The sequence below is a fragment of the Herbaspirillum sp. C7C2 genome, from assembly GCF_022627865.1.
In the GTDB taxonomy this organism is placed as follows: Bacteria; Pseudomonadota; Gammaproteobacteria; order Burkholderiales; family Burkholderiaceae_D; genus Herbaspirillum; species Herbaspirillum frisingense.
Window position 1 is genome coordinate 1 of record NZ_JABXGI010000019.1, and the last position, 96360, is coordinate 96360.

General features: G+C 63.8%; 82 protein-coding genes and 2 tRNA genes. 33 read left to right on the forward strand and 51 right to left on the reverse strand.

Going from position 1 to position 96360, the window contains the following annotated elements; all coding sequences use genetic code 11:
- Positions 1-330: 330 nt before the first annotated feature.
- A complete protein-coding gene (locus tag HWE04_RS24490; protein WP_006463570.1) occupies positions 331-1872 on the reverse strand; it encodes a methyl-accepting chemotaxis protein in 1542 nt (513 codons plus the stop codon).
- A 239-nt stretch (positions 1873-2111) separates the two neighbouring features.
- On the opposite strand from HWE04_RS24490, the gene HWE04_RS19345 reads away from it, so the two are divergent.
- On the forward strand, positions 2112-3596 hold the full coding sequence (locus tag HWE04_RS19345) for a cryptochrome/photolyase family protein (protein ID WP_241813424.1): 1485 nt from the start codon (positions 2112-2114) through the stop codon (positions 3594-3596).
- 80 nt (positions 3597-3676) lie between these two features.
- Here the strand turns inward: HWE04_RS19345 and HWE04_RS19350 are convergent, their stop codons facing one another.
- From HWE04_RS19350 to pmbA, 3 genes are all read right to left on the reverse strand, one after another.
- Positions 3677-5275 carry an MDR family MFS transporter gene (locus HWE04_RS19350; RefSeq protein ID WP_241813425.1) on the reverse strand — a complete coding sequence of 533 codons (1599 nt, stop codon included), beginning with the start codon at positions 5273-5275 and terminating at the stop codon, positions 3677-3679.
- 82 nt (positions 5276-5357) lie between these two features.
- Positions 5358-5849, reverse strand: coding sequence for a GNAT family N-acetyltransferase (locus HWE04_RS19355; protein WP_006463573.1), 492 nt, complete (start codon positions 5847-5849; stop codon positions 5358-5360).
- Between the two features lie 75 nt (positions 5850-5924).
- Positions 5925-7289 (reverse strand): metalloprotease PmbA, encoded by a 1365-nt coding sequence (gene pmbA, locus HWE04_RS19360; RefSeq protein WP_006463574.1) that lies wholly within the window; start codon positions 7287-7289, stop codon positions 5925-5927.
- 75 nt (positions 7290-7364) lie between these two features.
- Here pmbA and yjgA point away from each other — a divergent pair, with 75 nt between their 5' ends.
- The gene (gene yjgA, locus HWE04_RS19365; protein ID WP_241813426.1) at positions 7365-7976 is read left to right on the forward strand and encodes a ribosome biogenesis factor YjgA; all 612 of its coding nucleotides are present in this window, start codon (positions 7365-7367) and stop codon (positions 7974-7976) included.
- Positions 7966-8595 carry a molybdopterin adenylyltransferase gene (mog, locus tag HWE04_RS19370; RefSeq protein WP_241813427.1) on the forward strand — a complete coding sequence of 210 codons (630 nt, stop codon included), beginning with the start codon at positions 7966-7968 and terminating at the stop codon, positions 8593-8595. Before yjgA ends, mog begins: the two co-directional genes overlap by 11 nt.
- Positions 8596-8643: 48 nt before the next feature.
- On the opposite strand, the gene HWE04_RS19375 is transcribed toward mog, so the two are convergent.
- Positions 8644-9306 (reverse strand): hypothetical protein, encoded by a 663-nt coding sequence (locus HWE04_RS19375; protein ID WP_077238509.1) that lies wholly within the window; start codon positions 9304-9306, stop codon positions 8644-8646.
- A gap of 205 nt (positions 9307-9511) precedes the next feature.
- Here HWE04_RS19375 and HWE04_RS19380 point away from each other — a divergent pair, with 205 nt between their 5' ends.
- Entirely contained in the window at positions 9512-10180 is a 669-nt protein-coding gene (locus tag HWE04_RS19380; RefSeq protein ID WP_006463578.1) for an alpha/beta hydrolase, read from the forward strand.
- Between the two features lie 152 nt (positions 10181-10332).
- Here HWE04_RS19380 and HWE04_RS19385 read toward each other — a convergent pair whose 3' ends face one another.
- Together HWE04_RS19385 and HWE04_RS19390 are read right to left on the reverse strand one after the other, a co-directional pair.
- On the reverse strand, positions 10333-11355 hold the full coding sequence (locus HWE04_RS19385; RefSeq protein ID WP_006463579.1) for an alpha/beta hydrolase: 1023 nt from the start codon (positions 11353-11355) through the stop codon (positions 10333-10335).
- 347 nt (positions 11356-11702) lie between these two features.
- On the reverse strand, positions 11703-12164 hold the full coding sequence (locus HWE04_RS19390) for a MarR family winged helix-turn-helix transcriptional regulator (RefSeq protein WP_077238506.1): 462 nt from the start codon (positions 12162-12164) through the stop codon (positions 11703-11705).
- A gap of 448 nt (positions 12165-12612) precedes the next feature.
- Between HWE04_RS19390 and HWE04_RS19395 the strand changes: the two genes are divergently transcribed.
- The 8 genes from HWE04_RS19395 (at position 12613) to HWE04_RS19430 (ending at position 21485) form a co-directional block, all read left to right on the forward strand.
- Positions 12613-14112 carry an ABC transporter substrate-binding protein gene (locus HWE04_RS19395; RefSeq protein WP_241813428.1) on the forward strand — a complete coding sequence of 500 codons (1500 nt, stop codon included), beginning with the start codon at positions 12613-12615 and terminating at the stop codon, positions 14110-14112.
- A 65-nt stretch (positions 14113-14177) separates the two neighbouring features.
- Positions 14178-15116, forward strand: coding sequence for an ABC transporter permease (locus HWE04_RS19400; RefSeq protein WP_006463582.1), 939 nt, complete (start codon positions 14178-14180; stop codon positions 15114-15116).
- Between the two features lie 55 nt (positions 15117-15171).
- Positions 15172-16083 carry an ABC transporter permease gene (locus HWE04_RS19405; RefSeq protein ID WP_241813429.1) on the forward strand — a complete coding sequence of 304 codons (912 nt, stop codon included), beginning with the start codon at positions 15172-15174 and terminating at the stop codon, positions 16081-16083.
- 33 nt (positions 16084-16116) lie between these two features.
- Entirely contained in the window at positions 16117-17076 is a 960-nt protein-coding gene (locus HWE04_RS19410; RefSeq protein WP_241813430.1) for an ABC transporter ATP-binding protein, read from the forward strand.
- A 16-nt stretch (positions 17077-17092) separates the two neighbouring features.
- The gene (locus HWE04_RS19415; protein ID WP_241813431.1) at positions 17093-18040 is read left to right on the forward strand and encodes an ABC transporter ATP-binding protein; all 948 of its coding nucleotides are present in this window, start codon (positions 17093-17095) and stop codon (positions 18038-18040) included.
- Positions 18041-18073: 33 nt separating this feature from the next.
- The gene (locus HWE04_RS19420) at positions 18074-19693 is read left to right on the forward strand and encodes a gamma-glutamyltransferase family protein (protein WP_241813432.1); all 1620 of its coding nucleotides are present in this window, start codon (positions 18074-18076) and stop codon (positions 19691-19693) included.
- Between the two features lie 13 nt (positions 19694-19706).
- On the forward strand, positions 19707-20507 hold the full coding sequence (locus HWE04_RS19425; protein WP_039875445.1) for a GntR family transcriptional regulator: 801 nt from the start codon (positions 19707-19709) through the stop codon (positions 20505-20507).
- A gap of 84 nt (positions 20508-20591) precedes the next feature.
- On the forward strand, positions 20592-21485 hold the full coding sequence (locus HWE04_RS19430) for a ketopantoate reductase family protein (protein ID WP_006463588.1): 894 nt from the start codon (positions 20592-20594) through the stop codon (positions 21483-21485).
- 26 nt (positions 21486-21511) lie between these two features.
- On the opposite strand, the gene HWE04_RS19435 is transcribed toward HWE04_RS19430, so the two are convergent.
- From HWE04_RS19435 to HWE04_RS19480, 10 genes are all read right to left on the reverse strand, one after another.
- Complete coding sequence (locus HWE04_RS19435) at positions 21512-21991, reverse strand: RES family NAD+ phosphorylase (protein WP_039875447.1); 480 nt, start codon at positions 21989-21991, stop codon at positions 21512-21514.
- Complete coding sequence (gene parS / locus HWE04_RS19440; protein WP_241813433.1) at positions 21988-22461, reverse strand: type II RES/Xre toxin-antitoxin system antitoxin; 474 nt, start codon at positions 22459-22461, stop codon at positions 21988-21990. The genes HWE04_RS19435 and parS overlap by 4 nt, the downstream gene beginning before the upstream one ends.
- Positions 22462-22545: 84 nt before the next feature.
- A complete protein-coding gene (locus HWE04_RS19445) occupies positions 22546-23391 on the reverse strand; it encodes a M55 family metallopeptidase (protein WP_241813434.1) in 846 nt (281 codons plus the stop codon).
- 24 nt (positions 23392-23415) lie between these two features.
- Entirely contained in the window at positions 23416-24444 is a 1029-nt protein-coding gene (locus HWE04_RS19450) for a DmpA family aminopeptidase (protein ID WP_241813435.1), read from the reverse strand.
- 35 nt (positions 24445-24479) lie between these two features.
- On the reverse strand, positions 24480-25424 hold the full coding sequence (gene gsiD, locus HWE04_RS19455; RefSeq protein ID WP_006463593.1) for a glutathione ABC transporter permease GsiD: 945 nt from the start codon (positions 25422-25424) through the stop codon (positions 24480-24482).
- 8 nt (positions 25425-25432) lie between these two features.
- On the reverse strand, positions 25433-26353 hold the full coding sequence (gene gsiC, locus HWE04_RS19460) for a glutathione ABC transporter permease GsiC (RefSeq protein WP_006463594.1): 921 nt from the start codon (positions 26351-26353) through the stop codon (positions 25433-25435).
- 129 nt (positions 26354-26482) lie between these two features.
- A complete protein-coding gene (gsiB, locus tag HWE04_RS19465; protein ID WP_039875449.1) occupies positions 26483-28054 on the reverse strand; it encodes a glutathione ABC transporter substrate-binding protein GsiB in 1572 nt (523 codons plus the stop codon).
- 90 nt (positions 28055-28144) lie between these two features.
- A complete protein-coding gene (locus HWE04_RS19470) occupies positions 28145-29998 on the reverse strand; it encodes a dipeptide ABC transporter ATP-binding protein (protein WP_039875450.1) in 1854 nt (617 codons plus the stop codon).
- Positions 29999-30023: 25 nt separating this feature from the next.
- Positions 30024-31010 carry an isoaspartyl peptidase/L-asparaginase family protein gene (locus HWE04_RS19475; RefSeq protein WP_241813436.1) on the reverse strand — a complete coding sequence of 329 codons (987 nt, stop codon included), beginning with the start codon at positions 31008-31010 and terminating at the stop codon, positions 30024-30026.
- Entirely contained in the window at positions 31007-31972 is a 966-nt protein-coding gene (locus tag HWE04_RS19480; RefSeq protein WP_039875452.1) for a MurR/RpiR family transcriptional regulator, read from the reverse strand. Before HWE04_RS19480 ends, HWE04_RS19475 begins: the two co-directional genes overlap by 4 nt.
- 368 nt (positions 31973-32340) lie before the next feature.
- On the opposite strand from HWE04_RS19480, the gene HWE04_RS19485 reads away from it, so the two are divergent.
- From HWE04_RS19485 to parC, 7 genes are all read left to right on the forward strand, one after another.
- Entirely contained in the window at positions 32341-33276 is a 936-nt protein-coding gene (locus HWE04_RS19485; RefSeq protein ID WP_006463599.1) for a LysR family transcriptional regulator, read from the forward strand.
- A 294-nt stretch (positions 33277-33570) separates the two neighbouring features.
- Positions 33571-34884, forward strand: coding sequence for an MFS transporter (locus tag HWE04_RS19490; RefSeq protein ID WP_039876979.1), 1314 nt, complete (start codon positions 33571-33573; stop codon positions 34882-34884).
- Positions 34885-34963: 79 nt separating this feature from the next.
- Positions 34964-35641: a DUF2848 domain-containing protein gene (locus HWE04_RS19495; RefSeq protein ID WP_006465278.1), complete on the forward strand. Its 678-nt coding sequence runs from the start codon at positions 34964-34966 to the stop codon at positions 35639-35641.
- Positions 35642-35748: 107 nt separating this feature from the next.
- Complete coding sequence (locus HWE04_RS19500; protein ID WP_241813437.1) at positions 35749-37101, forward strand: amidase; 1353 nt, start codon at positions 35749-35751, stop codon at positions 37099-37101.
- 270 nt (positions 37102-37371) lie between these two features.
- Positions 37372-39360, forward strand: coding sequence for a DNA topoisomerase IV subunit B (locus HWE04_RS19505; protein WP_077238496.1), 1989 nt, complete (start codon positions 37372-37374; stop codon positions 39358-39360).
- A gap of 1 nt (position 39361) precedes the next feature.
- On the forward strand, positions 39362-40285 hold the full coding sequence (locus HWE04_RS19510) for a lytic transglycosylase domain-containing protein (RefSeq protein ID WP_241813438.1): 924 nt from the start codon (positions 39362-39364) through the stop codon (positions 40283-40285).
- Positions 40286-40319: 34 nt separating this feature from the next.
- Positions 40320-42635, forward strand: a complete 2316-nt coding sequence (gene parC, locus HWE04_RS19515) for a DNA topoisomerase IV subunit A (RefSeq protein WP_241813439.1) — start codon at positions 40320-40322, stop codon at positions 42633-42635.
- Between the two features lie 60 nt (positions 42636-42695).
- On the opposite strand, the gene HWE04_RS19520 is transcribed toward parC, so the two are convergent.
- From HWE04_RS19520 to HWE04_RS19560, 9 genes are all read right to left on the reverse strand, one after another.
- Positions 42696-42860 carry a hypothetical protein gene (locus tag HWE04_RS19520; protein WP_241813440.1) on the reverse strand — a complete coding sequence of 55 codons (165 nt, stop codon included), beginning with the start codon at positions 42858-42860 and terminating at the stop codon, positions 42696-42698.
- 64 nt (positions 42861-42924) lie between these two features.
- On the reverse strand, positions 42925-44052 hold the full coding sequence (locus HWE04_RS19525; RefSeq protein WP_241813441.1) for an ABC transporter permease: 1128 nt from the start codon (positions 44050-44052) through the stop codon (positions 42925-42927).
- 1 nt (position 44053) lies between these two features.
- Positions 44054-46804: a ribosome-associated ATPase/putative transporter RbbA gene (gene rbbA, locus HWE04_RS19530; protein ID WP_241813442.1), complete on the reverse strand. Its 2751-nt coding sequence runs from the start codon at positions 46802-46804 to the stop codon at positions 44054-44056.
- Complete coding sequence (locus HWE04_RS19535) at positions 46801-47880, reverse strand: HlyD family secretion protein (protein WP_241813443.1); 1080 nt, start codon at positions 47878-47880, stop codon at positions 46801-46803. Before HWE04_RS19535 ends, rbbA begins: the two co-directional genes overlap by 4 nt.
- Positions 47881-47882: 2 nt before the next feature.
- A complete protein-coding gene (locus HWE04_RS19540; protein WP_241813444.1) occupies positions 47883-49307 on the reverse strand; it encodes an efflux transporter outer membrane subunit in 1425 nt (474 codons plus the stop codon).
- 199 nt (positions 49308-49506) lie between these two features.
- Entirely contained in the window at positions 49507-49875 is a 369-nt protein-coding gene (locus HWE04_RS19545; RefSeq protein ID WP_077238489.1) for an Hpt domain-containing protein, read from the reverse strand.
- Positions 49876-50159: 284 nt separating this feature from the next.
- Complete coding sequence (locus HWE04_RS19550; RefSeq protein WP_006465288.1) at positions 50160-50618, reverse strand: Hsp20 family protein; 459 nt, start codon at positions 50616-50618, stop codon at positions 50160-50162.
- 158 nt (positions 50619-50776) lie between these two features.
- Complete coding sequence (locus HWE04_RS19555) at positions 50777-51394, reverse strand: FMN-dependent NADH-azoreductase (RefSeq protein ID WP_241813445.1); 618 nt, start codon at positions 51392-51394, stop codon at positions 50777-50779.
- Positions 51391-51876, reverse strand: a complete 486-nt coding sequence (locus HWE04_RS19560) for a GNAT family N-acetyltransferase (RefSeq protein WP_241813446.1) — start codon at positions 51874-51876, stop codon at positions 51391-51393. The genes HWE04_RS19555 and HWE04_RS19560 overlap by 4 nt, the downstream gene beginning before the upstream one ends.
- Positions 51877-51972: 96 nt before the next feature.
- Here HWE04_RS19560 and pdxR point away from each other — a divergent pair, with 96 nt between their 5' ends.
- Both pdxR and HWE04_RS19570 read left to right on the forward strand, forming a co-directional pair.
- Positions 51973-53445, forward strand: a complete 1473-nt coding sequence (pdxR, locus tag HWE04_RS19565; protein ID WP_241813447.1) for a MocR-like pyridoxine biosynthesis transcription factor PdxR — start codon at positions 51973-51975, stop codon at positions 53443-53445.
- 99 nt (positions 53446-53544) lie between these two features.
- A complete protein-coding gene (locus HWE04_RS19570) occupies positions 53545-53997 on the forward strand; it encodes a carboxymuconolactone decarboxylase family protein (RefSeq protein ID WP_077238485.1) in 453 nt (150 codons plus the stop codon).
- Between the two features lie 18 nt (positions 53998-54015).
- Here HWE04_RS19570 and HWE04_RS19575 read toward each other — a convergent pair whose 3' ends face one another.
- Positions 54016-54861, reverse strand: a complete 846-nt coding sequence (locus tag HWE04_RS19575; protein WP_234296186.1) for a LysR family transcriptional regulator — start codon at positions 54859-54861, stop codon at positions 54016-54018.
- 198 nt (positions 54862-55059) lie between these two features.
- On the opposite strand from HWE04_RS19575, the gene HWE04_RS19580 reads away from it, so the two are divergent.
- Positions 55060-55443 (forward strand): tautomerase family protein, encoded by a 384-nt coding sequence (locus HWE04_RS19580; RefSeq protein WP_241813448.1) that lies wholly within the window; start codon positions 55060-55062, stop codon positions 55441-55443.
- 101 nt (positions 55444-55544) lie between these two features.
- The gene (locus HWE04_RS19585; RefSeq protein WP_241813449.1) at positions 55545-56657 is read left to right on the forward strand and encodes an MBL fold metallo-hydrolase; all 1113 of its coding nucleotides are present in this window, start codon (positions 55545-55547) and stop codon (positions 56655-56657) included.
- A gap of 73 nt (positions 56658-56730) precedes the next feature.
- On the opposite strand, the gene HWE04_RS19590 is transcribed toward HWE04_RS19585, so the two are convergent.
- The 6 genes from HWE04_RS19590 to HWE04_RS19615 all read right to left on the reverse strand — a co-directional run bounded on the left by HWE04_RS19590 (position 56731) and on the right by HWE04_RS19615 (position 61731).
- Positions 56731-57060 (reverse strand): DHCW motif cupin fold protein, encoded by a 330-nt coding sequence (locus tag HWE04_RS19590; protein WP_006465296.1) that lies wholly within the window; start codon positions 57058-57060, stop codon positions 56731-56733.
- A 19-nt stretch (positions 57061-57079) separates the two neighbouring features.
- Positions 57080-58276, reverse strand: coding sequence for an aminotransferase-like domain-containing protein (locus HWE04_RS19595; protein WP_006465297.1), 1197 nt, complete (start codon positions 58274-58276; stop codon positions 57080-57082).
- A gap of 112 nt (positions 58277-58388) precedes the next feature.
- On the reverse strand, positions 58389-58847 hold the full coding sequence (locus tag HWE04_RS19600; RefSeq protein WP_077238480.1) for a RidA family protein: 459 nt from the start codon (positions 58845-58847) through the stop codon (positions 58389-58391).
- A 161-nt stretch (positions 58848-59008) separates the two neighbouring features.
- Positions 59009-59929 (reverse strand): DMT family transporter, encoded by a 921-nt coding sequence (locus HWE04_RS19605; protein WP_039876989.1) that lies wholly within the window; start codon positions 59927-59929, stop codon positions 59009-59011.
- A gap of 111 nt (positions 59930-60040) precedes the next feature.
- The gene (locus tag HWE04_RS19610; protein WP_006465300.1) at positions 60041-60640 is read right to left on the reverse strand and encodes a LysE family translocator; all 600 of its coding nucleotides are present in this window, start codon (positions 60638-60640) and stop codon (positions 60041-60043) included.
- Positions 60637-61731: a threonine dehydratase gene (locus tag HWE04_RS19615; protein WP_241813450.1), complete on the reverse strand. Its 1095-nt coding sequence runs from the start codon at positions 61729-61731 to the stop codon at positions 60637-60639. The genes HWE04_RS19610 and HWE04_RS19615 overlap by 4 nt, the downstream gene beginning before the upstream one ends.
- Before the next feature lie 199 nt (positions 61732-61930).
- On the opposite strand from HWE04_RS19615, the gene HWE04_RS19620 reads away from it, so the two are divergent.
- Positions 61931-63427, forward strand: a complete 1497-nt coding sequence (locus tag HWE04_RS19620) for an aminotransferase-like domain-containing protein (protein WP_241813451.1) — start codon at positions 61931-61933, stop codon at positions 63425-63427.
- A gap of 39 nt (positions 63428-63466) precedes the next feature.
- On the opposite strand, the gene HWE04_RS19625 is transcribed toward HWE04_RS19620, so the two are convergent.
- From HWE04_RS19625 to HWE04_RS19650, 6 genes are all read right to left on the reverse strand, one after another.
- Positions 63467-71479 (reverse strand): beta strand repeat-containing protein, encoded by an 8013-nt coding sequence (locus HWE04_RS19625; protein WP_241813452.1) that lies wholly within the window; start codon positions 71477-71479, stop codon positions 63467-63469.
- A 55-nt stretch (positions 71480-71534) separates the two neighbouring features.
- Entirely contained in the window at positions 71535-73238 is a 1704-nt protein-coding gene (locus HWE04_RS19630; RefSeq protein WP_241813453.1) for a peptidase domain-containing ABC transporter, read from the reverse strand.
- Between the two features lie 39 nt (positions 73239-73277).
- Positions 73278-74948 (reverse strand): biopolymer transporter ExbB, encoded by a 1671-nt coding sequence (locus HWE04_RS19635; protein WP_241813454.1) that lies wholly within the window; start codon positions 74946-74948, stop codon positions 73278-73280.
- Between the two features lie 127 nt (positions 74949-75075).
- Positions 75076-76449, reverse strand: coding sequence for an HlyD family type I secretion periplasmic adaptor subunit (locus HWE04_RS19640; RefSeq protein ID WP_241813455.1), 1374 nt, complete (start codon positions 76447-76449; stop codon positions 75076-75078).
- Positions 76446-77285, reverse strand: a complete 840-nt coding sequence (locus HWE04_RS19645; protein ID WP_241813456.1) for an OmpA family protein — start codon at positions 77283-77285, stop codon at positions 76446-76448. Before HWE04_RS19645 ends, HWE04_RS19640 begins: the two co-directional genes overlap by 4 nt.
- 12 nt (positions 77286-77297) lie before the next feature.
- The gene (locus tag HWE04_RS19650) at positions 77298-78812 is read right to left on the reverse strand and encodes a TolC family protein (protein ID WP_413445400.1); all 1515 of its coding nucleotides are present in this window, start codon (positions 78810-78812) and stop codon (positions 77298-77300) included.
- Positions 78813-79393: 581 nt separating this feature from the next.
- Between HWE04_RS19650 and htpG the strand changes: the two genes are divergently transcribed.
- From htpG to HWE04_RS19665, 3 genes are all read left to right on the forward strand, one after another.
- Positions 79394-81304, forward strand: a complete 1911-nt coding sequence (htpG, locus tag HWE04_RS19655; RefSeq protein ID WP_241813457.1) for a molecular chaperone HtpG — start codon at positions 79394-79396, stop codon at positions 81302-81304.
- A gap of 166 nt (positions 81305-81470) precedes the next feature.
- Complete coding sequence (locus HWE04_RS19660; protein WP_241813458.1) at positions 81471-81998, forward strand: FUSC family protein; 528 nt, start codon at positions 81471-81473, stop codon at positions 81996-81998.
- Entirely contained in the window at positions 81982-82560 is a 579-nt protein-coding gene (locus HWE04_RS19665; protein WP_241813459.1) for a GNAT family N-acetyltransferase, read from the forward strand. The genes HWE04_RS19660 and HWE04_RS19665 overlap by 17 nt, the downstream gene beginning before the upstream one ends.
- Before the next feature lie 61 nt (positions 82561-82621).
- On the opposite strand, the gene HWE04_RS19670 is transcribed toward HWE04_RS19665, so the two are convergent.
- The 3 genes from HWE04_RS19670 to HWE04_RS19680 form a co-directional block, all read right to left on the reverse strand.
- Positions 82622-83074: a glycine zipper 2TM domain-containing protein gene (locus HWE04_RS19670; RefSeq protein WP_241813460.1), complete on the reverse strand. Its 453-nt coding sequence runs from the start codon at positions 83072-83074 to the stop codon at positions 82622-82624.
- Positions 83075-83237: 163 nt separating this feature from the next.
- Complete coding sequence (locus HWE04_RS19675) at positions 83238-83684, reverse strand: Mpo1 family 2-hydroxy fatty acid dioxygenase (protein WP_102664266.1); 447 nt, start codon at positions 83682-83684, stop codon at positions 83238-83240.
- 34 nt (positions 83685-83718) lie between these two features.
- Positions 83719-84468 carry an SDR family oxidoreductase gene (locus HWE04_RS19680; RefSeq protein WP_241813461.1) on the reverse strand — a complete coding sequence of 250 codons (750 nt, stop codon included), beginning with the start codon at positions 84466-84468 and terminating at the stop codon, positions 83719-83721.
- 164 nt (positions 84469-84632) lie between these two features.
- Here HWE04_RS19680 and HWE04_RS19685 point away from each other — a divergent pair, with 164 nt between their 5' ends.
- Positions 84633-85232 (forward strand): DNA-deoxyinosine glycosylase, encoded by a 600-nt coding sequence (locus HWE04_RS19685; protein WP_241813462.1) that lies wholly within the window; start codon positions 84633-84635, stop codon positions 85230-85232.
- A 36-nt stretch (positions 85233-85268) separates the two neighbouring features.
- Here HWE04_RS19685 and HWE04_RS19690 read toward each other — a convergent pair whose 3' ends face one another.
- Positions 85269-85409, reverse strand: a complete 141-nt coding sequence (locus HWE04_RS19690; RefSeq protein WP_166757875.1) for a hypothetical protein — start codon at positions 85407-85409, stop codon at positions 85269-85271.
- Between the two features lie 82 nt (positions 85410-85491).
- A complete protein-coding gene (locus HWE04_RS19695) occupies positions 85492-86307 on the reverse strand; it encodes a MetQ/NlpA family ABC transporter substrate-binding protein (RefSeq protein ID WP_241813463.1) in 816 nt (271 codons plus the stop codon).
- A 184-nt stretch (positions 86308-86491) separates the two neighbouring features.
- On the opposite strand from HWE04_RS19695, the gene HWE04_RS19700 reads away from it, so the two are divergent.
- From HWE04_RS19700 to HWE04_RS19710, 3 genes are all read left to right on the forward strand, one after another.
- The gene (locus tag HWE04_RS19700) at positions 86492-87316 is read left to right on the forward strand and encodes a spermidine synthase (RefSeq protein WP_102664269.1); all 825 of its coding nucleotides are present in this window, start codon (positions 86492-86494) and stop codon (positions 87314-87316) included.
- A 215-nt stretch (positions 87317-87531) separates the two neighbouring features.
- A tRNA-Lys gene (locus tag HWE04_RS19705) sits at positions 87532-87607 on the forward strand.
- A 71-nt stretch (positions 87608-87678) separates the two neighbouring features.
- Positions 87679-87754 (forward strand) — tRNA-Lys (locus HWE04_RS19710).
- Positions 87755-88240: 486 nt separating this feature from the next.
- Here HWE04_RS19710 and HWE04_RS19715 read toward each other — a convergent pair.
- A complete protein-coding gene (locus HWE04_RS19715; RefSeq protein ID WP_241813464.1) occupies positions 88241-88732 on the reverse strand; it encodes a helix-turn-helix domain-containing protein in 492 nt (163 codons plus the stop codon).
- Positions 88733-88789: 57 nt separating this feature from the next.
- Here HWE04_RS19715 and HWE04_RS19720 point away from each other — a divergent pair, with 57 nt between their 5' ends.
- Positions 88790-88984, forward strand: a complete 195-nt coding sequence (locus HWE04_RS19720) for a hypothetical protein (RefSeq protein ID WP_077238466.1) — start codon at positions 88790-88792, stop codon at positions 88982-88984.
- Positions 88985-89016: 32 nt separating this feature from the next.
- Here the strand turns inward: HWE04_RS19720 and HWE04_RS19725 are convergent, their stop codons facing one another.
- The 6 genes from HWE04_RS19725 to HWE04_RS19750 all read right to left on the reverse strand — a co-directional run bounded on the left by HWE04_RS19725 (position 89017) and on the right by HWE04_RS19750 (position 95513).
- The gene (locus tag HWE04_RS19725; protein ID WP_241813465.1) at positions 89017-89847 is read right to left on the reverse strand and encodes an alpha/beta fold hydrolase; all 831 of its coding nucleotides are present in this window, start codon (positions 89845-89847) and stop codon (positions 89017-89019) included.
- 164 nt (positions 89848-90011) lie between these two features.
- Positions 90012-90740: an ABC transporter ATP-binding protein gene (locus HWE04_RS19730; protein WP_006465411.1), complete on the reverse strand. Its 729-nt coding sequence runs from the start codon at positions 90738-90740 to the stop codon at positions 90012-90014.
- Between the two features lie 2 nt (positions 90741-90742).
- Complete coding sequence (locus HWE04_RS19735) at positions 90743-92710, reverse strand: branched-chain amino acid ABC transporter ATP-binding protein/permease (protein WP_241813466.1); 1968 nt, start codon at positions 92708-92710, stop codon at positions 90743-90745.
- A gap of 4 nt (positions 92711-92714) precedes the next feature.
- Positions 92715-93605 (reverse strand): branched-chain amino acid ABC transporter permease, encoded by an 891-nt coding sequence (locus HWE04_RS19740; protein WP_006465413.1) that lies wholly within the window; start codon positions 93603-93605, stop codon positions 92715-92717.
- A gap of 171 nt (positions 93606-93776) precedes the next feature.
- The gene (locus tag HWE04_RS19745) at positions 93777-94928 is read right to left on the reverse strand and encodes an ABC transporter substrate-binding protein (protein WP_241813467.1); all 1152 of its coding nucleotides are present in this window, start codon (positions 94926-94928) and stop codon (positions 93777-93779) included.
- A gap of 159 nt (positions 94929-95087) precedes the next feature.
- Positions 95088-95513, reverse strand: coding sequence for an acyl-CoA thioesterase (locus tag HWE04_RS19750; protein ID WP_241813470.1), 426 nt, complete (start codon positions 95511-95513; stop codon positions 95088-95090).
- A gap of 436 nt (positions 95514-95949) precedes the next feature.
- On the opposite strand from HWE04_RS19750, the gene HWE04_RS19755 reads away from it, so the two are divergent.
- A partial coding sequence (locus HWE04_RS19755; RefSeq protein ID WP_241813468.1) for an NAD(P)/FAD-dependent oxidoreductase occupies positions 95950-96360 on the forward strand: 411 nt, incomplete at its 3' end.

A 96360-nucleotide genomic window follows, 5' to 3' on the forward strand; every position in this document is an offset into this window, starting at 1 on the left:
CGGAATTGGTAGACGCGCATGGTTCAGGTCCATGTGCCGCGAGGTGTGGGGGTTCGAGTCCCTCCGTGGGCACCAAACAAAAAAGGTCGATTGATGAAAATCAATCGGCCTTTTGCGTTTTGGGGCACACGAGCAAAGCGCCTGCGCGCTTTGCGGGAGGGACGAGAAAGTCCTGCCTTGCAAGGCAGGACGGGGTCGCGGGACGTGACCGAGTGCCTCCGTGCGCAGCAAACCAAAAAGGTCGATTGATGAAAATCAATCGGCCTTTTGCGTTTTGGGGCGCGTAAGGATAAGAGCAAAGCGCCTGCGTGCCTTGCCCCCCTTCCCTAGCTACCCGCGCAGCCGGAACACGCTCACCGTCTCGCTCAGGGCTGCGGCCTGTTCCTGCATCTGGCGCGCTGCGGCGGCGGCCTGCTCCACCAGCGCTGCATTCTGCTGGGTCGCCTCGTCCATCAGGTTGATGGCCTGGTTGACCTGCTCGATGCCGTCGCTCTGCTCCTGCGAGGCGGACGTGATCTCGCCCACGATGTCGGTCACCCGGCGCACGCTGGCCACCACTTCCTCCATCGTCGTGCCGGCCTGCTCGACCAGCTTGCTGCCGGCCTCGACCTTGCCGACCGAATCGCCGATCAATTCCTTGATTTCCTTGGCCGCACTGGCCGAGCGCTGGGCCAGGGTACGCACTTCCGACGCCACGACGGCAAAGCCGCGGCCCTGCTCGCCGGCGCGGGCCGCTTCGACGGCAGCGTTCAACGCCAGGATGTTGGTCTGGAAGGCGATGCCATCGATCACCGCGATGATGTCCACGATCTTGCGCGAGGAATCGTTGATCGACCCCATCGTCGCCACCACTTCGGACACCACCGAACCACCCTGCACCGCTACCTCCGAGGCGGAGGCCGCCAGCTGGTTGGCCTGGCGCGCATTGTCGGCATTCTGCTTCACGGTGGAAGTCAGTTCTTCCATGGCCGAGGCGGTCTCCTCCAGCGAACTGGCCTGCTGTTCGGTGCGGTTGGACAGGTCCAGGTTGCCATGGGCGATTTCAGTGGAAGCCGTGGCAATGGTGTCGGTCCCCTGGCGCACGCGACTGACGATGCCCACCAGGTTGTCGTTCATTTCCTTCAAGGCGCGCATCAGCTGGCCGGTTTCGTCACCCCGGCTGACCTCGATCTGGTTGTCCAGCTGGCCCTTGGCCACACGGCTGGCCACGTCAACCGCCTTGTTCAACGGTGCCGTGATGGAGCGCGTGATGGCCAGCGCCAGCACCACTCCCAGGAGGATGGCGATCACCCCCAGGGTCATCATCACGATGCGTGCCGTCCGGAACAGGCCGTCGATCTCCACCGTCAGGCCCTGGATGCGCTCGGTCTGCATGTTCGCCAGCTTTTCGATGGCGGCCAGGTAGACCCGCGTACTGGGCAACAGCTGCTCGTCGACCACCTTGCGGGCGGCTTCCTCGTTACCGGCATCCTTTTCCTTGAAGACGGCGGCGTTGGCGGCCAGCACCACCTTGCGGCGCTCGTTGATCTCGTTCAGACCGGCCCGCCCGGCGTCATCGGTGATCAGTTCTTCCATGCGCTTGACCAGCTCATTGTTCTTGCTGATGGTGGCGCCGATTTCCTGCTTGTAGAACTTCTGCTGTTCCGGGTCAGCATTCTTGGCCGCAGCCACGATGCGCCCGACGTTGATCTCGATGGACTTGTAGAAGGTATTGACCAGCCGCTCCTTGACCAGTGCATCGTTGACCATCATGTCGTTGAGCTTGCCCACGGCCTGCAGGCGCCAGATGCCGATGCCGGTGATCATTGCCATCAGCACCAGGACCGCCGCAAACGCCAACCCCAGGCGGACGCCGATTGTCATATTCTTCATTGCTTTTCCATCTCCCATTGTGTGAGACGCAGACATTGCGACCGCGTCACTACCCGCTTCCGCATCCCCATGCGGATGAATCATTATCGGTCAGGTGATGTCGCACTTGAGATGCCTTGCGTCAAATCGGCAGAAATCTTTTATCATCCGGGGCAGACGCTACCGATCAGTAGCGAGCATCGGAAAGCGAGCTTTTCTTCCCGGGCACCACCTTCATCAACCCTCATTCTGCGAACGCAATGTCCCAATTCGAGAATTCCCTGGTCTGGTTCCGCCGCGACCTGCGCCACACCGACCATGCCGCCCTGTATCACGCGCTGTCGCAGAGCGCCAACGTCTGGTGCGCTTTCGTCTTCGATACCGACATCCTGGACGCCCTCAAGGCCGAAGGGGTCACACGCGACCGTCGCATCGACTTCCTGCTGGCCAGCGTGGCCGAGCTGGATGCCGCCTTGCGCAAGGCCGGTGGTGGTCTCATCGTGCTGCATGGTTCAGCCGCCCAGCGCATCACCGAACTGGCGGCCGAACTGGAGGTGCAGGCGGTCTTCACCAATGCCGACTATGAGCCGGCCGCCATCGAGCGCGACCAGTTGGTAGCGCGACAACTGAAGAAACAAGGCGCACAGCTGCTCAGCTACAAGGATCAGGTCATTTTCGAGAAAGATGAAGTATTGACCCAGTCGGCCAAGCCCTTCTCGGTCTTCACGCCCTACAAGAACGCCTGGATGGCCAAGCTGGCGGCCGCCGGTGGCGACTTCTACCTGAAACCCTATCCGGTCGAAAAATACCTCAAGGCGCTGGCCAGACCACCTGCCAGACTGGATCACGCCCGGCCCACCCATGCGCAACTCGGTTTTGAGCCCAGCAATCTGCAGGAACTGAAGATCCCCACCGGCATGTCCGGCGGCCAGGCGTTGCTGGACGATTTCCTGGAGCGCATCGGGGCCTACGGTACGGCGCGTGATTTCCCGGCGGTGAAGGGGCCGTCCTACCTGTCGATCCACCTGCGCTTTGGCACCGTGTCCATTCGCACCTTGGCGCGTGCGGCCATGCAGGCCATGCACGCCGGCCAGGGGGCGGCCGGGGCGGCGGTGTGGCTGTCGGAGCTGACCTGGCGCGATTTCTACTTCATGATCCTTCACCACCATCCGCGTGTGACTGAAAAAGCCTTCAAGCCAGAGTACGACGCCATCCGCTGGGAACAGGGCCCGCATGCCGAAGAACTGTTCGCTGCCTGGTGCGAAGGCCGCACCGGCTACCCGCTGGTGGATGCGGCCATGGCCCAGATCAACCAGACCGGCTACATGCACAACCGCCTGCGCATGGTGGTGGCCAGCTTCCTGACCAAGGACCTGGGCATCGACTGGCGCTGGGGCGAGCGCTATTTCGCCATCCACCTCAACGACTTCGATCTGTCTGCCAACAACGGCGGCTGGCAATGGGCGTCTTCCTCGGGCTGCGATGCCCAGCCCTATTTCCGCATCTTCAATCCGGTCACGCAGTCGGAGAAGTTCGACCCCGACGGCAAGTTCATCCGCCGTTATCTACCGCAGCTGGCCAAGCTCTCCGACAAACGCATCCACGCGCCGTGGACCGCCACGCCGGACGAGCGCATGGATGCGGGCGTGACGCTGGGCCAGAACTATCCGCGTCCCATCGTGGACCACGCCCAGGCGCGTGAGCGTACGCTGGAACGTTATGCGGTGGTGAAGAAGGCCGAATAAGCCCGACGACCGATCTGCATGGGCAAGAAAAAACGGACTGCAACTCACATTGCAGTCCGTTTTTCATTTCACCGCGAAGATCACTCCGACATGACAGGCTCCACCTTCTTGTCCTGATCGAAGCGGATCGGCGGCACCCGCCGCACCATCCACAGGCCCACCAGCGCGGCCACGATGGCAATGGCGATGCCCATGTGGATGGCCCCGACCAGCGCGTCACGGGCCGCATCCAGCAAGGCCGAGCCATTGTGGCCGGCCTGCATCAGCTGGGCCAGCAGCACCGACTGGATGTCATGGTTGACCAGCACTTCCGGGTCGCTGAAATCCTTGAGCCACTGGGCGGCATGATCGCCCTCCAGCGCCTTCTGCACGCCGGCACCATACATCTGGCTGACCAGCGTGCCGGTGATCGCGGTCCCCAGCATCCCACCGATCATGCGCAGGGACTGCAGCAAGGCGGTGGCGATGCCCAGGTGCTCGCGGGCCGCGGCCTGCTGGGCGAACACCGTCAGGTTGGGCAAGACCAGCCCCAATCCGAAACCGCCGGCCAGCATCACCGCCAGCAGGAAGCCGTTGCCGGTATTGCGGTCGCACAGCACCACCCCCAGGCAGGCGGCCGCGATCAGGGCGAAGCCCAGGTTCATCATCAGGTTGGGGTTGGGAATGCGGGTGATGATGCGGCCATTGACGATGCTGGCCACGGTAATACAGGCCACCAGCGGCGTGATCAGCAGGCCGGCCTCGCGCGGGCTCAGGCCGAAGCCGCCCTGGAACAGCAGCGGCGCGTACATCAGCAGCGAGAACATGGCAAAGCCGGCCAGCACCGATAGCAGGAACAGGCTGGCCAGCGCCCGGTCGCGCAGCATCTCGAAGGGCAGGATGGGTTGTGCGGCGCGCTGCTCCCACTTCCACAAGGCATAGAACGCCACCACCGAGAGCAGCAGCAAGGCCAGCATGCCGCCGGTGATGCCGCGCTTGGGCAAGAGCTCCACCAGCAATTGCAGGCTGCCCAGCGACAGCGAGATCAGCAGCGCGCCCGGCCAGTCCAGCCGCATCTTGCCCGCATGCTGCATATGCCGGATGTGCGGCACGAAGCGCCAGACGAAGAACAGCGAGATCACGCCGATGGGCAGGTTGCAGTAGAACACCCAGCGCCAGCCCAGGCCCTGCGTGAGGAAGCCGCCCAGCGACGGCCCCACGGCAGTGGCGATGCCGAACGAGGCCGACAGGATGATCTGCCAGCGCAGCCGCACGCGGGGATCGGGAAACAGGTCGGCAATCGACGCAAAGCAGGTCCCCACCAACATGCCGCCACCGATGCCCTGCAGGCCGCGCGCCAGCACCAGGAACAGCATGCTGTCGGCCATGCCGCACAGGGCCGAGGCACCGACGAAGACCACGATGGATGCGATCACGAAGGGCTTGCGGCCGAAATAGTCACCCAGCCGCCCGAAGATGGGCACCGTGATCACCGAGGTCAGCAGATAGGCCGTCGCCACCCAGGCATAGAGTTCGAAGCCCTTCAGCTCGGCCACGATGGTGGGCAATGCGGTACCGACGATGGTCTGGTCCAGCGCGACCAGCATGATGACGAAGCAGATACCGAGCGTGGCCAGCAGGGATTCACGGAACGGCAGGACTTGGCCGCTGGAGTGGGCGGCGGCGGTGTGTTGGGCCATGTGGCGAGGGATGCAATCCGGAAGTTGCGCAGGTGCGCCAATCCGCCATTCTAGCGCCGCAGCGTGCGCCCTGCAGATCGCCTCACAGCAGCAACTCGTAGCGCCGCTCGTTGAGCTTCACTCCCCAATGCGAGCCGATGCGCTGCTCGGCCAGCACGAAGCCATGTCGTTCGTATAACGCATTTGCTGCGTGCAGTCCCTCGAAGCTCCACAGGTAGATGGAAGGATAATCCCGCTCGGCGCAAGTGCGCACCGCCTCGGCCACCAGGGCATCGCCGACGCCGCGCCCGCGCAGTTTTTCGGAGGCGATGAACCAGCGCAGCCAGGCGCCCTGCTGCTGTGCATGCTGGCCATCGATGGTGAGCGAGCCCTCGACGCGCCCGTGAACGGCGGCGGTCCAGAAACCGTCGCGGCTGTCGTCGTAGCGACTCATGAAGGCGGCCAGCTCGGTGGCGATGCGCGCTTCGAAGTAGACCCCGAAGCTCCAGTTTTCGGTGTAATAGGCGGCGTGCAGCTCGGCTACCCGCCCGATGGCGCCTGGCAGATAGCCGCGCCGGATGTGGATGTCGTCCAAGGCTTGCCTCCCGGTCAGGGCGGCTGCGGCCGTGGCACCGCAACACCCTGACGGGCGCTGCGGCCTGCACCGGGCTCAGTCGCCAGCGATGGTCATGTTTTCCAGCAGGATGGAACCGGTTTCCTTGGTTCCGCGCACCAGCGTGTCGTTACCCACGGCGACGATCTGGCGCAGCATGTCCTTCATGTTGCCGGCGATGGTGATCTCCTCCACCGGGTACTGGATGACACCGTTCTCGACCCAGTAACCGGAGGCGCCACGCGAATAATCGCCGGTGACGTAGTTCACGCCCTGCCCCATCAGCTCGGTCACCAGCAGGCCGGTCCCCATCTTCTTCAACATGCCCTTGAAGGTGTCGGCCTTGGTGGTCAGGTCCGAGCGCAGTGTCAGGTTGTGCGATCCGCCGGAGTTGCCGGTGGTCTGCATGCCCAGCTTGCGTGCCGAATAGGTGGACAGGAAATAGCCCTGCACCACGCCATCCTTGACCACTTCGCGCTTGACGGTGCGCACGCCTTCTTCATCGAAGGGCGCCGAGCCCACTGCACCGATCACGTGCGGATCTTCCAGGATCTGGATGTGCTCGGGGAAGACCTGCTGGCCCAGCGAATCCAGCAGGAAGGTGGACTTGCGATATAGCGCACCACCCGACACCGCCTGCACGAAGGCGCCCAGCAAACCGGCCGCCAGCGGTGCCTCGAACAGCACCGGGCACTTGCGGGTGCTCAGCTTGCGTGCATTCAGGCGCGCCAGCGCGCGTTCGGCGGCGTAGCGGCCGATGGCTTCCGGCTTGGCCAGCAGCTTGGGGTCGCGCTTGGAGGAATACCAGTCGTCGCGCTGCATGCCCGCGCCCTTGCCGGCGATGGGCGCCACCGAGATGGTGTGGCGCGAGAACGGGTAGCCGCCCATGAAGCCACGGCTGTTGGCTGCGATGAAATGCGAGTGTTGCACATAGACCCCGGCCCCTTCGCTGTTGCTGATGCGGGGATCGGTCTCCAGGGCCGCCGCCTCGCAGCGTTGGGCCAGCGCCACAGCTTCTTCGGTGGAAATGTTCCATGGCGAAAACAGTTTCAGGTCGCGCGGCGCCATTTCCAGCATCTCGGCCTCGGGCAGGCCGGCGCAATCATCGATGGAGGTGAAGCGGGCGATGTTGTAGGCCGCTTCCACCGTTTCCTTCAGCGCCTGCTGCGAGAAATCCGAGGTACTGGCATTGCCGCGCCGCACCTGGCGGCCTTCTCCGAGGAACACCGTGACGCCGATGCCCTTGTCCTTGTTCTGCTCGATGGTCTCGATCTTGCCCTTGCGCACCGCTACCGACAGGCCACTGCCTTCGCTGATATCGACGGCGGCGTCCGAGGCGCCCTTGTCACGGGCATAACGCAGGACATCCTGCGCCAACTGCTTCAACTGATCCTGACTGTGCGTAAATGGGGTATCGCTCATGAGCCTGTTTTCTCTGAAATGCGGGTAAAACGGTTATCATAGCAGTCGTTAAGCTTTATTTCTCGAAGTCACGATATGCCCAATGCCAACCGCGGCGCTGTCGGATTCCAGTCCAGCGAATTCGAACAGGAATACGACCGCCCCTCCAAGTCCCAACTCAAGCGCGAGATGGATGCCCTGCAAAAACTGGGCGAATCGCTGGTCGCCGAACCGCGCGACCGCGTCAAGCGCGTCCCCATGCCGGAAGACGTGCGCGATGCCATCCTCGAATGCCAGCAGATCAAGGACCACGAAGGCCGTCGCCGCCAGATGCAGTACGTGGGCAAGAAGATGCGCACACTGGAGCCGGATGAACTGGCCATCATCCAGAAGACCATCGACAGCTGGCACGGCGCCTCCAAGGCCGAAACCGCCGCCATGCACGCCCTGGAGCGCCGCCGCGAAAAGCTGCTGGCCGACGACCAGGCCCTGACCGAACTTTTGAACCGCCATCCCGAGGTCGACGCGCAGCACATGCGCACGCTGATCCGCAATGCCCGCAAGGAACAGGCCGAGCACAAGCCGCCCAAGGCCTACCGCGAAATCTTCCAGATCCTCAAGCAGCTGCAGACCCAGGCCAACCTGGCCAAGGGCGAAGCGGTCGTGGATCAGGACCAGCAGGACGAGCAGGACGACGATGAGCGTTGACGCCCAGGCCGGCCAGCGCGAGGTGCTGCGGGTCGGACTGGTCTCGATCTCGGACCGCGCCTCCGGCGGGGTCTACCAGGACCAGGGCATCCCGGCCCTGCAGGAATGGCTGCGCAGCGCGCTGACCACCCCGTTCCAGATCGAAACCCGCCTGATCCCCGATGAACGCGCCCAGATCGAACAGACCCTGATGGAACTGGTCGATGTCGCTGCCTGCGACCTGGTGCTCACCACCGGCGGCACCGGCCCCTCGCGCCGCGACGTCACGCCCGAAGCCACACTGGCCATCGGCACCAAGGAAATGCCGGGCTTCGGCGAGCAGATGCGCCAGATCAGCCTGCAGTTCGTGCCGACTGCCATCCTGTCGCGCCAGGTGGCGGTGATCCGCGAGACCGAGCGCCACGCTGCACTGGTGCTGAACCTGCCGGGCCAGCCCAAGTCCATCCGCGAAACACTGGAAGGCCTGAAGGAAGCCGATGGCAAGGTCAAGGTGCCGGGCATCTTCGCCGCCATCCCCTACTGCATCGACCTCATCGGTGGCCCCTACATCGAGACCGACGACACCGTCTGCAAGGCCTTCCGCCCCAAGTCGGCGATCCGGCCGGCGGTCAAACCCTAGGGCATGTTCACACTGAATCTGCGAGAGCAGATTCAGTGCGCACAGGCGCTAGTTCGGACACTTCCCCTCATCCGGCCCGCCGCACAGCGTGGCCGCGTTCAGCAGATCCAGGAACTGCTGCAGACCCGCCGGGCTGATCCGGTAAGGGTATTGCTTCAGTGCGTTCTCGGTCGGCGGCCGCCAGCTGAACTGCACCACGAACAGCCGTTCCTTGCCCTGATAGACCGCCAGCACCGTCCCCTCGCCATACGGGGCCGAGGGACCGACGCGGTCGCAGAAGCCACCGCTGACCGACAGCGGGATATTGTTGGTGCTGCCATCCTTCTGCGACATCGGCACGAAGCGCCCCGGGCAGTTGCGCTGGGCACCCTGCATCACCTCGCTCAGGGCCACCTGCGGCACGGTCACATTGCGCGCCCGGATATTGGCCAGCAGGCCGGCGTCGGGAAAACTGCGGCGCTGCACGCCCATATAGCCCTCGCGCCAGGAATCGTGCGCCTCGTTGGCGGGCAGGAAGTCGACCACGTAATCGCCCTCCGGATCACCATTCATGTAGGCCAGCCGCCAACCCGGCGGCGGCGCGATCATCAGGTTTTCGCCCACGGGCTGGAACAGCCGTCCCTCGGCCTCGGTATGCCCCGGCACGGGGGCCAGCATCAGCAATGCGGCGCAGGTGGCCAGCAGGTGGCGGATCAATGGTCGGCAATTCATGGAAGCATCCTCGTTCGGCGCGGCAGCATTTGCGCGGTGTTCATCGTATGATGTGAGCCCATCGCAATATGACTGGCTCGCAGCGACACTGGACGACGGACAACACCGTATTGTGCGCCGCCCCGGCGGCAGACACAAATCCACTGCCTGCTCTGTGCCGTCAAGCGCCAACCGTCAACTCACAAGCAATCAGGAAACCTCGCCCATGGCCGCCCAACTCGAAACGATACAGATCGAAACCGCCCCCAACCCGACTGCTGCCGTCATCTGGCTGCACGGCCTGGGCGCCGACGGTTCGGACTTCGTGCCCATCGTGCGCGAGCTGGACCTCTCCGGCTGCCCGCCGATCCGCTTCATCTTCCCCACCGCGCCCACCATGCCGGTGACCATCAACGGTGGCTACGTGATGCGCGCCTGGTACGACATCTTCGCCCCCGACCTGGTGCGCCGCGAAGACGAACCCGGCCTGCGCGCCTCGCAGGCCGCCGTCGAAGCGCTGATCGCCAACGAAAAGGCGCGTGGCATTCCGGCCGAGCGCATCGTGCTGGCCGGCTTCTCGCAAGGTTGCGCCATGACCCTGCAGACCGGCCTGCGCCATCCGGAGCGACTGGCCGGCCTGATGTGCCTGTCCGGCTACCTGCCGCTGGCGGCCACCATCGAGGCCGAACGCCACGGCGCCAACCATGACACACCGATCTTCATGGCGCACGGCACCATGGACCCGGTGGTGGTGCTGGAACGCGCCGTCAAATCGCGCGAACTGCTCACGCAACTGGGCCACAAGGTCGAATGGCATGACTACCCCATGCAGCACTCGGTGTGTGGCGAAGAAGTGGCCGATATCGGCGCCTGGCTGACCAAGGTCCTGGCCTGAAGTCCTCGGCCCTGAGTTCTGGTCCCCTGATGCCGCGCTGAACGCGACGGCGACGGAAAACACAACGCCCCCGGACGACGCTGTCGTTCGGGGGCGTTGTGCTTGAAGCCGGACGCTGCCTGTGCAGCGGTCCGGCACTTCCGGTCAGGCGGTTACTTCAGGCGGAACTTCAGTTCCTCGCCAGCCTGACGCATTGCTGTCTGGACGGCAGGTACCTTGGCCAGCACGTTCAGCAGGCCGAAGTCGTGGATCATGCCGTTGTAGCGCACGCTGGTCACAGCCACACCGGCGGCTTGCAGCTTGCGACCGTAGGCCTCGCCTTCATCACGCAGCACGTCGTTTTCGGCGGTCTGGATCAGGGTCGGCGGCAGGCCGGTCAACTCAGCCTGGGAAGCATTGAGCGGCGAAGCGTAGATTTCCTTGCGCTTGGCGGCGTCGGTGGTGTAGCTGTCCCAGAACCACTTCATCATGTTCTTGGTGAGGAAGTAGCCATTGGCGAACTGGTTGTAGGAACCGGTCTCGAAGTTGGCATCGGTCACCGGCCACATCAGGACTTCCGAACGCAGTGCGGGGCCACCCTTGTCCTTGGCCATCAGGGCCACGACCGCGGCCATGTTGCCGCCGACGCTGTTGCCAGCCACGGCCAGGCGCTTGCCATCGACGTTGATTTCCTTGCCATGAGCGGCCACCCACTTGGTGGCGGCGTAGGCCTGGTTGATCGCCACACCGTAACCGGCTTCCGGCGACGGGGTGTAGTTCACGAAGACAGCCACGGCACCGGAGTTGGCCACCAGGTCACGCACCAGGCGTTCGTGGGTCGGGAAGTCGCCCAGCACCCAGCCACCACCGTGGAAGAACATGAAGGCCGGCAGCGTCTTCTTGGCCGAACCGGCCGGACGCACGATGGTCAGCTTGATCTCCTGGCCGTCGGCGGTGATGGTCTTTTCCGACACATCCGCCTTGGGCAGTTCCAGCTTCACGCCGGCTTGCGCACCCACCAGCACGGCACGCGCATCCTTCGGGGAGAGCTGTTCCAGGGGCTTGCCACCGCCCGCTTCCAGGGCTTGCAGGAAAGACTGGGTGGTCGGCTCGACACCGGCGTCACCAGCTGCGTAGGCATTGCCGAATACCAGACCGATGGCGGCGACGGCGGCGAGTTGCTTGAACGATTTCATGATCTTCTTCCTTTTCTCTATGGTCGGATTGGTGCATCTGCACCGGGAAATTTCAACGAGGGAACAACAACCAGCTACTTCGAAACACTGACCCCAAGGGTCGAAAACTGCATGGAAAACACATACAACTAAATCACTATTAAATAGCAAACTACTTATTAAAACCATTGGCTCTGCGTATAACAGCGTGGCCTGCAAACCTGGGCGATATTGACCTTGCTCACCATCAATCACCACCGATCACCACCTAGATTGCCGATGCAATCAATTTATCACGCTATTATATAGCGCACTATTTATATCATCTTAAAAAAGGGACGTCGGCATCGCCGTTACATCCCTCTCGCTCACTCGCCCGTGTTCTTGTGCAAGCGGGCGCGCAGCTCCATCAATTCTTCCTTCATCGCCATCAGTTCGGCGGCGGTGGACTCGGTCGCCCTCAACACTTCCCTCGGTAGCTCCACGGCTTGCTCACGCAGTGCGTCGCCTTCGGGCGTCAGGGAAATGACCACCTGGCGCTCATCGCTGGCCGCCCGTTCGCGGGTCAGCAGTCCCTGCGCTTCCATGCGCTTGAGCAAGGGCGTGAGCGTGGCCGAATCCAGCACCAGGCGCTCGCCAATCTCGGAGACCGTCAACTGGTCCTGCTCCCACAACACCATCAGCACCAGGTACTGCGAATAGGTGATGCCCATGTTGCGCAAGAGCTTGCGGTAGAGCTTGCTCATCGACAGCGAAGTCGAGTACAGCGCAAAACACAACTGGGCATCCAGTAGCGGGGCCGCCTTGCGTTTGTCTGTTTTCGAATTCATGGACGCAGTTTAACGAGGCCAAAATTAAATAGCAAGCGATTTAATGAAAAATCTTTTAATGCGCTCTTGCGAGGTCATTCCGCCACATGATCTTGCCCCACAACCTGCCCCCATCCGATAGCGCCACGCGCACCGCCGCAGGGCATTGCCCCATCGGCGAACCTCACTACGCCCTGCCATGAATCACGGCACGAAGCACCGCCCGGAGGCCTCTCCGGCCGATCAGGCAAGTGCTGCAAGGCATCCCGCAAGTGGGCCCGATCCGGGCAGACATGGCACGGTTCATGCATGTCTTCTTTGTTGTATACATTGACGTATCCGTCCTTGCCCTCACCGTTTTCATCGCTTAAGCTGCCGCGATGGCCTGACGACATTCCCCTGCGCCGAGCGGTGTGGGAACGCCAGCCGGCTGCGACCAGTGCGTGATGACCCTTGAAAGGAACACCGAATGAACCAGCGCGTCTCCCGTTTCCTGTTGTCCACGATGTCCTCGGCGGTGTTTGCCGCCTGTTCCCTGCCGGCCTTGGCAGTGACCCTGAACATCTCCCTGGACGCCGATCCCGGCAAGCTCGATCCGACCCAGTCCTCGATGCTCAATGAGCGCATCGTCTACCAGAGCATCTTCGACAAGCTGGTGGACCTGGATGGCGAAGGCAAGATCGTGCCGATGCTGGCGGAGCGCTGGACCGTCTCGGAGGACCAGAAGACCTATACCCTCTTTCTGCGCAAGGGCGTGAAGTTCCAGGACGGTACGCCCTTCGATGCCAAGGCGGTGGAATTCAATTTGCTGCGCGGCCAGGAAAAGACCTCTTTGCGCCGTAACGAGCTGAAGTACGTCAGCAAGATCACGGTGGTGGACGATCACACCATCAAACTGGATCTCTCCACGCCCTTCGCACCCTTCCTCTCCATCCTCACCGACCGTGCCGGCATGATGTCCTCGCCGGCGGCCGTGAAGAAATATGGCGACGACTACGTCAACCATCCGGTCGGCACCGGCCCCTTCAGCTATGAAGGCCGGCTCAAGGGCGCCACCATCACCCTGAAGAAGAATCCCGACTACTGGCGCGCCGGCCTGCCCAAGGTGGACGAGGTGGTCTACAAGATCATGCCGGACGTCAACGTGGCCTTCAACAACCTGCGCAGCGGCCAGGTGGACATCACCAATCGCTTCCCCTACAAGGAAATCACCAACGTCCCCGCCAACGCCAGCTACACCGTGCTCAACAAGCCCTCGCTGGGCTTCCGCGGCTTCTACATGAATACCGGCAAGCCTCCCTTCGACAAGAAGGAAGTGCGCGAAGCCGTGGACATCCTGATCGACCGCAACGCCATCGCCAAGGTGGTCTACAACAACGCCGTCGCCGCCGGTCACTCGCCCTTCTCCAAGGCGCAGTTCGCCAACGGTCCCAGCGACGTCCCGCCCAAGGTCGATGTGGCGCGTGCCAAGGCACTGCTGAAGGCAGCCGGCAAGGAAGGCGGCTTCAGCTTCAAGCTGACCCTGCCCACCACCCCGGATGAATTGCAGGTCGGCCAGATGATCCAGGGCATGTTGCGTCCGGCCGGGATCAGCGTCACGCTGGAAAAGACCGAACTGGCCACCCAGATCGAGGCCGGCAAGGCCGGCAATTTCGAAGGCCTTTTCGTGGGCTGGAGCGGACGTCCCGACCCGGACCAGAACATCTATGACTTCGTCACCACCAATGGCTCGCTGAACTACTCCCACTTCGGCGCCAAGGAAGTGGACGACCTGCTGCAGCAGGCCCGGGTGGAAGGCGACCAGGCCAAGCGCAAAGGCTTCTACGACCAGGCCATGGCCATCCTGGTCAAGGAAGTGCCCTACATCTACACCGTGCACGACAACGTGCTGTTCGGCATCGCCAAGTCGGTCAAGGGCTTCCAGTACGTGCCCGACGGCGTGATCCGCACTGCCACCGTGTCCAAGTAGTCGCGCGCCATCGCACGCCATTGCAGCCTGCCTCAAGTCGTCTCAAGTCGTTTCGAAAACAAGCCATGCCCAAGCTGCTCAAGCGTCTCCTGCTGTCCCTCCCCACCCTGCTGCTGGTGAGCATGGTGGTGTTTTCCCTGCTGGCGGTGCTACCGGGCGATCCGGTAGCCGCCATCCTCGGCATGGAAGCCACGCCGGAAGCGGCGGCCGCCCTGCGCCTGAAACTGGGCCTGGACGATCCGCTGCTGGTGCAGTACGGGCGCTGGCTATGGGCCGTGCTGCACGGCGACCTGGGCCGCTCCTTCATCGACAACACCCCGGTGGCCGACGCCCTGTGGCAACGCCTGCCGGTGACCATCGAACTGGCCATCGGCAGCTTCCTGGTGGCGGTGATCATCGCCGTGCCGGCCGGCATCCTCTCGGCCGCACGACCGCGTGGCTGGGCCAATGCCATCGGCACCCTGATCGCGCTGTTCGGCATGTCGGTGCCACACTTCTGGCTGGGCATGCTGTTCATCATCCTGTTCGCGGTCAAGCTGGGCTGGCTGCCGGCCTCGGGCTTCGTACCACTGAGCGTGGACTGGCACGCCAACCTGATCGCCATGATCATGCCCATGGTGGTGACCGGCCTGCGCGAATCGGCCATCCTCATGCGCATGGTGCGCAGCAGCCTGCTGGAAGTGCTCAACGAGGACTACATCCGCACCGCCTTCTCCAAGGGCCTGCGCGACTGGCAGGTGGTGCTGGGCCACGCCCTGCGCAACGCCATGATCCCGGTGCTCACCGCCAGCGGCCTGATGGTCTCGGGCATGCTCGGTGGACTGGTGATCACCGAAAGCATCTTCGGCATTCCCGGCATGGGCAAGATGATCGTGGACGCCATCTTCCAGCGCGACTACGTGACCGTGCAGGCCGGCGTGCTGGCCGCCACCGTCATGGTGGTGATCGTCAACCTGGGCGTGGACCTGCTCTACAGCGTGATCGATCCGCGTATTTCACGATGATCACGATGAGCTTCATGAGCACCATGCATCCCCGCCCACCCTGCCAGGCCCGACCATGAATTCCTCCACCAACACGACCAACACGACCAACACGACCAACACGACGTCCTCCCAGGCCCTGCCCGAACTGCCGCGCTGGCGCACGCTGCGCCGCTTCGCCGGCAACCGGCTGGCGCTGATCGGCGCCCTCATCATCGGGTTGCTGATCGTACTGGCGCTGGCCGCGCCACTGCTGGCGCACTACGACCCCATCTTCGACCAGGACTACGGCAACCTGCTGGCCGGCCCCAGCGCCGAACACTGGCTGGGCACCGACGATCTCGGCCGCGACATCTACACCCGCATGCTCTTCGGCTCGCGCATCTCGCTGCAGGCGGCGCTGATCTCGGTGGGGCTGGCGTTTTCCCTGGGCGTGCCCATCGGCATCGTCAGCGGCTACTACCGTGGCGCGGTCGATGCCATCGTCATGCGCGTGGTCGATGCACTGCAGGCCTTCCCCTCGCTGATCCTGGCGCTGGCACTGGCGGCCGCACTGGGTGGCGGCTTCTACAATGCCATGGTGGCGGTGGGTATCGGTTTCACGTCTTCCTTCGTGCGCCTGGCGCGCGGCCAGGCCATGACCATCCGCAACCTCGATTACGTGATGGCGGCCCGCTCGATCGGCGCCGGCCACCTGCGCATCATGTGGCGCTACATCCTGCCCAATTCGCTGGCGCCGCTAGTGATCCAGGCTACCTTCGCCATGGGTACCGCGATCATCGCCGAAGCCGGCCTGTCCTACCTGGGCCTGGGCGCCAAGCCGGAAGATCCGAGCTGGGGCTCCATGCTGCACATCGCCCAGGGCTACCTGAACACCACACCGATGCTGGCCATGTGGCCGGGGCTGGCGATCTTCCTGGTGGTGCTGGGCTTCAACCTGCTGGGCGATGGCATCCGCGAAGTCTTTGATCCAAAACTGAGCCGCTGATGGCATCACCAAGTGAGCCGCCAAGGAATACCCATGCTGGAAATCGACAATCTGAAAATAGAATTCCTGAGCCACGGCCGGCGCGTGGCGCCGGTCGATGGTGTCTCCTTCTCGCTGGGGCGCGACGAAACGGTCGGCCTGCTGGGCGAATCCGGCTGCGGCAAGAGCGTGACCGCGCTGTCCATCCTGCGGCTGTTCCCCATGGCCAGCCAGGCCCGCCTGTCAGGCGCGATCCGCTTCGACGGGCGCGACCTGCTGCAGGCCGAGGATGAGGCCCTGCGCGGCATCCGGGGCAAGGAGATCGCCATGATCTTCCAGGAACCGATGACTTCCCTGAACCCCTTGCACCGCATCGGCGAACAACTGGCCGAGATGCTGCGCATCCACACCGGCCTGGCGCGCCCGCAGATCGATGCCCGCGTGCTGGCCATGCTGGAACGCGTGGGCCTGGCACGGGCCGCGCAACTGGTGGACGAATACCCGCACAGCCTCTCCGGCGGCATGCGCCAGCGCGTGATGATCGCCATGGCACTGCTGTGCAAGCCCAAGCTGCTCATCTGCGACGAACCCACTACCGCCCTGGATGTCACCATCCAGGCCCAGATCCTGGACCTGATGCGTGACCTCAAGCGCGAGCAGCAGACCTCCATCCTGTTGATCACCCACGACCTGGGCGTGGTGGCCGAGATGTGCGAACGGGTGGTAGTGATGTATGCCGGCCAGGTGGTGGAACAGAGCAGCGTGGAGGACCTCTTCGACCGCCCCGCCCACCCCTACACCCACGCCCTCATGCGCGCCCGCCCGGCACTGGACGCCACGCCCGGCGCGCCCCTGAATGCCATTCCCGGCAGCGTGCCGCCGCCCGGCACCGTCAAGAGCGGCTGCCGCTTCGCCGCCCGCTGCGCCCGCGCGCAGGACATCTGCCGCCAGGAAATGCCACCACTGGAAGACCTGGGCGACGGCCATCATGTGCGCTGCTGGTATCCGCATTGAAGCAAGGCTAATGACGATGAACCCTCCCCTGCTCGAAGTCCACGGACTGAAAAAACATTTTGCTGCCGGCAGCACCACCGTCAAGGCCGTTGACGACGTCTCCTTCAGCATCGCCGAAGGCCAGACCCTGGGCCTGGTCGGCGAATCCGGCTGCGGCAAGTCCACCACCGGACGCAGCGTACTGCGCCTGATCGAACCCACCGAAGGCAGCGTGCGCTTCATGGGCCAGGAAATCACCCTGCTGCCGGCCGGCCCGCTACGCGCCATGCGCCGCCACATGCAGATGGTGTTCCAGGACCCCTATGCCTCGCTGAACCCGCGCATGAGCATCGGCGAAGTGCTGGAAGAACCGCTCATCGTGCATGGCCTGCACGACCGCGCCACCCGCAAGCGCAAGGTGGCCGAGGCACTGGACATGGTGGGTCTGAACCCGGCCTATGCGGCGCGCCATCCGCACGAATTCTCCGGCGGCCAGCGCCAGCGCGTGGGCATCGCCCGCGCCATCATCACCCGCCCCAGACTGGTGGTGGCCGACGAAGCCGTCTCGGCACTGGATGTCTCGATCCAGGCGCAGATCCTCAACCTGCTGCGCGAACTGCAGCAGGAACTGGGGCTGACCTATCTCTTCGTCTCGCACGACCTGGCCGTGATCCGCCATGTGAGCGACACCATCGGCGTGATGTACCTGGGCCGCATGGTGGAGCTGGGCGCGCGTGAAGACATCTATGCCCGGCCCAGCCACCCCTATACACAAGCCCTGCTCTCGGCCATCCCGCGTGAACACCCACGCGAGCAGCGCCAGCGCATCGTGCTGCAGGGAAGCATCCCCAACCCGGCCGCGCCGCCCGCCGGCTGCCACTTCCATCCACGCTGCCCGTCCTGCATGGAAGTCTGCCAGCGCGAAGTGCCGGCCCCGATCAAGCTCAGCCCCACCCATACCGTGGCCTGCCACCTGTATCGCTAAAATACACACCTGACCCAAGAACGAGAGACCGCCATGCCTGCCTTCCCCGACTTCAGCAGCAACCACTATCCCTACCTCTCGCGCCGCAGTGCGGTCTATGCCCGGCGCGGCATGGTCGCCACCTCGCAGCCGCTGGCCGCGCAAGCCGGGCTGGAAGTCCTGCAGCGCGGCGGTAATGCCATCGACGCCGCCATCGCCGCGGCCGCCGCGCTGACGGTGGTGGAGCCGACCGCCAACGGCATCGGCGGCGATGCCTTCGCCCTGGTCTGGCATGGTGGCAAGCTGCATGGCCTCAACGCCAGTGGCCCGGCACCACAATCGATCTCGGCCGACAAGCTCACCGGCGCCGGCCTGAAGGAAGTCCCCAAGTACGGCGCCCTGCCGGTGACGGTGCCTGGCACGCCCAGCGCCTGGGCTGCCATGGCCAAGCGCTTCGGCAAGCTGGCCCTCACCGATTCGATGGCCGGTGCCATCACCCTGGCGCAGGAAGGTTTCCCGGTCTCGCCGATGGTGGCGCACGCCTGGCAGGTGGCACAACAGAACTTCAAGCGTGAATTCAAGGACGCCCATTTCCAGTCCTGGTTCGACACCTTCTGCATCGACGGCCGAGCACCGCAAGCCGGCCAGCTGTGGCGCTCGGCCGGCCATGCCGCGACCCTGCAATCCATCGCAGAGGACGGCGCCGAAGGTTTCTATCGCGGTGAACTGGCTGGCCGGATCGCCGCCTTCATCCAGCAAGCCGGCGGCTACATGCAAGCCTCCGACCTGGCCGCCTTCCAGCCGGAATGGGTGGACCCCATCGGCGTGAACTATCGCGGCTACGACGTCTGGGAAATCCCGCCCAATGGCCACGGCATGGTGGCGCTGATGGCGCTGAACCTGCTGAAGGCCTACGACTTTTCCGAGCGCGACACCCTGGCCACCTACCACCGCCAGATCGAAGCCATCAAGCTGGCCTACGCCGATGGCCTGGCGCACATCGCCGACCCGGCCCACATGAAGGTGACGGTGGAGCAGTTGCTCTCCGACGCCTATGCCGACGAACGCCGCAAACTCATCGGCGAACGCGCCACCCTGCCGGTGGCCGGCGATCCCTCACGCGGTGGTACGGTCTATCTGTGTACCGCCGATGCCGAGGGCAACATGGTGTCCTTCATCCAGAGCAACTACATGGGCTTTGGCTCCGGCCTGGTCGTGCCGGGAACCGGCATCGCCCTGCACAACCGTGGCAACAACTTCACCCTGGAAGCCGGCCATCCCAACGTGCTGGCGCCGGGCAAGCGCCCGTATCACACCATCATCCCCGGCTTCATGACGCGCAACGGTCAGGCAGTCGGTCCCTTCGGCGTGATGGGCGGCTTCATGCAGCCCCAGGGCCATGTGCAGATGGTGATGAACACGGTCGATTTCGGCCTCAACCCGCAGGCATCGCTGGACGCGCCGCGCTGGGAGTGGGAAAAGGGCAACAAGGTCTCCATCGAGCACAGCACCGCCGAACACCTGTTCCGCGGCCTGGGCGGGCTTGGTCACGAGGTCTCGTGGTCAGGCAACCAGTTGGGCTTCGGCCGTGGCCAGATCATCTGGCGCAATGACGAAGGTGTCCTGTGCGGCGGTACCGAGCCGCGCACCGATGGCTGCGTGGCGGCCTGGTGAGGATGCGACCATCGTGAAGAGCGTGGCTGCCCCCTCCCCCCTGCCGCCGACGGCCGAGGCCATCGACGTGGCCGAGCCCGACGGCGACGATGCGCTGGTGCGCAGCGGCTCCCTGCCCGAGTATGTCTACGCCCAGCTGCGGCAGGACATCTTCGACATGCGGCTGCTGCCCGGCGACCAGATCACCGAGACCGAAATCGCCGCCTACTTCAAGGTCTCGCGCACGCCGGTACGGCAAGCCCTGCAGCGCCTGCAGAACGATGGCCTGATGCAGGGCTACGTGCGCGGTGGCTGGGAGATCGTGCCGATCGATTTCAAGCGCTTTTCCGACCTCTACGAAATGCGCAAGCTCATCGAGACCCATGCCGTGCGCCGCCTGTGCGCCCAGGCCGGCGACCAGAGCGTGCTGGCCGGCCTGCGTGCCTCCTGGTGCGTGCCGGAGCAGGCCCGCGAGCTGGATGGCCCCAAGGCCGCACAGCTCGACGAAGTGTTCCACCAGACCCTGGTGCGCGCGGCCGGCAACCAGGAGATGGCCGATACCTTCGACCGCCTGACCGACCGCATCCGCATCGTGCGCCGCCTGGATTTCCTCTATGGCGATTGCCTGCACTCGACCTACGAGGAACATGCCGCCATCCTGGACTGCATCGCGGCCGGCGATGCCGACGCGGCACAGCAGATCATGGGAGAGCACATCGACGGCAGCCATGCCGAGGTCAACCAGATCACCCTGCACCGCCTGCACAGCGCCCGGGCGACTGCCACCACCAAGCCCCCGGCCTATGTGTCGGTGCGGGTGCGGCGCTCGTTCTGACCGCTGCTGACCCCGCCTGAAAAGACCGCGGTGCTGTGTTAGGCTTTCCGCTTCGTCATCAATCTACCGAGCGGGGAGACACGCATGAAAGTTGCAGTGATGGGCGCGGGTGCAGTGGGCTGTTATTTTGCCGGGATGCTGGCACGCGCCGGACATGAGGTGGTCCTGGTGGGCCGCCCCCAGCACGTGGAGGCCTTCAATACCCGTGGCCTGCGGCTGGAAGCCAAGACCTTCGATGAGACCATCCCCGTCAAGGCCAGCACCGATCCCGCCATTGTCGCCGGCGCCGAGCTGGTGCTGTTCTGCGTCAAGTCTCCTGATACCGAAACTGCCGGCGCGCAACTGCGCCCCTACCTGGGCGCCGATACGCTGGTGCTGACATTGCAGAACGGCACCGACAATGCCGAGCGCCTGCGCACCGTGATCCCGCAACCGGTGTCGGCGGCGGTGGTCTACGTCGCCACCGAAATGGCCGGCCCCGGCCACGTCAAGCACCACGGACGCGGCGAACTGGTGATCGAACCGGCTGCCCGCAGCCGGGCTGCGGCCGATGCCCTGATCGCCGCTGGCGTGCCCACCGAGATTTCCGACAATGTGCGTGGCGCCCTGTGGCTGAAGCTGATCATCAACTGCGCCTACAACGCTCTCTCCGCCATCGCGCAACTGCCCTACGGCAAGCTGGTGGAAGGCGTGGGCGTGCCGGAGGTGATGGCCCACCTGGTGGCCGAATGCAAGGCCGTGGCCGCTGCCGAAGGCGTGACCCTGGCCGGCGACGTCGACACCGCCGTACGCAAGATCATCGAGACCATGCCCTCCCAGTTCTCCTCGACCGCGCAGGACCTGGCACGCGGCAAGCCCAGCGAAATCGACCACCTCAACGGCTTCATCGTCCGGCGCGGCCAGGCCCATGGGCTGTCCACACCGGTCAACCTGACCGTGCATGCGCTGGTCAAGCTGATCGAGAGCAAGGTGAAGTGACTACGAGGCAAACCAGGGCGGACACCTTAGCCGAATAGCCGGGCGTCGAACTGGAAGAGCTGCTTTTCCACGACCCTGACACCGGCCATCTGCGGATGCAGGGGATTGAGCAGAAGGTTGAAATCGGTGGGACTGACCACCGATGGCACCTTCATGACAAGCTGTTTCCCCTGCTCGATCCAGTGCTTCCCGATGGCCGCCGTGCTGGCTGGATCGCGGGTGATGTCGGACCAGTCCGGTGGCAGCTCCGGAACATAGGCCTTGCGCACCTCGGCCTGCGGCAACTCCAGCACGACCAGGTAGAAGTTGGCGCGTGGCATCAGCCCGGCCATGTGGACCAGGGATTCCAGCAGCGCCGTGGAGGCGCTACAGCAGGTATAGAGCACCCTCAGGCCACGTGGATTCCAGCGACCGCCACTCAAGGCAGCGCCATTGCCGGAAAGATCATCGGCCGCATAATGCCCCGGTTTTTCCTTGGCGAGCCGGTAAACGCGGGTGACACTCAAGCCGCCACCCCGAAGGCGATACGGCTCAGGATATCGCGGACCCGGTCATAGCCAGGCTGCGTATCGAGTACCTCCAGCGGCGTCATGCCGCCCAGGGTGGCATTGGGACGACACATCCACTGCGCCGCCAGCGCTTCATCCTCGAAGACATCGGCGGCCTGTTCGCGGATGTAGAGCACGCGTGCGATGCGGTCCGATTCCGGCCCCGAGAGGCGTTCCTTGCGTGAAATCTTGCGCAGAATGGTCGAACTGGGCAGGCCCAGCCCGGCCAGCAGCGTCTGCAGGGGAACCTGCAACAGTTCCTTGGCAACGCGCTCGGCGATGATGGCTTCCATGCCATCGCGAATGGTCCGACCCTGGCTGATCGGGTCCATGCTGGCGAAACGTTCGAAATCATGCGGCCTGGCACCCAGGCCATGCGTCACTTTCGTGGAAGCGGATGCACGGACGGCGGCGGATCGTGTTGCCATGGTCAACCTCTCATTTGGTCAGTTTCACTCTCTCATCTTAGAACCTTCCCAAATGAGAGTCAACAAACCACCAAATGAGAAAGCCTAGCGCAGCATGGCCGACATCGCCGACAAGCTGTTGAGCACGCGCACCGCGTATTCCGCCGTCGGCGCATCGAACTCCACGGTGACATTGTCGCTGCGCTCCAGGATGGGCAACTGGCTGAACAGGTCGGCCAGCGCCACGGTCTGCACCTGCAAGCGACACCGCAGTGGTCCGCGAAGGGGCAGTACCGGCATCGACGCCGGTTTCGCCAGCAGGCTGGTCACTGCCTGCCGGGCGCGCTCTTCCAGCAACACACAAGATTGTTGCGGGGTCAGCGAATCGCCACTGTTGGCGCCATGGGCCTTCTTGGTCTCGGCAAAGACCGCGTGGGGATACAGCGGCTGGTTTTCCTCGATGAAGGCATCGTCCCCGCTGCCGAAGATCACCGGCACGCCATGCTCGGCAGCCAGTGCGCCATAGAGGCCGGCCTCGCCCATCTCCTGCCCGCCCAGCCAGACCCGGGCAAAGGCAAAGCTGTTGGTGGTGTGCGCGAGGATGCCACGCCCCTGGGCGCGCGAGTGGTAACCCACCAGCATCACGGCATCGATCTCCTGGTCCACGCCACCCATCATGCCCAGCACGCGAGGCTTGCCCAGCACCATGCGGGCCTGCGGATGCAGCAGGTCGGGCAGCAGATTGCGGAAGCCGCCATGCGAATCATTGACCTTGATGCCGGTGGCACCAGCCGCCAGGGCACCGCGGATGACGGCGTTGGCTTCTTCGGTCATCCAGCGCCGGGCGCGTTCATATTCGCCGTTGCCGGCACGGGTCTGCTCGACGTGAAAAACCCCGGCCACGCCTTCGATATCGACGGAAACCAGAATGTTGGCGCGTTTGCCAGTCATGAAAATCTCGCTACGGTAAGTCGTTCAGTTCAATGCCGCCAGCCGCTCGCGCAGGCTGACGCGCACATGGCCGTCGCGCCCGTACACGGTCTCGGCGGCAAAGAGCGCATGGACGATGGCCTGCTCCACGCTGTCGGCGGCGGCATGGAACAGCGGATCCAGCAGATGATCGGCCAGCAGCGCCATGTGCACGCACTCGGCCTCGGCCTCGATCTGCTGCGCGGTCGAAAACGCCAGGGCGATATCGCCGCTGCCGTGCCCATAGGCCGATCCGGTACGTGCCAGCCCGGCACCGGCCCGTACGGCCAGGCGCTTCAACTGGCGCGCATCCAGCGGCGCATCGGTGGCCAGGAGGAGGATGATGGAGCCCTTCTCGGGGGCGGCATCCGGCGGCTCTGCAGCGGCCAGGCGCGCGCCCAGCGGATCGCCGGCCAGGATCAGCTCGGGCAGGCGACCGAAGTTGGACAGCACCAGCGCCCCCACGGTGTAGCCCTGCCCGGCGGCGCCGACAACGGCTACCCGGGAAGCCGTCCCGATCCCGCCCTTCAGGCCGAAGCTGGACATGCCGCGCCCGGCGCCCACCGATCCTTGGGCCACCTCAGATGAAACTGCCTGCAGGGCCGCATCGAAATGCGCCGGCTGCACCGCCATCGCCTGCAGATCGTTGAGATAGCCGTCATTGCATTCCAGCACCAGCGGATTGACGGTGGGCAGGCTGCGCCCGCATTGCGGGTTGGCGCGCAGGGTGTGGGCGATCTGGGCGTTGAGCAGCGTGCCGACGGCGAAGGTGTTGGACAGCGCAATCGGCGTCTCCAGCAGGCCCAGCTCTTCCAGTTGCACCAGTCCGGCACTCTTGCCGAAGCCGTTGATGACCGCCGCGGCCGCCGGCAGGCGGTGGGTGAACAGGTTGCCGCCATGCGGCGCAATCACGGTCACCCCGGTCTGCACCGGGCCGTCATCGAGGGTGCAATGGCCGACGGTCACGCCGGCCACGTCGGTGATGCTGTTACGCGGGCCGGCGGCAAGCCGGCCAATGTGCGGTAGCGTCGACATAGGCGACCTCGTCACAAGCGGCAGGCCCATCGCCATCAACGCTGATCGATCTTGGGATCGAGCGCGTCACGCAGGCCATCGCCCAGCAGGTTGAAAGCCAGCACGGTGAGGAAGATGGCGATGCTGGGCACCAGCGCCACGTGCGGCGAGGTCACCATGTCGGCGCGGGCTTCGTTCAACATCAGGCCCCACTCCGGCGTGGGCGATTGCGCACCGAGGCCGAGGAAGGACAGCCCGGCGGCGGTAATGATGGAGGTGCCGATGCGCATGGTGAAATACACCACGATGGCCGAGATGGTGCCGGGGAAGATGTGCTTCCACATGATGGTGGTGTCGGACGCACCGATGCTGCGGGTAGCCTCGATATAGGTCAGGTTCTTCAATTGCAGGGTATTGCCGCGCACCAGGCGGGCAAAGGCCGGGATGCTGAACACCGACACCGAGATGATGACGTTGATCATGCCGCCACCCAGGATGGCGACGATGCCGATGGCCAGCAGGATGCCGGGGAAGGCGAACAGCACGTCGCAGATGCGCATGGTGATGCGGTCCCACCAGCCCTCGTAGTAGCCGGCCAGCAGGCCGAAGACGGTGCCGATCACGGCGCCGATGGCCACCGAGAAGAAGCCCGAGGCCAGCGAAATGCGTGCGCCCATCAGGATGCGGCTGAAGATGTCGCGGCCCAGCGAGTCCACGCCGAACCAGTGGGTCCAGGTCGGCGGCGAGTTCAGGGCGTCGTAGTCGAAGAAGTTCTCGGCATCGAACGGCACGATCCAGGGGGCCAGGATGGCGACCAGGATCAGCAGCAGGATGAACACGCCGGCATAGACGGCCAGCCGCTGCTTCTTGAACTTGCGCCAGAATTCGCGCCACGGGGTGCGGATCTTCTGGCCAGAGGCCGTGACCGCGGCGGGATCGGGCGGCGGCAAGGGCGCGCCGGTTTCGGAGGTGGTTGCCAGAGGCGAATTGGAGAGCGACATGATTCCCCTCACTTGAAACGGATGCTGGGGTTGATCACGGCATACAGCACGTCCACCACCAGGTTGATGAAAATGAATTCCAGCGAGAACAGCAGGATCTCGGCCTGGATGATGGGGTAGTCACGCATTTCGACCGCGTCCACCAGCAGGCGCCCCATGCCCGGCCAGTTGAAGACCACTTCGACCAGGATCGAGCCGCCCAACAGGAAGCCGAACTGCAGGCCCATCATGGTGACCACCGGAATGAGGGCATTGCGCAGGCAGTGCTTGATGACTACCACCGTCTCGGTCAGGCCCTTGGCGCGGGCGGTACGGACGAAGTCTTCCTGCAGGATCTCGATGAAGGAGGAACGGGTGAAGCGCGCCATCACCGCCGCCACCGCAGCGCCCAGCGTGATCGAGGGCAGGATGTAGTGGCGCCAGGTGTCGTCGCCCACCGTGGGCAACCATCCCAGGTTGACCGAAAACACCTGCATCAGCAGGATGCCCAACGAAAAGGCAGGGAAGGAAATGCCGGACACCGCCAGCGTCATGCCCAGGCGATCCGGCCACTTGTTGCGCCATACCGCCGAGGAAATGCCGATGATCAGACCGAAGATCACGGCCCAGATCATGGCCACCACCGTCAGCCACAGCGTGGGCCAGAAGCGCGCGGCGATCTCTTCGGACACCGGGCGCTTGCTGCGGATGGAACGACCGAAGTCACCCTTGGCGGCGTTGACGAAGAAGTTCACGAACTGCTCCGGCAGGGGCTTGTCCAGGCCGAGGTCGGCACGCACCAGCGCGACCGTCTTGTCGTCGGCGTCGGGGCCGGCCGCCAGGCGTGCCGGATCGCCCGGCAACAAGTGCACGAACAGAAATACCAGGACCGCCACCAGCAGCAGCGTGGGAATCAGGCCTAACAGGCGTTTGATGACAAAGGAAAACATGATGCTCTCTGAATAAGGCCGCTCGTCGCCGATGGATCGGACCCTTCTTGTTGCGCGATGGACCAGACGTCCATCGAAGAATGCAAGCGGCGGCGCGCTCCTGCTGCGCCGCCGCTTGGTGCTGCCTGCTTACTTCGTCAGTTCGATGTTCTCGAATTCAATCGCCTGGTCAGGCATCACATAGACGCCCTTGAGGTTCTTGTTACGCGCGTACAGCAGCTTTTCGGTCACCAGGAAGGCCCACGGTGCATCCTTCCAGATTTCCTGCTGGGCATCCTTGTACAGGGCTTCCTTTTCCTTGCGATCGGTCAGGGTCAGGGCCTTGGCGATGTCGGCGTCGACCTTGTCGTTCTTGTAGTAGGCGGTGTTGTACAGGCGCGGCGGCATGGCTTCGGAAGCCAGCAGCGGACGCAGTGCCCAGTCGGCTTCACCAGTGGAGGAGGACCAGCCGATGTAGAGCAGACGTACCGGCGCGGTGGCAGGGTCTTGCCAGCTTTCCACGCGTTCCACGCGCTGACCGGACTCCAGGGCCTGGATCTTGGCCTTGATGCCGACCTGCGCCAGTTGCTGCTGCAGGAACTGGATGATCTTCAGTGCCGTGCTGTGCGTGTAGGCCGACCACAGTTCGGTCTCGAAACCATTCGGATAACCGGCTTCGGCCAGCAGGGCCTTGGCCTTCTTCACGTCATAGGGCCAGGGGCCGGTCTTGAAGGCGTAGTCCACGCCCTGCGGTACCACGCCTTCCATCGGCGTGGCATAGCCGTTGAAGGCCACCTTCACCAGCGCCTGCTTGTTGATGGCGTAGTTGATGGCTTCGCGCACCTTCGGGTTGTCGAAAGGCTTCTGCTTGGTATTCATCGACATGTAACGCTGGATGATGGATGGTGCCGCCACCACATCCAGGTTGGACTTGCTCTTCAACAGATCGGCCTGCTCGTAGGGCAGCGGATAGGTGAATTGCGCCTCGCCGGTCTGCATCATGGCCGAGCGGGCGTTGTTGTCGACCACCGGCTTCCAGATGATCTCGTCGACCTTGGGGTAGCCCGGCTTCCAGTAACCATCGAATTTCTCGACCTTGACGTAGTCGGTCTGTTTCCATTCGACGAACTTGAAGGGGCCGGTGCCGACCGGGTGGAAGGCGATGTCCTTGTTGCCGTACTGCTTCAGCGCAGCCGGCGAAATCATCACTGCCGACGGGTGGGCCAGCACGTTGATGAAGGCCGAGAACGGCTCCTTGAGCACGATCTTGACGGTGTAGTCGTTCAGGATTTCGGTTTTGGCGATGCGGTTGAAGAGGTTGTAGCGCTTCAACTTGTTGTCCGGGTTGGTGACACGGTCGAACACGGCCTTCACGGCATCGGCCTTGAACACGGTACCGTCCTGGAACTTCACGCCCTGCTTCAGGCGGATGGTGTATTCCAGACCGTCCTTGCTCACCAGGTAGCCTTCGGCCAGCACCGGAATGAGCTTCATGTCCTTGTCGAAACCGAACAGGCCCTGGTAGAAGGACTTGGCCATGGACAGCGACAGGGTGTCGTTGGCGTCATAGGGGTCCAGCGTGGTGAAGGTGGAATACACCGCCAGCGTCACGGTCTTGGCCGCGAACGCATGTGCCGCTGCAAATTGCAGCGAGGTGCCCAGGGCGCCGACGGCCAGCCATTTGGCAATGGTCATGCCCTTCCGGGTTGCAGTGGTAGTCATGTAGTCTCTCCTGATCAGTAAAGCGAGGTTGGTACGACGTAGTGGGGATTACTGCACTGAAGCATTTACAACATGGAAACCCGCCCGCGCTCAGAAAGCGCCGGCAATACGGTGCTGGGCCACAAAGTGCCCGGGAGCCACTTCCTTCAGGGGCTCCACTTTGGGCTCATCGCCCACCAGCCGGATCGGGCTGGGAATTTCATCGGTCAGCAGCTTCTTGCCCGGCTGGCGCAAGGTCGGATCGGCCACCGGCACGGCCGCCATCAGCTTGCGCGTATAGGGATGCTGCGGATTCTCGAAGATCGCGCGACGCGGGCCGATCTCCACGATCTGGCCCAGGTACATCACCGCCACCCGGTGGCTGATGCGCTCCACCACGGCCATGTCGTGCGAGATGAAGATGAAGGAAATCCCCAGCTCGGCCTGCAGGTCCAGCATCAGATTGACGATCTGGGCCTGGATCGACACGTCCAGTGCCGACACCGATTCATCGGCGATGACGATCTTGGGGTTCAGGGCCAGAGCGCGGGCGATGCAGATGCGCTGGCGCTGACCGCCGGAAAATTCATGCGGGTAGCGCTGGCCATGTTCAGGGGTGAGGCCCACGCGGGTCAGCAGTGCATCCACGCGTTCCTGGGCGCCCTCCTTCATGCCGTGCACCAGCATCGGCTCCATGATGGAGTAACCGACCGTCATGCGCGGATCGAGGGAAGCGAACGGGTCCTGGAAGATGAACTGGATATCGCGCCGCAACTGGCGCAGCTCGGTGCGCGGCAATTGCGCCAGGTCGCGGCCGCCGAATTCGACACGACCACCGGCGATATCGACCAGGCGCAACAGCGAGCGGCCGGTGGTGGACTTGCCACAGCCGGATTCACCGACGATGGCCAGGGTCTCGCCGGCAAACAGGTCGAAGCTGACCTTTTCCACCGCATGCACACGCTGCTTGACGCGACCGAAGATGCCGCTCTTCACATCGAAGCGGGTGGTCAGGTCGCGCACCTTGAGGATGGGCTGGCGCTGGGCGGCGATCTCCTGCTGGGTCTGCAGCTCGCTGGCGATCAGGTCGGGGCGCACCTCGGCCTGCGGCGCAATACCGAAACGCAGCGGCATATCGGTACCGCGCATGGAACCCAGGCGCGGCACGGCGGCCAGCAGGGAACGGGTATAGGGATGGCTGGGTGCGGCGAAGAGCGGCTCGACGGCGTTTTCTTCCACCTTCTCGCCACGACACATGACCACCACGCGGTCGGCCACTTCGGCCACCACGCCCATGTCGTGGGTGATGAAGATCACGCCCATGTGCATCTCTTCCTGCAGGGAGCGGATCAGTTGCAGGATCTGCGCCTGGATGGTCACGTCCAGGGCCGTGGTCGGTTCATCGGCGATCAACAGCGAAGGCTTGCAGGACAAGGCCATGGCGATCATCACGCGTTGCCGCATGCCACCCGACAACTGGTGCGGATGGCGGCCCAGCACGCGCCTGGCCTCGGGGATACGCACCATCTCCAGCATGCGCAGCGCCTCGGCCTGGGCGGCGGCGCGGCTCATGCCCTGGTGCAGGCGGATCGATTCGGCGATCTGTTCACCGACGGTGAAGACCGGGTTCAGCGAGGTCATCGGTTCCTGGAAGATCATGGCGATCTCGGCGCCCCGGATGCCGCGCATGGTGGCATTGTCGGCCTGGGCCAGATCAAGCGTCTGGCCACTGCGGCGCAGGAACTGCATGCTGCCGCCGACGATCTTGCCGCCGCCGTGTTCGATCAGGCGCATGATCGCCAGCGAGGACACCGACTTGCCCGAACCCGATTCGCCGACGATGGCCAGGGTCTCGCCCTGGTCCACATGGAAGGACAGGTCGCGCACCGCGTCCACCGTCCGCTCGGAGGTGGCGAAGCGGACGTTGAGGTGGCTGACATCGAGCACGCGTTGTGACTGTTGCATCTTGATTCTCTCCTGCTCGGCCGACTCAGGCCGGTGCTGCGTAGATTTCGGTGACCGGCGCCAGCTCGCCGCAGCCATAGGCGCGGTACATGCCCTCGGTATTGAACGGCAGGGCCAGGTTGCCCTGGGCATCGATGGCGATCACGCCACCGCGTCCGCCGACCTTGGGCAGGGTATCGAACACCACGGCGCGGCTGGCTTCTTCCAGCGACTGACCGGCATAGGCCATGCGCGCGCCGATGTCGTAACAGGCCACGGTGCGCATGAAGGCCTCGCCGGTGCCGGTGGCGGAAACCGCAACGGTGGCATTGTTGGCATAGCAGCCGGCACCGATGATGGGTGAATCACCTACCCGGCCCGGCTGCTTGTTGGTGATGCCACCGGTCGAGGTGGCCGCAGCCAGGTTGCCGAACTGGTCCAGCGCCACCGCACCGACGGTGCCGAACTTGTGGTCGGGGTCGATGGGCTCGACGGTGGCGGCGGTCTTTTCGGCAAAGGCAAAGGAGGAGGCGTCATGGTCCAGCATGGCCCGCGACTGACCGCGCACGCGCAGCCATTGCTCGTGGCGGGCATCGGTATGGAAATAGTCGGGCGTGACCGTGGCCACACCGTTGCGAGCGGCAAAGGCTTCGGCAGCGGGACCGACCAGCAGCACGTGCTCGCTCTTTTCCATCACGGCGCGGGCAGCCAGCACCGGGTTGCGCAGATTGGTGACACAGGCCACCGCGCCGGAGGCCAGGTCGGCGCCATTCATCACGCAGGCATCCAGCTCATGCCGGCCTTCACTGGTATAGACGGCGCCATGGCCGGCATTGAACAGCGGACAGTCTTCCAGCAGGCGCACTGCTTCGGTCACCGCTTCCAGCGCCGAGCCACCGGCATTCAATACGGCCTGGCCGGCGGCCACGATGTCAGCCAGCGCCTGGTGATATCGGGCTTCGTCCTCGGCGCTCAGCGAGGCGCGCGTGATGGTGCCTGCGCCACCATGGATGGCAATTACCGGAGTGGTCATGCTTTGGTCTTTCCTTTATTGAGAGCGGCCCGGGCCGGCTTGGCGACAGGCGTCATGGCCGGACGCTGGTGCTGTTGCGGCAAGTAGAGCCAGGGCAGTACGAATTCGGTCATCTGCGAAGCAGCCTGCACCGAGCGCCGGGCGCGATGCGCCACCGCATCGCACAGGGCCTGGATCAAGATCAGCGCGGCCGCATCGGACGTGGGAGACAGCTTGCGATCGGTCTGGGCATAGATCGTGACATCGGCCAGCGGCACCAGCGGCGAGCCGGGAGTATCGGTGATGGCCAGGATACGGGCGCCCTTCTCCACTGCGCGCTGGGTCAGCCAGACGGTATCGGCGGCATAGCGCGGAAACACCATCGGGATCACCAGGTCGCGACTATCGAGCTTGAAGAATTGCCGACCCGCCTGCGAAGGACCACCAGCCAGCGCCACCGAGGACACGGTGCGCACATAGGGCTCCAGCGCATGCGCCATCAGGCCGGCCAGGTAGGCCGAGGCGCCGAAGCCGGTGATGAAGATGCGTTCGGCGGCAAGAATCATGTCCACTGCCTGTTCACAATGCTCGGGCGTGAGCATGCGTCGGGTGGCCTCGATGTTATGGATGTCGCTATCGAAGGCAGCGGCCATGATCTCGGCGCTGGTGGCGGCGCGTTGCACTTCGTCGCGCAGCTTTTCTACCGGCGCCAGCGTGGTGGCAAAGTCCGCCACCAGGGCCGCGCGGAAGGAGGCATACCCGTCAAAGCCCAGCGCGTGGGCAAAGCGGTTGGCGGTGGCTACCGAAATGCCGGCGGCCTCCGACAGTTCGTCGATGGTCATGGTAGCCGCGCGAAAGGGGTTGCCGAGCACATAGTCGGCGGTCTTGCGGTGCGACTTGGACAACTGCGGATACAGCTTGCCCACGGCCTGCGCGACCGCGCCGGCTCCCTGCAAGCTGATGTTCTTCGGTTGTTGTGTCACCGTCCGCTGCCCCGTCTGTGCTGAAGAAATCGCCCCGTGCCTGCAAACGCTCCATATCATTGATTGGATTTATATCGTTTACGAAAACGCGGGCCTCACCCATTTTTATCCTGTCGCGGGACTTGATATGACGACCAGCCCTGGCGCGAAAAATGTAAATATATTTTCATTTCAATCCGGAGTAAAGAAAAAATACTTTCAAATTCCGAATATCGATATAACGCACCAGAAGCACGCAACTTACCCTGTGAAATGCACCAGATGTGCGCCGAACGGGACCGACTTTATTGCGCAGCGCACCAAAAATGACAACGGGAGTTGACACGTCCTGGCGATAAAATACGCCTCTTCTCCACGTCCTGCTCGTCATGAATATCCGCTTCCTCGAAACCTTCGTCTGGCTGGCCCGGCTGCGCAATTTCCGGCTCACTGCCGAGCGCCTGCACACCACCCAGGCTGCCGTCTCCAGCCGCATCGCCTCGCTCGAACAGGACTTCGGCGTGCGCCTGTTCGACCGCAGCGCGCGCGAGGTGGCACTCACCGCCGACGGCAGCAAGGCGCTGGTGTATGCCGAGCGCATGGTCAAGCTCATGCGCGAGATGAAGGACGACATGTCCGACCGCGAGGTCTATGCCGGCGTAATCCGCATCGGCGTGATCGAATCCATCGTCCACAGCTGGTTCCCGGATTTCCTGGGGCGGCTGCACAAGACCTTCCCGCGCCTGCAGATCGAGATCGTCAGCGATACCACCATCCACCTGCACGAGCAGTTCAGCAAGAGCAACCTGGACCTGGTGCTGCAGGCCGAACCGGTGATCGGCCCGCAGGTCAGCAATATCGCGCTATGCGAATTCCCCATGCGCTGGGTCGGTAGTCCCAAGCTCGACATCGGCAGCGAGACCCTGTCGCTGACCGACCTGGCGGCCTTCCCGATCATCAGCTTCGCCCGCAACTCGGGGCCGCATGCGGTGATCGAGCGCCTGTTCTCGGGCAGCGAACGCAGCGAGCGCACGCTGCATATCAATTGCATCGCCTCGGTGGCGACCATGATCCGGCTGGCCACCGACGGCTTCGGCATCACCGCCGTGCCGCCGGCCATCATCCAGCGCGAGCTCAACGAGGAAAGCCTGCACCTGCTGCGGGTCGATACCGAGTTCCCGGCCCTGGCGCTGATCGCCTGCTTCCGCTCGGACCATGAGAATCCCCTGACCGAAACCGTGGCCCGCATTGCCCAGGAAACCGCGTCCGACTTCGCACTCAATTGGGGCCACGAGATCGCCCGCCTGCCTGCGCCGCTCAACTGAGCCGGGCGCAATACCGCGCCGCTGCTGGCTGCGCATCCACAACCGCCGCATGCGGCGCAGCACCATCCTGAAGCAGCCGCCGCCCCGCTTTTGCTCATAAGATTTTTCAATCAAGGCCGTTCAGATTTTCTTGTTGGACAGCGCCCTCTCCGCATCCCCATACTGATTTAAGGCCTTCGGGCTACAACAACAGCATGGCCGGTCCTGCTTGCCCATCCATGCACCCAGTCCATCCCATGCCGAACACAGCACGGCGCCGCCACGCGGACGCCGGCACCACTTGAGGAGGTTTTCATGTCTTATTCCCCATCCGCCGCCGCCACAGCGGCGGCATCGGCAGGCGCGCCATCCAGCATGGATGTCACCTATCGCAAGATCGCCTGGCGCCTGATCCCGTTCCTGGTCTTCCTGTTCGTGCTGGCCTGGATCGACCGCGTCAACGTCGGCTTCGCCAAACTGCAGATGCTGCAGGACCTGCAGTTCTCGGAAGCCGTCTACGGCCTGGGGGCAGGCATCTTCTTCATCGGCTACTTCCTCTTCGAAGTCCCCAGCAACCTGTTGCTGGAAAAGATCGGCGCCCGCAAGACCCTGGCCCGCATCACCATCCTCTGGGGCCTGGCCTCGATGGCGATGGCCTATGTCACCACGCCCACCAGCTTCTACATCCTGCGCTTTTTGCTGGGCATCTTCGAGGCCGGCTTCTTCCCCGGCGTGGTGCTGTACCTGACCTACTGGTTCCCGGCGCAGCGCCGCGCCCGCGTCAATGGCCTGTTCATGACCTCGTTCGCCATCGCCGGTGCGGTCGGCGGTCCGATTGCCGGCCTCATCATGAGCAGTATGGAAGGCGTCGGTCACCTGGCGAACTGGCAGTGGCTGTTCATCATCGAGGGCATCCCTTCCCTGCTGGCCGGCTTCGCCGTACTGGCCTGGCTGCCGGAAAAGCCCGCCAACGCCAAGTGGTTGAGCGAGGCCGAGAAGAATGCCGTCACCCAGGTACTGGCTGCCGAAAACAGCGCACCGGGCAAGCACTTCTCCTTCAAGGACGCCTGTAGCAACTACCGCGTCTGGATCTGCGCTGCCGTGTATTTCTGCGTGGTCAGCGGCAACGCCACCATCGCCTTCTGGGCACCGTCCATCATCAAGGAAATCGGCGTCAAGGGTAATCTGCAGATCGGCCTGATCTCGGCCATCCCCTTCGTGGCCGGCACCCTGGCCATGATCTGGAACGGCTTCCACTCCGACAAGACCGGCGAACGCCGCATGCACAGCGCTATCGCCACCCTGATTGCCTGTATCGGCCTGATCGCCACCGGCATGAGCCTGGGCAATGCCACCCTGGCGCTGTGCTCGCTGACGCTGGCGGCGGTCGGCATCCTGGCGGCCTTCCCGGTGTTCTGGTCGATTCCCGGTGCCTTCCTGGCCGGCACGGCAGCCGCCGGCGGCATCGCCCTGATCAACTCCATTGGCAACCTGGCCGGCTTCGTGGCGCCCTACATGATCGGCGCGCTGAAGACCAGCACCGGGTCGCTGTCCTCGGGCCTGTACTTCGTGGCAGCGCTGGAATTCCTGGCCAGTTTCCTGGTGGTGGTGTTCGTCAGGAAGCACTGACACCCCACTGAAGCAACTCCCCCAAGCGCAGTGCACATCACCCTCGAATCACCCTTGAATCACCTGCAGGATAGACATCATGAAGCTGACCTTTACCCTCCCCGACCAATCTGCCCTCCAGGCCGACATCGACAGCCTGGTCATCGCCGGCTGGGCCGGCCGCGACATGGCGGCCATCGAACATCACATCGAAGAACTGGAAGCCCTGGGCATCTCCCGTCCCAGCGCAGTGCCGCTGTTCTACCGCGTCTCGGCCAACCAGCTGTCGCAGGCCGAACAGGTGCAGGTACTGGGCGAGGCCTCCTCCGGCGAAGTCGAGACCTTCGTCTTCAATGCCGGTGGCGAACTGTATGTCTCCATCGCCTCCGACCATACCGACCGCAAGCTGGAAGCCCATAGCGTGGCCTTTTCCAAGCAGGCCTGCGTCAAGCCGGTGGGCGCCGCTGCCTGGAAACTGGCGGACGTGGCCGACTACTGGGACGAGCTGGTGATCCGCTCCTGGATCGAAGAAGATGGCGCCACCGTGCTGTACCAGGAAGGCCCGCTGGCCTCGCTGCGCACCCCGTCCGACCTGATCGCCCGCTTCACCGATGGCAGCGCGACCCTGCCGGAGGGCTGCGGCATGACCTGCGGCACGGTGGGCGCCATCGGCGGCATCCGTCCGGCCGCCTCCTTCACGATGGAGCTCTACGATCCACGCCGTCAGCGTGCGCTGCGCCATCACTATGTCGCGCAGTCGCTGGCCGAAGTCGCCTGATCCCGTGGCCAGCCCTGCTGGCCATTTTTGTCTGATGCGGCTAGGGCCTGTTACTCTTGTCGCCTTTATCGCTGCACCGCTCCTGTCGACCACCCCATTTTTCCATCATGCCGAGCACACTTTCCCAACTGGCCGCCGACCTCGATGCCGGCCGCATCACCTCCCTGCAACTGACCGAACAGGCCCTGGCCCGCATCGCCGACCCGGCTGGCGAAGGCGCACGCGTCTTCACCAGCGTCTATGCCGACCAGGCGCGTGCCGCCGCCCGTGCCTCCGACACCCTGCGCGCCGCCGGTCTGCGCCGCTCGCCGCTGGAAGGCGTGCCGGTCTCGGTCAAGGACCTGTTCGACGTGGCCGGTGAGACTACCCTGGCCGGGTCCGTGGTGCTGCGCGGCAAGCCGGTCGCCAGCGCCCATGCCGAGGTGGTGCAGAAGCTGATCAAGGCGGGTGCCATCGTCATCGGCAAGACCAACATGACCGAGTTCGCCTATTCCGGGCTGGGCATCAATCCGCACTATGGCACCCCGCAAAACCAGTGGGAACGTGGCGTCGAAGGAGGCCGCATTCCCGGCGGCTCGTCTTCCGGCGCGGCCATCTCGGTGACCGATGGCATGGCGTTCGCCGCGGTGGGCTCGGACACTGGCGGTTCGGTGCGCATTCCCTCGGCACTGAACGGCCTGACCGGTTTCAAGCCGACCGCCGCACGGGTCTCCATGGAGGGCGTGCTGCCGCTGTCGGCCTACCTGGATTCAATCGGCCCGCTGGCGGCCTCGGTGGAGTGCTGCGCCATCATGGACGCCGTGCTGGCCGGTGAAGCCTATCGCCCGCTGCCTGCCCATCCGCTGCGCGGCCTGCGCCTGCTGGCACCCACCAATGTCGTGCTCGACGGCATGGACGAGAGCGTCGCCAAGGCCTACCGTGCCGCCCTGTCCAGGCTCACGCAAGCCGGTGCGGTGGTGGTGGAGGAAGAAGTCCCCGCCTTCAACGGCCTGGCCGCCATCAACAGCAAGGGTGGCTTCACCGCCGCCGAGGCCTATGCCTGGCACCGCGCCCTGATTGCCGAGAACGCTGCCGGGTACGACCAGCGTGTGGTCTCGCGCATCATGCGCGGCAAGGACATGAGCGCGGCCGACCTGCTGGATGTGCTGCACGCCCGCTCGCCCTGGATCGCCCAGGTCGAGGCACAACTGGCCGGCTACGATGCGCTGGTGATGCCCACCGTGCCCATCGTCGCACCACGCATTGCCGAGCTGCTGGCCAGCGACGACGCCTATTACGGCGCCAACGGCAAGATGCTGCGCAACCCCACGCTGATCAACTTCCTCGACGGCTGCGCGGTGTCCCTGCCCTGCCACGCAGAAGGCAGCGCACCGGTGGGCCTGTCGCTGGCGGCTCCTGGTGGCCAGGACCGGCGCCTGCTGTCCATTGCGCTGGCCGTGGAGGGCTTGCTGGCCAGCTGAAATCCGGCGTGCTTGCAACACATCAACCAGGCCTGTGCATGCACAGGCCTTTTTCATTGCCGCATTTAAATGCATATTTGGCAGCATTTAAGCGCATTTAAGGACAAGTCCCACGCGGAAGGGAACATTTCCACGGCCCGGACGCCGAATTCCTGGAATTTTCATTAGAATGCGCTTTTGCAGCGCAAGACGGCCCCTCCCACGGGGCTGCAGCGCTGGGCAAACAGAGATAGAACAACCCTCCGGCATCAGCCACGACCACTCATCTGCATGGCAACCAAAAAAACATCCCCGTCCGATTACAGTGAATCATCGATCCGTGTCCTCAAGGGACTGGAGCCGGTCAAGCAGCGCCCGGGCATGTACACCCGCACCGAGAACCCGCTGCACATCCTCCAGGAAGTGATCGACAACGCCTCCGACGAAGCGCTGGGCGGCTACGGCAAGAGCATCATCGTCACCCTGAACGCCGACGGCAGCGTCAGCGTGGAAGACGACGGCCGCGGCATCCCGGTCGGCCTGCACCCGGAAGAAAAGGTCCCCACCGTCGAGATCGTGTTCACCCGCCTGCACGCGGGCGGCAAGTTCGACAAGGGCTCCGGCGGCGCCTATGCCTTCTCCGGCGGTCTGCACGGCGTGGGCGTGTCGGTCACCAATGCCCTGGCCACGCGTCTGGAAATCACGGTCTGGCGTGAAGGCGGCGTGCATACCCTGGCCTTCTCCGGCGGCGACGTCATCGAAAAGCTCAAGTCGCGCCCCGCCACCCGCGAAGACAAGAAATCCGGCACCCGCGTCACGGTCTGGCCTGACGCCAGGTATTTCGATTCGCCCACCATCCCGCTGGGCGAGCTGCAACGCCTGTTGCGGTCCAAGGCAGTGCTGCTGCCGGGCGTGAAGGTGACCTTCACCAACGCCAGGACCGGTGACAGCCAGAGCTGGCAGTACGACCAGGGCCTGCGCGGCTACCTGATGGAACAACTGGCCCAGAGCGGCAGCGGCGAGACCCTGATCCCGCTGTTCGAGGGCGAGCAGTTCGCCGGCAAGGATGCCGAAGGCTTCGCCGAGGGCGAAGGTGCCTCCTGGGTGGTGGCCTGGACCGAGGAAGGCGCCGTGGTGCGCGAGTCCTACGTCAACCTGATCCCCACCTCCAACGGCGGCACCCATGAATCGGGCCTGCGCGAAGGCCTGTTCTCGGCCGTGAAGAGCTTCGCCGAGATGCATTCGCTGCTGCCCAAGGGCGTCAAGCTGCTGGCCGAGGACGTGTTTGCACGCGTCTCCTTCGTGCTCTCGGCCAAGGTGCTGGACCCGCAATTCCAGGGCCAGATCAAGGAACGTCTCAACTCCCGCGACGCCGTGCGCCTGGTGGCCGGTTATTCGCGCCCGGCGCTGGAGCTGTGGCTGAACCAGCACGTGGAGTATGGCAAGAAGCTGGCCGAACTGGTCATCAAGCAGGCCCAGAGCCGCCTGCGCTCGGCGCAGAAGGTCGAGAAGAAGAAGTCTTCCGGCGTGGCCGTGCTGCCGGGCAAGCTGACCGATTGCGAATCCTCGGATGTGTCGCGCAATGAAATCTTCCTGGTCGAGGGCGACTCCGCCGGCGGCTCGGCCAAGATGGGCCGCGACAAGGAATTCCAGGCCATCCTGCCGCTGCGCGGCAAGGTCCTGAACGCCTGGGAGACCGAGCGCGACCGCCTCTTCGCCAACAATGAAATCCACGACATCGCCGTGGCCATCGGCGTCGATCCGCATGGCATCAACGACAGCCCGGATCTGTCCGGCCTGCGCTACGGCAAGATCTGCATCCTCTCGGATGCGGACGTGGATGGCTCGCACATCCAGGTGCTGCTCTTGACGCTGTTCTTCCGTCACTTCCCCAAGCTGATCGAGAACGGCAACATCTGCGTGGCGCGTCCGCCGCTCTATCGCGTGGATGCCCCCGCCCGTGGCAAGAAGCCGGTGCAGAAGCTCTACGCCCTGGACGATGGCGAACTCGAAGCCATCGAAGATAAGCTGCGCAAGGATGGCCTGAAGGAAGGCGCCTGGAGCATTTCCCGCTTCAAAGGCCTGGGCGAAATGAATGCCGAACAGCTGTGGGAAACCACCATGAATCCGGACACCCGTCGCCTCTTGCCGATCGGCTTCGGCGAACCGGGCGTGCAGACCTCGGAAGAACGTTTCAACATGCTCATGGGCAAGGGCGAAGCCGCCTCCCGCCGCGCCTGGATCGAAGAGCACGGCAACGAAGCCGAAGCCGATATCTGACATGACCCGCCGCCCGCCCCGCCTGCCGCTCATCGCTCGCGCCGCCCTGCTGGGCGCGACAGTGCTGCTGTGCGCGGGCGCAGGGCCGGCACGGGCGCAACAGATGGTGCGCTACACCGATGCCGATGGCGTGCAGCACATGCGGGTGGAGGCGGCCGAGGGCAACAAGAACGGCGGCAAGGACGGCAGCAGCCGCAAACCCCGCACCATCGTCTACCGCTACACCGATGCCGACGGCGCGGTCCACTTCTATGCCCAGACCCTGGACGACCCCGACAAGCTCATGGCCAGCAGCGCCTCGCTGCTGAACCATCCCGGCAGCAAGGAAGCCGTCACCCCGACCGACCCGCCCTTCGTGCGCACCATGCTCGCGCATCGCGATGCACGCAAGTACGACAGCCTGCTCAGCGAAGCGGCCGGGGAGTTCGGCCTGGATGCGGCCCTGCTCAAGGCGGTCATGACGGCCGAATCCGGCTTCAATGCCGGTGCCGTCTCCAGCAAGGGCGCCATCGGCCTGATGCAGATCATGCCCGATACCGCCGAGCGCTATGGCCTGCAGGGCGACCGCCGCAAGAGCCTGCACCAGAAGCTGGTCGATCCAAAGATCAACATCCGCCTGGCCGCACGCTACCTGCGCGACCTGATGGCCATGTTCCCGCAGCATGTGGAACTGGCGATCGCTTCCTACAATGCCGGCGAAGGCACGGTACAGAAATACGGCAACAAGATTCCGCCCTATCCCGAGACCCAGGGCTATGTGCGACTGGTGTCGCGCTTCTATGAGCTGTATCGCCCGCCCGGCGCAATGCGCTTGGCTGCCGGTGAGCGCGGCCCTGCCTCCGCCTCCGCCCCCGGCGCCAGCTCAGGCCAGGCCCGTCTCAAGGTGACGCTGCCGCCGCGCGAGCCCGTCACCGCCAACGATTAACCCTGTCCACCACGACGACAACAAGAACTGTTCCATGACCGATCAACCGACCCTGTTTGACCCAGTCCCGGCCGCCCCTGATGGCGAATCGCTGACGCTGTCCACCTTCGCCGAACGCGCCTATCTCGATTACGCGATCTCGGTGGTCAAGGGCCGCGCCCTGCCCGATGTAGCCGACGGCCAGAAGCCGGTACAGCGCCGCATCCTCTACGCGATGAACGAACTCTCGCTCAACAGCGCCGCCAAGCCGCGCAAATCGGCCGCCGTGGTCGGCGATGTGCTGGGCAAGCTGCACCCGCACGGCGACCAGTCGGTGTACGACGCGCTGGTGCGCATGGCCCAGGATTTCTCGCTGCGCTACCCGCTCATCGATGGCCACGGCAACTTCGGTTCGCGTGATGGCGATGGCGCGGCGGCCATGCGCTACACCGAAGCCCGCCTGACGCCCATCAGCAAGCTGCTGCTCGATGAAATCGACATGGGCACCGTGGAATTCCAGCCCAACTACGACGGTTCCACCGAAGAGCCGCGCCTGCTGCCGGCGCGCCTGCCCTTCCTGCTGTTGAATGGCGCCTCCGGCATTGCCGTGGGCATGGCCACCGAAATCCCGTCGCACAACCTCACCGAAGTGGCCAAGGCGGCGGTGGCGATGATCCGCAACCCCAAGATCAGCCATGCCGAACTGATGGAACTGGTCCCCGGCCCGGACTTCCCCGGTGGCGGCCAGATCATCACCCCGGCCACGACCATCGCCGAGATGTACCAGAGCGGTCGTGGCAGCCTCAAGGTGCGCGCCCGCTGGAAGATCGAAGACCTGGCGCGCGGCCAGTGGCAGGCGGTGATCACCGAGCTGCCGCCGGGCGTATCCTCGCAGCGCGTACTGGAAGAGATCGAAGAACTGACCAACCCCAAGCTCAAGCTGGGCAAGAAATCGCTCACGCCCGAGCAGCAAGCCCAGAAGGCCACCATCCTCGGCCTGCTCGACGCCGTGCGCGACGAGTCGGGCCGCGAGGCCCCGGTACGCCTGGTGTTCGAACCCAAGTCCAAGAACCAGGACCAGACCGAGTTCATGAACACCTTGCTGGCCCAGACCTCGCTGGAAACCAGTGCCTCGCTGAACCTGGTGATGATCGGCGGCGATGGCCGTCCGCGCCAGAAGAACCTGACCGACATCCTCGGCGAGTGGATCAGCTTCCGATTCGAGACCGTGACCCGCCGCACGCAATTCCGCATGCAAAAGGTCAACGACCGCATCCACATCCTGGAAGGCCGGGAAGCGGTGCTCCTGAACATCGACAAGGTCATCAGGATCATCCGCGAGTCCGATGAACCCAAGCCGGCCCTGATCGAGGCCTTCAGGCTGTCGGATCGCCAGGCCGAAGACATCCTGGAAATCCGTCTGCGCCAGCTGGCCCGCCTGGAAGCCATCAAGATCCAGCAGGAACTGGCCGAGCTGCGCGGCGAGAAGACCACCCTGCAAGACCTGTTGGACAACCCGACCTCGATGAAGAAGCTGGTCATCAAGGAAATCGAAGGCGACGCCAAGACCTACGGTGACGCCCGTCGCACCATCATCGAGGAAGCCGAACGCGCCACCTTCGAACAGAAGGTGATCGATGAACCGGTCACCGTCATCATCTCGCAGAAGGGCTGGGTACGCGCCCGCACCGGCCACGGTCACGACGCCACGCAATTCACCTTCAAGGCCGGCGACAGCCTGTATGGCGCCTTCGAATGCCGCACCGTGGACAACCTGCTGGCCTTCGGCTCCAACGGCCGGGTCTACACCATCGCCGTGAGCGCCCTGCCCAATGCACGCGGTGATGGCGTGCCGGTGACCACGCTGATCGAGCTGGCCAGCGGCAGCAGCATCCTGCACTACTTCGCCGGCCCCGCCGACACCACGCTGCTGCTGGCCTCGGATGCGGCGGCCGGCTTTATCGCCAAGGCCTCCGACATGTTCGGCCGGGTCAAGGGCGGCAAGAGCTTCTTCATGCTGGACGAAGGCGCCCTGCCCCTGGCACCGCGCGCAGTCGCCGCCGACGCCAGCGCCGTGGCCTGCGTCTCGGGCAATGGTCGTCTGCTGGTATTTGGCCTGGACGAGATGAAGACCCTGTCTTCCGGCGGCCGTGGCGTGAACCTGATGGAGCTGGAGAAAAACGAAAAGCTGATCGGCGCCCAAGCCATCAGTCAGAAGGGTGTGGTGGTCGAAGGCACCGGCAATGTCGGCAAGGCCAAGGAAATCGCACTCTCGGCCGCGTCGCTCGGCGTGCATATCGGCAAGCGGGCGCGTAAGGGCAAGGCGCTGGAGTCACGGATCAAGGTGACAGGGCTGCGGGCGCAAGTCTGAGGCAAGGCCTGGCGTTGTTGAAATATCGCCCTCTGCGCATGTTGTGCAGGGGGCGATTTGCTAGCTAATCGCCACCGACACCCGATACAACAACACCCCCAGCAAGCCGAACGCCCCGGCCAGCATGCAATAGGGCGCCCAGCGTCGGGCGCGCATGCCATAGCCGAACAGGAGCAGCGCGATGCTGATGGCGGGTATCAAGGCGGAAGGGCTGGTCAGGTCCATGGTGGTTACTCCCCGGTGAGGTCGGTGTTCGCACGGGCGCCGCACAGGCGAACGAAAATATCCATCACGCCATCTGGCTGATGGTCTTCCTGAAGCGGCCCAGCGCGGCCGTGAACAACAGGACGCCGATGGCGAAGATGGCCAGCAGTTGCGGCCATACCACCTCCAGTCCGGCACCCCGATACAGAATGGCCTGCCCGGCCGCCACGAAGTGCGTGGTGGGCGCGGCCAGCATGATGTCCTGCACCAGCAGCGGCATGCTTTCGCGCGGCGTGGAACCGCCCGAGAGCAGTTGCAGCGGCAACAGCACCAGCACGGTCAGCATGCCGAACTGCGGCATCGAACGCGCCAGCGTGGCCATGAAGATGCCCATGGAGGTGGTGGCGAAAAGATGCATGACGGTGGCCAACATGAATAGCGCCACCGAACCTTCGATCGGCACCTGCAGCGCGCCGCGCACGATCAGCAGCAAGGAGGCCAGTGCCGCCAGCGCCACCACCAGCCCCATGGACCAGACCTTGGCCAGCATGATCTCGGCAGGCGTTACCGGCATCACCAGCAGGTGTTCGATGGTGCCGTGCTCGCGCTCGCGGATCAGTGCGGCGCCGGTCAGGATGATGGAAAGCATGGTCACGTTGTTGATGATCTCCATGAGCGATCCGAACCAGGACTGCTCCAGATTGGGATTGAAGCGCATGCGCATGGCCAGGTTCACCGGTGCGGTGGTACCGGCCTCGGTGCGTCGCACGAACTGCGTCGCCTCGGTAGTGATCATCTGCTGGATGTAGCTGTTGCCGGTGAAGGCCTGGCTCATGCGGGTGGCATCGACATTCAGTTGCACCGCAGGCGCCCGACCGGCCAGTACGTCACGCTGGAAGTCGGCGGGAATGTCCAAGACGAAGGTGTAGTCGCCATCATCCAGGCCGGCATCAGCCTCTTGCGCCGTGACCAGCCGCGCCACCTTGAAGTGCGGCGGATAGAAGGTCGCCGCGATGCGTGCCGAGAGCGGCGAGCCGTCGTTATCGACGATGGCGATGGCGGCGTGGTGCAGGCTTTCCGGCATGGCGGTGGCGGCCACGTAGATGGACAGCGTAAAGGTGTAGGCGATGAGCACCAGCATGGCCGGATCGCGCAGCAGGCTCCATAGTTCCTTGATGCCGAGGCGGTAGATGTTGGCCCAGGAGTTGCGCATCTCACCGCTCCTGTTTCTTCAGTAACAGCACCGACAGCCCCAGGATCACGGGTGCGGCGAGTACCAGGGGCCAGAAGGACGAGCCCAGGTCGCCGACGGCGAGCGCCTTGCTGAACACGCCGCGACTGATGGTGAGGAAATGCGTGGCCGGATAGACCTGGCCGATCAGGGCGCCCATGCCCTCCAGCGAGGACACCGGGTTCAACAGGCCGGCAAACTGCACGCAGGGAATGATGGTGCCGATCATGGTCACGAACAGCGCCGCGATCTGACTGTTGGTGAAGGTCGATGCCAGCAGACCGAAACCGGTGGAGCAGATGATGAACACCAGCGCCGCCAGGGTCAGCGTGAACAGGCTGCCCTTGACCGGCACCCCGAATACCGTCACCGCCAGCAGCGTGAGCATGGCGAAGTTGAGCATGCCCAGTAGCAGATAGGGCAACTGCTTGCCCAGCAGGAATTCGGTGCGGGTGACCGGCGTGACATAGAGGTTGAGGATGGAGCCCAGCTCCTTCTCGCGCACCACCGACAGCGCCGTGAGCATGGCCGGAATCATCATCAGCAGCAGCGGGATGATGGCCGGCACCATGGCCGGCAGGCTCTTCACATCCGGGTTGTAGCGATAGCGTGTCTCGATGGTGGCCGGCGTGGCCAGGGTCTGCCCCAACCGGTGCGGGGCCATGTCGGCCAGCCACAGTTGATGCATGCCCTGCACATAACCGCGCACGGTCTCGGCGCGCGTGGGCATGGCGCCATCCACCCAGGCCCCGACCTCGACCGGCTTGCCGCGCCCGATGTCGCGGGCAAACCCGGAGGGAATCTCGATGGCCAGCGAAATCTCGCCGCTGCGCATGCGCCGGTCCAGGTCCTGGTAATCGGTGATGGCAGGCTTCTCGATGAAGTAGCGCGAGCCCGACAGGTTCAGCGCATAGTTCTGACTCAGGCCGGTCTGGTCGCGGTCCAGCACGGCATAGGTGAGGTTTTCCACATCGAGGTTGATGCCATAGCCGATGATGAACATCAGGATGGCCGTCCCCAGCAAGGCCAGCGTGGCGCGCACCGGGTCGCGTCGCAGCTCCAGGCTTTCGCGCTGGCTGTAGCTCAGGGCGCGGCCCAGGCTGGTGCGCCACCGGCCGGGGCGCGATGTTGACGCTTCCATCGCCGCGGGCAGCGCTGGCCGGTCATCGGCAACCGGCGCGCTCCCTTTGCCCGCCGCCTCTTCCAGATAGGCGATGAAGGCCTGTTCCAGCGTGGCCGCACCGCGTTCGCGGATGAGCGCATCCGGCGTGGCGCTCACCAGGACCCGGCCGGCATGCATGAGCGAGATGCGGTCGCAGCGCTGGGCCTCGTTCATGAAATGGGTGGAGATGAAGATGGTGACCCTATCCTTGCGCGCCAGGTCGATCATCAGTTGCCAGAACAGGTCACGGGCGATCGGATCCACGCCGGAAGTCGGCTCGTCCAGGATCAGCAGTTCCGGCTTGTGCACCATCGCCACGGCCAGTGACAGGCGCTGGCGGATGCCCAGCGGCAGGCTCTCGGGCAGGCTGTCCATCACATCCAGCAGACCGAAGCGGGTCGCCATCTCTTCGGTGCGGGCGTCGATCTGCGCTTCCGGCACACGGTACAGGCGGGCATGCAGGACCAGGTTCTGGCGCACGCTCAATTCCCCATACAGTGAAAAGGCCTGCGACATATAGCCCACCCTGGCCCGTGTGGCCATGTCGCGCGGATCGACCTCCTGGCCGAACAGCCAGGCCTGGCCTTCGCTGGCCTGCAGCAGCCCGGTCAACATCTTCATGGTGGTCGACTTGCCGCAGCCGTTGGAGCCGAGAAAGCCGAATATCTCGCCCCGTCGGATGCGGAAATCCACATGATCCACCGCCACGAAATCGCCGAAGCGCATGGTCAGGCCCTTGGCCTCGATGGCGATGCCGGCCTCGACGCTTGCATCCAGCGGGGTGACCTGCACCGTCTGGTGCTGGCGCCGCTTTTGTTCGGGCAGCAGGCTGATGAAGGCCTCTTCCAGCGCTGCCGTGCCGGTACGGGCGTGCAGCTCGGCCGGCGTGCCGGTCGCCAGCAGCTTGCCGTCGTCCATGGCCACCAGCCAGTCGAAGCGGTCCGCCTCTTCCATGTAGGCGGTGGCGACGATGACGCTCATGCCCGGCCGTTGCTGGCGGATATGTGCGATCAGGTCCCAGAACTGCGCCCGTGACAGCGGGTCCACGCCGGTGGTGGGTTCATCCAGGATCAGCAGGTCGGGATCGTGGATCAGCGAACAGCACAGTCCCAGCTTCTGCTTCATGCCGCCGGAGAGCTTGCCGGCCGGGCGCGAGAGAAAGGGGGCCAAGCCCGTACCGCGGGTAAGTTCGTCGATGCGACGACGGCGCTCGGCGCCGTCCTGGCCGAACAGGCGGCCGAAGAATTGCAGGTTTTCTTCCACCGACAGGGTGGGATAGAGATTCTTGCCCAGTCCTTGCGGCATGTAGGCGATGCGCGGGCAGACCTGGGTACGATGCGCGACCTTGCGCATATCGCCGCCCAGCACGCTCACCTCGCCCTGCTGCAAGGCGCGGGCGCCGGCCACCAGCGAGAGCAGGCTGGATTTGCCGACGCCGTCCGGGCCGATCAGGCCGACCATGCAGCCGGCCGGAACCTGCAGCGATATCGCATCCAGTGCCAGCGTCTTGCCGTAGCGTAGCGACACCCGGTCCAGGCGTGCCACCCACGACTGGTCCGGGGTGGCGATCATTGCGGAACCTTGGTCACCAGCTGCGGCGGCCACGCCTGGCTCTGGTCGGTGCGTACCCAGGCCACGCCCGGCAGGCCGGTCTTGACCAGCGTCAGATGCTGCTGCAGCAGCGCCGGATCGATCTGCGCCTTGACGCGGAACATCAGCTTCTGCCGCTCGCTGGCCGTCTCCACCGTCTTGGGGGTGAACTGGGCGGTGCTGGCGACGAAGGAAATCCTGGCCGGAATCACATACTGCGGCGCGGCGTCCAGCACGATGCGGGCCTCGGCCCCCAGGGCCAGCTTGCCGGCGACGGCCTCAGGGACGAAGAAGGTCATGTAGACGTCGCTCAGGTCCACCAGGTTGAGCAGCTTGCCGCCGCCCCCCAGCACCTCGCCCGGCTGGGCGATGCGGTACTGCACCCTCCCGGCACGGGGCGCGACGAGCGTGCTGTCGTCGATATCGACCTTGATGCGCTGTACCGTGGCGGCGGCGGCGGTCACCGTCGATCTGGCACCGCTGACCTGGGTGCGTGCCGCCACCACGGCGGCACGGGCGGCCGTCACCTGCGCCTGGGCAGCGGTCACGGCGGCTTGCATGCCACGCACCCGGGCGCGGTCGTCATCGACTTCCTGCAGCGACGAGGCCCCTTCCTTGACCAGCACTTCGGAGCGCGCCAGGCGGCGCCGCGCCGCGTCCAGTTCACTCTCGCGTTGTGCACTCTGTGCCAGCGCGGCCTGGTAATCGCTCTCGCGCACCGCCACCTGCGCCTCGGCACTGGCCACGGCCGACAGCGATTGCTGCTGGCGCGCCTGGGCCTCCTCGCGCTGCGCCTGCAATGAGAGGATCTGCATCTGCGCCAGCGGCTGGCCGGCGCTGACGAAATCCCCTTCGTTGACCAGGATGGCGTCCACCCTGCCCCCCAGCTTGGTGGCCACATCCACCTCGGTGGCTTCGATGCGGCCATTGCCACTGGCGAAACCCTCCCCCGGGCCGCTGTGATGCAGGCGCTGCCAGGCATAGGTGGCACCGCCAGCAAGGAGGACGACCAGCAGGCCGGCGGTCAGCAGGTTTTTCTTGGCGGGAGAAAGCGTCATGATCAGGGTCCGGGACGAAGAGGGATGGCAGCGCCGGCTTGGCTGGCATCACCGCCCAAGGCCGCATACAGCGCCACGGAGGACGACAGCAAGGCGCGCCGGGTCTGCACCAGCTGCTGGCGCGCGCTGAGCAGGTCGCGCTGGGCATCGAGCACATCCAGGAAAGGCGCGGCGCCGTTGTCATAGCGCAGCGTGGACAGGCGGGCCCGCTCGGCCTGCACGGTCACGGCGGTCTGGGCGATGGCCAGTTGCCGCGTCAACCACTGGCGGGCGGCCAGGGCATCGGCCACCTCGCGGAAGGCGGCCTGGACGGTCTTTTCATAATTGGCCACCGAGATATCGCGACGGATCTCGGACAGCGCCAGATTGTTGCGCAGGCGACCGGCCGTGAAGATCGGCAGCGTGATGCTGGGCGAGAAGCTCCAGGCCTGGCTGCCATCGCGAAACAGGCCACTCAGTTCGGCACTGGCGCTGCCGACCTGACCGGTCAGGGAAATAGACGGGAAAAAAGCCGCCCGCGCGGCACCGATGTTGGCATTGGCTGCCTGCAGGCGGTATTCGGCAGCAAGCACGTCAGGCCGACGCGTCAACAACAGCGAAGGCAGGCCCGGCTGCAACGCGGGGAAGACCGTGTCCAGCACGCTGCGCGCCTGTCCCGGTGCCAGTTCCAGTGGACTGCCCACCAATAGCGTCAAGGCATTCAGGCGCTGGGCGCGCAGTTGTTCCAGTTGTGCGCCCAAGGCCTGGGCCTGGGTCAGCAGGGTTTCGATCTGTGTCAGGTTCAGGTGCGAACTGGCCCCCACCTCCACCCGCCGTGCATAGATGCGATAGCTCTCCTGACGGCTGGCGATGGTATCGCTGGCGATGGCCAGGCGCTCGTCGAGCTCACCCAGTTCCAGATACGCATCGGCCACTTGCGTGACCAGGCTCAGGGTAGCAGCGCGACGCGTGGCTTCGCTGGCCTGGGCAGTATGCAGGGCCGCATCATCCAGACTGCGCAGACGGCCCCACAGGTCGATCTCCCAGCTGCTCAGGCCCAGCCCTGCCTGATAGGCGCTACCGACCAGCGGTCGTCCGGTCAGGTTGAGATCGGCCGGGGTACGCGAACGATCCAGGCCGACCTGCGCGCCGATGGTGGGAAAGAGGTCCGCACGCTGGATGCCATAGAGCGCCATGGCCTCTTCCACCCGCAAGGCGGCCACCCGCAGGTCGCGGTTATTGGCCAGGGCCAGGCTGATGAGGGCTTGCAGTTGCGGATCGCTGAAGGTGGTCTTCCAGTCCAGCGGCGTCGTGGCAGGCAGCGTGCTGTCAGGCTGCTGCGGGTAGTGCGCGGCCACCGGCGCGGCGGGCCGATGGTAGTCCGGCGCCATGGACTGGCAGGCCGCCAGCAAAAATGCCAGCAACAGCGGCATTGCGGCCAGACGCATTCTGGGAGGAGGCTCGCACATCGTGGGCATCGGCGGAAGCGGAAAATGTGGTGACGAAAGTCTTCGTCTTTTGTGTCCACATTATGAAGTTGCTTGCCAAAAACCCGATTGATGTACGTCAGGTTGCTGACTGATGAGTCGGTAACAAGTCAAATAGGGGAATAGGGGAAACGCTCGAGGCCGATGGCGCCTTCCTGCCCTACTGCGCTACGCCAACCTGGTCGACATAATGGCGCACCTCGGCGGCGACGTCGGCGAAGAGCGCCTGCAGCTCTGCCAGACGCGGCTGGGCGCTGACCGGTGGTTCGGCGCGCGACTGGGTCTCGATGCTCTTGAGCATGTCGGTCAGCACGCCTGCGCCCACCAGGGCCGTCATGCTCTTGAGGCTATGCGCCTCGCGCTTGACCTGGGCTGCATCGTCGGCGTGGATGGCCTGTTCCAGCCGGGCGAAGGTGGCCGGTGCGCTCTGCGCAAAAGTGCCGAACATGTGACGGCAGGCGGCAGCATCGCCCCCCATGGCCTCGAGCAGTGGCTCGGGATTGATGTGCTGGTATCGGTTGTCGTTCACGCGTTTCTCCCCTGAGGCCGACGCAATATACGCAATATATTGCTCCATTGCCAATTTCTTTTGAGCAGCAGTTCCGGGCCGATGGGTACGGCGCGGATCGTGAGCGGGTGCGGCAAACTCGCGCAAACTCACGCAAACTCTTTCGCCGCGCCTGTAACGTAACCAAGCCGGCTACGACAGTCAATCAGAAGTGTTAGGTATAGACGCAAAAAAGCCGCCCGCAATTAGCGGGCGGCATGCTCAATCAGGCTTCCGGATGCGCCCGGCATCCAGGGGGAAGCCAATCAGGCAGCGCGTTCCAGACGTTGGACGTTGTCGCTGCCATCAGCGGCGCCGATCTCGATCTTACGCGGCTTCAGGGCTTCAGGGATTTCGCGGACCAGCTCGATGTTGAGCAGGCCGTTTTCCAGATTGGCGCCGACCACCTTGATGTGGTTGGCCAGCTGGAAGCGCTGCTCGAAATCACGGGCGGCGATGCCGCGGTGCAGGAAGTTGACCTGCTTGTCTTCCTTCTGCTTGCGGCCGGTAATCTTCAGGGTTTCGTTTTCGGTCTCGATGTCGATTTCGCTGCGGGCAAAGCCGGCGACGGCCATCGTGATCCGGTACTTGTCTTCTGCCACCAGTTCGATGTTGTACGGCGGGTAGCTGGGCTGATCGGTACGCTGGGCGTTGTCGAACATCTGGGCCAGGCGATCGAAGCCGATGGCGGTACGGTACAGGGGGGAGAGATCAAAAGTACGCATAAAAATATCCTTTCAGTTAAGCGATGTTTTCGTGGCAGACCTCAACGTCGAGCATCTGCTGGTACCGATCTAGGGATGGCATTTTGGGTTTTCAAGGGATTTTTTTCGAAAAAATACGGGCGCCTCTGACGCCCGATTTTCTTCCGGGAAAAGCGGCTTCAGGCCCTTGAAAACTGCCGATCCAGCTCCATCGCGACCCGCTCGCGTTCGCTGCGCACCACCTGGGCGCCAGCTGCCAGTCCCTCCATCACCGTCAGGCGCAGGTCATGCAGGCCGATGGTGGCCAGCGCCACCTTCAGGTAGGGCGTGAGGAAATCCGGCTGGCGTGCGGACGCGCCGGTAAAGCGGCCGCCGGAGACCACGGCCAGGTGTACCGGGCGGTCGTGCAGCAGGCCGACCTTGCCGTCGGGGGTGATGCCGAAGGTGCGGCGCACCCGCACCACATGGTCGATCCAGGCCTTCAATACGGAGGGGACGGTGTAGTTGTGCATGGGGGTGCCGATGACCACCTGATCGGCGGCCTCCAGCTCGGAAATCAGCAGGTCCGACAAGGCCAGCGTCCCCTGCGCGGCGCCGGCATCCTCTACGAAGGCGGGCGAGCCCAGCGCATCGGCATAGGCAGCATCGACGTGACCAATGGCACTGGCATGCAGGTCGCGCAGCACGATCTGCGCCTGCGGGTGTAAAACGCGCAGGCGGCTGACGATCTGTTGCGAGAGCCACCAGGTGTTGGATGCCTCCTGGCGCGGCGAGGCAAGCAGGTGCAGGATCTTCATGCCGCACCTCCGATGGCCTTGCCGAAGCGCAGTGCGCCGGTCAGCATGCCCTGGCGGAAGTAGAAGCGCTGCGCCAGCGCGTTGGCCATACCGGTATCGAGCACCAGCCGCGCACAGCCGGCCTCGGCGGCCACACCTTCGAGCGCGGCGAGCAGGCGCTCGCCCCACCGCTTGCCGCGTTGCGTGCTGGCGGCCACCAGATCATCGACGTAGAGGAAGGGGCCGTAGACCAGATTCTCCTGGAAACGGTAACCGGCCAGGGCAACCACCACGCCCTGCTCCCAGGCTGCCAGGATGCGATAGCCCTGTTCGCGGGCGCGACCGGTGCGCTGCATGAACTCGTCGGCGTCGCGCAGGTGTGGGCGCAGTTCGTGCATCACGGCAAAGCAGGCCAGCCGGTCGGCCTCGGTGTCGGCATGGCGCAAGGCGCTGTCGGCGATATGCCAGTGGCCAGGAGGGGCAATCTTGGAAGCTTGGTTCATGGGAGAAAGCTCAATGCGTTCAAAGTAGAAGGAGCTTCATCCTAGCCAGCCGATGGCATAATCGGGAGATCCAAGAAATGACATTTCGACTGGTCCATGATTACCCCGTCCTCCGCCTCCCTGATCACCCTCGACAGCGCCACCGACGAGCCCTACTACCGCCAGATCTACGGGCGCCTGCGTAGTGCGGTGGCAGCGGGGATGCTGCGCCCGGGCGACCGCATTCCCTCGGCGCGGGCACTGGCAGCAGAACTGGGACTGGCGCGCGGCACCGTGGAGACGGCCTATTCGCTGCTGGCGGCTGAAGGCTACGTGGAAGCACGCGGACAGGCCGGCACCGTGATCGCGGCCGGGCTGCCGGCCAGAGCGCCGAACGCGCCCGGCAAACCCGGCCCCATCATTGCCCAGGCAGTACCTGCCGCGCCGCGCTACCCCATCCTCCCGGAAGACGGCCACGCCGAGGCCCGGGGACCGCGTCCGTTCCATATGGGCATCCCGGCGCTGGACGCCTTTCCGCGCAAGATCTGGGCGCGCCTGGCGGCCCGCGCGGCGCGTGCCACGCAAGCGGTGGACATGCTCTACCCCTCTCCCGCCGGACTGATGGCCTTGCGCGTGGAAGTTGCGCGTTATCTGCAGCTGTCGCGGGGGCTGGACTGCCGGCCGGAACAGGTCTTCATCACTTCCGGGTATCGCGACAGCCTCAACCTGATCACGCGCACCCTGCTCAAACCCGGCGACAAGGTCTGGGTGGAAGACCCCGGCTATGCACCCACCGGCGCCCTGCTGCGCGAAGCCGGTATGCAGCTGGTGGGGGTACCGGTCGATGCCGAGGGCATGCAGGTGGAGCACGGGCTGCAGCATGCCGCACGCGCACGGGCGGCGGTGGTCACGCCGGCCCACCAGAGCCCCACCTGCGTGGCCCTGTCACTGCCGCGCCGCCTGGCGCTGCTGGAATGGGCGGCACGGCAGCAGGCCTGGATCGTGGAAGACGACTACGACGGCGAATACCGCTACGTCAGCCGCCCCCTGCCCGCACTCAAGAGCCTGGACCGGGATGACCGCGTGCTCTATGCCGGCACCTTCAGCAAGGTACTGTTCCCGGCCATCCGGCTGGCCTATCTGGTGGTGCCGCGTTCCCAGGTGCAGCGTTTCGAAGACAGTGCCCGGCTGTTTTCCGGGGGCGCGCCGGCACTGATGCAGCATATCGTGGCCGACTTCATGGCCGAGGGGCATTTCGCCCGCCACATCCAGCGCATGCGACGCCTGTACGCACAGCGCCGTACCCTGACCATCGCCGGCCTGGAGGCGGTATTGAAGGCCCATGTCCGCATCGATTCGCCGCCTGGCGGCATGCATCTGCTGCTGCGCCTGCAGGGCCGCCGTTCGGACCGCGTACTGGCCGAGAAGATGCGCCAGCACGGCATGTTCAGCCGCGCCTTGTCGGAATGCCTGCTGGCGCCGCGCCCCGGGGTGGCGCCGATGATCATGCTCAGCTTCACCAATATCGACAGCCGGCGCCAGGCCGGTGAGCTGGGACGGCGCATCCTGGCGCTGCTGGAGCCGTCCTGACATGGCCTAGTCCGATTCATCATTCTTGGCACTTATCGACTGGGCCATGAGCGGGCATGATGGCGCCTCGTTTCCATCCACAACAGGAGCCTTGTCGCCATGTCCAACCGTATCGATCTCTACCAGAACGCCACCGCCGCCTACGACGGCCTGTTGGCCGTGAACCGTCATCTCAAGCAATGCAGCCTGCCGGCCGACCTGGTGGAACTGGTGTTTCTGCGGGTGTCGCTGATCAACGGCTGTGCCTATTGCATCGACAAACATTCACGCGACCTGCTCAAGAGCGGCATGACCATCGACAAGCTGGTGCTGGTGCCGGTCTGGCACGAGGCCGGCAGCCTCTTCACGCCCCGCGAGCAGGCTGCGCTGGCCTGGGCCGAAGTGGTGACGCGCATCGGTGAAACGGCGGCGCCGGATGCGGACTACCAGGCGGTGATCCAGCATTTCACGCCAGAGGAGTACAGCGAACTGACGGTCGCCATCGCCCTGATGAATGCCATGAACCGGCTGGCCATCCCGGGCCGCATGCGGCCACAGGCGGCGCGCGCCTGATGGAGGGCGACTCCGGGCTCAGGCTGACTTCAGTGCGGCCACCAGCGTGCGCAATGCTGCCTGCGCGCGGGTCTCCCTGAGGCGGGAATGCAGCATCACCTGGGCCAGCGGCAAGGTGGGCAGGCCCAGCCGTTGGCCCACCTCCACCGCCCCCGGCGGCGCGCTGCGATGGAGCAGCGCCGACACCGCCAGGCCCGCGCTGACCGCCGCGCCGACCGCCAGGATGCCGCCACCGACGAAGACCTCGACCCAGGCGATACCGGCTTCGTCGAGTCGGCGCAGCGACAGTTCACGGATGCGGCAGGTCGAAGAAAAAGTCGCCACCCGCAAGGCAGGCCCGACCCGGCATTGCGCGTCGGGATGGGCAAACCAGCCGATGGGTTCCTGCATGATCAATTCACCGCCCTGGTCCTGCGGCTCGCGACGCACGATGACGGCGTCCAGTTCGCCGCGTTCATAGAGCGGCATGAGGTCGTGCGACGAGCCCACCCTCACCTCCACCATCACGCCGGCATCATGGGCATGCAGCTGCGCCAGGGCGCGTGGCAGGCCGGCACCGGCCACGTGATCGCTGATACCCACCGAAAAGCGCACCAGCCCCTGCTCCAGCCGGTCCAGGGCGCGTTCGTGCGCGGCCAGCAATTCGCGGGCGGCCGGCAGGAATTGCTGGCCCTCCGCAGACAGGCGTACCAGGCGCGGGGTGCGTTCCAGCAGGCGACGCCCCAGGCGCTGCTCCAGTTTCTTGAGCTTGAGGCTGATCGCCGATTGCGTGCTGTCCAGCACTTCGGCGGCACGGGTGAAGCTTTGCAGGTCGGCTGCCAGCACGAAGGCTTGTACGGCATCCAGTTCCAGGGGGCGGTCCATGGGGTAGGCTCCTCGCATCTGATATCGGGTCGGATTGCTCAATGATTCGAATTTTAAATCATTGAAATCAGCATTCAGCAGTTTTTCAAATGATAGAGGAACCTTAACATGCACTGCATGGGTCGCACACGGGCAGGCCTGCCCAGGCGACCCACGGATTTTCAAGCACTTTCAACCCCTGATCTCAAGGAGAACACCATGCCCCTGGTCCGCCTTTCCCTGCTGCGCGGCAAGCCCCGCGCCTACCGTGATGCCATCGTCGACAACGTCTACCAGGCCATGCACGAGAGTTTCAACGTCCCCAAGGACGATCTCTTCATGATCGTGAGCCAGCACGAGCCCGAGGATCTGATCTTCGACCGCCACTACATGGGGATGGAGCGTTCGGACGACTTCGTGGTCATCCAGCTGTCGGTCAGCAACACCCGCAACCAGGCGCAGAAGAATGCGCTCTTTGCCCGCATCGTCGAGCGCTTGCAGGTCAATCCCGGCATCCGCCCTGACGACGTGCTGATCCACCTGCTTGAAGGTGACAAGGGCAACTGGTCCTTCGGACGCGAGCTGGCGCAGTACGTGCTCTGAGACAGCGCACTTTGCAATGGGGCCGCAAGACATGCGCGTCCCCTGCGCGCCGCGCCGGCTGCTGCTAGGATGTCGTTCCTCCCAGCCATCGCGCCTCTCACATGCCACCTGCGACATCCTGCCGCCATCCGTTTCTGCGCCGCCTCTTCAGCTGTACTGCCGCCCTGCTGCTGGCGGCGGGGTTGACGGCCTGCTCCTCGTCGAGCAAGTACTACGACCCCGCCAAGTCCAACCGCACCGAGACCGGTTTTCGCAACAACTACCCGCAGCCGGAGCGTGCCTCCGTCTTGAAGTGGCAATGGGAACGCCTGACCCAGGGCCTGCCCAAGCCGCCCGCCAACGACTACCGCTTCCCGGTACTCAAACCAGACCTGGCCTGGCTCAAGGCCAACCACGACATGCCCAGCGTGACCTGGATCGGCCATGCCACGGCGCTGCTGCAGCTGGGTGGCAAGAATGTGCTGACCGACCCCATGTTTTCGGAGCGCGCTTCGCCCTTTACCTTCGTCGGACCGCGTCGCAAGGTGCCACTGCCGGTGCAGATTGCCGATCTGCCGCATATCGACCTGGTGGTGATTTCGCACAACCACTACGACCATCTGGACCGCGCCAGCGTGGAACAGTTGAACCGGCAGGCTGGTGGCCCGCCACTGTTCCTGGTGCCGCTGGGATTGCGCGACTGGTTCATGGCGCTGGGCATCGACAACGTGCGGGAAATGGACTGGTGGGACAAGACGTCCCTGGACAAGCTGGACATCACGTTCGTACCCGCGACCCATTGGTCGGCGCGCAGCCTGTTCGACCGTTCCGAGACGCTATGGGGTGGCTGGGTGCTGCAGGCCGCCGCGCCGTCCCAGACTGACCGCGGAGCACCGTTCACGGTGTATTTCGCCGGTGACACCGGATATTCGAAGGACTTCCAGGACATCGGCGCACGCTTCCCTCATGTCGACCTGGCGCTGATCCCCATCGGCGCCTACGCGCCGCGCTGGTTCATGCAGGGCCAGCACGTGGACCCGGCACAGGCTGTGCAGATCCACCGCGACGTGCACGCCGCACGCTCCATCGGTATCCACTGGGGGACCTTTGAACTGGCCGATGAGCCGCTGGACGAACCACCGCAGGCGCTGGCCAGGGCCATGCAGCAGGCCAATCTGCCGCCGGAGCAGTTCGTCACGCTCAAGCATGGCGAGACGCTGAAGCTTGCGCGCTAAGCCCTTCAGATGAAAAATGCCCGCCCTGTTTCAAGGGCGGGCATCTGGATGCACAACGATACGCTGGGAACGGCTAGTCCACGATGAACAACTTCGCCCCGACCGAGGTGGACGAGCGATGCGGTTCCGCATCATCGGCGACCTGGTAACTCATGCCAGGCTTGAGTACGAAGCTGCGTCCGTCTTCCAGCTCAGTGTGCAGTTCACCCTCCAGACAGAGCAGGATATGCCCCTTCACACACCAGTGATCGGCCAGGTAGCCGGCGGTGTACTCGACCATGCGCACCCGCAGGTCGCCGAAGCGGCAGGTGCGCCACCAGGCCGTGCCGGTGACGCCGGGATGCTCGGTGGCCGCGATCTGGCTCCAGTCGGTGGTGCCGAAGGGCAGGTCGGAGATCTTCATGCGCGCCCGCCCTGCCTGCTTACAGCTTGGAAGCGATCAGCTTGCCCAGGCGCTCCACGCCGGCGCGGATCTGTTCCGGCGGCACGGTCACGAAGGACAGGCGCAGGGTGTTCTTCTGCGGCACGTTGGCATAGAACGGCGCGCCCGGAACGAAGGCGACCTTCTCCTGTTCGACCGCTTCGTTCAACAGCGCGCCGGCGTCGAGGTGCTCGGGCAGCGTGACCCAGATGAACATGCCGCCTTCCGGCTTGCTCCAGGAGCAGCTGGCCGGGAAGTACTGCTGCAGCGCGTCCAGCATGGCCTGGCACTGGTCGCCATAAAGCTGGCGGATGGTCGGCACGTGCTGGTCCAGGAAGCCGTCCTTGATGGCCTCGTACACCACCATCTGCGTCAGTTGCGCAGTGTGCAGGTCGGTGGCCTGCTTGGCCTGTTCCATCTTCAGGATCAGCGGACGCGGCGCGACCACGTAGCCCAGGCGGATGCCGGGGGTCAAGACCTTGGAGAAGGAACCCATGTAGATCACGCCGGCTGGGTTCATCGACAGCATCTTGGGCAGCGGTGCGTTGCGATAGCTCAGGGCGCCGTACGGATCATCCTCGATCAGCGGCAGACCCAGGCGGGCACAGGTTTCCACCAGCTTGATGCGACGCTCGGTGGGGAGGGTGCGGCCGGTCGGGTTCTGGAAGTTGGGCAGCGAATACAGCATGCGCGCGCCACCGGCGATGGCTTCGATGGTCTCGGGCTGCAGGCCGAATTCGTCGCTGGGGACCGATTCGAACTGGGCACCATACAGCGCGAAGGCTTGCAGTGCGCCCAGGTAGCTGGGGGTCTCGACCAGCACCTTGCTGCCTTCGTCGATGAGCACCTTGCCCAGCAAATCCAGGCCTTGCTGCGAACCGGACACCATCAGCACCTGGTCAGGCGTGATCTGGGCTCCGTCGGAAGACAGCGAAGCGGCGATCCATTCACGCAGCGGCAGGTAGCCGTCGGTGGGGCCGTATTGCAGGGCGGTCTTGCCCTGTTGCGTGAGCACGCGGTCGAAGGCAGCCTTCATGTGTTCCACCGGGAAGGTCAGCGGCGAGGGCAGGCCGCCGGCGAAGGAGGTGATGTCGGGACGCATGGTCACCTTCAGGATTTCGCGGATGGCCGAGCTCTTCATGGCTTCGGCGCGCTGGGAAAACTGCCATTGCAGTGCTGCTGGATTTTCGAGTTTCATACGGTACCGTGTTCTGTGTCTGTGTGGTTCAGGGTGATTCGGGATGAATCAGGCCGCGCGCCTCTGCGGATGCTGCGGCCGTGCTGGTCGGCAATTCGACAGTTTCGATCGATCAGGCGATCTCGGCGATCATCTCGATCTCGACGCAAGCGCCCATGGGCAATTGCGCTACGCCGAAGGCGGAACGGGCATGCTTGCCGGTCTCGCCGAAGACTTCGCCGATCAGTTCCGAAGCGCCGTTGGTCACCAGGTGGTGTTCGGTGAATTCGCCGGTGGAGTTGACCAGGCTCATCAGCTTGACGATGCGCTTGACGCGGGTCAGGTCGCCGCCACAGGCCGCCTGCAGGGTGGCGATCAGGTCGATGGCCACGCCACGCGCGGCCAGCTTGGCGTCGTCGGTACCGATGTCGCGTCCCAGCTGGCCGACCCATACCTTGCCATCCTTCTTGGCCAGGTGGCCGGAGAGGAAGACGGTATTGCCGGTTTGTGCATACATCACATAGGCTGCTGCCGGGGCGGCCACGGCGGGCAGTTCGATGTTCAATGCTTTCAGCTTTTCATAGACGGACATGCGGTACTCCCTGTTGGACAGCGCCCGCGCGGCTGAGGCCGCAGGCGCTGCGCGTTAAGAAAAATAAGTCGACGATTATCTCAAAATTCCGAGGTTTTAGCCCGGTACAGTCTGAACTATTTCGGCTCGCAACACGGCCACAGCCGCGCCTGCGACGCCCTTCAGCGGCGCACGGCCATGCGCCTGCCGATGGCCACCACCACGATCACCGCCAGCGCAAAGAGCATGTTGCTCGCATCCAGGGCTTCATTGGCGATCACCGCGGCCCCCAGCAGGCTCATGAAAGGTTGCAACAATTGCACCTGACCGACACGGGCAATGCCGCCCAGGGCCAGGCCCTTGTACCAGAAGAAAAAGCCGATGAACATCGAGAACAGCGACACGTAGGCAAACGCCAGCCAGGCCGGTGCCGAGGCGGTGACGCCATATTGCCAGCCCAGCCACAGCGACACCGGCAGCATCACCGGCAAGGCCACCACCAGCGCCCAGGCGATCACGTTCTGGCCACCCATGGTCTGTGCCAGCCGGCCGCCTTCGGCATAGCCCATGGCCGCCGCGATCACGGCCGCAAAGAGGGCAAAGTCGGCCAGGTGGAAACTGCCACCGCCTTCGTGCAAGGCAAACCCGATCACGATGCCCGAGCCCACCAGCGCGGCCAGCCAGAAGCCGGCCGAGGGTCGCTCGCCGAAACGCAGCGCCCCGAACAGCGCAGTCGCCAGCGGCAGCAGCCCGACCACCACGGCGCCGTGCGCAGCCGGCACATAGCGCATGGCGATCGAGGAAAACAGCGGAAAACCCACCACCACGCCCAGTGCCGTGATCACCAGGGCGCGCAGTTGGCTGGCCGTGGGGCGCGGTGCCTTGATCCAGACCAGCAACACCAGCGCGCATACGCCGGCCACCACCGCCCGGCCGAAGGCGACGAAGGCCGGATTGAGTTCGGCCACGGCAATGCGGGTAAAGGGCAGCGTAAGGCTGAAGATCGCCACCCCGATCAGGCCCAGCCACATGCCACGACTTTCGTGGCGTGCCGGTACCCCGGTCGATGGACTACCCAGAACGGATTTGCTGCCTGTCTGCATGAAATGCCCCTGTCTGCGTACGCTGCTGTCTTATTGATATAAAAGATTTACCCGCGCCCTGCCCGTCCCCGACGGCCCTGACAACCCTGGCAGCCGCGGCCTGGCGCCGCATTACAGCCAGATCGCCAGCGCCGAATACAGGGTCAACACCACCATGGTCGCGGCAAAGCCGATGCGCCACAGCGGGCGTTCCAGATAGCGCCGCAATACCGCTCCGGCACCGGCCCAGACCGACACGCAAGGCAGGTTGATGGCGCAGAACACCAGGCAGTAGATCAGGATTGCCAGCCATCCGGCATGCTTATGCAGCAACGGCATGAAGGCCGAGGCACCGGTGATGGCCATCACCCAGGCCTTGGGATTGGCGAACTGGAACATCGCCGCCGCGCCGAAGGACATCGGCTGCAGCGCCCGCTCCCCCGTGCCGGCCACGCCCATGCGGCGCAATTGCCAGGCCAGGTACAACAGATAGGCGCAGCCAGCCGCCTTGAGCAGCAGCACCACCTGCGGCAACGCCACCACCAGCTCGCCTATACCGAAGGCGCATACCGCCAGCAGGACGCCGAAGCCGAAGGTGATGCCCAGCATGTGCGGCACCGAGCGACGAAAGCCGAACCAGATCCCCGAGGAGGTCAGCATGATGTTGTTGGGTCCCGGCGTGATCGAAGAGACAAAGGCGAACGACATCAGTGGTAGCAAAGCCTCGATCATGCCGACCTCCGCTGCGCCAGCTGGCCTTCGTGCGGGGCTTGCGCATGCCCCTGCAGCAGCGACACCACCCGCGCCGGGGCCAGCAGGGCATCGGCCACGGCACTGTCGCGGGCCAGCACGCGGGCGAAGACGTCATGATCGACGTTGCCGCCGGAGAGCGTGATGCCGATCTTCTTGCCGCGCAGCCGCGCGCGCAGCTGCAAGGCCGCTGCCAGGGCGCAGGCACCCGCTCCTTCGGCCACATTGTGGGTGGCAATGAAGGCCAACTTCATGGCGTCCATGACTTCATCGTCGGTGACGGCCACGACCTCGTCCACTTCGGACAGCATCACGTCCAGCGAGGCCTGATCGGGGACGCGACAGGCGACGCCATCGGCGATACAGGTACTGACCGGCGCCTCGATCTTGCGGCCGGCCTCGAAGGACAGCTTGTAGGCCAGCGCGTGGGCGGATACCACACCGATGATGCGGGTCTTCAGGCCCAGTGCATTGCGCGCCGCTACCGCGCCGCACATGCCGGAACCCTGGCCGATGGGGACCAGCACCAGGTCCAGTTCGGGCTGGGCGGCAAACAGTTCCATCCAGTAGGTCGAGACGCCGGCCACCAGGTCGCGGTGGAAGGACGGGATCATGTGCAATTGCTGCTGTTGCGCCAGTTGCTGGGCGTGTTCGCGGCTGTCCTGGAATTCGCGGCCATGTTCGATCAGATCCACGCCAAGCGCACGCATGGCGGCATTCTTTTCGCGGCTGTTGCCTTCGGGCACGACGATGGTGGCAGGAATGCCGAAGCGGCGCGCCGACAGCCCCACCGACTGGCCGTGATTGCCCCGGGTGGCCGAAATCACGCCGGACAGTTGCGGTTGTTGCCGGGCCAGGTGATGCAGATAGACCATGCCACCGCGCACCTTGAAAGCGCCCGTGGGGGCATGGTTCTCGTGCTTGACCCAGACTTCGGCACCCAGTGCCTGGTTCAGCAGCGGCCAGCACAGTTGCGCGGTGGGTGCCATGCCGGCATAGACGATACCGGCGGCCTGTTCGATCTCCATCAGGCTGGGCAACAGGCGGTGGACGGCGGAAGTGGCTTGGGTCATGACGGTTCTCCTATCGGAATGCAGGTTGCTGGCGACAAGGCCAGGGTAGCTAGGGTGGATCCGGTGGACCGAAGTGGCCCGGATTGGCTTGCTTGTCCCGGCGATACGCTTGCTCTTGTATTGGAAGCCATCCTAGCCGACAATACCGATACAGTACCTGTACACTTTTCCAAATAATCCCAAACATTGTCACGGCAAAATGACCAATACAGTCAAGCAATTGCGCAGCGTCAGACCCGATATGCCTCAGAGCGACAGCGCCCTCCCCGGCTGGCCGCTGCTGTTGCGCGAGAGTGGCGAATCGCTGGTGGACCAGATTGTGCGTGGCATCCGCGCCCGCATTGATGACAAGCTCTTGCGCAGCGGCGTGCGCATGCCCTCGATCCGGCAGTTTGCCGATGGCAACGAGATTTCGCGCTTTACCGTGGTGGAGGCCTATGACCGCCTGGTGGCCCAGGGCTATCTGGAATCGCGCCGGGGCTCCGGCTTCTACGTCAAGGAACGCTCACCCCTGGGTGGCGGCTATGGCAACACCGCTGCCCAGGCCGAAGCCGTGGCCGAGGCCGGGCGCGGGCTGGATGTGGTCTGGTTGGTACGCAACATGTTCCGCCAGATGCCGCCGCACAAGATGCCCGGCGGCGGCCTGCTGCCACCGGACTGGCTGGATGGCGAACTGATCGCCAACGCCCTGCGTGCCGTCAGCCGCGACAACCCTTCCCTGCTGCTGGGCTATGGCACGCCGCTGGGTTTCCTGCCGCTGCGCCAGCAGTTGCAGTTGAAGCTGGCCGAGCTGGAAATCGCCGCCGCCCCCGACCAGATCGTGATGACCACGGGCGTGACCCAGGGCCTGGACACGGTGGCGCGGCATTTCCTGCGCCCGGGCGATGTGATCTTCGTCGATGATCCGGCCTGGTTCCTGATGTTCGGCTCCTTTGCTGCACTGGGCGCCAAGATCGTGGGCATCCCGCGGCTGGGCGACGGCCCCGACATCGCGCGCCTGCGCGAGCTGGCGGCGATCCACAAGCCCAAGCTGTACGTGATCAATTCGGTGCTGCACAACCCGACCTCGACCTCGCTGTCGGCGGCCAAGGCCTTCCAGGTTCTGCGCATCGCCGAGGAACACGATTTCATCATCGTCGAGGATGACATCTACTGCGACATGCATCCCGGTTCAGCGGTACAGCCGGCGACCCGCATCGCCGCGCTGGACCAGCTGCAGCGGGTGATCTACCTGGGCGGTTTTTCCAAGACCTTGTCGGCCAACCTGCGGGTGGGCTTCATCGCCACCTCGACCGAACTGGCGCGCAGCCTGGCCGACCGCAAGCTGCTCTCGACCCTCACCACCGGCGAGATCGGCGAACGCGTGGCCTACAAGGTGCTCTCGGAGGGGCATTACCGCAAGCATGCCGAACGGCTGCGGGCGCGGCTCAATGGCGCGCGCGACAAGGTGATGCGCCAGCTGGAACGCATGGGCATGGAGATCGGTGATCCGCCGCCCTGCGGGATGTTCCTGTGGGTCGATACCGGGCGCGACACCAATGTCATGACCGAGGAGGCGATGGAACAGGGCTTCCTGCTGGCACCGGGCAGCCTGTTCTCGCCTGCGCAGCTGCCCTCCACGCGCATGCGCATCAACGTGGCCAGCATGTCCGACCCCGGCATCTGGCGCTTCCTGGAAAAGGCGATGGCGCGCTGAGCCCCCTCGCCCACCCTGGCCGACCTGACCACCGGTAGGTCAGGTGGTCAGGTGGATGCGCGCCACTTCCTGGTTGCTGGCATTGTAGAAGGCATAGTCGGTGGTACCGGGGAAGTAGACGTAATGGTCCGAACCATTGGCCATGATCTGCAAGCTTTCACTGGAGCTCATCTTCACCGTCAACAGGTGCGAGGTGGCACCGCTGACCATGCCCATGTTGATCACGTCCTGGGCCGTGATGATGATGTTGGTGCCATTGCCGGCGCTGACATCGAGGGTGGTGATACCGCTGACCTTGCTGGAGAAATTGCTCAGGTTCAGGGTATTGCCCAGGTCGGCGAAATGCAGCGTCGTCACCCCGGCCACGCCATTGATGGAATCGATGTTGGAGGTGCCGGTGTTCTTGTTGACCATGTCGCTCTGCGCGCCGGCGGTACTGCCCAGGCCGGCGCTGACATTGATCAGGTTCGTGCCGCTGCCCACCGTCACCGAATTGTGCCCGCCCTCGACCACGTTGAAGATATCGGTACCGGAACTGGCGCCACCGCCCGAGAGGACGTTGGTGGTGCCGTTGCCGCGCGCGGTCAGGGTATTGGCACCGCTGTTGCCGGTAAGGGTGCTGTTGACGCTGCTGCTGCCTTCCAGGTTGGCGATGCCGACATAGCTGTCCCCGTTGGCATCGCCGCTGCTGCCGCCGCTCACCAAGCTGGCATTGATCGCGCCGCTGGTGGAATACAGGTAGCTGACGGTATCGCTGCCGCCGGCCCCACCATTGAAGACATTGGCCACACCGCTGGCATAGAAGATATCGTCGCCGGCGCTGCCGGTGACATTCTGGATGTTGACGTAGGTGTCGTTGGCAGCATAGCCATTGGCACCCGTGCCGTGGAACAGGTCCACCGTCACGCCCACTCCGCCGGAACGCGCATAGTTGACCGTATTGTTGCCGGCGCCACCGTCGAAGGCGTTGGTGGCGGCGCTGGCATAGAACGTGTCGTTGCCGGAACCGCCGATCAGGTTTTCGATATTGGTGAACTTGTCGCCGAGCGCATAGAGGCCGCTGGCGGCCAGCGTATTGGTCAGGTCCACCGTCACGCCACCGGTATCGAATTCATAGCTCACCGTATCGACGCCGGCACCGCCATCGAAGTTGTTGGCCTGGGTGCTGGCCTTGAAGAGGTCGTTGGCGGCGCTGCCGATCACGTTGTCGATGTTGAACAGGGTATCGCCCTGGGCGTCGCCACCGGTACCGGTGCCGTTCTTCAGGTCGATGGTCACGCCCAGCGTCGAGCCGGCGTAGGACGCGAAGGTCGAACCCCGGTTGCCGACCACCGCGGTGATGCTGTCGGCACCCGCGCCGCCTTCCAGCACCGAGCGCGTACCGGGGGTGGAGAACCCCTTGAGCACGTCATTGAAGGCACTGCCCACCACGTTCTCGATATTGGTGTAGGAATCGCCGGCGGCATAGTTGCCGCTGCCGGTACCGGTGGCCGTGGACAGGTCCACATTCACGCCGTTGGTACCGTCGCTGCTGGTGGAGAGCGAATAGTTGACGGTGTCCGAGCCGCCGGTGCCGCCATTGAGGATGTTGACTGCAGCGCTGGCCAGGAAGGTATCGTCGTTGTTGCTGCCGATGACGTTGTCGATGTTGAACAGGGTATCGCCCTGGGCATCCCCCCCGGTACCGGTCCCGTTCTTCAGGTCGATGGTCACGCCGCTGGACGAGCCGGCATAGGACGCATAGGTGTAGGCGCGATTGCCGAGGTCGGCGGTGATGCTGTCGGCACCCTTGCCACCGGTCAGTACCGACATCACGCCGACCGTGGAAAAGCCGGTCAGGGTATCGGCCCAGTCGCTGCCGATGACGTTCTGGATGTTGGCATAGGTGTCGCCCTGGGCGTAGTTGCCCGATCCGACGCCACTGGTGAGGTTGACCGTCACGCCGGTGGCGCTGTTGCTGCTGGTGGAACCGGCATAGCTGACCGTGTTCGACCCGGCTCCGCCATCCAGGAAGTTGGCGGCCGCGTTGGCCACGATGGTGTCGTTGCCACTGCCGCCGGTGGCGTCCTGGATGTTGGCATAGGTATCGCCATTGGCCAGGCTGCCGGTACCGCCCGAACCGCTGCCGCTGAGCAGGTTGATGGTTTCGTTGACGGTGGAGTTGGCGTAGCTCACCCGATTGTGCAGCGAACCTGTACCGCCATCGAAGAAGTTGGCGGCCGCGCTGGCCACGAACACGTCATCGGCGGACCCGCCGGTGGCATCCTGGATGTTGGTGTAGGTGTCGCCATTGGCCAGGCTGCCCGTGCCGCCCGTACCGGTTCCGTTGAACAGGTTGATGGTTTCGGCCACCGTCGAGGTGCTGTAGTTGACCCGGTTATGGGTACCGCCACCGCCATCGAAATTGTTGGCGGCAGTATTGCCGTAGAAGGTGTCATTGCCACCACCGCCGGTGATGTCCTGGATGTTGATGTAGGTGTCGCCGTTGGCCAGGCTGTTGGTGCCGCCACTGCCCTGGCCGGTGACCAGGTTGACGGTCTCGTCGACTGCGGAATTGGCATAGCTCACCCGGTTGTGCAGCGAGCCGGTGCCACCATCGAAGGCATTGGCGAGCCCATTGGCGATGAACACGTCATCGGCAGTACCGCCGGTGACGTCCTGGATGTTGGTGTAGGTATCGCCGTTGGCCAGGCTGCCGGTGCCGCCCGTGCCGGTACCGTTGAACAGGTTGACCGTCTCCGATACCGTGGAACTGCTGTAGTTGACCCGGTTGTGGCTGCCGCCACCACCATCGAAACTGTTGGCGGCGGTGTTGCCGTAGAAAGTGTCGTTGCCGCTGCCGCCGGTGGCGTCCTGGATGTTGGTGTAGGTGTCGCCATTGGCCAGGCTGTTGGTGCCGCCACTCCCCAGTCCGCTGATCAGGTCGATCGTTTCATCGACGGTGGAGTTGGTGTAGCTCACCCGGTTGTGGGTACCGGCACCACCATCGAAACGATTGGCCGCCGCGCTGGCGACGAAGGTGTCGTTACCGCTGCCGCCGGTGACATCCTGAATGTTGGCATAGGTGTCGCCATTGGCCAGGCTGCCGGTGCCGCCGCTACCCGTGCCATTGAACAGGTTCACCGTTTCGTCGACGGTGGAATTGGTGTAGCTGACCCGGTTGTGCAGCGAACCCGTGCCGCCGTCGAGGAAGTTGGCCGCCGCGCTGGCGATGAAGACATCGTCGGCAGTGCCGCCGGTGGCGTCCTGGATGTTGGTATAGGTATCGCCATTGGACAGGCTGCCGGTACCGCCGGTCCCGGTGCCACCGAACAGGTCGATGGTCTCGGCCACCGTCGAGGTGCTGTAGTTGACCCGGTTGTGGCTACCACCGCCGCCATCGAAGCGGTTGGCGGCGGTATTGCCGTAGAAGGTGTCGTTGCCGCCACCGCCGGTGATGTCCTGGATGTTGATGTAGGTATCGCCATTGGCCAGGCTGCCGGTGCCGCCCGTGCCCTGGCCGGTGACCAGGTTGACGGTCTCGTCGACGGTGGAATTGGTATAGCTCACCCGGTTATGCAGCGAGCCGGTGCCGCCATCGAAGAAGTTGGCGGCCGCACTGGCGATGAAGACATCGTCGGCGGTGCCACCGGTGACGTCCTGGATGTTGGCATACGTATCGCCGTTGGCCAGGCTGCCGGTGCCGCCCGTGCCGGTACCGTCGAACAGGTTGACCGTCTCCGACACCGTGGAACTGCTGTAGTTGACCCGGTTGTGCAAGCCGCCGCCGCCATCCAGACGGTTGGCCGCGGCATTGCCGTAGAAGGTGTCGTTGCCACTGCCGCCGGTGACGTCCTGGATATTGGTGTAGGTATCGCCATTGGCCAGGCTGCCCGTGCCGCCGCTGCCGGCGCTGGTGACCAGGTTGACGGTCTCGTCCACGCTGGAATTGGCATAGCTCACACGGTTGTGGGTACCGCCGCCACCGTCGAAATTGTTGGCTGCGGCGCTGGCGACAAAGGTGTCGTCGGCGCTGCCGCCGGTGACGTCCTGGATGTTGGTGTAGGTGTCGCCGTTGGCCAGGCTGCCAGTGCCGCCAGTACCTACGCCGTTGAACAGGTCCACCGTTTCGGACACGGTGGAATTCTGGTAGCTGACGCGATTATGCGAACTCGCCGTGCTGGCGCCACCGTCGATATTGTTCGCGGCGGCGCTGGCGATGATCAGGTCGTCGCCCGAACCACCGGTGACGTCCTGGATGTTGGTATAGGTATCGCTCTGGGCATAGGTGCCGCTGCCGGCACCGGTAAACAGGTTGATGGTTTCGCTGCTGGTGGAATGCGCATAGCTGACGCGGTTGTGCAGGGAGACGCCGCCACCGTCGAAGTTGTTGGCCGCCAGGCTGGCCACGAAGGTATCGTCGTAGATGCTGCCGGTCAGGTCCTGGATGTTGGAGAGCTTGTCGCCGGCCGCGTAGCCGCCCGAGGTACCGGTGCCGTTGGTGTAGCTCAGGTCCACCGTGACGGCGGCGTCCGAGCTGGCATAGCTGACCCGATTGTGGGAGGTGGCCGTGCTGCTGCCACCGTCGATGCTGTTGGCCTCGGCGCTGGCGATGATCACATCGTCCTGGGCGGAACCCACCACGTTCTGGATGGCGGTATAGCTGTCGCCGGCGGCAAAGCCGCCGCTACCGGTACCGGTGACCAGGTTGATCGTCACCGCGCCGGTCGAGAAGGCGTAGCTGACCGTATTGGAACCCAGCCCGCCATTGAAGACATTGACGTTGTTGTCGGCGATGAAGGTATCGTCATAGGCGCTGCCGATGACGTTCTGGATGCCGCTATAGGTGTCACCTGCGGCAAAGCCGGTACTGCCGGTGCCGTGGAACAGGTCGACGGTGACGCCATTGCCATCGCTGGCCTTGGCATAGCTGACCGTATTGTTGCCGGCACCGCCGACGAAGGCATTGGCCGCCAGGTTGGCAATGAACAGGTCGTTGTAGTCGCTGCCGATGACGTTCTGGATGTTGAGGTAGGTGTCGTTGTCGGCATAGCCGCCGCTGCCGCTGCCCTGCACCAGGTCGACCGTCACGGCGCCGTTGGAACGGGCGTAGCTGACCGTGTTGGAGCCGGCGCCACCGTCGAAGTTGTTGGCTGCCAAGTTGGCCACGAAGAGGTCATTGCCGGCGCCGCCGGTGAGGTCCTGGATGTTGACCAGCTTGTCGCCCTGGGCATAGCCACCGGAGGTGCCGGTGCCATCGGTGTAGTTCAGGTCCACCGTTACGGCGGCGCTGGAGGCGGCATAGCTGACACGGTTGTGGTTGGAGCCACCGCCGTCGAAGCTGTTGGCCGCGGCACTGGCGACGAAGGTATCGTCGTAGACGCTGCCGATCAGGTTCTGGATATTGGTGAAGGAGTCGCCCGCCGCATAGTAGCCGCCGGTACCGGTGCCGATGGTATTGGTCAGGTCCACCGTGACGCCACCGGTCGAATAGATGTAGCTGACCGTGTTGGAACCACCCCGGCCGTCGAAATTGTTGACATCGGCACTGGCGATGAAGATGTCGTCGTAGGCGCTGCCGATCAGGTTCTGGATGTGCGCCAGCACGTCGCCCTGGGCGTAGCCGCCGGAGGTGCCGGTGCCATCGGTGTGGGTCAGGTCGACCGTCACGGCGCTGGTGGAAAACTCGTAGCTCACCGTGTCCGAGCCGCCCAGGCCGCCGTTGAAATTGTTGGCTCCGACGCTGGCGATGAAGGTGTCGGAATACGAGCTGCCGACGATGTTCTGGATGTTGGCGAAGCTGATGTTCTGCGCATACCCGCCGCTGCCGGCCTGGGTGATCATGTTGATGCTGACCGCGCCGGTGGAAGCGCCGAAGTTCAGGGTATCGGAACCGCCGCTGCCGCCGTCGATGCGGCGCGTATCCACGCCGACGATGAAGACGTCGTCGAAGGCCGAGCCGATGGCATTCTGGATGTGGTTGTAGCTATCACCCTCGGCATAGCCGCCGGTACCGCGACCGGAGACGAAGTTGATCGACACGCCGGTGGTGGAGCCGGCATAGCTGACTGTGTCATTGCCGCCAGTGCCGCCATCGAAGGTATTGACGTCCACGTTGCCCACGAAGGTATCGTCATAGGCGCTGCCGATGACGTTCTGGATGCGTATGTAGCTGTCGCCCGCCGCTGCGCCGCCGCTCCCCAGGCCACTCTGCAGGTTGACGTTCACGCCGGCATTGGAATTGGCGTAGGAGACGGTGTTCGAGCCCAGGCCGCCGTCGAAGCGGTTGGCATCGCTGCTGGCCACGAAGAGATCGTTGTAGTCGCTGCCGATGGCGTTCTGGATATGGGTATAGGTGTCGCCCTGCGCATAACCGCCCGCGCCGGTGCCGGTGATCAGGTTGACCGTCACGGCCGCGTTCGAAGACACGTAGGACACCGTATCGGAACCGCCACTGCCGCCATCCAGGCGGTTGACCACGGCGTTGGCGACGAAGGTATCGTCGAAGGCACTGCCGCGCAGGTTCTGGATGTTGGAAAGCTGGTCGCCCTGGGCATCGCCGCCACTGCCCAGGCCGGTCACCAGATTGACCGTCACGCCGGCGCTGGAGCCGGCGTAGCTGGCCGTGTTGACGTTGGTACCGGTGCTGTTGACGCCGCCCACCAGCTGGTCTGCGCCAGCACCGCCCTGGAAGAAGGTATTGCCACTGCCACCGTAGATGATGTCGTTGCCGCTGCCGCCATAGAGCAGGTCATTGGCATTGCTGCCGTAGATGGTCACGCCACCGTTGCCGGCATGTACCTCGTGCGGTGCGCCCTGGGCCGGCAACACCAGCACCGGATCGCCGGTGGCCGGATCGAGGTAGCTCAGGTCGCCATAGACGGTGGCATCCTTGACGGCGACGTGGCGCACATCGACCAGGGTCTGCGGGCCGCGCGAGGTCGAGACCGTGGTGGTGAAGGTGAGATCGAAGGCCTGATGCACCGGCGAGGAGGCATTGGCCTCGACCGTGTTGTACTGCAACTGCATCGGGAAATCGGTCTGGCCGGCCGCCACCGTCATCTCGTAGCGACCGCCACCGAGATCGGTGGCGTTGACGATGGACATGTTGGCCGGCACACCCGAGACGATCACCGACACCACATTGCCATTGCCGGTGATGGTGACATCGAACACCTTGATGAAGGTGCCGGCATTGTTGCCGGCGGCATAGATGGTGCGCACATCATTGCCGGCGTTGATCACCTGGGTGCTGAACTGCAACGGCAGGCCGGCATCCGTGGCCGATTGCGGAATGCCGCCGCTACCGTAGAGGACGTCGCCGGTCTGGGTGATGGTGGCCAGGTTGACCAGCTTGATGGCCATGGCCGGCTGCGAGGGGTCGACCTGAATCGGCGGCGAGGGAATCGAGCCGGGCCGCTCGGGTGGCACCTGCGGTTCGGAAGGCTTGACCGGCGCATCGTTGGAACTGGGATTGGCTGGCGGCGAGAACACCGGTGGCGTATTGGCCGTCAGGTTCTGCGACGCCGCCGCGGTGGCGCCCACCGTGGTGTGGGTGGTGTCGCCCCCCACCACTGCACCGGCCGAACCACCGGCCTTGCTGGTGCCGTTGCTGCTGGTGGTGAGCGAGGCCGAATTTTCGCTGATGATCTGGGAAAACTGGCTGCCGCCATCGTTGCCGATGCTGGCCGCGTTGCGGTCCACCGTCACCTGCTGGGCCGGTGTCACATTGGGTGGGACCGCCACCGGGTCGGAATTGAGGATGCGCGACTGGTCATTGGGCTTGAGCGCGATCTTGCCCACCGAATCGAGCAGCTTGCCGGTATCGGCGCTGGTATCGGCAAACTTGACCTTGGACTTGTCGTCCATCGCCTCGATGGCGCCACCGGCCAGCACCACCTTGGTGCCGTCGGCCATGTGCAGCACCATGTCCACGTCCACCACCTGGACGTGCTGAACGGCGGCGCGGGTGGCGCTGACCTGGAAGCTGCCGGCCTGGTCGGGCATCACCACCCGTACCGGGCCGGTGACCTTGTCCGCGGAGTTCGCTTGTGATGAGCTTGCGGTTGCCATGTTTCCTCGCTATCGAAGATCGGTTCGAATCAGGTTCGCCGTGGGCTGCACGACGTTACTGCAAAATCTGGGCCCGCGGCCCGTCGGCCACGATGCGACCGCCGTCGATGACGACGATGCGGTCCATGTGCTGCAACAGCGCGGGGCTATGGGTGGCCACCACCAGCGTGCGCGGGCCGGCATAGGCCACCAGGCGCTCGATGATGCGGGCCTCGGTCTGCTGGTCCACGCCGGTGGTGGGCTCGTCCAGCAGCAGGATGCGCGGCGTGCTGGCGACCACCCGGGCCAGGGCCACCATCTGGCGCTGGCCACCGGAAAGATTGCCGGGCGCCTTGATGAGCTGGTCCAGCCGCAGTTCGCCACGGGCGATCAGGTCGTCCAGCGAGGACACCGCCAACGCTGCCTCGTACACCTGCCCCGGCACGCGGTCGCCGACGAAGATATTGGCTGCCACTGTGCCATCGAAGAGGAAGGGTTCCTGCGGCTTGAAGCCGATGCAGCGCATGCGGACCTCAGGGGCATAGGCCGTCACGGCCACGCCATCGATGAGCACATGGCCTTCGTCGGGATGATGCAGCCCGGCCAGCGCACGCAGCAGCGTGGACTTGCCGGAACCGGAGCGGCCGACGATGCCGACCTTCTCGCCCGGCTGCACGGTCAGGGAGACATGCTTGAGGGTCGGGGTTTCCTTCCTGTCCAGGTGCAGCAGCAGGTTGCCGACCTGGATCAGGCCGCGCATTTCCTGGCGCAGCACATCGGCGCTGACGGTCTCGGGTTGCGCCTCGAACAGCTGGTCGAACTCGGCGCGGGCGCGGCGGAACATCTCGATACGTCCTAGCAGTGCCGCCAGCGACGACAGCACCGTGGTGGCGCGGCTGATCAGGAGCGAACACGCGATCAGCGCGCCCACGGTCAGGAGGTTGTCTTCCACCAGATAGACACCCACCACCAGGGTGGCCACCGCGATGAAGGTATAGCCGACGCTGGAGATGGCGTAGCTGGTGTTCATCCAGTAACGGCTCTTGGCCTGGGCCACCGCATTGGCGGCGGCGTCGATCAGGAAACTGCGCAACAGGCGGTCCTGCAGCGGCGTGGTCTTCAGGGTTTCCATGCCGTAGACGATGCTGGCGAGCTTGTCGACCTTGCCGGCACCGGCCTTCATGGCGGCATTGGCATAGTCGTTGGCCGGCACCTTCAGCAAGAGCTGCAGCGCCACCAGTACGGCCCCACCCACCAGCAGCACCCACACCATGTGGCCGCCGATCAGGCCCAGCACCACCAGATAGAGCAGCAGGAAAGGCAGGTCCACCAGCAACAGCATGTAGTTGGAGGACAGCAGGTCACGCGCGGCCGAAAGATCGCGATAACGTGCCAGCACCACTCCGACCGGGGCCTGCACCTCGGCGGTCAGGAGACGACGTGCCGAGACCTCGTCGAACTCGGTATCCAGGCGCCCGGCCAGCTGTTCGGTGTAGTACACGCGGATGACGCGCAATACCATTTCCAGCGCCATGAACAGCAGCATGCCCAGGGTCAGCGCCCAGAGCGTCTCGGGGATGTGGTTGCCCAGTACCTTGTCGTAGATCAGCCGCGAATACAGCGGCATGAGCAGGCCCAGCAGGTTCACCAGCACCCCGGCTACGATGATCTCGACGAAGCGACTGCCATAGGCGCGCAACAGCGACAGATAGCTGGGGTCCTGCCGCAGGTCCTGCAGGACCTGCGGTTGATCGATGTGGACCTGTTCGCTGGCGTTCATGATGCGGTGGTGACTCTCTTATGCCCGGTTATGCCGCGATCAGGCCTGGCCGCCACGGTTGGCGGTGGTGATTTCGCGGATGGCTTCGCGCAGTTCCAGGCGCAGGTCCTTGACCATGGTCTGGCGGCCGCTGCGCATTTCGTCGATGACGGTCTGCCAGTTGATGTTCTGGCGCATCAGGGCTTCGGTGATGGAGGTCAGCGATTGCGGGATGGCGCCCAGGTTCTTGACGCGATCGTTCTGGGTCGCCATGTGCTTGGCCAGGTCGATCTGCAGCTGGCGTGCCGACAGCGCGTCGCGGGCCATGTTGCTGGAGTTCTCACCGATGGTGTTGCCCAGTTCGTTCAGGCGCGCTGCGACGGTGGCCTGCAGTTCGCCCTGGTACTGAATGGCGCCCATCTCGTCGGCCAGGCGCACGGAAATCTGGTTCAGCAGTGCCGGCAGTTGCGCGATGTTCTGCGCGTTCTTTTCGTTCATGCTGGAGATTTCGCCCTGCTGCGTCTGCAGCGAGCTCAGCGCGGTGGACAGCGCCAGCTGGCCGGCCTGGATGGTGGTGACGATCTGTGGCAGCACTTCGAAGGTGCGGTTGGCGATGTCGCCGTTGACCGAGAGGCGTTCTTCCAGCGAGGACAGGCTGTCGGAGAGGTCGCGGGCCGAGGTGATCTTGGTATTGATCAACTGGCCGACGGTGCGGATCTCTTCCAGGGTCTGCTGCGCGGTTTCGTGCATGCGCGGGCCGAAGGCCACCAGCTGGCGCAGGCTACGCGATTCTTCCATGCTGTCGTTGAAGAGCTGGACGATGTTGTTCAGGCGGTCGTTCAGGCCTTCGAGCTTGATGCCGGCCTGCAGCGAGGCTTCCGAGCTGTTGCGGGCAGCCATGATGGATTCGCGCTGCAGGACCATCAGATCCTGCAGGAATTCGGCCAGGAAGGATTCGGACACGCCCTGGCGTTGGGTGGCGGCCGGACCGGTGGCGTCGTGCACCACGTGTTGCACCATGTCGCTGATGCATTCGCGGGCGCGGGCCACCAGCTTCTTGCTGGCCGCGCGCAGCGGGGTCAGGGTCAGGCCCAGCGCCAGCGAACCGATCAGGCCGAACATCGAGGCCGAGAAGGCGGTACCCATCGAGGCCAGCGGTTTCTGCAGGTCGGCCACCAGATGCATGAAGGAAGCATCCATGTCGCCGCCGGTGCTGGCCTTGCCGAAGCCGTCAATCAGCTCGGCAGTGCTGACCAGGGTTTCGAGCAGGCCGATGAAGGTCCCCAGCAGGCCCAGCGCGATCATGAAGCCGGTCAGGAATTGCGGGAACTCGGTCTTGGCTTCGAGGTGGGCGCGCAGGTCGTGCAGCGAACCTTCGATGGTTTCCTGTTCGATACGCGAGGTCAGGCGGCCCTTGGTGCTGGCCACGCTGACCAGCACCTGACCGATCTCGGTGCCCGCGAACTCGGGCGCCTTGACCAGGCTTTCCATGGATTCGCCGGACTTGGTGCGGTCATAGAACTGCATCAGCTTGTCGTATTCCCAGTTGACGCGGTACAGGTTGTAGCCGATCAGGCCGATCCCGAACAGCGCCACGGCGATGATGAACAGGTTCAGGAAGGGGTTGATCTGGATGGCATGCCCCACGAAGCCCCGGAACAGGAAGGCGCCCAACAGCAGCAGGAGCGTCGGGATGGCGGCAAGTGCATAGAACTGGCGAAGGTTTTTCATACGTGCGAGGTTCCGGAGAAAAGAACGCAAGGGATGTGGATGGTGCAGAAAACGTCAAAAGCCGCAACGCCCATCGGGGTGGGCGTGTGCGACCGGTGAAACCGGGGATGCAGGCGGTGCGGGGCAGTCATCGCGGCTCCCGCAGGGCACCCTGGCCGAAGCGCGACAGGGGCGACATCAGGTACTGCCAGACGGTACGGCGACCGACGATGATGTCGGCGCTGGCGGTCATGCCGGGCATCAGGTCCAGCTTGCGCTGCAAGGCGCTGTCACCGCGCTGCACGGCGATCTTGATGCGATAGCTGCGTTCGCCGCGCTGGTTGTTCTCGTCGGGAACGGTATCGGCGCTGATCTCGGTGACCACGCCTTCCATGGCGCCATAGACGCCATAGTCATAGGCCGAGACCTTGACCCGCGCACGGGCGCCGGTGACCAGTTCGGCACGGTCGGTCGGGGAGATGCGGGCTTCGATGACCAACTTGTCGTCGCTGGGGGTCATCTCGATGATGGGGTCGCCCGGGCGCACCACCCCGCCCACGGTATTGATCATGACGCGGTTGACCACGCCATCCATGGGTGCCTTGACTTCGGAGCGGGAGACACGGTCGTTGCGCGACTTGATTTCTTCCTGCAGGCGCGCCAGTTCGTTTTCGGTGGCGGTCAGGTCGGTACGGGCATCAGAGCGGAAGCGCGAGGAGGCTTCGCCCATCTTGGCCTGGGATTCGGCGATGGCCGCCTTCAGGCGCGGGATCATGGCATCGGTGGCGGCCAGGCGGCTCTGGGCATCCTGCACGCGGGCCGCAGCCTGGATGTCTTCCAGCTGGGAGGCGGCATTGCGCTCCAGCATGTTGTGGATCAGCTTGTATTGGCGCTGGGCCAGGTCGACCTCGGTGGCCTGGCTTTTCTGGCGGCTCACGGCCTCGCCCAGTTCGGCCTGGCGCTGGGCGGCCTGTTCGCGCAGCACCGACATTTCCTGCGTCAGCTTGGCGGCGCGGGCGGCAAAGGCAGCCTGCTCGCTCTGCACGGCCGGATCATCACGCTCGAGGTCGGCCGGCATCTGCAGGCTGGCCGCGCCGGAGGCTTCGGCCGAGAGCCGCGCCACCCTGGCACGCAGACCGAGGATTTTTACACGGCCTTCGCCCAGGTCGGCATTGGCGCGCACGTCGGCAATGGAGATCAGGGTCTGGCCCTTCTTGACCACCGCGCCTTCGCGCACCAGGATGGCCGAGACGATGCCACCCTCCAGATGCTGGATCACCTGGTTATGTTCGGAAGCGACGATGCGCCCGCTGCCGCGCACCACCATGTCGATCGGCGCCAGGATGGACCAGACGACCAGCAAGGCCAGCAGCAGCGCGCAGGCCAGGACCGCCAGGCGCGGACGCGGCATGGCGTGCAACTGGCCCAGGCGGCGGTCCAGGCGCGGCGCCACGCGGCGCATGAAGCCCTTGCCGCGGGAGGCAATCCCGTGGTCGGCGCCGGGCTTGAGCGAGAGCGTCATTTTGCCGAGGCCTGATATTGCACGACCACGCGGGCGTCGTTGCCGCTACCGTTCTGGTCGGTGGCCACGCGGCTGGTCACGCGCTCCTTGTCGACCCCGGCATCGATGAGGTAATTGCGCACGGCGACGGTGCGGTAGTAGGCGCGGCGGCGGCTTTCACTGTAGCTGCCACTGCCGATGACGCCGGTCACGACAATCTTGCCCTGGCTGGATTTGACGCGCCGGATCCAGTCGCCGATGCTCTTGTCGAGGGCCTTGCCGCCCTCTTCGTTCAACTGGGTGGAGTCGGCGTCGAAAGTGAGGGTGACCGCTTTTTCGTTGGCGTCGATGCGCAGGCCGGGGGCCACTTCCTTGTCATTGGGTTCGGTCTTGACCTGGATCGCGTTGGGGCTGGAGGGCGCGGCGTCGCTACGCAGGCTGCCGTTGTCGGACTGCAGCGGCGGCGCGGCCAGCTTGGCTTTCAGGGTAGCCACTTCGCGCCTGAGCTGTTCGATTTCCTTGGCCTTCTCGCGCTCGCCCGGTGTCTCGGCGGCGCTGGATGCGGCGCTGTTGGCAGCGCTGCTGGCACTGCTGGCGTTAGTGGGCGCATTGTCGTTCTGGCGCTCGGCCCCGCTGCGTTCGGCGGCAGCCACATCCTTCTGGGATGCCTTGACCTCACGCTGGTTCTGGCTCTGCGTCTGCGAGATCAGCTGGCTGACCTTGGTCTGCGCCAGCTTCTGCGAGTAGTAGAACAAGGTCACCACGAACACCACCACCACGAAGATCATGACCAGCACCACGTTGGACAGTGCGTCCACGAAGCCTGGCCAGAAATTCTGTTCCCTTCCCCCCTCCATGTGTCCCCCGTCCTATTTCGCTGCCCGCGCGGGCAGGGTTTCCAGCGCCGAGGCGCGCCCCGTGTTGCGCAGGATCTGATAGCTGATGTCGGCCTGCTGGAACAGCAGGTTGGCAAAATCGGTACGCGCTTGGTAGGCCTGCTGGTAGGCATCCAGCACGTCCAGCAATTGCTTGCTGCCGGTGGAGAGCTGTTCCAGGAAGACATCGGCCACGTTGGCATTGGTCAGGTAAGCCTGGCGCGAGATTTCCATGCGCTTTCTCACCGCGCCCAGGGTGCGGTAATTGATCTCGATCTGCTCACGCAACTTGCGTTCCAGGTCCAGCGCGGTGTTGCTCTTTTCGACGTACTTGGCGCCGGCCTGCTTGGTGTAATAGACGTCGGAGCCGCCGTTGAGCAGGTTCATCGACATCACCAGCATCAGGCGACGGTCGGTGGTCTGCTGCAGGGCGTTGGTGGTAGTGTCGATGGCGCCACCCACGCCACGGCTCTTGATCTGGGTCCATTCCAGGGCCAGCGTGGGCGAGAACTTGGCACGGGCCGACTTCAGTTCCTGGTTGGCCGCATCCAGATCGCGCCGCGCGGCACGCACGCCGGGATTGGTGTCGTAGACGTCCTGCAGGGCAAGCTTGGAGGTGTCGGGGACCACCGGCATCATGTGGTCGGGCACTTCCAGCTGCTCGATCTTGCGGCCGGTGACCTGGTTCAGGGTCACCATGGCGCTTTCCAGGGCGCCTTCGGCTTCGGCCACGGCGGACTGGGCAGTCAGCGAGCGGCCGCGCACGCGTTCGAAATCGATGCGACTGGCGCCGCCGCCTTCGAGGCGCTTGTTCATGTAGTCCAGCAAGGCGCTCATGCGCTGCGAATAGCTGCGGGCAAAGGACAGCGAGGCGTACGCGCGCATGACGTCGTAGTAGGCCTTGATGGCGTTGTAGTACAGGGTCTCGCGGGCGTCGTCGCGGCGCAGGTCGGCGGCATCGGCCAGGGAACTGGACTTGCGGTAGTCGTAGTAGGAGCCGGGGGCGAAGATGGGCTGGCGGCCGATCAGCGTGACGTCCCAGCGCTTGTGGTAGTTCGCACGCTGCACCAGGCCGGTATTGGGGTCGAGCACGGAGGAAGGCGAGGAATACTCGTTGCCTTTCTGCGCCCGCACGTCCAGGGTCGGCCCCATCTGTCCGGCGGTGGCCTTGGACGCATAGCGGGCCTGATCGGCCTGGGCCGCCGTGGCGGCATAGCTGTAGCTGTTGTTGAGCGCCAGGTCGAGTACGCTGCGCAGGTTCAGGTCAGGGACCACATCGCCCTCGGAGACGATGCTGATCTGGGGCAGCGCGATCAGGTTGCCGGAAAAGCCGGGATCGGACTGGCGCAGCAGCAGCAGGATTTCGTCCTGCGCCGAAGGCGCCGGGGTATCGGCGGGCAAGGCCGGCAGGCGATAGTCGGCCAGCGCCGGACCGGCCGGATCGGCGCCCAGGCGAATCTGGGGCGGTACATCCAGGGTGCCGCCATTCTGGGGCGGCACGTTCACCACCGCTCTGGACGCCGCCGCCGGCTCCGCCGGTAGCGGCGGGTTATCTGCAGACCGTGCCACCTGGGGCACGGTCAGTCCGAGTGAAACTGCGAATATGAACGGTTTGCTCTTGAGAACTCTCATCAACGCGATCAGCCGGTACCGGACCGGCCTCCCCTGCCCCAAAACACCCTTAGGAAAGAATCGCCAGCCAGCGCTGCGATTCCAGTTATCAGGCACGGGGACTCATATTCTTCGTCTTTGCAAGTCCCGGCCTGGCCCTCCGCTTCCGCTCTCCCTCTTTGGGGAAAAACGAAAAATATTACCATTTTGTCAAAACAATTCTATCACTCGAGGATTGCAACTCAATTACAAATAACAGGGAAAAACCGTTTAATTTCAATTGACTTGATAAAAATTAATATTCGCAATTATGGTGAGCTTGTTGCCGCCGTGCCATCAGGAAATTCCGCAGAAGACCAAAGCGCTGAAAAACTCTTTAAAAATGCTGTTGAAAAACCACAAGTCTCTCCCTATATCCAGCCCACAGGCGATTGCCGCAAGCTATTCAACTCATCCATTTCTTCAATAAGGACACAAACATGGCCACCGAAAAACAGACCATGGGCTTCCAGGCCGAAGTCAAGCAACTGCTCCAGTTGATGATCCACTCGCTGTATTCGAACAAGGAAATCTTCCTGCGCGAGCTGGTCTCCAACGCCTCCGACGCGGCCGACAAGCTGCGCTTCGAGGCGATCAACAACGCCGGCCTGTACGAAGACGACCCGGAACTGAAGATCAGGATCAGCTTCGACAAGGCCGCACGCACCATCACCATTTCCGACAACGGCATCGGCATGAACCGTGAGGAGGCCATCTCCCACCTGGGCACCATCGCCAAGTCGGGCACCAAGGAGTTCTTCTCGCGCCTGTCGGGCGACCAGCAGAAGGACGCGGCCCTGATCGGCCAGTTCGGCGTGGGCTTCTATTCCGGCTTCATCGTCGCCGACCGCATCACGGTCGAGACGCGCCGTGCCGGCACCCCGGCCGCCGAAGGCGTGCGCTGGGAATCCGAAGGTGCCGGTGATTTCTCCATCGAGCAGATCGACAAGCCGAGCCGCGGCACCGACATCATCCTGCACCTGCGCGAGGGTGAGGACGAGTTCCTCTCGGCCTGGCAGTTGAAGTCCATCATCCGCAAGTATTCCGACCACATTTCCCTGCCCATCCTGATGCACAAGGAAGAATGGGACGAGGAAAAGAAGGAAACCGTGCAGAAGGACGAGCTGGAGACCGTGAACCAGGCCAGCGCGCTGTGGAGCCGCAGCAAGTCGGAAGTCACGCCTGAGCAATATGAAGAGTTCTACAAGCACGTCTCGCACGATTTCGGCGCGCCCCTGGCCTACACCCACAACCGGGTCGAGGGCCGCAGCGAATACACCCAGTTGCTCTACATCCCGGCGCGCGCCCCGTTCGACCTGTGGGACCGAAACAAGCGCGGCGGCATCAAGCTCTACGTCAAGCGCGTGTTCATCATGGATGACGCCGAGCAGCTGATGCCGGTGTACCTGCGCTTCGTCAAGGGCGTGATCGATTCGGCCGACCTGCCGCTGAACGTCTCGCGCGAAATCCTGCAGGAGTCGCGCGACGTGCGGGCCATCCGCGATGGTTCGGCCAAGCGCGTGCTGGGCCTGCTGGAAGAGCTGGCCAACAGCGAGGACCAGGCGCAGAAGGACAAGTACGCCACCTTCTGGACCGAGTTCGGCCAGGTGCTCAAGGAAGGCATCGGCGAAGACGCGGCCAACAAGGAGCGCATCGCCAAGCTGCTGCGCTTCGCTTCGACCCACAACGACAGCGAGGTGCAGAACGTCTCGCTGGCCGACTACCTGGGCCGCATGAAGGAAGGCCAGGACAAGATCTATTACGTCACCGCCGAGACCTTCCAGGCGGCCAAGAACAGCCCGCACCTGGAAATCTTCCGCAAGAAGGGCGTGGAAGTGCTGCTGCTGACGGACCGCGTGGACGAGTGGATGCTGTCCTTCCTGACCGAGTTCGAAGGCAAGGAACTGGCCTCGGTGGCCAAGGGTGGTCTGGATCTGGGCCAGCTGGAAAACGAAGCCGAGAAGAAGCAGCACGAAGATACGCAGGCCGAGTACAAGGATCTGGTGGAGAAGATGAAGACCGCCCTGGCCGACAAGGCCAAGGACGTGCGCGTGACCTTCCGCCTGACCGACTCCCCGGCTTGCCTGGTGGCTGACGAGAACGAGCTCTCGGGCAACCTGGTACGCATGCTGAAGGCGGCGGGACAGGCCGCACCGGATTCCAAGCCGACCCTGGAAATCAATCCGGACCACCCGCTGGTACAGCGTCTGAAGTATGAAGAGGCGCGCTTCGACGACTGGTCGCACATCCTGTACGACCAGGCCCTGCTGGCCGAGGGTGGCGCCCTGGCTGACCCGGCCAGTTTCGTCAAGCGTACCAATGACATGCTGCTGGCCATGGCTGGCAAGTAAGCCGTAGCAGCCTGGTGCCCGGACTCGGGTGCCTGCGCCAGAAACGCCGCCGCGCGCCGGTCACTCCGGACGCGGCGGCGTTTTTGCATGGAGGCTTGCCGGGTCGTCCGCGCATGGTTAACATCGCCCCCATCCAGTCGCCCCTCCCCTGCTCTCGCCCGTTTCCATGGAATTGCACTTCATCAATCCCCGCAAGAATGCCCTGGCCTACCTGGTCAAGATCCTCTCCGGCTGCCTGATCCTGTGGTACGGATTGCGCGCCCTGGGCATCGCCGAACCCTACTGGGCCATGATCTCGCTGATCATCGTCACCGAACCGGACATGACGGTGGCCAAGGCCAATTTCCGGGCGCGGTTGATCAATACCATTTCCGGCTGCATCGTCTCGTGCATCGCACTGGTGGTGTTCGGACCGACCTTCCTGGCGATGCTGGTGGCGCTGACGGCGGCCGTGGTGGTGGCCATGCTGCTGCAGAACTATCCCAGCAACTGGCGGCTGGGCCCGGCGACCGTGGTGATCCTGCTATCGGCGGCCTTTACCGGCCAGGGGCTGAGCCAGGAATTGCATCTGGCGCTGATGCGGGTGGGCGAAGTCATCATCGGCAGCACGGTGGCGCTGCTGGAGACGGTGATCTACATGTGGCTGCTGAAGCTGCGGCCCAAGCCGGAGGATGGGAATGCTGCGAACTCCTGAAAACACCCTGCTGAGGGGACCACGGGTACTGCTACGTCGGTGGCGGCCGGATGATCGAGGGCCGCTGGCAGAGCTCAATGCCGATCCCGTGGCCATGCAACATTTCCCGGCTCCGCTGAAGCGCTCGGAGAGCGATGCACTGGCGGATCGCATCGAAGCGCATTTCGACATGCACGGCTTCGGCCCATGGGCGCTGGAAATACCGGACGTGGCCGAGTTCGCGGGGCTCGTGGGCTTGATGCAGGTGGGATTTGAAGCGCATTTCACCCCGGCCGTGGAAATCGCCTGGCGATTGGCGCCGGCGTTATGGGGAAAGGGCTATGTGAGTGAGGCTGCGCATTGTGCCTTCGATTTCGGGTTCCAGGCGCTGCATTTATCCCAGATCGTGGCATTCACGATTCCGGCGAACCTGCGCTCGCTGGCGGTAATGCAAAGGCTGGGAATGCACACGGACGTGCAGGACGACTTCCTGCACCCACGGCTGCCCGTGAATCACCCGTATCGCATGCACCGGCTATACCGGATGGAGAGGCAAGCCTGGCTGACGCGGGCTTGCTCCTGAACTGCGCAAGGACAAAAAAAGCAGGACCACAGTCCTGCTTTTTCTGATGCGGTGACGCCGATCAGTGGGTCACGCGGGTGGTACGGCCGTTGGAGAGCAGGCGCACGCGCTCGCCGACACGGAACGGCTCGTCGGCATCCTGGGTGATGGCACGCAGTTCGCCATTGTCCAGGCGCACGGTGATTTCCAGGCCGGGACGGTTGTTCAGGTGGGCTTCAGCCTGGTTGCCCAGCACGCCACCGGCCAGCGCGCCGACGATGCCGGCTGCCAGGGCACCGTTGCCACCACCGATGTTGGAGCCCGCGGCGATGCCGCCGAGTGCAGCGCCACCGAGCGTACCGATGCCGCTGGAACCCTTGTCGATGGTCACGTTGCGGATCGATTCGACCACGCCCATGCGCACGGTCTGCTCACCCTGCGCCTGGCGGGAGTTGTAGACGCTGGCCGAATTGGGGGTCACTGCGCAGCCGGCCACCAGGGAGCCCAAGGCTGCAATCACAAGCAATTTCTTCATAACAAAAACACTCCAACTGAAATTTTGGCCCGTCTCCGGGCAGCGTGGAAATGGCACGCATCCTCGCAAACGCGCCATGAATGCGCATCGGCGGTCGATACCGTCCATCTGCGACATCTTAATACAAAGCGCGCCCGATCCGGAAATGCTGCGGCTGCCCGCTTCAGTACGGGATATGCCAGCGCCGATAGAGGAAGGCCAGTACGAACAGCGGCCCGATCAGGAGGAAGCGCAAATCCTGGAAGAAGGAGGGCTTGCGCCCTTCGATCCGATGGCCGACGAACTGGCCGATCCAGGCCAGCACGAAGACCACGACAGAGACCGGCAGCACCGCACCTGCGGGCAAGCGCGCCAGCACGACCAGCATCAGCGCCGACATGGCCAGCATGCCCACGGCAAAGGGCGGCGACAGGCGCAGGTAGTAAGCCAGTGCGCCGGCCGCGACCAGCAGTGCTACCGCCGGCGAGATGAGCCAGCAAAGACCCAGCACCGCAAACACGATGGCCGGCACGCAGATGCAGTGGATCAGCTCGTTCATGGGGTGCCGGTGGTGCTCGCCGTAGCGGGCCAGCAACTCGTCGATGCGACGGGGTGAAGTCGTGCTGTCCATGCTGGCTCTCCGCTGGAAAGGAAACCGGCCGGCCTCAACGGCCGCCGGAGACGTCGATGAAGGTACCGGTGGCGTAGGAGGCCTCGTCCGAGAGCAGCCAGAGGATGGCATGGGCGACTTCCTCGGCAGTGCCGCCGCGTTTCATCGGGACGGCGTCCTTGAGACGATCGACCCGGCCGGCTTCGCCGCCGCTGGCATGGATGTCGGTATAGATCAGGCCCGGGCGCACGCCATTGACGCGAATACCCTCGCCCGCCACTTCCTTGGACAGGCCGATGGTGAAGGCGTCGATGGCCCCCTTGGAGGCGGCATAGTCGACATATTCGCCCGGCCCGCCCAGCTTGGCCGCCATCGAGGACAGGTTGACGATGGCCCCACCCTGGCCGCCATGGCGGGTAGACATACGCTTGACCGCTTCGCGCGCGCACAAGAGGCTGCCGGTGACATTGGCGACCAGCACGCGGGTGATACGCTCGGCGCTCATGTCTTCCAGGCGGGACTGGTGTTCAAGGATGCCGGCATTGTTGACGAGAGCGCTCACGCGGCCGAGCTGCTCATCTACCGTGGCATAGAGCCGCAGCACGTCCTCCTCGCGGGACACGTCACCGGCCATCGTAATGGCGCGGCCACCGGCTGTGCGGATTCGTTCGGCCACCGATTCGGCGGCGTCACGGTTGCTGACATAGTTGACGCATACCGCATAGCCGCGCTGGCCCGCCAGCAAGGCGGTTGCCGCACCGATGCCACGGCTGCCGCCCGTGACGATGATGACCTTTTCTGTCATGTCCTGTCTCCCTTGGATGAAATACCCGAACGCGCTGGCCCGGGGGATGATTACGCTAAGATGTGCATTTTGCCGCAAGCGCGCGGCATCTGCAGCCGCCGGTCATTGTGCCGCGTCCAGATGAGTGCGGCGCTTGCTGAAATTCTTTTCATCCAGACGCCATCATGCCCGACCGCAAAACCGCCCGGCGTGCTACCGCCTTGACCCCGGCATCGGTAGCGGAGTCCAGCAGCGCTCTCCACGCGCCGGTAGCCTTCACCGCCAGTGATCCGCTGCTGGCGAGCTTTCCACCGGTGGTGGCACAGGACACGCAGACCCTGATCCTGGGCAGCCTGCCTGGCGCCGCCTCGCTGGCCCTGCACCAGTATTATGGCCATCCGCGCAATGCGTTCTGGCGCCTGGTGGGCGAGGTGATCGGGGCCGATTTGTATGGGATGGCCTATGAAGCCCGGCTGGCGACGCTGCTGGAACACCGCATCGGCCTGTGGGACGTGATTGCCAATGCGCGACGTCTGGGCAGCCTGGACAGCGCTATCCGCGATCACTCCCAGAACGACCTGCAGGCGCTGTTGGCCACCTTGCCGCAATTGCACACGATTGCCTTCAATGGCGGGACGGCGGCCAAGCTGGGACTGGCGGCCTTGGGGTCGCATGCACAGCGGTATCGAATCGCCCTGTTGCCGTCCAGCAGCCCGGCCTATGCGGCGCTGGCGTATGCGCAGAAGCTGCAGCGCTGGCGCGATGCATTGACCGGATCCGCTTGAGGCCTGCTGGTCCTTTGCAGCGCCCGCACCCGGCGTTCACTTACGGAAGAACAGGTAATCGTAGAACTCGCCTGACAAGCCGCCATTGAAAATCAGATACTGCAAGGCCTTCGCGAAAAACACGATGGCGCCGAAGACGATGGCCAGCTTCAGGCAGAGGATGAGATTCTTGATCATGCCGGCAGTTTAATGGAGGCCGGCGCGGTTGGCATGAAAAAACCGCCCCGGAGGGCGGTTCGGCTCGTGCTTGCCGCCCGGCTCAGAAGGCGGGGACCAGCGAGCCCTTGAATTCGGTCTCGATGAACTTGCGCACTTCCTCGGAGTGGTAGGCCTGCACCAGTTTCTTGGCCCAGGGCTTGTCCTGATCTTCGGCACGGGTGGCGATGATGTTGGCATAGCGGCCGCGCGGGTCTTCGACGGCGATGGTGTCCTTCTGCAGCGATAGACCGGCCTTGTAGGCGTAGTCGTTATTGATCGAGGCCGCGGCCAGGTCGTCCAGCGAGCGCGGGAGTTGCGCGGCGTCCAGCTCGATCAGCTTGAGCTTGCGGGGATTGTCGATGATGTCCAGCGGCGTGGCGTTGACGCCGTTTTCACCCACGCCCGGCTTGAGCTTGATCAGGCCGGCTTTCTGCAACAGCAGCAGGGCGCGATTGCCGTTGGAGGGATCGTTCTGGATACCGATATGGCCGCCGTTGGGCAGTTGGTCGACCGACTTGAACTTGCGCGAATAGATGCCCAGCGGCGCGGTGATGGTCAGACCGACTGGCACGATCTTGTAGCCGCGCGCGGCGATCTGGCTTTCCAGGTAGGGGCGGTGCTGGAAGGCATTGGCGTCAAGGTCGCCCGCTGCCAGTGCCGCATTGGGCTGCAGATAGTCACTGAAGACCACGGTCTGGATCTCCAGTCCATCGCGAGCGGCGACTTTCTTTACCACATCGAAGATGGCCTCGGCGCTGCCGACCGAGATGCCGACCTTGATCTTGGTCTTGTCCTGGGCGTGCGCCAGATGGGGCGCGACCGCCAGGGTCAGCGCAGCAACGACTGCGATGCGCTTGATGAATGCAGCGAAATGCATGGTGACTCCGAAAATGATGAGGTCTGCATCCTCACATGTAGCCAGGCCCGGAAGAAGGAATGAATCCGCATGTCGATATGCGGCAATTGCAGGCAAGGCGCTGGGCATCGGTCAGGCAAGGTATCATTCGGCATCCGTCGGCACGCCCTTCTCTTCGGGATGCTGCGCCAGATTCCTATCGAAAATGCTCATCAAAAGAAAATCCATCGAGGCCCAGGCCAATACCAAGGCGGGACCCAATCGCCGTCGTCAACAACTGGACGCCGACAGCAACAAGCCGCGCAAGCCCAAATACGCACCGGTCACGCTCTCCGAACTGGACGGCGTGCGTTATCTGCACTTCGGGACTGAATGGGTGCAGGGTGCCATGCGCATCCGCAAACCGGACTGGATCGAACTGGAATATGCGCAGCAGATGATGGCGTGGATGCTGTTCAACGGTGCGCCGCGACACATCGTGCAACTGGGGCTGGGCACGGGTGCGCTGACCAAGTTCGGTTATCGGCAATTCCCGCAGGCGCAGGTGACGGCGGTGGAATTGAACCCGGCGGTGATTGCGATCTGCCATAGCATGTTCAAGCTGCCTGAACCGGACGAACGTCTGATGATCATCGAGAGCGATGCCATGGATTTCATCGTCCATGCCGCCGGTCACGGCATCATCGATGCGTTGCAGGTCGATCTCTATGACGCCACGGCGCGCGGGCCGGTGCTGGATAGCCCGGAGTTCTACCAGGCCTGTTACGACAGTCTGGCGCCGGGTGGCGTGATGACGGTCAACCTCTTCGGCGATCATCCCAGCTACGCCAAGAACCTGCGCGCCATGGAGTTCGCCTTCGACAAGGTGGTGTCGCTGCCGGAGGTCCACGATGGCAACGTGGTGGCGCTGGCCTTCAAGGGACAGATCGCGTTTGATTTTCCGGAACTCTATGCGCGGGCGGCCTTAATCGAGGCCCAGACCAAACTGCCGGCAAAGTCCTGGGTGAACGGTATCAAAGCTGGAGATTGAGCGTAAAGGGGACTGCGCAATAGCCTGGCATGGCCTTGTTGCAATGGCGCGATCAGTGCGCGCCATTCGCCACAAAACAGGGGGCTGGATAGCTTGTTAGTGCCAAGAGATAAAATATTTTTATCTTTTTCCCAAAAAATGCTTGCACTGCCCCCTACCCCCTCCTATAATGCGCTCTCTCTTGCAGCACTGCAGCAACAACGAAGTGCAGCAACGGGGCGTTAGCTCAGCTGGTAGAGCAGCGGACTCTTAATCCGTAGGTCCACAGTTCGAATCTGTGACGCCCCACCAAAATTTCAAAAGGCCTCTCGCATCGAGGCCTTTTTCACTTCCAGATTGACCTGCATTGGCAGGAACATCTCGGGGCGTTAGCTCAGCTGGTAGAGCAGCGGACTCTTAATCCGTAGGTCCACAGTTCGAATCTGTGACGCCCCACCAATACAAAAGGGTTACAGCCTGCACAGGTCTGTAACCCTTTTTTCATTTCCACCGTTCCCGGTTTGTTGATCAAGCCACTACATCGGCGAGATCAGCTCACACGCCTGAGTGGCGGTTTGGTAACAGCCTAGAAGCAAAGCTCCTTTCACTGTCACCAAGATCAGCTCGCATAGACGACATGACTTGCCGGGAAATGAAGCAATCTGCTGGCTACCAAAACGGGGCCGTACGACTTCCGACAAAAGCAACTCCGCAAATGCCCGGCCTTCACTAAAGCCGAATATCGCTTGATGCAGATATCGCTTGATGCAGAGCTGCCCGGAACACAATTCCCCATATCGACCCGCCGACGTGCCAGGAAGTCGTGAACAGTCCCAGCGATCGTTTTCGTGGTCTCGACGCGGCACCGCGAGGCGATGCTCCAGGGCGAAGCTTGCCAATCGACCTGAGGCTTCGGAAACGGCACAAGGCGTTCCACACTCCGGCTCAGCGCCCGTCCATTCGGTCCGGCCCCGAGATCGGCGTGGTTGATTCGCCACCAGCATCGACCTTCGGTGCTTCGGGAGGCACTGATTTGCGGCGCCCCGGCTTGCCACGCTTGACGTCCTGAACAGCGTAGAAGTCACGCTTCTTGCGTGTCGCCAGCGACATGCGCGCCATTCCTTGCAGCAGTTGCACAAGCAAAGTGCGGGTCGGTGCATCGACACTGCGATAGCACGAGATCAGTTCACTCTCCTGTGCCGTGGGGAGCACGCCTCGCGTGCCGGTCAGCACATAGGTGACATCGATGCCGATCGCCACGAGGCCATGCAGGTAGTAAGCGTCAGGCGCGGTTTCACCGATCTCGTACTTGATCTGCGTGCGGGCGGTGATCTCCAGTTCGTCGGCCACGGATTTCTGGGTGTGGCCACAACGGCTGCGTTCTTTCGCCAACCGATCGCCAAGTATTGTCAAATATTCAGTTTTATTCGATGACATCTGAAAACGACCTCTCCTAGAATGTTTCTCTCGAATCAATAAGCCAGGAGACATCTTATGGCAGGCAAGCAACAAACCGAACGTATGCCCGCAAATGCGTCGGCACGTCTGGTGAATTTTCGACTTACCCAAGCTGAACTGGAGGAGGCTAACCACTTTGCGGCACAAACTTACCGATCCAGGGCACTGTTCATCAGGATGATGTACTTGCGAGGCCTGCAGGCCTTCCAGGGTGATCTGGATGAGCAATAGAGGCGGTGCTCACCCCGAACCACCCTCCCCCGCTAACCAGACAGATGCGAACAGCCTTCGACCCGCCGCCGCAGAAAATCGCAGACTGCCTGCAGAACCTGCTCCGGCTGCTCCCGGTGAGGCACATGGCCGCAGCGGGACAGCACCAGGCATTCGCGTCCCTGCTGCCCCTCTACGCCGACGCGGGCAATGCGCTGCGGATGCGCCAGTGATCCAAATTCATCCAGATCGCCATGCAGCGCCAGCACCGGGCAATGCACGCGGGCCAAAACAGCATCCAGCGACCAGCCGGCAAAGCCTGGATCGAGCCAGGTGTCGATCCAGGCATCGAGCACCCACCGTGCTTTCCGCACGTCGTTGTCGTGATACTTCGCCAGCCGCAATACCTGGGCCGGGTCGGCGAAGCTGTTACGCGCCGCGCGTATGCCTTGCAGCGTTTGCTCTTCCACAAAGGCCTGAGCCGATTCAGTGATGACGGCCACCACCTGATCCGGCAATTGGGACGCGGCCGAGATGGCCATGCCGCCGCCCACGCTATGACCGAACAACACCACGGCGCCCAGTTCCAGCTGCTGCAATACGGCGGCCAGCCACGGCCGGGCCTCGGCGGCGACGAAATCAGAGGGAAGCCGGTCATTGCGCGCATCGGAGGCACCAAAGCCATAGCGATCGTAAGCGACCACGGCGCAACCGGTACGCGCCGACAATTGCGCCGGAAAGTCCCGCCAAAGGGCCAGCCCACCGAGGGATTCGTGCATCAACACGAGGGCCGGACGGCCCGGCTTGTGCTCACCCCAGAGACAGGCCTGCAGGGTGACACCCTCGACCTTCACCTCGAACCGGCATGATTGCGGTGCATTCACGTAGACACCTCCACCAAAGAAAAGGCGCACCCAAGGGTGCGCCTAAACAGCCTTCAAGGGGTATGCCTCCCCCTTAATATACCGGACACGCTGTCAGCCACGGCGACGTGCGAGCCCAAGTATCACGCGGGTCGCACGCCTGACGCGAAGTCCAACGCAGCTCATCAGTGATGCGCCCCACCGCCCAGATAGGCGGCCTTGACCGCCGGGTCGTTCTGCAGCTTGTCGGCGGGTCCATGTACGGAGATCTTTCCATTCTCCAACACATAACCGTAATCCGCAACATTGAGCGCGGCCGCCGCAAACTGCTCGACCAGCAGCATGGTCACGCCCTGCTCCTTGAGCCGCGAGATGATACGGAACACCTCATCAACCAGGATCGGCGCCAGCCCCATGGAGGGCTCGTCCAGCAGGATGACCTCGGGATTCAACATCACGGCACGCGCCATGGCCAGCATCTGTTGCTCGCCGCCAGAGAGCGTCCCGGCCAATTGGGTCTGGCGCTCCTTGAGCCGTGGGAACAACTCCAGCGCCCGCTCCAGATCGTGGGCGATATCTCCCTTGGGCCGCGCCCGGGTGAAACGTGGGAAAGCGCCCAGCAGCAGGTTGTCCGTCACGCTCATGGTGGCGAACACTCGCCGCCCTTCCGGCGAATGGGCCAGGCCGAAGCGGGCGATCCGGTGGGAATCGAGGCCGGTGATGTTCTTGCCGCCGAGCGTGACCTCTCCGCCTTTCGGTTTGATCATGCCGGAGATGGCGCGCATGGTGGTGGTCTTGCCGGCACCGTTGGAGCCGATCAGTGTCACCACCTTGCCCTTGGGCACGTCCATGGAAATGCCATGCAGCACCTCGACCTTGCCGTAAGCGGCGTGCAGATTGGAAATAGTCAGCATGTTCAGGCTCCCGCGGGGCTGGATGTGTTGTCATGGGCATCGCCTGCGCCACTGCCGAGGTAGGCTTCGATGACCTTGGGGTCAGCTTGCACCTGGGCTGGCTTGCCTTCGGCGATCTTCTGGCCGAAGTCGAGCACGGTGACGGTATCGCAGATCGACATGACCACGTCCATGTGGTGTTCGATCAGGATGATGGTGATGCCGGCTTCGCGGATCTTGCGGATGATGGCAATGAGCTCCTTGATGTCGGGCGCGGTCAGGCCGGCGGCCGGCTCGTCCAGCAGCAACAGGCTCGGGTTCAGCCCCAGGGCACGACCGATTTCCAGCAGGCGCTGCTTGCCGTAAGGCAGGTTGCGTGCCTCTTCGTTGGCCAGGTTGGCCAGACCGACGAACTCAAGGATGGCAGCCGCACGCTCGCGGGCAGCCTGCTCTTCCCGCACGTAACGCGGCGTATTGACCATCACATCGACCACGTTGCTGTTGAACGTGTGATGCAAGCCAACCAGCACGTTTTCGGTGGCAGTCATTTCGCCGAACAGTTGCACGTTCTGGAAAGTCCGCGCCACGCCACCCAGGGCAATGGTCGAGGGCGTATTGCCGGAGATCTGGCGACCGTCGTATTCCACCGCACCATCGGTAGGACGATAGATGCCGGTGAGCACGTTCATCATCGTGCTCTTGCCGGAACCATTGGGGCCGATCAGGCCATGCACGGTCCCCTTGCGCACATCCAGGTCCACGCGGTTGAGCGCCTTCAGACCACCGAATTGCATCAGGATCTGGTTGACCTTCAGCAGGGTTGCACCTTCATCCTTGACCGAGTCGGTCGTGATGACGGCGCGCTCCTTGTCACCGGCAATCTGCTGCGCCACCGGCACATGCCTGGTCAAGACACGGCCGAACAGGCTACGACAGAAGCCGACGATGCCATCCTGCAGGTAGTACACGACGAACAGGGTCATCAAACCGAAGATGGTCAGACGCCAGTCGGTGATGTTTTCCAGCTTGTAGGAGAAGGCCGCCATGGCAATGGTCGCCACCACCGGCACGGCCACGCCGCGCAGGGTCTTGGTCTTCTTGGCCAGCTGCACACCTGCGCCGACCACCACGATGACCGCAAGCACGGTCGCGATCTGACGGAACAGCGCGATATCCGACAACAGGCTGGGCAGCATCACCACGATCAGCGCGCCGATGAGCGAGCCGATGCGCGACTTGCGTCCACCCATGATCACTGCCAGCAGGAACAGGATGGTCAGTTCGAAGTTGTAGGTATTGGGTGAGATGTACTCCTCCGAATACGCATACAACGCGCCCGACAGGCCCGCCAGCGCGGCACTGATGATGAAGGCATAGACCTTGTAGCGATACACCGAGACACCCATGCAGTCCGAGGCAATCGGGCTATCACGCAATGCCTGGAAAGCACGACCGAGATTGGACTTGAGAATGCGGTGCACCACGATCATGGACAGCACCATCAGGATCGCCACCAGATAGAAGAACTGCACTTCGCTCATCTTCTCGCCGCCGATCATGGGCTTCTGCAGCTTGATGCCCAGCGGACCTTCGGTGAGGAAGGTCATCTCGTTGATCAGGATCTGGATGATGGTGCCGAATGCCAGCGTGACCATGGCCAGGTAAGGACCGGTCACGCGCAAGGCCGGTAGCGCCAGGATGGCACCGAACACGGCCGTTACCGCGATGGCGGCAGGAATGGTCACGAAGATGGGCATGCCAAGCTTGAAGAACAGCACGCCGGCCGCATAGGAACCAATGCCGAACAGGCCGGCATGCCCCAGCGAGACCTGGCCGGTGTAGCCGACCACGATGTCCAGCCCGAACAGCAGGATGGCATAGATGAGGATGGTTTCGATCAGGTGCAGGTAATACGGGTTGTGCACCACCATGGGGATGCCGCCCAGCGCGACAATGCCCAGCAAGGACAGCAGCAGGATTTTCTTGTTCATCGCTTCAGACCTTCTTGATCGCAGTTTTGCCGAACAGGCCTGCAGGTTTGACAGCCAGTACCAGCAGCAGCAGTACCAGTCCCGGAACTTCCTTGTAGCCGGTCGAGATGTAGAAGCCGGTCACGGTCTCGGCCACGCCCAGGATCAGGCCGCCGACGATGGCGCCCATGCCCGAGGTCAGGCCGCCGATGATGGCCACCGCAAACGCCTTCAGACCCAGTGCCGCCCCCATGGTGGCGCCGGTCAAGGTCAGCGGGGCCACCAGCACGCCGGCAAAGGCCGCCGTGGCCGAGGACAGCGCATAGGAGAACGTGATCACCATGCTGGTGTTGATGCCCATCAGGCCGGCAGCGTCACGGTCATTGGAAGTCGCCACCACGGCCTTGCCGTAGATGGACTTGCGGTTGAACAATTCGACCGCCGCCATGATCAGCAAGGCGCCGATCACCACCAGCACCTGCATGGGCTGCACATTGGCGCCCATGATCTGGAACGGCGTGCCGGAGATCGGCGAAGGGAACGGCAGGTCGTCCTTGCCCCAGATGTTTTCGGCCACGTTCTTGAAGATGATGGCCAGTGCGATGGTGGACATGATCCAGCCGAATTCGGACTTGATCTTGATGGCCGGCCGCACGCCGATCCATTCGACGAACATGCCTTGCAGTGCGCCGAACACCAGCACGATGGGGATCATCAGCCAGTAGTTGAGATAAGGTCCGCCGTGGATATTGCCCACGACCGACAAGCCCACCAGCGCGCCCAGCATCAGGGCTTCACCCTGACCGAAATTGAGCGTGCCGGACGTGGCGAAGGTCAGTTGGTAACCGAAGGCGATCACGGCGTAGATCATGCCGAGCGCGATCCCGGAGAAGACCAGTTGTAAGAGGATGTCCATTGTATTTCCCAAGAAGCGGCTACCGCCGGGTGGCGGCGTAGAGCTGCGACGACGCCGCGGCACCGCCAGGGCGGACCGTTAGGAAATCGTCAACAGATCGTGTGAAAAAGGCCAGCCCCCGGATCGCAAGGACTGGCCTCTTCGACTACTGTGCGTGAAGCAAGTCGAGTCTTATTTGCCGAGGATGACGCGGCCGTTCTTGACCTCGCCCATCACGACCATGCCCGGCTTGATGGCTTCGTGATCGTCGTGGGTGAACGGCTTGTCGTAGGTGGTGACCACGCCTTCGACCTTGGTGTTCAGGTTTTCCAGGGCTGCACGGACCTTGTCACCGTCGGTGGTGCCAGCCTGCTTGATGGCAGCAGCCAGCAGCAGGATGGAGTCGTAGCCTTGGGCAGCCGAGACAGCCGAGGGCATGCGGTCAACCTTGTAAGCCTTCTGGTAAGCCTCGATGAAGGCCTTGCGCTTGGGAGTGGTGCCATCCTGGATGAAGGTCTGCGGCATGCGGGCGCCATTGCCGTTCTTGCCGGAGTTGTCGATGAAGTTACCCATGGACAGCGGCCAGCTGCCGATGATAGGCACGTGCCAGTTCAGCTTTTCCATGCCATTGGCGATCTGCGCCAGTTCGGGGCCGATGCCGTAGGTCAGCACAGCCTGGGCGCCGCCCTGCTTGGACTTGAGCAGCTGGGCCGTCATGTCCACGTCCTTGATGTTGTACTTTTCGACGGCCACCGGAGTGACCTTCTTGTCGGAGAGGACTTTTTCCAGGTCTTCACGACCAAGCTGACCATAGTTGGTGGAGTCGGCCAGGATGGCGACCTTGGTCAGCTTCTGCTTGTCGACGGCTTCGTCGGCGATCATCTTGGCCTGGATCTTGTCGGCAGCCGAGGTGCGGAAGACGTAATTGTCCTTCTCCTTCTCGAACTGCTTGGTGATCACGGTGCCGGTGGCCACGTTGTTGATCACGGGGATCTTGGCTTCCTGGTAGAAGCGTTGCGAGGCCAGGGCCACGCCGGTGTTGATGAATCCGACGGTGGCGACCACCTTTTCCTTGTTGATCAGCTCCTGGGCGATCTGCACGCCGCGCTCGTTCTTGGCTTCATCATCGCGTTCGACCAGCTGAATCTGGCGACCCAGCAGGCCACCAGCGGCGTTGATCTCGGCCACGGCCAGCTTCACGCCGTCGCGCATGGAGACGCCCATCGGAGCGGAACCACCAGTGTACGGACCAGAAACACCGATCTTGATCGGATCAGCTGCCTGCGACGAAATTGCGAGCGTCATCAGGGCGGCAGCAACAAAGGCTTGGGTCTTGTATGTCATGTCATCCTCCAGAATGTAATTGTTGGCTAGCACATCGGTGACGGGCGTAGCACTTTTTGAACCCGCTCCGTGTGAAACGAATTCTCCGCTCCCCTCGCTCTTTGTCGATTCCTTGCGGGAGTGTCGGGGCGATTCTGTCGCAGTTTCCTTGCGCCAAACTTACAAGCTTGTCAGGAGCTGTCGCAGCTTGTCAGGCATCGCAGTGGACTTTTCTTTTTTGAAATCAACCCAGACTATTTTTGCGGCACCGTCAGCATAAATGATCTGTTCATCGTCGGCGTCGCGGATGACATACGTAGTTTCCACACTCGTGCGTCCCAGCTGGCCACCCAGCATGTGCACCTCGATGGTGGCTGGATACTTCATCTGGCGCCGGAAATTGCAGTGCGCATTGACGATCACCGGTCCTTCCTCGCCCGCGATGGTGGGGCCGAAGACCTCTTCCAGCCACTCGATGCGGCATTGCTCCATGAAGCGAAAGTAGACGGTATTGTTGACGTGACCGAACGCATCCATGTCGCCCCAGCGAATGCTCTGGCGGGAAACGAAAAGAGGTTTCGCTACGGTGCTTTCCTGACTGCTCATTGGTGATCCTTTACGGTTTGATTCATCGATGACTGAAATATTTTTCATGCGGGCGGGCCGTTCTCGTCGCCTTTCTGACTCAGCAGATTCTTCTTGAACCCCTGTTTTCCGCTTCATTCCGGATTCAACCGCAGACTCTCTGCGCCACCCTTGGCACAGATTTCAGCGGGAACATAAGCGCGAGTTATAGCCAGATGCCAAACCGGTATGAGTCTCGCCGGCAAAATCCCATAAAATACGCGGCATTCTGGAACGACTCAGACCGGCGCAATGGCCGCCGTGAAACGCTGTCCACCGCGCATTGTTTCAGACCTGCGCGCAGGAAGGCGAAGAAATTCGACGAATTACCGCCGGCCCTCTAGCGTTTCATCGAAAAATACTTAACAATAGCACGATCGTTCGAAAAATCAGGCAGTTCACATAACACGGGACACCCATGACTTCTTCTCAAGACTTGCTCGCACAATACGGCCCTCGCGAATCCATGGAATACGACGTGGTCATCGTCGGCGGCGGTCCAGCCGGGCTGTCGGCAGCAATCCGCCTCAAGCAACTGGCCACCCAGCAACATCGCGAGGTCTCGGTCTGCGTGCTGGAAAAAGGCAGCGAAGTCGGCGCCCATATCCTTTCAGGTGCCGTGATGGACCCGCGTGCACTGAGCGAACTGATCCCTGACTGGAAGGAGCAAGGCGCGCCACTGGACACGCCGGTGACCGAAGACCGCTTCCTCTTCCTCTCGGCCGACAAGGCCTACAAGACGCCGAACTGGTTGCTCCCCACCTGCTTCCAGAACCATGGCAACTACGTGATTTCGCTTTCCAACGTCACGCGCTGGCTGGGCCAGCAG

Excerpts from the sequence above, each read along its gene's own strand:
- yjgA (WP_241813426.1), top strand. The coding sequence starts at position 7,365 with ATGCCCAATGCCAACCGCGGCGCTGTCGGATTCCAGTCCAGCGAATTC.
- HWE04_RS19430 (WP_006463588.1), top strand. The coding sequence starts at position 20,592 with ATGAAAGTTGCAGTGATGGGCGCGGGTGCAGTGGGCTGTTATTTTGCC.
- HWE04_RS19400 (WP_006463582.1), top strand. The coding sequence starts at position 14,178 with ATGCCCAAGCTGCTCAAGCGTCTCCTGCTGTCCCTCCCCACCCTGCTG.
- HWE04_RS19680 (WP_241813461.1), bottom strand. The coding sequence starts at position 84,468 with ATGACAGAAAAGGTCATCATCGTCACGGGCGGCAGCCGTGGCATCGGT.
- HWE04_RS19740 (WP_006465413.1), bottom strand. The coding sequence starts at position 93,605 with ATGGACATCCTCTTACAACTGGTCTTCTCCGGGATCGCGCTCGGCATG.
- HWE04_RS19495 (WP_006465278.1), top strand. The coding sequence starts at position 34,964 with ATGAAGCTGACCTTTACCCTCCCCGACCAATCTGCCCTCCAGGCCGAC.
- HWE04_RS24490 (WP_006463570.1), bottom strand. The coding sequence starts at position 1,872 with ATGAAGAATATGACAATCGGCGTCCGCCTGGGGTTGGCGTTTGCGGCG.
- HWE04_RS19375 (WP_077238509.1), bottom strand. The coding sequence starts at position 9,306 with ATGAATTGCCGACCATTGATCCGCCACCTGCTGGCCACCTGCGCCGCA.
- HWE04_RS19520 (WP_241813440.1), bottom strand. The coding sequence starts at position 42,860 with ATGGACCTGACCAGCCCTTCCGCCTTGATACCCGCCATCAGCATCGCG.
- HWE04_RS19450 (WP_241813435.1), bottom strand. The coding sequence starts at position 24,444 with ATGTCGACGCTACCGCACATTGGCCGGCTTGCCGCCGGCCCGCGTAAC.
- HWE04_RS19395 (WP_241813428.1), top strand. The coding sequence starts at position 12,613 with ATGAACCAGCGCGTCTCCCGTTTCCTGTTGTCCACGATGTCCTCGGCG.
- HWE04_RS19695 (WP_241813463.1), bottom strand. The coding sequence starts at position 86,307 with ATGCATTTCGCTGCATTCATCAAGCGCATCGCAGTCGTTGCTGCGCTG.
- HWE04_RS19420 (WP_241813432.1), top strand. The coding sequence starts at position 18,074 with ATGCCTGCCTTCCCCGACTTCAGCAGCAACCACTATCCCTACCTCTCG.
- HWE04_RS19500 (WP_241813437.1), top strand. The coding sequence starts at position 35,749 with ATGCCGAGCACACTTTCCCAACTGGCCGCCGACCTCGATGCCGGCCGC.
- HWE04_RS19630 (WP_241813453.1), bottom strand. The coding sequence starts at position 73,238 with ATGAACGCCAGCGAACAGGTCCACATCGATCAACCGCAGGTCCTGCAG.
- HWE04_RS19385 (WP_006463579.1), bottom strand. The coding sequence starts at position 11,355 with ATGAAATCGTTCAAGCAACTCGCCGCCGTCGCCGCCATCGGTCTGGTA.
- HWE04_RS19540 (WP_241813444.1), bottom strand. The coding sequence starts at position 49,307 with ATGCGTCTGGCCGCAATGCCGCTGTTGCTGGCATTTTTGCTGGCGGCC.
- HWE04_RS19615 (WP_241813450.1), bottom strand. The coding sequence starts at position 61,731 with ATGACCCAAGCCACTTCCGCCGTCCACCGCCTGTTGCCCAGCCTGATG.
- HWE04_RS19640 (WP_241813455.1), bottom strand. The coding sequence starts at position 76,449 with ATGACGCTCTCGCTCAAGCCCGGCGCCGACCACGGGATTGCCTCCCGC.
- HWE04_RS19715 (WP_241813464.1), bottom strand. The coding sequence starts at position 88,732 with ATGTCATCGAATAAAACTGAATATTTGACAATACTTGGCGATCGGTTG.
- pdxR (WP_241813447.1), top strand. The coding sequence starts at position 51,973 with ATGATTACCCCGTCCTCCGCCTCCCTGATCACCCTCGACAGCGCCACC.
- HWE04_RS19475 (WP_241813436.1), bottom strand. The coding sequence starts at position 31,010 with ATGACCACTCCGGTAATTGCCATCCATGGTGGCGCAGGCACCATCACG.
- HWE04_RS19685 (WP_241813462.1), top strand. The coding sequence starts at position 84,633 with ATGCCCGACCGCAAAACCGCCCGGCGTGCTACCGCCTTGACCCCGGCA.
- HWE04_RS19750 (WP_241813470.1), bottom strand. The coding sequence starts at position 95,513 with ATGAGCAGTCAGGAAAGCACCGTAGCGAAACCTCTTTTCGTTTCCCGC.
- HWE04_RS19405 (WP_241813429.1), top strand. The coding sequence starts at position 15,172 with ATGAATTCCTCCACCAACACGACCAACACGACCAACACGACCAACACG.
- parC (WP_241813439.1), top strand. The coding sequence starts at position 40,320 with ATGACCGATCAACCGACCCTGTTTGACCCAGTCCCGGCCGCCCCTGAT.
- HWE04_RS19620 (WP_241813451.1), top strand. The coding sequence starts at position 61,931 with ATGACCAATACAGTCAAGCAATTGCGCAGCGTCAGACCCGATATGCCT.
- HWE04_RS19525 (WP_241813441.1), bottom strand. The coding sequence starts at position 44,052 with ATGCGCAACTCCTGGGCCAACATCTACCGCCTCGGCATCAAGGAACTA.
- HWE04_RS19535 (WP_241813443.1), bottom strand. The coding sequence starts at position 47,880 with ATGACGCTTTCTCCCGCCAAGAAAAACCTGCTGACCGCCGGCCTGCTG.
- HWE04_RS19345 (WP_241813424.1), top strand. The coding sequence starts at position 2,112 with ATGTCCCAATTCGAGAATTCCCTGGTCTGGTTCCGCCGCGACCTGCGC.
- HWE04_RS19580 (WP_241813448.1), top strand. The coding sequence starts at position 55,060 with ATGCCCCTGGTCCGCCTTTCCCTGCTGCGCGGCAAGCCCCGCGCCTAC.
- HWE04_RS19600 (WP_077238480.1), bottom strand. The coding sequence starts at position 58,847 with ATGTCCGTCTATGAAAAGCTGAAAGCATTGAACATCGAACTGCCCGCC.
- gsiD (WP_006463593.1), bottom strand. The coding sequence starts at position 25,424 with ATGTCGCTCTCCAATTCGCCTCTGGCAACCACCTCCGAAACCGGCGCG.
- HWE04_RS19670 (WP_241813460.1), bottom strand. The coding sequence starts at position 83,074 with ATGAAGAAATTGCTTGTGATTGCAGCCTTGGGCTCCCTGGTGGCCGGC.
- HWE04_RS19350 (WP_241813425.1), bottom strand. The coding sequence starts at position 5,275 with ATGGCCCAACACACCGCCGCCGCCCACTCCAGCGGCCAAGTCCTGCCG.
- HWE04_RS19745 (WP_241813467.1), bottom strand. The coding sequence starts at position 94,928 with ATGACATACAAGACCCAAGCCTTTGTTGCTGCCGCCCTGATGACGCTC.
- HWE04_RS19505 (WP_077238496.1), top strand. The coding sequence starts at position 37,372 with ATGGCAACCAAAAAAACATCCCCGTCCGATTACAGTGAATCATCGATC.
- rbbA (WP_241813442.1), bottom strand. The coding sequence starts at position 46,804 with ATGATCGCCACCCCGGACCAGTCGTGGGTGGCACGCCTGGACCGGGTG.
- HWE04_RS19720 (WP_077238466.1), top strand. The coding sequence starts at position 88,790 with ATGGCAGGCAAGCAACAAACCGAACGTATGCCCGCAAATGCGTCGGCA.
- pmbA (WP_006463574.1), bottom strand. The coding sequence starts at position 7,289 with ATGAGCGATACCCCATTTACGCACAGTCAGGATCAGTTGAAGCAGTTG.
- HWE04_RS19605 (WP_039876989.1), bottom strand. The coding sequence starts at position 59,929 with ATGCAGACAGGCAGCAAATCCGTTCTGGGTAGTCCATCGACCGGGGTA.
- HWE04_RS19645 (WP_241813456.1), bottom strand. The coding sequence starts at position 77,285 with ATGGAGGGGGGAAGGGAACAGAATTTCTGGCCAGGCTTCGTGGACGCA.
- HWE04_RS19510 (WP_241813438.1), top strand. The coding sequence starts at position 39,362 with ATGACCCGCCGCCCGCCCCGCCTGCCGCTCATCGCTCGCGCCGCCCTG.
- gsiC (WP_006463594.1), bottom strand. The coding sequence starts at position 26,353 with ATGTTTTCCTTTGTCATCAAACGCCTGTTAGGCCTGATTCCCACGCTG.
- HWE04_RS19690 (WP_166757875.1), bottom strand. The coding sequence starts at position 85,409 with ATGATCAAGAATCTCATCCTCTGCCTGAAGCTGGCCATCGTCTTCGGC.
- HWE04_RS19485 (WP_006463599.1), top strand. The coding sequence starts at position 32,341 with ATGAATATCCGCTTCCTCGAAACCTTCGTCTGGCTGGCCCGGCTGCGC.
- HWE04_RS19735 (WP_241813466.1), bottom strand. The coding sequence starts at position 92,710 with ATGAACAAGAAAATCCTGCTGCTGTCCTTGCTGGGCATTGTCGCGCTG.
- HWE04_RS19560 (WP_241813446.1), bottom strand. The coding sequence starts at position 51,876 with ATGAACCAAGCTTCCAAGATTGCCCCTCCTGGCCACTGGCATATCGCC.
- mog (WP_241813427.1), top strand. The coding sequence starts at position 7,966 with ATGAGCGTTGACGCCCAGGCCGGCCAGCGCGAGGTGCTGCGGGTCGGA.
- parS (WP_241813433.1), bottom strand. The coding sequence starts at position 22,461 with ATGGCAACACGATCCGCCGCCGTCCGTGCATCCGCTTCCACGAAAGTG.
- HWE04_RS19410 (WP_241813430.1), top strand. The coding sequence starts at position 16,117 with ATGCTGGAAATCGACAATCTGAAAATAGAATTCCTGAGCCACGGCCGG.
- HWE04_RS19625 (WP_241813452.1), bottom strand. The coding sequence starts at position 71,479 with ATGGCAACCGCAAGCTCATCACAAGCGAACTCCGCGGACAAGGTCACC.
- HWE04_RS19380 (WP_006463578.1), top strand. The coding sequence starts at position 9,512 with ATGGCCGCCCAACTCGAAACGATACAGATCGAAACCGCCCCCAACCCG.
- HWE04_RS19470 (WP_039875450.1), bottom strand. The coding sequence starts at position 29,998 with ATGCAACAGTCACAACGCGTGCTCGATGTCAGCCACCTCAACGTCCGC.
- HWE04_RS19595 (WP_006465297.1), bottom strand. The coding sequence starts at position 58,276 with ATGAAACTCGAAAATCCAGCAGCACTGCAATGGCAGTTTTCCCAGCGC.
- HWE04_RS19610 (WP_006465300.1), bottom strand. The coding sequence starts at position 60,640 with ATGATCGAGGCTTTGCTACCACTGATGTCGTTCGCCTTTGTCTCTTCG.
- HWE04_RS19415 (WP_241813431.1), top strand. The coding sequence starts at position 17,093 with ATGAACCCTCCCCTGCTCGAAGTCCACGGACTGAAAAAACATTTTGCT.
- HWE04_RS19675 (WP_102664266.1), bottom strand. The coding sequence starts at position 83,684 with ATGGACAGCACGACTTCACCCCGTCGCATCGACGAGTTGCTGGCCCGC.
- HWE04_RS19665 (WP_241813459.1), top strand. The coding sequence starts at position 81,982 with ATGCTGCGAACTCCTGAAAACACCCTGCTGAGGGGACCACGGGTACTG.
- HWE04_RS19590 (WP_006465296.1), bottom strand. The coding sequence starts at position 57,060 with ATGAAGATCTCCGACCTGCCCTTCGGCACCACCGACTGGAGCCAGATC.
- HWE04_RS19575 (WP_234296186.1), bottom strand. The coding sequence starts at position 54,861 with ATGGACCGCCCCCTGGAACTGGATGCCGTACAAGCCTTCGTGCTGGCA.
- HWE04_RS19700 (WP_102664269.1), top strand. The coding sequence starts at position 86,492 with ATGCTCATCAAAAGAAAATCCATCGAGGCCCAGGCCAATACCAAGGCG.
- HWE04_RS19555 (WP_241813445.1), bottom strand. The coding sequence starts at position 51,394 with ATGAAGATCCTGCACCTGCTTGCCTCGCCGCGCCAGGAGGCATCCAAC.
- HWE04_RS19585 (WP_241813449.1), top strand. The coding sequence starts at position 55,545 with ATGCCACCTGCGACATCCTGCCGCCATCCGTTTCTGCGCCGCCTCTTC.
- HWE04_RS19635 (WP_241813454.1), bottom strand. The coding sequence starts at position 74,948 with ATGAAAAACCTTCGCCAGTTCTATGCACTTGCCGCCATCCCGACGCTC.
- HWE04_RS19550 (WP_006465288.1), bottom strand. The coding sequence starts at position 50,618 with ATGCGTACTTTTGATCTCTCCCCCCTGTACCGTACCGCCATCGGCTTC.
- HWE04_RS19660 (WP_241813458.1), top strand. The coding sequence starts at position 81,471 with ATGGAATTGCACTTCATCAATCCCCGCAAGAATGCCCTGGCCTACCTG.
- HWE04_RS19390 (WP_077238506.1), bottom strand. The coding sequence starts at position 12,164 with ATGAATTCGAAAACAGACAAACGCAAGGCGGCCCCGCTACTGGATGCC.
- HWE04_RS19490 (WP_039876979.1), top strand. The coding sequence starts at position 33,571 with ATGTCTTATTCCCCATCCGCCGCCGCCACAGCGGCGGCATCGGCAGGC.
- HWE04_RS19445 (WP_241813434.1), bottom strand. The coding sequence starts at position 23,391 with ATGACTGGCAAACGCGCCAACATTCTGGTTTCCGTCGATATCGAAGGC.
- HWE04_RS19570 (WP_077238485.1), top strand. The coding sequence starts at position 53,545 with ATGTCCAACCGTATCGATCTCTACCAGAACGCCACCGCCGCCTACGAC.
- gsiB (WP_039875449.1), bottom strand. The coding sequence starts at position 28,054 with ATGACTACCACTGCAACCCGGAAGGGCATGACCATTGCCAAATGGCTG.
- htpG (WP_241813457.1), top strand. The coding sequence starts at position 79,394 with ATGGCCACCGAAAAACAGACCATGGGCTTCCAGGCCGAAGTCAAGCAA.
- HWE04_RS19730 (WP_006465411.1), bottom strand. The coding sequence starts at position 90,740 with ATGCTGACTATTTCCAATCTGCACGCCGCTTACGGCAAGGTCGAGGTG.